Annotated in this window: 111 protein-coding genes and 1 pseudogene (1 of these 112 cut by a window edge); 77 read left to right on the top strand and 35 right to left on the bottom strand. The window is 47.5% G+C overall.

What is annotated here, in order from left to right; all coding sequences use genetic code 11:
- The first annotated feature begins 79 nt into the window (after nt 1-79).
- Nucleotides 80-808 (top strand): AzlC family ABC transporter permease, encoded by a 729-nt coding sequence (locus AC1DN5_RS15895; protein WP_099744820.1) that lies wholly within the window; start codon nt 80-82, stop codon nt 806-808.
- On the top strand, nt 799-1,125 hold the full coding sequence (locus AC1DN5_RS15890) for an AzlD domain-containing protein (protein WP_016938040.1): 327 nt from the start codon (nt 799-801) through the stop codon (nt 1,123-1,125). The genes AC1DN5_RS15895 and AC1DN5_RS15890 overlap by 10 nt, the downstream gene beginning before the upstream one ends.
- 543 nt (nt 1,126-1,668) lie before the next feature.
- Here the strand turns inward: AC1DN5_RS15890 and AC1DN5_RS15885 are convergent.
- The gene (locus AC1DN5_RS15885; RefSeq protein ID WP_366969750.1) at nt 1,669-2,535 is read right to left on the bottom strand and encodes an endonuclease I family protein; all 867 of its coding nucleotides are present in this window, start codon (nt 2,533-2,535) and stop codon (nt 1,669-1,671) included.
- A gap of 415 nt (nt 2,536-2,950) precedes the next feature.
- Here AC1DN5_RS15885 and allC point away from each other — a divergent pair, with 415 nt between their 5' ends.
- From allC to AC1DN5_RS15845, 8 genes are all read left to right on the top strand, one after another.
- Nucleotides 2,951-4,189, top strand: coding sequence for an allantoate deiminase (gene allC / locus AC1DN5_RS15880; RefSeq protein WP_064778660.1), 1,239 nt, complete (start codon nt 2,951-2,953; stop codon nt 4,187-4,189).
- A gap of 16 nt (nt 4,190-4,205) precedes the next feature.
- Nucleotides 4,206-5,456 carry a (S)-ureidoglycine--glyoxylate transaminase gene (pucG, locus tag AC1DN5_RS15875; RefSeq protein ID WP_366969749.1) on the top strand — a complete coding sequence of 417 codons (1,251 nt, stop codon included), beginning with the start codon at nt 4,206-4,208 and terminating at the stop codon, nt 5,454-5,456.
- Between the two features lie 229 nt (nt 5,457-5,685).
- A complete protein-coding gene (locus AC1DN5_RS15870) occupies nt 5,686-6,678 on the top strand; it encodes an XdhC family protein (RefSeq protein WP_016938044.1) in 993 nt (330 codons plus the stop codon).
- Nucleotides 6,675-7,292, top strand: a complete 618-nt coding sequence (gene pucB / locus AC1DN5_RS15865) for a xanthine dehydrogenase accessory protein PucB (protein WP_016938045.1) — start codon at nt 6,675-6,677, stop codon at nt 7,290-7,292. Before AC1DN5_RS15870 ends, pucB begins: the two co-directional genes overlap by 4 nt.
- On the top strand, nt 7,289-8,122 hold the full coding sequence (gene pucC / locus AC1DN5_RS15860; RefSeq protein WP_016938046.1) for a xanthine dehydrogenase subunit C: 834 nt from the start codon (nt 7,289-7,291) through the stop codon (nt 8,120-8,122). The genes pucB and pucC overlap by 4 nt, the downstream gene beginning before the upstream one ends.
- On the top strand, nt 8,123-10,360 hold the full coding sequence (gene pucD, locus AC1DN5_RS15855) for a xanthine dehydrogenase subunit D (RefSeq protein ID WP_366969748.1): 2,238 nt from the start codon (nt 8,123-8,125) through the stop codon (nt 10,358-10,360).
- Nucleotides 10,351-10,872, top strand: a complete 522-nt coding sequence (pucE, locus tag AC1DN5_RS15850; protein ID WP_016938048.1) for a xanthine dehydrogenase subunit E — start codon at nt 10,351-10,353, stop codon at nt 10,870-10,872. The genes pucD and pucE overlap by 10 nt, the downstream gene beginning before the upstream one ends.
- Before the next feature lie 136 nt (nt 10,873-11,008).
- A complete protein-coding gene (locus AC1DN5_RS15845; RefSeq protein WP_045926034.1) occupies nt 11,009-11,701 on the top strand; it encodes an aspartate/glutamate racemase family protein in 693 nt (230 codons plus the stop codon).
- Between the two features lie 74 nt (nt 11,702-11,775).
- Here the strand turns inward: AC1DN5_RS15845 and uraH are convergent, their stop codons facing one another.
- The 5 genes from uraH to pucR form a co-directional block, all read right to left on the bottom strand.
- On the bottom strand, nt 11,776-12,123 hold the full coding sequence (gene uraH, locus AC1DN5_RS15840; RefSeq protein ID WP_047477698.1) for a hydroxyisourate hydrolase: 348 nt from the start codon (nt 12,121-12,123) through the stop codon (nt 11,776-11,778).
- Nucleotides 12,123-13,607 carry a factor-independent urate hydroxylase gene (pucL, locus tag AC1DN5_RS15835; protein ID WP_327814476.1) on the bottom strand — a complete coding sequence of 495 codons (1,485 nt, stop codon included), beginning with the start codon at nt 13,605-13,607 and terminating at the stop codon, nt 12,123-12,125. Before pucL ends, uraH begins: the two co-directional genes overlap by 1 nt.
- 12 nt (nt 13,608-13,619) lie before the next feature.
- Entirely contained in the window at nt 13,620-14,912 is a 1,293-nt protein-coding gene (locus tag AC1DN5_RS15830) for a nucleobase:cation symporter-2 family protein (protein WP_366969746.1), read from the bottom strand.
- A gap of 5 nt (nt 14,913-14,917) precedes the next feature.
- Nucleotides 14,918-16,267 (bottom strand): nucleobase:cation symporter-2 family protein, encoded by a 1,350-nt coding sequence (locus AC1DN5_RS15825; RefSeq protein WP_366969949.1) that lies wholly within the window; start codon nt 16,265-16,267, stop codon nt 14,918-14,920.
- A gap of 144 nt (nt 16,268-16,411) precedes the next feature.
- Nucleotides 16,412-18,007, bottom strand: coding sequence for a purine catabolism transcriptional regulator PucR (pucR, locus tag AC1DN5_RS15820; protein ID WP_366969745.1), 1,596 nt, complete (start codon nt 18,005-18,007; stop codon nt 16,412-16,414).
- Between the two features lie 174 nt (nt 18,008-18,181).
- On the opposite strand from pucR, the gene AC1DN5_RS15815 reads away from it, so the two are divergent.
- The 6 genes from AC1DN5_RS15815 (at nt 18,182) to yunB (ending at nt 24,006) form a co-directional block, all read left to right on the top strand.
- Complete coding sequence (locus tag AC1DN5_RS15815) at nt 18,182-19,525, top strand: allantoinase (protein ID WP_366969743.1); 1,344 nt, start codon at nt 18,182-18,184, stop codon at nt 19,523-19,525.
- A 99-nt stretch (nt 19,526-19,624) separates the two neighbouring features.
- Nucleotides 19,625-19,978: a YunG family protein gene (locus AC1DN5_RS15810; RefSeq protein WP_016938056.1), complete on the top strand. Its 354-nt coding sequence runs from the start codon at nt 19,625-19,627 to the stop codon at nt 19,976-19,978.
- Nucleotides 19,979-20,004: 26 nt separating this feature from the next.
- On the top strand, nt 20,005-20,856 hold the full coding sequence (locus AC1DN5_RS15805; protein ID WP_099744811.1) for a DUF72 domain-containing protein: 852 nt from the start codon (nt 20,005-20,007) through the stop codon (nt 20,854-20,856).
- Between the two features lie 19 nt (nt 20,857-20,875).
- Nucleotides 20,876-21,697, top strand: coding sequence for a sulfite exporter TauE/SafE family protein (locus AC1DN5_RS15800; protein ID WP_016938058.1), 822 nt, complete (start codon nt 20,876-20,878; stop codon nt 21,695-21,697).
- Nucleotides 21,698-21,714: 17 nt separating this feature from the next.
- The gene (locus tag AC1DN5_RS15795; RefSeq protein ID WP_016938059.1) at nt 21,715-23,109 is read left to right on the top strand and encodes a bifunctional metallophosphatase/5'-nucleotidase; all 1,395 of its coding nucleotides are present in this window, start codon (nt 21,715-21,717) and stop codon (nt 23,107-23,109) included.
- A 138-nt stretch (nt 23,110-23,247) separates the two neighbouring features.
- Nucleotides 23,248-24,006, top strand: a complete 759-nt coding sequence (yunB, locus tag AC1DN5_RS15790; RefSeq protein ID WP_076982791.1) for a sporulation protein YunB — start codon at nt 23,248-23,250, stop codon at nt 24,004-24,006.
- Nucleotides 24,007-24,043: 37 nt separating this feature from the next.
- On the opposite strand, the gene lytH is transcribed toward yunB, so the two are convergent.
- Complete coding sequence (lytH, locus tag AC1DN5_RS15785; RefSeq protein WP_045926044.1) at nt 24,044-25,021, bottom strand: L-Ala--D-Glu endopeptidase; 978 nt, start codon at nt 25,019-25,021, stop codon at nt 24,044-24,046.
- 202 nt (nt 25,022-25,223) lie between these two features.
- Here lytH and lipA point away from each other — a divergent pair, with 202 nt between their 5' ends.
- From lipA to AC1DN5_RS15765, 4 genes are all read left to right on the top strand, one after another.
- The gene (gene lipA, locus AC1DN5_RS15780; RefSeq protein WP_003151923.1) at nt 25,224-26,120 is read left to right on the top strand and encodes a lipoyl synthase; all 897 of its coding nucleotides are present in this window, start codon (nt 25,224-25,226) and stop codon (nt 26,118-26,120) included.
- Between the two features lie 218 nt (nt 26,121-26,338).
- The gene (locus tag AC1DN5_RS15775) at nt 26,339-26,614 is read left to right on the top strand and encodes a YutD family protein (protein WP_003151928.1); all 276 of its coding nucleotides are present in this window, start codon (nt 26,339-26,341) and stop codon (nt 26,612-26,614) included.
- A 25-nt stretch (nt 26,615-26,639) separates the two neighbouring features.
- On the top strand, nt 26,640-27,074 hold the full coding sequence (locus tag AC1DN5_RS15770) for a DUF86 domain-containing protein (protein WP_198698083.1): 435 nt from the start codon (nt 26,640-26,642) through the stop codon (nt 27,072-27,074).
- A gap of 33 nt (nt 27,075-27,107) precedes the next feature.
- On the top strand, nt 27,108-27,878 hold the full coding sequence (locus AC1DN5_RS15765; RefSeq protein ID WP_013353455.1) for a TIGR01457 family HAD-type hydrolase: 771 nt from the start codon (nt 27,108-27,110) through the stop codon (nt 27,876-27,878).
- A 27-nt stretch (nt 27,879-27,905) separates the two neighbouring features.
- Here AC1DN5_RS15765 and AC1DN5_RS15760 read toward each other — a convergent pair whose 3' ends face one another.
- Complete coding sequence (locus tag AC1DN5_RS15760; protein WP_045926073.1) at nt 27,906-28,406, bottom strand: phosphatidylglycerophosphatase A family protein; 501 nt, start codon at nt 28,404-28,406, stop codon at nt 27,906-27,908.
- Nucleotides 28,407-28,560: 154 nt separating this feature from the next.
- Here AC1DN5_RS15760 and yutH point away from each other — a divergent pair, with 154 nt between their 5' ends.
- The 5 genes from yutH to AC1DN5_RS15735 all read left to right on the top strand — a co-directional run bounded on the left by yutH (nt 28,561) and on the right by AC1DN5_RS15735 (nt 35,148).
- Complete coding sequence (yutH, locus tag AC1DN5_RS15755) at nt 28,561-29,577, top strand: spore coat-associated protein CotNH (protein WP_366969741.1); 1,017 nt, start codon at nt 28,561-28,563, stop codon at nt 29,575-29,577.
- Between the two features lie 201 nt (nt 29,578-29,778).
- On the top strand, nt 29,779-31,080 hold the full coding sequence (locus AC1DN5_RS15750) for a homoserine dehydrogenase (protein ID WP_049627291.1): 1,302 nt from the start codon (nt 29,779-29,781) through the stop codon (nt 31,078-31,080).
- A complete protein-coding gene (gene thrC, locus AC1DN5_RS15745; protein WP_045926048.1) occupies nt 31,080-32,138 on the top strand; it encodes a threonine synthase in 1,059 nt (352 codons plus the stop codon). Before AC1DN5_RS15750 ends, thrC begins: the two co-directional genes overlap by 1 nt.
- Nucleotides 32,135-33,064: a homoserine kinase gene (gene thrB / locus AC1DN5_RS15740; protein ID WP_188154496.1), complete on the top strand. Its 930-nt coding sequence runs from the start codon at nt 32,135-32,137 to the stop codon at nt 33,062-33,064. Before thrC ends, thrB begins: the two co-directional genes overlap by 4 nt.
- Nucleotides 33,065-33,165: 101 nt before the next feature.
- Complete coding sequence (locus AC1DN5_RS15735; protein WP_366969740.1) at nt 33,166-35,148, top strand: S9 family peptidase; 1,983 nt, start codon at nt 33,166-33,168, stop codon at nt 35,146-35,148.
- 37 nt (nt 35,149-35,185) lie between these two features.
- Here AC1DN5_RS15735 and AC1DN5_RS15730 read toward each other — a convergent pair whose 3' ends face one another.
- Entirely contained in the window at nt 35,186-35,521 is a 336-nt protein-coding gene (locus AC1DN5_RS15730; protein ID WP_173363134.1) for a NifU family protein, read from the bottom strand.
- A 79-nt stretch (nt 35,522-35,600) separates the two neighbouring features.
- Between AC1DN5_RS15730 and AC1DN5_RS15725 the strand changes: the two genes are divergently transcribed.
- Nucleotides 35,601-35,927: a YuzD family protein gene (locus tag AC1DN5_RS15725; protein ID WP_045926049.1), complete on the top strand. Its 327-nt coding sequence runs from the start codon at nt 35,601-35,603 to the stop codon at nt 35,925-35,927.
- A gap of 37 nt (nt 35,928-35,964) precedes the next feature.
- Here AC1DN5_RS15725 and AC1DN5_RS15720 read toward each other — a convergent pair whose 3' ends face one another.
- Nucleotides 35,965-37,032, bottom strand: coding sequence for an NAD(P)/FAD-dependent oxidoreductase (locus AC1DN5_RS15720; protein ID WP_060964386.1), 1,068 nt, complete (start codon nt 37,030-37,032; stop codon nt 35,965-35,967).
- A 266-nt stretch (nt 37,033-37,298) separates the two neighbouring features.
- On the opposite strand from AC1DN5_RS15720, the gene AC1DN5_RS15715 reads away from it, so the two are divergent.
- The 4 genes from AC1DN5_RS15715 to AC1DN5_RS15700 all read left to right on the top strand — a co-directional run bounded on the left by AC1DN5_RS15715 (nt 37,299) and on the right by AC1DN5_RS15700 (nt 40,304).
- Nucleotides 37,299-37,535 (top strand): YuzB family protein, encoded by a 237-nt coding sequence (locus AC1DN5_RS15715; protein WP_007408721.1) that lies wholly within the window; start codon nt 37,299-37,301, stop codon nt 37,533-37,535.
- A gap of 133 nt (nt 37,536-37,668) precedes the next feature.
- Nucleotides 37,669-38,886 (top strand): NupC/NupG family nucleoside CNT transporter, encoded by a 1,218-nt coding sequence (locus AC1DN5_RS15710; protein ID WP_016938070.1) that lies wholly within the window; start codon nt 37,669-37,671, stop codon nt 38,884-38,886.
- Between the two features lie 123 nt (nt 38,887-39,009).
- The gene (gene dapF, locus AC1DN5_RS15705) at nt 39,010-39,864 is read left to right on the top strand and encodes a diaminopimelate epimerase (RefSeq protein ID WP_016938071.1); all 855 of its coding nucleotides are present in this window, start codon (nt 39,010-39,012) and stop codon (nt 39,862-39,864) included.
- 77 nt (nt 39,865-39,941) lie between these two features.
- Nucleotides 39,942-40,304 (top strand): HesB/IscA family protein, encoded by a 363-nt coding sequence (locus AC1DN5_RS15700; RefSeq protein WP_366969739.1) that lies wholly within the window; start codon nt 39,942-39,944, stop codon nt 40,302-40,304.
- A gap of 138 nt (nt 40,305-40,442) precedes the next feature.
- On the opposite strand, the gene AC1DN5_RS15695 is transcribed toward AC1DN5_RS15700, so the two are convergent.
- Nucleotides 40,443-41,204, bottom strand: a complete 762-nt coding sequence (locus AC1DN5_RS15695; protein WP_016938073.1) for an SDR family oxidoreductase — start codon at nt 41,202-41,204, stop codon at nt 40,443-40,445.
- A 275-nt stretch (nt 41,205-41,479) separates the two neighbouring features.
- Here AC1DN5_RS15695 and AC1DN5_RS15690 point away from each other — a divergent pair.
- The 7 genes and pseudogenes from AC1DN5_RS15690 (at nt 41,480) to AC1DN5_RS15660 (ending at nt 46,426) form a co-directional block, all read left to right on the top strand.
- A pseudogene (locus AC1DN5_RS15690) lies at nt 41,480-41,994 on the top strand (GNAT family N-acetyltransferase).
- Nucleotides 41,995-42,255: 261 nt separating this feature from the next.
- Entirely contained in the window at nt 42,256-42,828 is a 573-nt protein-coding gene (locus AC1DN5_RS15685; protein ID WP_016938075.1) for a hypothetical protein, read from the top strand.
- A gap of 65 nt (nt 42,829-42,893) precedes the next feature.
- Nucleotides 42,894-43,229 (top strand): uberolysin/carnocyclin family circular bacteriocin, encoded by a 336-nt coding sequence (locus tag AC1DN5_RS15680; protein WP_003151973.1) that lies wholly within the window; start codon nt 42,894-42,896, stop codon nt 43,227-43,229.
- An 82-nt stretch (nt 43,230-43,311) separates the two neighbouring features.
- The gene (locus AC1DN5_RS15675) at nt 43,312-44,967 is read left to right on the top strand and encodes a hypothetical protein (protein ID WP_366969738.1); all 1,656 of its coding nucleotides are present in this window, start codon (nt 43,312-43,314) and stop codon (nt 44,965-44,967) included.
- Nucleotides 44,960-45,664, top strand: coding sequence for an ABC transporter ATP-binding protein (locus AC1DN5_RS15670; RefSeq protein WP_366969737.1), 705 nt, complete (start codon nt 44,960-44,962; stop codon nt 45,662-45,664). Before AC1DN5_RS15675 ends, AC1DN5_RS15670 begins: the two co-directional genes overlap by 8 nt.
- Complete coding sequence (locus tag AC1DN5_RS15665; protein WP_366969736.1) at nt 45,661-46,188, top strand: stage II sporulation protein M; 528 nt, start codon at nt 45,661-45,663, stop codon at nt 46,186-46,188. The genes AC1DN5_RS15670 and AC1DN5_RS15665 overlap by 4 nt, the downstream gene beginning before the upstream one ends.
- Nucleotides 46,189-46,204: 16 nt before the next feature.
- On the top strand, nt 46,205-46,426 hold the full coding sequence (locus AC1DN5_RS15660) for a DUF5970 family protein (RefSeq protein ID WP_003151978.1): 222 nt from the start codon (nt 46,205-46,207) through the stop codon (nt 46,424-46,426).
- 61 nt (nt 46,427-46,487) lie between these two features.
- Here the strand turns inward: AC1DN5_RS15660 and guaC are convergent, their stop codons facing one another.
- Nucleotides 46,488-47,468, bottom strand: a complete 981-nt coding sequence (gene guaC, locus AC1DN5_RS15655) for a GMP reductase (RefSeq protein ID WP_045926055.1) — start codon at nt 47,466-47,468, stop codon at nt 46,488-46,490.
- A gap of 216 nt (nt 47,469-47,684) precedes the next feature.
- On the opposite strand from guaC, the gene AC1DN5_RS15650 reads away from it, so the two are divergent.
- Nucleotides 47,685-47,828, top strand: coding sequence for a hypothetical protein (locus AC1DN5_RS15650; protein WP_016938080.1), 144 nt, complete (start codon nt 47,685-47,687; stop codon nt 47,826-47,828).
- A 38-nt stretch (nt 47,829-47,866) separates the two neighbouring features.
- On the opposite strand, the gene yumC is transcribed toward AC1DN5_RS15650, so the two are convergent.
- Entirely contained in the window at nt 47,867-48,862 is a 996-nt protein-coding gene (gene yumC / locus AC1DN5_RS15645; RefSeq protein ID WP_007613496.1) for a ferredoxin--NADP reductase 2, read from the bottom strand.
- A 310-nt stretch (nt 48,863-49,172) separates the two neighbouring features.
- On the opposite strand from yumC, the gene AC1DN5_RS15640 reads away from it, so the two are divergent.
- From AC1DN5_RS15640 to AC1DN5_RS15625, 4 genes are all read left to right on the top strand, one after another.
- The gene (locus tag AC1DN5_RS15640) at nt 49,173-50,393 is read left to right on the top strand and encodes an NAD(P)/FAD-dependent oxidoreductase (RefSeq protein WP_047476951.1); all 1,221 of its coding nucleotides are present in this window, start codon (nt 49,173-49,175) and stop codon (nt 50,391-50,393) included.
- A 174-nt stretch (nt 50,394-50,567) separates the two neighbouring features.
- Nucleotides 50,568-50,693, top strand: a complete 126-nt coding sequence (locus tag AC1DN5_RS15635; RefSeq protein ID WP_007408708.1) for a YuiA family protein — start codon at nt 50,568-50,570, stop codon at nt 50,691-50,693.
- 68 nt (nt 50,694-50,761) lie between these two features.
- Complete coding sequence (locus AC1DN5_RS15630) at nt 50,762-51,082, top strand: YuiB family protein (RefSeq protein ID WP_029575317.1); 321 nt, start codon at nt 50,762-50,764, stop codon at nt 51,080-51,082.
- A 101-nt stretch (nt 51,083-51,183) separates the two neighbouring features.
- Nucleotides 51,184-51,825, top strand: coding sequence for a 3D domain-containing protein (locus tag AC1DN5_RS15625; protein WP_047476953.1), 642 nt, complete (start codon nt 51,184-51,186; stop codon nt 51,823-51,825).
- Between the two features lie 29 nt (nt 51,826-51,854).
- Here the strand turns inward: AC1DN5_RS15625 and AC1DN5_RS15620 are convergent, their stop codons facing one another.
- Nucleotides 51,855-52,331, bottom strand: a complete 477-nt coding sequence (locus AC1DN5_RS15620) for a divergent PAP2 family protein (protein WP_016938086.1) — start codon at nt 52,329-52,331, stop codon at nt 51,855-51,857.
- Nucleotides 52,332-52,480: 149 nt separating this feature from the next.
- On the opposite strand from AC1DN5_RS15620, the gene AC1DN5_RS15615 reads away from it, so the two are divergent.
- Entirely contained in the window at nt 52,481-53,971 is a 1,491-nt protein-coding gene (locus tag AC1DN5_RS15615) for a leucyl aminopeptidase (RefSeq protein WP_016938087.1), read from the top strand.
- Between the two features lie 131 nt (nt 53,972-54,102).
- The gene (locus AC1DN5_RS15610) at nt 54,103-55,431 is read left to right on the top strand and encodes a Na+/H+ antiporter NhaC family protein (protein WP_366969734.1); all 1,329 of its coding nucleotides are present in this window, start codon (nt 54,103-54,105) and stop codon (nt 55,429-55,431) included.
- Between the two features lie 46 nt (nt 55,432-55,477).
- Here the strand turns inward: AC1DN5_RS15610 and AC1DN5_RS15605 are convergent, their stop codons facing one another.
- A complete protein-coding gene (locus AC1DN5_RS15605; protein WP_045926059.1) occupies nt 55,478-56,071 on the bottom strand; it encodes a biotin transporter BioY in 594 nt (197 codons plus the stop codon).
- A gap of 99 nt (nt 56,072-56,170) precedes the next feature.
- Here AC1DN5_RS15605 and AC1DN5_RS15600 point away from each other — a divergent pair, with 99 nt between their 5' ends.
- The 8 genes from AC1DN5_RS15600 (at nt 56,171) to AC1DN5_RS15565 (ending at nt 69,909) form a co-directional block, all read left to right on the top strand.
- Complete coding sequence (locus AC1DN5_RS15600) at nt 56,171-56,767, top strand: sulfite oxidase-like oxidoreductase (protein WP_045926060.1); 597 nt, start codon at nt 56,171-56,173, stop codon at nt 56,765-56,767.
- A 169-nt stretch (nt 56,768-56,936) separates the two neighbouring features.
- The gene (locus AC1DN5_RS15595) at nt 56,937-57,806 is read left to right on the top strand and encodes an alpha/beta hydrolase (protein ID WP_366969733.1); all 870 of its coding nucleotides are present in this window, start codon (nt 56,937-56,939) and stop codon (nt 57,804-57,806) included.
- A gap of 135 nt (nt 57,807-57,941) precedes the next feature.
- A complete protein-coding gene (locus AC1DN5_RS15590; RefSeq protein WP_366969732.1) occupies nt 57,942-58,727 on the top strand; it encodes a 2,3-dihydro-2,3-dihydroxybenzoate dehydrogenase in 786 nt (261 codons plus the stop codon).
- Nucleotides 58,728-58,750: 23 nt separating this feature from the next.
- On the top strand, nt 58,751-59,947 hold the full coding sequence (gene dhbC, locus AC1DN5_RS15585; RefSeq protein WP_366969731.1) for an isochorismate synthase DhbC: 1,197 nt from the start codon (nt 58,751-58,753) through the stop codon (nt 59,945-59,947).
- A gap of 18 nt (nt 59,948-59,965) precedes the next feature.
- Nucleotides 59,966-61,591: a (2,3-dihydroxybenzoyl)adenylate synthase gene (locus tag AC1DN5_RS15580; protein WP_366969729.1), complete on the top strand. Its 1,626-nt coding sequence runs from the start codon at nt 59,966-59,968 to the stop codon at nt 61,589-61,591.
- A 16-nt stretch (nt 61,592-61,607) separates the two neighbouring features.
- The gene (locus AC1DN5_RS15575; RefSeq protein ID WP_016938095.1) at nt 61,608-62,534 is read left to right on the top strand and encodes an isochorismatase; all 927 of its coding nucleotides are present in this window, start codon (nt 61,608-61,610) and stop codon (nt 62,532-62,534) included.
- A 13-nt stretch (nt 62,535-62,547) separates the two neighbouring features.
- Complete coding sequence (locus AC1DN5_RS15570) at nt 62,548-69,675, top strand: amino acid adenylation domain-containing protein (protein ID WP_366969728.1); 7,128 nt, start codon at nt 62,548-62,550, stop codon at nt 69,673-69,675.
- An 18-nt stretch (nt 69,676-69,693) separates the two neighbouring features.
- Nucleotides 69,694-69,909, top strand: coding sequence for an MbtH family protein (locus tag AC1DN5_RS15565; protein WP_060964406.1), 216 nt, complete (start codon nt 69,694-69,696; stop codon nt 69,907-69,909).
- Nucleotides 69,910-69,954: 45 nt separating this feature from the next.
- Here the strand turns inward: AC1DN5_RS15565 and AC1DN5_RS15560 are convergent, their stop codons facing one another.
- From AC1DN5_RS15560 to AC1DN5_RS15550, 3 genes are all read right to left on the bottom strand, one after another.
- Nucleotides 69,955-70,632 carry a YukJ family protein gene (locus AC1DN5_RS15560; protein ID WP_016938098.1) on the bottom strand — a complete coding sequence of 226 codons (678 nt, stop codon included), beginning with the start codon at nt 70,630-70,632 and terminating at the stop codon, nt 69,955-69,957.
- Between the two features lie 117 nt (nt 70,633-70,749).
- Nucleotides 70,750-71,880 carry an alanine dehydrogenase gene (gene ald / locus AC1DN5_RS15555; protein ID WP_045925858.1) on the bottom strand — a complete coding sequence of 377 codons (1,131 nt, stop codon included), beginning with the start codon at nt 71,878-71,880 and terminating at the stop codon, nt 70,750-70,752.
- A 103-nt stretch (nt 71,881-71,983) separates the two neighbouring features.
- Complete coding sequence (locus AC1DN5_RS15550; RefSeq protein WP_045925857.1) at nt 71,984-73,213, bottom strand: PucR family transcriptional regulator; 1,230 nt, start codon at nt 73,211-73,213, stop codon at nt 71,984-71,986.
- A 315-nt stretch (nt 73,214-73,528) separates the two neighbouring features.
- On the opposite strand from AC1DN5_RS15550, the gene AC1DN5_RS15545 reads away from it, so the two are divergent.
- The 16 genes from AC1DN5_RS15545 to AC1DN5_RS15470 all read left to right on the top strand — a co-directional run bounded on the left by AC1DN5_RS15545 (nt 73,529) and on the right by AC1DN5_RS15470 (nt 91,218).
- A complete protein-coding gene (locus tag AC1DN5_RS15545) occupies nt 73,529-73,822 on the top strand; it encodes a WXG100 family type VII secretion target (protein WP_003152013.1) in 294 nt (97 codons plus the stop codon).
- Between the two features lie 74 nt (nt 73,823-73,896).
- On the top strand, nt 73,897-74,136 hold the full coding sequence (yukD, locus tag AC1DN5_RS15540) for an ESX secretion system protein YukD (RefSeq protein ID WP_016938101.1): 240 nt from the start codon (nt 73,897-73,899) through the stop codon (nt 74,134-74,136).
- A 14-nt stretch (nt 74,137-74,150) separates the two neighbouring features.
- Entirely contained in the window at nt 74,151-75,434 is a 1,284-nt protein-coding gene (essB, locus tag AC1DN5_RS15535; RefSeq protein ID WP_366969726.1) for a type VII secretion protein EssB, read from the top strand.
- A 54-nt stretch (nt 75,435-75,488) separates the two neighbouring features.
- Nucleotides 75,489-79,964, top strand: coding sequence for a type VII secretion protein EssC (gene essC / locus AC1DN5_RS15530; protein ID WP_366969725.1), 4,476 nt, complete (start codon nt 75,489-75,491; stop codon nt 79,962-79,964).
- Nucleotides 79,961-83,086: a type VII secretion protein EsaA gene (gene esaA, locus AC1DN5_RS15525; RefSeq protein ID WP_366969724.1), complete on the top strand. Its 3,126-nt coding sequence runs from the start codon at nt 79,961-79,963 to the stop codon at nt 83,084-83,086. Before essC ends, esaA begins: the two co-directional genes overlap by 4 nt.
- 7 nt (nt 83,087-83,093) lie before the next feature.
- Nucleotides 83,094-83,567 carry a type VII secretion protein EssA gene (gene essA, locus AC1DN5_RS15520; protein WP_082083383.1) on the top strand — a complete coding sequence of 158 codons (474 nt, stop codon included), beginning with the start codon at nt 83,094-83,096 and terminating at the stop codon, nt 83,565-83,567.
- A gap of 60 nt (nt 83,568-83,627) precedes the next feature.
- Nucleotides 83,628-84,359, top strand: coding sequence for a (S)-benzoin forming benzil reductase (locus AC1DN5_RS15515; protein WP_015418111.1), 732 nt, complete (start codon nt 83,628-83,630; stop codon nt 84,357-84,359).
- A gap of 165 nt (nt 84,360-84,524) precedes the next feature.
- Nucleotides 84,525-85,055 carry an HD domain-containing protein gene (locus AC1DN5_RS15510; RefSeq protein ID WP_007613450.1) on the top strand — a complete coding sequence of 177 codons (531 nt, stop codon included), beginning with the start codon at nt 84,525-84,527 and terminating at the stop codon, nt 85,053-85,055.
- Between the two features lie 138 nt (nt 85,056-85,193).
- Nucleotides 85,194-85,430: a DUF2642 domain-containing protein gene (locus AC1DN5_RS15505; RefSeq protein WP_016938107.1), complete on the top strand. Its 237-nt coding sequence runs from the start codon at nt 85,194-85,196 to the stop codon at nt 85,428-85,430.
- 137 nt (nt 85,431-85,567) lie between these two features.
- Complete coding sequence (locus AC1DN5_RS15500) at nt 85,568-86,674, top strand: AI-2E family transporter (protein WP_095241407.1); 1,107 nt, start codon at nt 85,568-85,570, stop codon at nt 86,672-86,674.
- A 61-nt stretch (nt 86,675-86,735) separates the two neighbouring features.
- Complete coding sequence (locus tag AC1DN5_RS15495; RefSeq protein ID WP_016938109.1) at nt 86,736-86,957, top strand: spore germination protein; 222 nt, start codon at nt 86,736-86,738, stop codon at nt 86,955-86,957.
- Nucleotides 86,958-87,028: 71 nt separating this feature from the next.
- Complete coding sequence (locus tag AC1DN5_RS15490; protein WP_013353404.1) at nt 87,029-87,277, top strand: YueH family protein; 249 nt, start codon at nt 87,029-87,031, stop codon at nt 87,275-87,277.
- A 65-nt stretch (nt 87,278-87,342) separates the two neighbouring features.
- Nucleotides 87,343-87,741 (top strand): YueI family protein, encoded by a 399-nt coding sequence (locus tag AC1DN5_RS15485; RefSeq protein WP_366969723.1) that lies wholly within the window; start codon nt 87,343-87,345, stop codon nt 87,739-87,741.
- Between the two features lie 88 nt (nt 87,742-87,829).
- On the top strand, nt 87,830-88,381 hold the full coding sequence (locus AC1DN5_RS15480; RefSeq protein WP_016938111.1) for a cysteine hydrolase family protein: 552 nt from the start codon (nt 87,830-87,832) through the stop codon (nt 88,379-88,381).
- Nucleotides 88,382-88,398: 17 nt separating this feature from the next.
- The gene (locus tag AC1DN5_RS15475; protein WP_095241408.1) at nt 88,399-89,865 is read left to right on the top strand and encodes a nicotinate phosphoribosyltransferase; all 1,467 of its coding nucleotides are present in this window, start codon (nt 88,399-88,401) and stop codon (nt 89,863-89,865) included.
- Between the two features lie 129 nt (nt 89,866-89,994).
- Nucleotides 89,995-91,218, top strand: coding sequence for an EAL and HDOD domain-containing protein (locus tag AC1DN5_RS15470; RefSeq protein WP_342007004.1), 1,224 nt, complete (start codon nt 89,995-89,997; stop codon nt 91,216-91,218).
- Between the two features lie 4 nt (nt 91,219-91,222).
- On the opposite strand, the gene AC1DN5_RS15465 is transcribed toward AC1DN5_RS15470, so the two are convergent.
- The gene (locus AC1DN5_RS15465; protein ID WP_049627267.1) at nt 91,223-91,564 is read right to left on the bottom strand and encodes a YuzC family spore coat inner layer protein; all 342 of its coding nucleotides are present in this window, start codon (nt 91,562-91,564) and stop codon (nt 91,223-91,225) included.
- 465 nt (nt 91,565-92,029) lie between these two features.
- On the opposite strand from AC1DN5_RS15465, the gene degQ reads away from it, so the two are divergent.
- The 6 genes from degQ to AC1DN5_RS15435 all read left to right on the top strand — a co-directional run bounded on the left by degQ (nt 92,030) and on the right by AC1DN5_RS15435 (nt 96,824).
- Complete coding sequence (gene degQ / locus AC1DN5_RS15460) at nt 92,030-92,170, top strand: degradation enzyme regulation protein DegQ (RefSeq protein WP_013353398.1); 141 nt, start codon at nt 92,030-92,032, stop codon at nt 92,168-92,170.
- Between the two features lie 207 nt (nt 92,171-92,377).
- Nucleotides 92,378-93,238: a polyprenyl synthetase family protein gene (locus tag AC1DN5_RS15455; protein WP_366969721.1), complete on the top strand. Its 861-nt coding sequence runs from the start codon at nt 92,378-92,380 to the stop codon at nt 93,236-93,238.
- Nucleotides 93,207-93,380, top strand: coding sequence for a competence pheromone ComX (comX, locus tag AC1DN5_RS15450; protein ID WP_012118314.1), 174 nt, complete (start codon nt 93,207-93,209; stop codon nt 93,378-93,380). The genes AC1DN5_RS15455 and comX overlap by 32 nt, the downstream gene beginning before the upstream one ends.
- Before the next feature lie 13 nt (nt 93,381-93,393).
- On the top strand, nt 93,394-95,694 hold the full coding sequence (locus AC1DN5_RS15445; protein ID WP_366969720.1) for a histidine kinase: 2,301 nt from the start codon (nt 93,394-93,396) through the stop codon (nt 95,692-95,694).
- 80 nt (nt 95,695-95,774) lie between these two features.
- Complete coding sequence (gene comA / locus AC1DN5_RS15440) at nt 95,775-96,419, top strand: two-component system response regulator ComA (RefSeq protein WP_016938117.1); 645 nt, start codon at nt 95,775-95,777, stop codon at nt 96,417-96,419.
- 21 nt (nt 96,420-96,440) lie between these two features.
- Nucleotides 96,441-96,824, top strand: coding sequence for a hotdog fold thioesterase (locus AC1DN5_RS15435; RefSeq protein WP_366969719.1), 384 nt, complete (start codon nt 96,441-96,443; stop codon nt 96,822-96,824).
- A 39-nt stretch (nt 96,825-96,863) separates the two neighbouring features.
- Here AC1DN5_RS15435 and mnhG read toward each other — a convergent pair whose 3' ends face one another.
- From mnhG to AC1DN5_RS15400, 7 genes are read right to left on the bottom strand one after another with little or no spacing between them, the layout of a single operon-like run.
- A complete protein-coding gene (gene mnhG, locus AC1DN5_RS15430) occupies nt 96,864-97,238 on the bottom strand; it encodes a monovalent cation/H(+) antiporter subunit G (RefSeq protein ID WP_016938119.1) in 375 nt (124 codons plus the stop codon).
- The gene (locus tag AC1DN5_RS15425; RefSeq protein ID WP_016938120.1) at nt 97,222-97,506 is read right to left on the bottom strand and encodes a Na(+)/H(+) antiporter subunit F1; all 285 of its coding nucleotides are present in this window, start codon (nt 97,504-97,506) and stop codon (nt 97,222-97,224) included. Before AC1DN5_RS15425 ends, mnhG begins: the two co-directional genes overlap by 17 nt.
- Nucleotides 97,506-97,982: a Na+/H+ antiporter subunit E gene (locus tag AC1DN5_RS15420; RefSeq protein WP_016938121.1), complete on the bottom strand. Its 477-nt coding sequence runs from the start codon at nt 97,980-97,982 to the stop codon at nt 97,506-97,508. Before AC1DN5_RS15420 ends, AC1DN5_RS15425 begins: the two co-directional genes overlap by 1 nt.
- Before the next feature lie 5 nt (nt 97,983-97,987).
- The gene (locus AC1DN5_RS15415) at nt 97,988-99,469 is read right to left on the bottom strand and encodes a Na+/H+ antiporter subunit D (RefSeq protein ID WP_049627261.1); all 1,482 of its coding nucleotides are present in this window, start codon (nt 99,467-99,469) and stop codon (nt 97,988-97,990) included.
- Nucleotides 99,462-99,803, bottom strand: coding sequence for a Na(+)/H(+) antiporter subunit C (locus AC1DN5_RS15410; RefSeq protein ID WP_003152063.1), 342 nt, complete (start codon nt 99,801-99,803; stop codon nt 99,462-99,464). Before AC1DN5_RS15410 ends, AC1DN5_RS15415 begins: the two co-directional genes overlap by 8 nt.
- The gene (locus AC1DN5_RS15405) at nt 99,803-100,234 is read right to left on the bottom strand and encodes a Na(+)/H(+) antiporter subunit B (protein ID WP_016938123.1); all 432 of its coding nucleotides are present in this window, start codon (nt 100,232-100,234) and stop codon (nt 99,803-99,805) included. Before AC1DN5_RS15405 ends, AC1DN5_RS15410 begins: the two co-directional genes overlap by 1 nt.
- Entirely contained in the window at nt 100,231-102,633 is a 2,403-nt protein-coding gene (locus tag AC1DN5_RS15400; RefSeq protein ID WP_366969718.1) for a Na+/H+ antiporter subunit A, read from the bottom strand. The genes AC1DN5_RS15405 and AC1DN5_RS15400 overlap by 4 nt, the downstream gene beginning before the upstream one ends.
- Before the next feature lie 241 nt (nt 102,634-102,874).
- On the opposite strand from AC1DN5_RS15400, the gene AC1DN5_RS15395 reads away from it, so the two are divergent.
- Nucleotides 102,875-103,093 carry a hypothetical protein gene (locus AC1DN5_RS15395; protein ID WP_064778695.1) on the top strand — a complete coding sequence of 73 codons (219 nt, stop codon included), beginning with the start codon at nt 102,875-102,877 and terminating at the stop codon, nt 103,091-103,093.
- Nucleotides 103,094-103,137: 44 nt separating this feature from the next.
- Here AC1DN5_RS15395 and AC1DN5_RS15390 read toward each other — a convergent pair whose 3' ends face one another.
- The 6 genes from AC1DN5_RS15390 to malK form a co-directional block, all read right to left on the bottom strand.
- The gene (locus AC1DN5_RS15390) at nt 103,138-104,097 is read right to left on the bottom strand and encodes an ABC transporter permease (protein WP_049627257.1); all 960 of its coding nucleotides are present in this window, start codon (nt 104,095-104,097) and stop codon (nt 103,138-103,140) included.
- Nucleotides 104,098-105,144: an ABC transporter permease gene (locus AC1DN5_RS15385; RefSeq protein ID WP_016938127.1), complete on the bottom strand. Its 1,047-nt coding sequence runs from the start codon at nt 105,142-105,144 to the stop codon at nt 104,098-104,100.
- The gene (locus AC1DN5_RS15380; protein ID WP_366969717.1) at nt 105,137-106,669 is read right to left on the bottom strand and encodes an ABC transporter ATP-binding protein; all 1,533 of its coding nucleotides are present in this window, start codon (nt 106,667-106,669) and stop codon (nt 105,137-105,139) included. The genes AC1DN5_RS15385 and AC1DN5_RS15380 overlap by 8 nt, the downstream gene beginning before the upstream one ends.
- 139 nt (nt 106,670-106,808) lie before the next feature.
- Nucleotides 106,809-107,882 carry a BMP family lipoprotein gene (locus AC1DN5_RS15375; protein WP_016938129.1) on the bottom strand — a complete coding sequence of 358 codons (1,074 nt, stop codon included), beginning with the start codon at nt 107,880-107,882 and terminating at the stop codon, nt 106,809-106,811.
- A 398-nt stretch (nt 107,883-108,280) separates the two neighbouring features.
- Complete coding sequence (locus AC1DN5_RS15370) at nt 108,281-108,988, bottom strand: response regulator (protein ID WP_016938130.1); 708 nt, start codon at nt 108,986-108,988, stop codon at nt 108,281-108,283.
- Complete coding sequence (gene malK / locus AC1DN5_RS15365) at nt 108,981-110,582, bottom strand: malate sensor histidine kinase MalK (protein ID WP_016938131.1); 1,602 nt, start codon at nt 110,580-110,582, stop codon at nt 108,981-108,983. The genes AC1DN5_RS15370 and malK overlap by 8 nt, the downstream gene beginning before the upstream one ends.
- Nucleotides 110,583-110,756: 174 nt before the next feature.
- Between malK and AC1DN5_RS15360 the strand changes: the two genes are divergently transcribed.
- On the top strand, nt 110,757-111,314 hold the full coding sequence (locus AC1DN5_RS15360; RefSeq protein ID WP_016938132.1) for a YufK family protein: 558 nt from the start codon (nt 110,757-110,759) through the stop codon (nt 111,312-111,314).
- A gap of 14 nt (nt 111,315-111,328) precedes the next feature.
- On the opposite strand, the gene AC1DN5_RS15355 is transcribed toward AC1DN5_RS15360, so the two are convergent.
- The 3 genes from AC1DN5_RS15355 to AC1DN5_RS15345 form a co-directional block, all read right to left on the bottom strand.
- Complete coding sequence (locus tag AC1DN5_RS15355; protein WP_060964435.1) at nt 111,329-111,742, bottom strand: thiol-disulfide oxidoreductase DCC family protein; 414 nt, start codon at nt 111,740-111,742, stop codon at nt 111,329-111,331.
- 21 nt (nt 111,743-111,763) lie between these two features.
- Nucleotides 111,764-113,638, bottom strand: coding sequence for a transglycosylase domain-containing protein (locus AC1DN5_RS15350; RefSeq protein ID WP_366969716.1), 1,875 nt, complete (start codon nt 113,636-113,638; stop codon nt 111,764-111,766).
- Between the two features lie 90 nt (nt 113,639-113,728).
- Entirely contained in the window at nt 113,729-114,973 is a 1,245-nt protein-coding gene (locus tag AC1DN5_RS15345; protein ID WP_366969948.1) for a multidrug efflux MFS transporter, read from the bottom strand.
- A 150-nt stretch (nt 114,974-115,123) separates the two neighbouring features.
- Between AC1DN5_RS15345 and kapD the strand changes: the two genes are divergently transcribed.
- On the top strand, nt 115,124-115,343 hold the 5' end (the start) of the coding sequence (gene kapD, locus AC1DN5_RS15340; protein ID WP_029575323.1) for a 3'-5' exonuclease KapD. Its footprint extends 398 nt past the window's final position; 220 of the gene's 618 nt are visible here — the first part of the coding sequence; the start codon lies at nt 115,124-115,126; the stop codon falls past the right edge of the window.

Raw genomic sequence — 115,343 nt, 5'->3', positions numbered from 1 at the left:
TATTCTAATTATTGGTTTATATTAGGGTCATACCATACAATATAACTTATTTTGAAAATTATAAAAAGGTGGAATTCGTATGTCAGACAGTGCTCTTCAACTTAAACGTTCAGCACAAAGCCAAGAAACTTTTATGGATGGTGTGAAAGCTTGCTTGCCGACTGTGTTTGGTTATCTCAGTATTGGTTTTGCAGCAGGGGTAGTTGCAAAGACAGCTGGTCTAAGTGTTCTAGAAATTGCATTGTTATCCCTATTCCTTTATGCAGGTTCAGGACAATTTGTAACAGCTGGAATGATTTTGGCTGGAAGTGCAATTACTTCCATTCTCTTTTCAATCTTTTTAGTAAATCTACGACATTTGCTATTTAGTGCTTCTTTAGCTCCTTATTGTCGTAAATTTTCCGCTTGGAAAAACTTTATTATTGGTTCGCAAATTACGGACGAAACATTTGGTGTTGCATCCAATCATCTAGAAAATAGGAAGGAAGCGAGTTTTTCTTGGCTACTCGGATTAAATATAACAGCATATATCAATTGGTTACTTGCTAATGTCCTAGGAGGTATTTTTGGAGGTTTAGTAACAGATACAGAGTCTATAGGGATGGACTTTGCTTTACCTGCGATGTTCGCTGGCCTATTGGTTCTACAGATTTTGAGTAAGACCAATAAAGCTCTCGAAATATCAATAGCTATCTTTACAATTTTTTGTTTGATCGCTGTTAATTATTTAATGCCAGGTATGTGGGCCGTCATGGTGACAACTATTATTGCTTCAACAGTCGGGATGGTGATTAAGAAATGGAATTGAGATTAGATATTTTACTCATTGTTTTAGGTACAGGTATTGTTACATTATTACCTAGAGTAATCCCACTCCTTTTTTTAAGTAAAATAGAGTTGCCTAAATGGTTTTTGAGTTGGCTAAGTTTTGTACCGGTTACTGTTATGACTGCTTTGTTGGGTCAAGAACTTCTTTTTGAAGATGATAATTTTTCACCTCTCTCAAATAGTCATGAGTTATTAGGAATCATACCAACTTTTTTAGTTGTTTTATTAACTAAGAGTTTGCTAGGTGCTGTAGTGGCAGGAATGATAACTATTAGTTTACTAAGATATTTTCTATAATTTAAAATATAAAGGGAAGAACAAAAGCGCAAGCGCCTTGATCAGCGTCGCTTATGACCTCGAGGGGCTAGGCGCTGAAGCTGGATGCTAAGCGTTTATCCACAGTACAAGAATTTTAAGGTAGTAATAACTCCAATAGTTTCCATGTATCGTACGTATTCTCTACGCAACACTTGTAGCTTTTCGCTCCCATGTCTAAAACTTGTCAAATGCATCTCATTCGTTCGTTACACCTATCCAAGTGGTAGGGGCCAGTCTTTCTAAAGGAATAGGTAAGAGCTCTTTTGCACAATAAATCCGGTACTTCGTACTTTCTTTGGTATCCTACGAATAAGCTCATATTCGAAAGATATTAATCTTAAAAACTACCGGTTATTTTAATTTCTAATTAGTCTATTTTTTGTTTGTCTTGTATTTTAAAAGCTCCTCCTAAGAATGATTTTGTATTGTGTGTGTATAATTATCTTAAATGAGTATCCCTTTTGCTCAGAATATGTTTACCAAAGTTATCTAAAGGTGCTCCTCACAAGGAGCACCTTTTTCTTACGGCCAGATGTCGCCGGCCCATTCAGGGTGGTCGATAAATGGATTGCGGTTGTGCTGGTATTTCTCATAAATGATTTCATTTCTTTTTCGCTCACGGTCGTCAACCGGGTCCTGTTTATTCCAGTCGAGCAGGACAGATTGTTTGCCGATATAAGGAGCCGAGCCGTTGCCTGTCTTATTATTAAGCTCAAGGTCAGGATAGCCGTCATCACCTTCGTAACGGACAGCCATGTAAAACAGCATGCGGGCAATATCGCCTTTAACATCATCACGGGGTTCCCATGAATCGCCATCATAATAATTTCCGGGTGCTTTCTTATATTCAGTGCCGCCATTGTCAAAATCCATATTTCCTCTGGCGCTGTTAACTTGGACATCAGCCGGTCGCAAATGGTGAATATCAGTTCCGGGTCCCTTGCCCGTACCAAAATTGCCATGGGATTTCGCCCAGACGTGCTCGCGGTTCCAATCGCCGACATTGCCGCCGTTCAAGTTTTTGGACCGTGATTCATTCGTATAGAGCAGGATGACGTTATTCGGATTTTCCGGATCTTCATCGGTTTCTTTCAGTGCGTTCCACACTTCGCTGTAGGACAGCATCGTGTGTCCGCTGATGATGCGGTGCAGGGCGCTTTTTAGCGATTTCCCTGTTTTTCCGTCAGCCCCTTCATAATAGGTATCAGTGTCAGCGTAGGGTGCTGCGGGTGCGGCTAATGAGAGAAGGCTCATTTTTCCTGAAGGGGAAGACGCCAATCGGTCATTCAGGCTTAATGCGGTTTGCGCGCTTGCTGAAGCTGCCGGCGCAAACCATCCGGAAATCAGTAATACACAGACGAACGGCAGAAACCATGCTTTTTTTGTCATCGCTTGCCCTCCTTTTATCAACTCATATCTATTATCTAAAATTGATATAAAGGATAGAAGTGTCATTTTGTATATTTTTCATTAAAATTGTAAATTGGTTCCTTTGGGGGATATCCTGAGGACCGGTTTTTGCTTCAGTTGGGAGGCAAGCTGCCGGCATTTCTGTTTTCATCCGTCCCGCGATCTCCGCAGCGCTTCTCCTGTAAGCTTGGCTTGTTCATATGAAAGGTTTTTTGTCCTCCTTTTTTCCTCTCGCTGGTTCCTTCATTCATTGCGGCTGATTACTGTGTTTTCTGTGGGCTTTACATGAGATACTGTGACCAAAAAATAAACGTTTTTTTGGTTAATCTGTCAATGAACTGTCGTGTTCCTCCTTCTATAATGAAGTCACCATAACGGCCAGAGGGGGGAGTACATGGAGAAGCAGAAGCTTTCAGTCAAAAACAGCATCACAGATTATATTGAATGGCTCGCCCAATACGGCGCATCAGCAGACGGCGGTGTAACGAGGCTTTTGTACACAAAAGAGTGGATGGACGCACAGCTTGCAGTGAAGACGGAAATGTCTTCATTCGGGCTTGAAACAAGATTCGATGACGTCGGCAATGTTTTCGGCAGGCTTACGGGCACCCAGTCTCCGGATGAAGTGGTTGTAACCGGTTCGCACATTGATACTGTCATCAATGGGGGAAAGTATGACGGCGCCTATGGCGTTCTGGCTGCAATGCTTGCCTTAAAGCAGCTCAAGGAAACATACGGAGCGCCGAAAAAAACGCTCGAGGCGGTCTCCTTATGTGAGGAGGAAGGCAGCCGTTTTCCAATGACCTATTGGGGGTCAGGGAATATGACGGGTGTTTTTTCAGAACAGGATGCAAAAGAGCCAAGAGACGAGTCTGGAGTCTCCCTCCAAACAGCGATGCATGAGAGCGGTTTTGGCAAAGGTGTGTTTCAGTCAGCATATAGGACAGATATCAGCGCATTTGTTGAGCTGCATATTGAACAGGGGCAGACGTTGGAAATGTCAGGACGGGATCTCGGCATTGTGACAAGTATTGCGGGGCAGAGACGATATCTCGTCACGCTCGAAGGAGAATGCAATCACGCAGGAACCACCTCCATGAAATGGCGCAAGGACCCGCTCGCAGCCGGCAGCCGCATCATTCATGAACTGCTTCTGCGCGCGGAAGAGCAGCCGGATGAGCTCCGTCTGACATGCGGCAAAATAACGGCCGAACCCAATGTAGCCAATGTCATCCCGGGGCGCGTGCAGTTTTCAATCGATATACGCCATCAAAATCAGCGCGTGCTGAAGCAATTTCATGAAGATATGGCTGTTTTGATCAACCGAATTTGCCATCAAAAAGGAATTCACGCCGTGATTGATGAATATATGCGGATAGAGCCTGTGCCGATGGACAAAAGGCTGAAGGATGCGGCTTTTGAAACGGCGGCAGAAAACGGCATCAGCTGTGAGGAAATGGTGAGCGGAGCAGGGCATGACGCGCAAATGATCGGACGGCGCCATCCTGCTTGTATGCTGTTTGTGCCTAGCCGAAGCGGCATCAGCCACTCACCGAAGGAATATACCTCAGCCAGACAGCTTGAGATCGGCGTCCGCGTACTGACTGATTTATTATACAAACTGGCTTACTGATAAAGGAGGAATGGCTGTGTCAGGCAGAAAAGAATTATGCACGCCGTTAAGAACGATTATGACGCCGGGCCCTGTTGAGGTTGATCCGCGTGTATTAAGAGTGATGAGCACCCCTGTTGTCGGACAATTTGATCCGGCGTTTACGGATATCATGAATGAAACGATGGAAATGCTTCGGGAGCTGTTTCAAACAAAAAACCGCTGGGCATACCCGATTGACGGCACGTCACGGGCGGGAATCGAAGCGGTGCTGGCGAGTATCATTGAACCTGAAGATGATGTGCTCATCCCCATTTACGGGCGCTTTGGTTATTTGCTGACTGAAATCGCCGAGCGGTACGGGGCAAATGTTCATACGCTTGAGTGCGAATGGGGAACGGTTTTTGACCCGGAGGACATCATACGGGAAATGACAAAAGTGAAGCCGAAAATCGTGGCGATGGTGCACGGCGAAACTTCGACAGGGCGGATTCACCCGCTGAAAGCAATCGGCGAAGCCTGCCGCGCACACAATGCATTGTTTGTTGTCGACGCAGTCGCGACGATCGGCGGCTGCGAGGTAAAGGTGGATGAATGGAAGATTGACGCGGCCATCGGCGGCACGCAAAAATGCTTGTCTGTTCCGTCGGGAATGGCGCCGATTACATATAATGAGCGGGTGGCGGATGTGATTGCGGCTCGTAAAAAGGTGGAGCGCGGGATCGCGACACAAGCGGACAGGGCAGCGCTTTCGGGAAACCGGCCGATCACAAGCAATTATTTTGATTTGAGCCAGCTTGAGGATTATTGGAGCGAAAGACGGCTCAATCATCATACAGAAGCGACAACGATGCTCTATGCCTTGCGTGAAGGTGTCAGGCTGGTGCTTGAAGAAGGTCTTGAAGCCCGCTTTGAACGCCATCGCCGCCATGAGAACGCATTAGCGGCAGGGATTCAGGCCATGGGGCTGAATCCGTTTGGAGATGACAGCTGCAAAATGCCTGTTGTCACCTGTGTAGAAATTCCGGACGGCATTGACGGCGAGTCTGTCCGCCGCATGCTGCTGGCACAATTCGGCATCGAAATTGCCAGCTCATTCGGTCCGCTGGCGGGGAAGATCTGGAGAATCGGCACGATGGGCTACAGCTGCAGAAAAGAAAACGTGCTGTTCGTCCTTGCCGGGCTGGAAGCTGTGCTGCTCAGACATGGCGCAGCGATCGAAGCTGGAAAAGCACTCCAAGCGACGCTTGACGTGTATGAAAACGCCGGCCATCAGGCGGCGGTATAAAGAAAAGCTTGCGGAATCTCCGCAAGCTTTTTTAGTCATATGATGTGCTATTTCTCCAATCCGTTTTTCTCCGTTTGACTCTTTTTACAAATCTTCTTTCTCCGTGTTGTATTTTCTGACGAAGCATGAGTCATTTTTTCTTCCATCATCTATTCTTTATACAAGTTACCTATAAAATCACGCTGAACTTGTTGATTCTCACAACAATTTGAGAGAGGGGGATACAGCATTGGCAAATTTGCACATGATGGTAGATGCGCTCCTGGAAGATCAGGAAGAGGCTGTGCTGGCGACAATTGTTCAAGTAGAAGGTTCCGCATATCGAAAAGCAGGCGCCTCTATGCTCTTTAAGAAAAATGGGGAAAGGGTCGGCCTGCTGAGCGGCGGATGTGTGGAAGAAGATTTATTCCACAGAATCAGTGAGCTGGGTGATCAGCTGACGTCAGCGCTGATTTCTTATGATATGCGGGCGGAGGACGATCTTTCTTGGGGCATGGGAGCAGGGTGCAACGGCATGATTCATATTCATGCGGAAGCAATCACTCAGGAAAAAAGACGGCACTATGAAAGAGTGAGAGACTGCCTTCATGCAGGCAAAGCAGTAACAGCCGTTACGCAGATTGACTCCTCCCGTTCTTTATTTCTGACGGAAAACGGGCATTTCGGGAATTGGCCGGGCGCGCCTCTGGAAGACATACAACGTACCGTTTCTGCGCTTCATTTACCTCATTTTGATCCATCTGCCAACCTGTTTATGCAGCGGATTGAACCGAAGCCGCGCCTCATTCTGTTCGGAGCGGGACCGGATATTGTGCCGCTTGCCAATTTGGCGGCTGATACAGGATTTTCTGTGATCGTGACAGATTGGCGTCCCGCTTATTGCACATCCTCTCTATTCCCAAAAGCGGATCGGCTGATCACCGCTTTTCCGGAACAAATGCTCAGTGAATTTCAGTTTTTACCGCAGGATGCAGCCGTTGTGGCAACCCACCATTTTCAGCACGATCAAGCGATCATCGACTTTTTATTTTCTCAACACCTTCATTATATCGGTTTGTTGGGTTCGGCGAATCGCACGAAGCGGCTGCTGAACGGTAAACAGCCGCCGGCTCACTTTTACAGTCCGGTCGGGCTGTCAATCGGTGCGGAAGGCCCCGAGGAAATTGCCGTCAGCGTTGTTGCCGAAATCATTCAAACAAGAAAACGGCTGGCGGTTGTATGAGAAGCCCCTATCTGATCGGCGTGTTTCTCGCTGCCGGCAAAAGCGAAAGGATGGGCCGAAACAAGCTGGCTTTGCCGCTAAAAGGAGAAACCATCGGATCGCTTTCCTTGAAAACGGCTCTTCTGTCCGGCCTTGATCACGTGCTGATCGTCGAGCGGACAAAACATGCTTCCCTTGAATGGATGGGAGCACCCTATCACGCTCCGCCTTTTCGAAAACGCTGGAATCTGCATGTTTGTCGAGACGCAGAAAAAGGTCAAGGGCATTCAGTCAGCAGCGGGGTGAGAAAAGCGGAAAGCATGGGAGCGGACGGCGTTGTCATTTTGTTAGCCGACCAGCCGCAGCTTTCCGTTGATCATCTCAATGCCCTTGTGGCAATGGCACCTGAGTCGTTTGCCGTGTCTTCATCTTTAGGCGCTCCTGCCCCGCCAATCTATTTCTCAGCAGCGTGTTTTCCTTATATAAAGAAGCTAAAGGGAGATGAAGGGGCCCGCAGACTTCTGAAAAACGGGCAGCTTGGAAGAGGAGCCGTTTTGGAGGCAAAGGAAGACGCGGAGCTGAACGATATTGATACACCGGAGGAATATGAGATGGTGAGGAGGGTGATGGTATGAACGGGCAAGTGCCAAAAGCGAGGATGAACATTCAATTATGGAAACCGGCAGCGCTCGATGAAGCCTATTCGCTTCTAGAGCAGTTTGCCCCGGATGTGTGTGCCGCATCGGGCAGCACACTGCTTCAGCTTCAGTGGGATAAGGGAATTCTTCCGAAACAGCACCTTGTCAGTCTGGAAGGAATTGAAGAGATGAGGGGGATCAGCGTCAGTGACACCCACGTGTCGATCGGAGCGCTCACGACACTGAATGAATGCAGAAAGCATCCTTTCATCAAAAGTGCGCTTGGCTGTTTCAGCGACGCTGCTTCCGCCGTCGCCGCACCGGGTGTCCGCAGCCGGGCCACAATTGGCGGAAACATCGCGAGTAAAATCGGCGATTTGCTTCCGCTCTTGCTCGTGCTTGATGCGGAGCTTGTCGTGTATCAAAACGAGCTGATCAGACTGCCGCTTGGCGATTGGCTCGCAAATGAAAACGATGGAGCTGCTATCGTCACGCGTGTCATCATCCCGCGTGCGGAGGGAGAGCGTGTGTTTTACCGCAAGCTTGGGAGGCGCCAGGCTTTTACAGGAGCGGCTGCTGTTGTGGCCGGACGTTTTTTGAAAGACGGCGGCATTCGTCTCGCTGCCGGCCATGCCGATATTACACCTGAAAGATTACTGGAAAGTGAAGCGAAGCGGATGGCGTCAGGGTGTGATCCGCACGAGCTGTACGAAACGCTTATCCATGAGCTGCCATTTTCCGCAGATGCTTTTATGTCAGCGGCATACAGAAAAAAAGCGGCTGCTAACGTCATTATGTCAGAGCTGATGGCTGAGGGAGGGGAATAAATGATGATCAACAAACCGTCAAGAGTCAGGCCGGATGGAAGAGAAAAGGTCACAGGGGAACTGAAATATATGACCGATCTCAGCTTTCGCGGAATGCTGCATGGCAAGGTGTTAAGAAGCGCTTATCCTCATGCGGAGATTGTGTCGATTTGCACCATGAAAGCTGAAGAAATGGAAGGTGTGCGGGCTGTCGTCACTCATAAAGATGTTCCCGGATTAAACCGATTTGGCATAGTCATCCCTGATCAGCCGGTTTTATGCGAGGACAGAGTACGGTATGTCGGGGATGCGATTGCCGCCGTGGCTGCGGAAACGGAGGAAATCGCGGAGGCTGCGCTGGAGCTGATTCACGTTGAATATAAAGAACTGGAGGTCATTGATTCACCGGAAAAAGCGCTTCTGCCGGACGCGCATAAACTGCACGAGGACGGCAACATTCTGCACCGTGCATGTTTTGCACACGGTGATGCGGAAGAAGGGTTTCGGGTGTGTGACACAGTTCTTGAAGAAACCTATGAGCTGCCCCGGCAGATGCATACGTATATGGAAACGGAAGGAGGCACAGCCGTTCCGGAGGATGATGGGAGCTTTACGATGTATTCAGGAACACAGCACGGCTATAAAGACCGTTTCCAGCTTGCTCGTATTTTTGACATTCCTGAAGAGAAGATCAGGGTGGTGTCGAGTCCGATGGGCGGCTCGTTCGGAGGAAAGGATGAGCTGAATATCCAGCCGTATGCCGCGCTTTTGGCCCTGAAAAGCGGACGCCCTGTCAAAATTCATCAGACGAGAAAGGAATCTGTACGTTCTGGCATTAAGCGCCATCCGATGAAGGTGACAATAAAAACGGGAGCTGATCAAACAGGAAAGCTTTTGGCTCATGACGTGAAAATTGTGGCGGACACAGGCGCTTACGCCACACTTGGGCCCGCTGTTCTTGATTTTTCTGTCGAGCATGCCGCGGGGCCGTACCGTATTCCGAATATCCGGACGGAAGGGATATCTGTGTTTACGAACAACGGGGTGGCGGGAGAATTCCGGGGCTTTGGCGGCAATCAAATCACATTTGCCCTTGAAACCCATCTCGACCGTCTCAGTGAGAGGCTCGGTATCGACCCGCTGGAGCTGAGAAGAAAAAATATCAGAAAGCCGTATGACTTAGGGCCGCTGGAGCATCGGATTGCACCGACTGACGGAGCGGCACAGGTGTTAAATGCCATTTCTGAATCTCCCATTCTCACAAGAAAAAGCCGGTACTCCGGGTATATACGGAGCGGCACGGGAGCGGCCATTACGATGCACGGCGGCGGGCTGGGGTATGGCCGAATGGATGCGGCGGGAGGCCGTTTGTCCCTTTCAAGTGACGGCAAAATCACAGCTTCGTTCGGATTTGAAGAATGCGGACAGGGTATTCTGGCAGCGATTGAACATATCGTCACAGAGGAGCTTGGCTGTGCCGCAGAGGATATTACCATTATCATTGGGGATACCGCAAAAGTGCCGAAGTCAGGCTCCTCCACGGCATCCCGCGGCACAAGCATGGTATGGCACGCAATTCAGCGTTTGAAGAAGCCGTTTCTTTCCCGCTTGAAAAAACAGGCGGCAGAATGGAGCGGCTGTTCAGCGGAAAACCTTATTCCCAGCGCTAAAGGCTTGCGTGATAAAAACACAGAGGAGCTTATGATGACATATAAAGAGCTGGCTGAAAAAGGCCCTTTGGCAGAGGAAACGGCATTTGACTTTCCGACAACGCCTGATCCCGTGGACGGCGGCCATTTCCTTTACTCATTTGGAGCGGCGGCTGTTGAGGTGGAAGTGGATCTGTTAACGGGTGATGTCAAAGTGATAGATTGTGAGCATGCCATTGCGGCAGGGCCGGTTGTCAGTCCGCAAGGTTATCGGGGCCAAATTGAAGGCGGCGCCGCCATGGCGCTCGGCTATACGCTGATGGAGGAAGCGAAAATGACGGACGGCCGTTATGCCGCGGAAAATCTCGATCACTATTTAATCCCTGTCGTCAAAGATGTTCCTAACATGAAGGTGATCGCAATAGAAGAACTGATGAAGGGAGACGCATATGGCCCGCGGGGAGTTGGCGAAATCGGAACGATCGCTATCACTCCCGCTATTGTAAAGGCTGTCCATGATGCGGTCGGCTGCTGGATAAACAAGCTGCCGATTTCAAGAGAAGAGCTGCTTGAAGCGATAGACAGAAAGGGGCTGAAGCAATGGACGTAAAAGAAGCTGGATCACTTCCTGTAAAAAAGGGACAGTACCAAATGACCGTAAATGGGCAGGAGCGGGAGATTTCAGCCATTCCCACGGCACGTCTGAGTGATTTGCTTAGAAAGGAATTTCAGCTGACCGGGACAAAGGTGTCCTGCGGAATCGGCCGCTGCGGAGCATGCTCCATTTTAATTGACGGGAAGCTTGCCAATGCGTGCATGACGATGGCCTATCAAGCAGACGGCCATTCCATCACAACCATCGAGGGGCTTCAAAAAGAAGAGCTGGACATGTGCCAAACCGCTTTCCTGGAAGAAGGCGGCTTCCAATGCGGCTACTGTACGCCGGGAATGATCATTGCGCTTAAAGCATTGTTCGAGGAAAACCCGCATCCCACAGATGAAGACATAGAAGAAGGATTGGCGGGGAATTTGTGCCGATGTACTGGGTATGGCGGGATTATGCGGTCGGCTTGGAGGATTAGAAGAGAGCTGAACAGAGGGAAAAGGGAGTTCGGCTGTTAAGAGCGGACTTTTAGTATCTAAAAAACTTCGGGATATTTCCCCCGCAGGCCATTTTCTGAAAATCAATAATTGTATAAGACTAATCGATACTTTAGAATAATTGATTATATTCTGAAAAAAATTCAGGAGTGGTGATATGAAAACGATCGGCCTTATTGGCGGAATGAGCTGGGAATCTTCGGCTGAATATTATCGAATGATCAATGAAGAGATAAAAAAGAAACTAGGAGGGCTGCATTCTGCAAAATGCGTTTTGTACAGTGTTGATTTTAAAGAGATTGAACACTATCAGTCTGAAGGGGCTTGGGATAAGGCGGGTGCAGCTTTGGGGGAGGCTGCGAGATCATTAGAAAAAGCCGGTGCAGATTTTATCGTCATATGTACAAATACCATGCATAAAGTGATTGGCTATATCCAGAAAATGATCACCATCCCTATTTTACATATTGCAGATGCAACTGCCGATCAAATCACAAGACAAGGTATTCGTTCAGTAGGTTTACTTGGAACGAAGTATACGATGGAACAAGATTTTTATAAATCACGTATTGAGTCTCACAATATCAATGTCATTGTGCCTGCTGATGAGGAAAGAGAAGTAATCAATCATATTATTTATCAGGAGCTGTGTTTAGGCGAAATCAAACAGTCGTCTAAAACCATGTATAAGAAGATTATCAATCATTTGGTGGATCGAGGTGCGGAAGGGATTATTCTCGGATGTACTGAAATTGGATTATTAGTAAAAGCCGAGGATTCTGAAGTGCCATTATTTGATACGGCTTTCATTCATGCACAAACAGCAGTGAATACATCTCTTTCCTTGTAGCTGTGAATGTGCCAAGTGAAAAGAGTGTAAGACATACATGGAGAAGCCCGCCTCACCGGCGGGCTTCCTTTTAATTAACTTCCCCTATACACCTGATAACCAAACGGCGACAGCAAAAGCGGGATATGATAATGCGCATCTGAATCTGCAATGTGAAACCGGACGGTGACGATGGTTAAAAACGGCTGAGCGGCTGTGTTCACGTTTCTACTCGCGAAATAGTCCCCTGCATGAAACTCCATCACATACTCTCCGGACACCAGCTCTTCACCTGCGAGAAGCGGCGCATCGACTCGGCCGTCAGCGTTGGTGTATGCCTCTTTCCTAAAGCCTCCGCCGCCCAGCCGCTTCAATTCAATTTTTACGTTCGCCGCGGGTTTGCCGCAGGTTAAATCTAAGATATGGGTCGTCAGCTTTCCCATCAGGCCTTCAGGCTCCCTAAGGCTTCATCGGCTTTCTGTTTTTCTTTCTCGGCGTCTTCTCTTGTCACGGTAAAGCGCTGGAAACCGAATGGCGGGCGCGGTTCAGTGTAGACTTTTCCTTTGGACCCTGGGATTTCTTCCACGACTGTGTCCCATGTGTGATTTTGAGATTGGAAGGTGACATCAGTGAGCTGCGGGAATCTCGTTAAAATTCTGCAGCCGATATGATAGATTAGATTTTGGATTGAAGGAGTTTCAAGCTCGTGAAATACGGCGCTCGCCAAATCGCGGACTTGTTCAGCGGCGACATAGCGGGCTGGATCAGAAGCGTATGCGTCATTTGTATTTTCGTAATGCCAGCCGATGTTTAGATGGACAAACAGCGGGCGGTTGCCGTCTTCGGGGAGAGTCGTATATTCGTCGCGAATAAAGCCGACGAAGGAGTTGCCGCTCACCTTGACGAGCTGAAGATCCATCATTTCGCTGTACTGCTCTGTAATCGTTATAGTCTCTCCTGTGCGTTCCGCTTTCAGCACAGACCGGGCCCGTTCATTGCGTGATCTTCTGAAAACGAGCCGGCTTGTGCGGAGCTCTTGCGCCTCATATGCGGGCATTGCTTCAAACGGAATCTCTTCGCCTGTCAGAGTAATCGTGTCCATATGAGAATACGTATTTAAAAATCGGTGAGCCACATCGTGTAAGAATCCCTCAATTGTTGTCCCTTCATAGGAAGCGAAATGGCGCTGAATAAAGTTTTTCATTGAGTCTGTAGCTACAACGAGAGTGTTATCCCCGTCTATAAATGACGGCAGGAAGGCTTCTCCGCCAATTTCGCATGTCACATCAACGCCGACAACGGTATTGTCTCTCCCTGAAAAAGATGACTCTGGGATTTGTTTTACTCCTGTGAGCGGCTTTAAAAACGTTCGGTAGGCAAATACATTTCCTTTGCCGTAAGACATGGTTCTTTTCATTTGCGTCTCTCCTTTTTCAGTGATGATGTCAGCCAGACGAAAGCGGGCGATGCGGTAAATTTCTTCCAGTGACTGCTGGAATTCCGTTTCCGGTTCGTTCTCAAGCCTTGCCAGCAGGGCTCGGTGAATGTCCTGTTTCGTCTTTCCCTTTACCGCTAAAATAAAAGGAAAACCGAAGCGTTCATCATAATGTTCATTCAGCTTGAGAAATTCCTCGTATTCCTCTTGTTCAAGTTTGCTGAGCCCTGCGTTCTGCTGCTCTCTTACCGAATCAGCGCTCATTGTTTTTTTTGTTCCGAGTCTGGGATGCTTGTTGATTAAATCAAGCTGTGTCTGGCGGTCCGCGGCTTTTACAATGCCGGCCATTTTGCGGTGAAGGTCAGAAAGGGAAGAAAACGGGCGTAATTCCGCAGCTTCCTCCGCAATCCATGAAGAGTGTTCGAAAATAGATCCCAGCGTGTCTGTCAGTGTGTGTCTTTCCATTTGATTCAGGTCATCGATAGTGAACATTGGCATCATCCTTTACGTTTTTATTTCAGCGTGATCCGGCTGTTTGGTATGAAAAAAAGCGTGCAATGCAATGGCCGTCAAACTGCCGATCACAATTCCGCTTCCTGCTAAAACTGAAGCCGCTCCCGGAAGAGATGAAAACAACGCGGGAACTGTCGTTGCGCCAAGCCCTAAACTGACGGAAGCGGCAATAATCAGCAGATTGCCTTGGGAGTCGAGATCAACGCTGGAAAGCATTTTGACCCCGTAAGAAATGACCATGCCGAACATGACGATCATCGCGCCGCCGAGAACGGGGGTTGGAATCACTGTTGTCAGTGCAGCTGCTTTTGGAACCAGTCCGATTGCCATCAGCATCATTCCCGTGACGGCGATGACATTGACACTTTTCATTTTCGACAGCTGGACAATACCGACATTTTGCGAGAAAGCGGTATAGGGAAACGCGTTAAATAAGCCGCCAAGCACGATCGCAAGGCCTTCCGCCCGGTAGCCCTTTTCCAGATCCTTTTCCGACAGCCTGCGGTTTGTGATATCGGCAAGCGCAAAGTATACACCTGTCGATTCGACCAGACTGACAATCGCAACGAGCAGCATCGTCACAACAGCCGGCAGCTCAAAGGTCGGCATGCCAAAATAAAACAGAGACGGAATATGAAGCCAGGACGCCTCCATGACATTAGAAAAATCGGCCTTTCCCATGAAGAATGCGGCCGCTGTACCTGCGATAAGGCCGAGCAAAACCGAAATGGAGCGGATAAAGCCTGTAAAGAAATAAAACAGCAATAAGATAAAAGCCGTGACGCCAAACCCGAGGAGCACATTGTCCAGTGAGCCGAAGTCTTTGCTTCCTTCACCTCCGGCCAGATTATTCATTGCCGTCGGAATCAGGCTGATGCCGATGATCATGACGACTGAGCCGGTCACGACAGGCGGAAAAAAACGGACAAGCTTTCCGAAGAAGCCCGCGGCAATGACGACAATCAGCCCTGCGGCGATAATGGCGCCGTATATGGCTGAGACACCGTATGTGCTGCCGATGGAAATCATCGGGCCGACTGCGGTAAACGTACATCCGAGCACAACGGGGAGGCCGATGCCGAAAAACCGATTTTTCCACAGCTGCAAAAGAGTCGCCGCCCCGCACATGAACAAATCGATCGCGATTAAATATGTCAGCTGCCCCGCATTCAGCCCGATCGCCGCTCCGACAATGAGCGGAACGAGAATGGCTCCCGCATACATGGCAAGCATATGCTGAAGTCCGAGTATCGCCAGCTGAAAGGCATTTTGCTGTTTCTTCATCTTTTTCACACCTCTTTTTCTAATACGAGTGTATGATCTAATGCCGGAAGTTCAGTTTTCTGTGTTGTTTTTTCTTTTTTGCCGCGCAGGCTGAAAAATAAATTCAAAAAGATGGCGGTCAGGCTGCCGGTGATCGTGCCGTCACTGACCAGAATTCTGATTGGAGCGGGGAATTCAGCAAAAATCCCGGGGACCGTGCTGGCGCCGATGCCGAGTGCGATTGAGCATGCGATGGTCAAGAGGTGGTATTGGTTTTTGAGATCCGCTGTGCTGAGCATTTTAACGCCTGAGGCAATCACCATGCCGAACATGACAACGGTTGCGCCGCCAAGTACAGCAGCAGGAACGGCGGAAGCAAGGGCGGCAATCTTCGGTATCAGCCCGAGACAGACAAGGATACAGCCTGCTGTAACAACGATATTTCTTGTTTTCACTTTCGTCAGCTGCAATAAGCCGGCGTTTTGCGCGAAGGTGTTATAAGGAAAGGCGTTGAACAATCCGCCGATGAGAATGGCGATTCCCTCCGCCCGGTAGCCTTTGACAAGATCTTTTTCGGTTAAAGATCTGCCGCATATCTTGCCGATTGCGTAGAAAACGCCGGTTGATTCGACGATAATGACCATTCCGACGATCAGCATCGTTAAGATTGGTCCGATTTCAAATGAAGGGGCTCCGAAATAAAACGGTTTCGGGATTTGGAAGAACGGGGCTTCAGCAGCAGCAGAAAAGCTGACTTTGCCCATGAGTGCTGCTGCCGTTGTTCCGGCGGCGATTCCGATCAGAACAGACAGCGTTCGGGCAAACCCTTTGAGAAAGCGGTTGAGGACTAAGATCAGAACAAGAACGCCGACAGAGAGAAGAAGATTTTCGAGCGAACCGTATTCGGGGTTGGCGCTGCCGTTTATTTTTTCGCCGCCAGCCATATTTTTCACACCTGCCGGAACAAGTGATAGGCCGATTAAGGTCACAACGGTTCCTGTTACGACAGGAGGGAATAACACGGTCAGCTTGCCGAAAAAACGCGCAAACAAAAAGATGAACACACCGGCTGTGATGATGGAACCGTAAACCGCGTGAATGCCGTAATTGGCGCCGATTGCGATCATCGGGGTGACGGCCACAAAGGAACTGCCCAGCATGACGGGAAGCCCGATGCCGATGTGTGCGCCGCGCAAGGTTTGCAATAGCGTCGCGACGCCGCAAGTTACCAGGTCAATCGCTAACAGGTAAGACAGCTGTTCAGAGGTTACATTCAGCGCCCTGCCGACAAGCAGGGGCACTAAAATCGCACCTGCATACATGGCCAGCACATGCTGAAGGCCAAGAGAAAACACCGCAAACGATCTTTGTTTCAACATAGTCCCTCCTTGTATGTAAACTTTAGTAACATGATAGCGTGCTGATTTTTAGGTGTCATTGGGTACAGTAGCTGAAAAAGACAGGCATTATTGCTGGAAGTGACGAAAAACGATTTAGTTTGTAAGATTATGTGACGGATGCTAGCTGATCAGCCGCTGCATCCGTAAGGCCAGCCGCAAACGCATCGTCGTTTCAGGATCTTTTAAGCTTTTGCCCAGCAGATCCTCACATTTTTCAAGGCGGTAGATGACCGTATTGCGATGAACGTACAGGCGCTTTGCCGTCTCGGAGATTTGGCAGTGTGTTTCTAAATAGACGGACAGCGTATGAAGCAGGCTTTGATCCTCCTGCTGTTTTTCAGCGAGGCTTTGAAGCGTGGAGCTGTAAAACTTCTTCAAATCCTCAACCGGGAGCAGGCGGAGAAGCTCGGGCACATCTTTCGCGTGATACACCTGGATAAACTCCGTACTTCTTGACAAATGCCCAGAGTGAAGAGCATCAGAAGCCTCTGTGAAAGCGTCCGGAACGTCAATGAGCTTTTGGCATATATTGCTGATGCCAAAGGACACCGTCCGCTTAAATTGAGCTCTGACCTGTGTTTGGAACTGCTCTAAAAAGCTGATCACCGAAGCGTGCATTTCATTCCAGCTGTCTGTCGCTTCTATCAGAATAATGCCGACATTTCCTTTTATAAAAAGGTGGGGCGGAAACGGGAAGGCTGATAATTCACCTTCAAGAAAGTCGAAGACACCGTCGGAGGCGAGCTGATTTTCTGTGAAGCTGATCGAATCGTTATTCCGGTCGAGTTTGCCGGCAATGCACATGTATTTTTGATCCCAGCGCAGCTTGAATTCCTTCGCCCGGTTTTTGATTTCATCGTCTGAAGAAAATGTGCGCTCAATAAAATTGCTGAAAAACTCATTGCGCGCACGCCTGCTGAATTGCTTCAGCGCATTTTCCTTCAGCAGTTCAAAGGATATTACGTTGGCCGCTTGCTCAATGGTGAGAATCAATCCTTTGTCGCCGGCCTGCACCATGTCCGGTATCAGCAGGAAGCCGCAGTTTTTTTCATGATTATAAATAGGAAGGACGGAATATGTTTTCTGATCGGAGATTGCGGAAAAACAAGTGAAAAACGGCCCGGATACGGTGTTCAGGACTCTTTTTAGCTTTTCAGTCTCAATTGAGATCTGATGGGACGCAGACAGCATTTTGGCATGCTGGTCCAGAAGCAGCACGGGTATCTGAAGCAGGTCTGAGACCTTTTTGAGGAGAGATTGCAGCCCTTTTCCGCTCATAATGTGGTTTGTGAATTTTTTGTGCGCGTAAATGGCTTGCTGAAGCTCGCTGGAACGCATATCGAGAATACGGCTGAGTGTTGCATTCACAATATCGCCGAGACGGATGTGTTCCGGAAGCTCAATGATCGGAAACGCGTATGAATCCGCCAGTTCGATGATTTCTTTCGGGATATCCTCCAAGTAGCGCTTTGTTTTAATGCCGAGACCCGCGCAGCCGCGTTTTGCCATTTGCCGAATCAATTCAGATAACTGGTCCGGGTGATCCTTCAGGTGATACGCGGTGGTGACGAGCAATTCATTCTTGTGCAGGAAGTCTGCAATATCCGGTGCGTCCATCATATTGACATGCTGAACCTCTCTTTCCCCTCCTGCTTTTCCAGCGATTAAATGGGCGTTTTCAAAAGCCGGTATTCTCATCACATCAAAAATATTCATAGCGCATTCTCCTTTTCTATAAAAAGATTGGTTAAGATGAATAATTTTCAATAGGAATTCTAGCGGTTTTGCTGATGTAATACGATTATAGTAGCAGTAAACTGTTGAAAATAGAATGGATTGTGTTACATAAACTGACATGAAAAATCGTCAACCTGACATGGGGGGATCGGTATGGCTTACGATATGGTGATAAAAGGTGCGAAGGCAGTTACGCCAGATGGTGTGAAGGAAGTTGATATCGCAGTTCAAAACGGTATCATTGCCGAGGTGGGTTCTGTCATTGAAACAAGCGGGGCAGAAATCATCCAAGCAGACGGAAAGTACGTGTTTCCCGGTGCGATAGACTGCCATGTTCATTTCAATGAACCGGGCAGAGAGGACTGGGAGGGGATTGAAACAGGTTCTCAAATGATGGCGGCAGGCGGCTGCACCACCTATTTTGATATGCCGCTCAATTGCATCCCATCAACCGTGACGGCAGAGCATCTACACGCAAAAGCGGAACTCGGCAGGCAAAAATCAGCCGTGGATTTTGCGTTATGGGGCGGCTTGGTGCCCGGCCATATCGAGGACATCCGCCCGATGGCTGAAGCGGGAGCGATCGGATTTAAAGCATTTTTATCAAGATCAGGCACAGATGAGTTCCGCTCTGTTGATGAACGGACATTGCTCAAAGGCATGGCGGAAATCGCGGCAGCAGGGAAAATCCTCGCTCTTCACGCGGAAAGCGACGCGCTCACAAGTTATTTGCAGATGGTTTTGGCGAATGAAGGAAAGGTGGATGCGGATGCGTACGCCGCCTCCCGCCCGGACGAAGCTGAAGCTGAAGCGGTATATCGCACCATTCAGTATGCGAGGGTGACAGGGTGCCCGGTGCATTTTGTTCATATCAGCACGGCGAAAGCGGTTCGGCTGATCAGAGAGGCGAAACGGGAAGGGCTCGATGTTTCGGTCGAAACATGCCCGCATTATGTCTTGTTCAGCCATGACGATTTACGGGAAAAGGGCTCTGTCGCAAAATGCGCGCCTCCGCTCCGGCCGCGGGAGTCGCAGGAAGCGCTGATCGAGGCGCTCATTGCGGGGCACATTGACATGGTTTCCTCTGACCATTCCCCTTGCCGTCCATCCTTGAAGCGGGAGGATAATCTGTTTTTATCATGGGGCGGAATCAGCGGCGGGCAGTTTACTTTATTAGGGATGCTGGAACTCGCGCTTGAGCATCAGATTCCGTTTGAAACCATCGCTGAATGGACAGCGGCGGCACCTGCGCGGCGATTCGGCCTTCAGAAAAAAGGGCGGCTGGAAGCAGGGTGTGATGCGGATTTTGTGCTCGTCAGCATGGAGCCGTACACTGTCACAAGAGAATCGATGTTTGCAAAGCATAAGCTAAGCCTTTACGAAGGACATACCTTTCCCTCCCGCATTTCGGCTACATACAGCAAAGGCCGGTGCGTGTACAGTGACGGGAAGAAAGCAAAAGAAGGCATTGACGGAACGCTGGTCGTTCCTTCGTAAGCCCGGCGGATTTTACCGCCGGGTTTTTTTGATTTCCGCCCTGCTTGTTTTTAAAATTTCATCAACGTGGTATCTTTTTATAAAAAGGAGTAAAACACATTGTATGATCAAATCTTGAACATATTAACGGCATCCTGGTCGCGGCAGTCCAGTACAAAATGGACGGAAGAATGCCCGGCCAAAGGCCAGTGCGGCGTGACGGCTTTAGTCATCCAAGATGTTTACGGCGGTGACATTCTCAAAACAAAAACCGGCACAAGCTGGCATTTTTATAACCGAATAGAAGGGGAGATATATGATTTCACGAGGGGACAGTTTTCGGAGCCAGTCGTCTATCAGCATATCCCTTCTACCAGAAGTGAAGCATTTTCGGACACCAATGAACATCAATACCGGTATCTGAAAAGTGCATTCAGACAAAACATGGAGACGGAAAGAGAAAAACACCTGTGATAAACTAGAGTGAGAGGTGAAGGAATGTGATTTATATCGGACTGACGGGTTGGGGGGATCATGACAGCATCTATCCGCCTAAAACGGCGGGCCCGCAAAAACTGCAGGCGTATTCCTCTCATTTTCCCATCGTTGAGCTGGACGCGAGCTTTTACGCGATACAGCCCGCCCGCAATAACGAGAGGTGGGTCAAAGAGACGCCGGAAACTTTTCAATTTATCATCAAAGCATATCAAGGGATGACGGGCCATCAGCGCGGCGATATTCCTTTTGAAACGAAGGAAGAGATGTTTGAAGCGTTCAAGCTGTCATTGACGCCGTATATAGAGCATGGAAAGCTTGCCATGGTGCTGTTCCAATTCCCGCCGTGGTTTGACTGCAAGAAAGAAAACGTCGCATATTTGAGATGGTGCAGGCAGCAGATGGGTGATATCCCGTGTGCGCTTGAATTCCGCAACAGGTCATGGTTTTCCCCGCCATTTTACGAGCAGACGCTTTCCTTTATGAAGTCGGAAGGCTGGATTCACACCATATGTGACGAGCCGCAAATCGGCGAGGGCAGCATTCCGGCCGTCCTGAAAGCAACGGATGAAGAAAAAACGCTTGTCCGTTTTCACGGACGGAACAAGCAGGGCTGGGTCAAACCTGACGGCGGGCAAAACTGGCGTGAGGTCAGATATTTATACCGCTATAATAAACAGGAACTCAAAGATTGGAAAAACAATCTTCAGGAGCTGAAAAAGCAGTCGCGCAATCTGTACGTGCTCTTCAATAATAACTCAGGCGGAGACGCCGCCGACAACGGCCTTGAGATGCTTGAAATGCTAGATATACAATATACCGGGCTTGCTCCGAAGCAGCTTGACCTATTCAGCTAGAAAAGAGGTTTCAAGACACATGTCTTATCTTATTTTAATTATATTAGGATTTATCGCGGGAACGGTCGGCAGCCTGATCGGGCTTGGGGGAGGAATTATTATTGTGCCCGCAATGCTCTATTTAAGCACGATGACTCCGTTTTTCCATGACGTAACACCGCAGACTGCCATCGGCACGTCCCTTTTGGTGATTATATTTACGGGTCTGTCATCAACTCTGGCCTATATGAAATATAAAACCGTTGATTACAAAAGCGGGCTGATCTTTTTTATCGGTTCCGGCCCGGGAAGCATCATCGGCGCGTATTTGTCTAAACTCTTTAATGCACATACGTTTTCCGTCTGGTTCGGACTTTTTATGATCTTGATTTCCATTACATTAATGCTGAAGGCGAAAGCAAAACCGGTCAATAAAGCGCATAAAGGCATGATCCGGACATTTGAGGATGAATCAGGTGAGCTTTATACATATTCGTACCGTATGTTTACCGGTATCGCGATTGCCTTTTTCGTCGGCTTATTGGGCGGTCTCTTCGGCATTGGCGGCGGCTCTCTTATGGTTCCGGCCATGATGCTGTTATTTTTGTTCCCGCCGAAAGTGGCTGTGGCGACGTCAATGCTCATTATTTTCTTATCCTCCGTGACAGGTTCCGTGTCACATATCGCAGAAGGCCATGTCAATTGGCTGTATGCGCTGTGTCTTATTCCGGGCGCTTGGTTCGGCGGTAAAATGGGCGCGTGGGTCAACAAGCGGGTGCAGACGAAAACGATCGTGCTTTTCATGCGGATCGTCTTGATTTTGATCGGCTGTGAATTGATTTATCAAGGGATATTCAGCTAAAAGGTAGGAGAGATGGTATGTTAGAAAAGCTCCGTTTATATCATACGAATGATTTGCACAGCCATTTCGAAAATTGGCCGAAAATCGTACATTATATTGAGCAGAAGAAACATGAGCATGAAAAAGACGGGGAGGAAACACTCGTTTTCGACATCGGCGACCATATGGACCGATTTCAAATGATAACGGAAGCGACCTTCGGCAAAGCGAATGTCGACTTGTTAAACCGTCTTGAGATTGATGCGGCCGCCGTCGGGAATAATGAAGGAATTACGCTGCCTCATGATGAACTGGCGGATTTATATAATCATGCCGCGTTTCCCGTCATAGTGTCCAACCTGTTTGATGCGGACGGACAGCGGCCGGAATGGGCCGAGCCATACGTGATCAAAACACTGAAAAACGGGATGAGCGCAGGCATACTCGGCGTCACGGTGCCGTATTATCCCGTCTATCAAAAGCTTGGCTGGACGGTGACGGATGCGGAAAAAAGCATTCAAGAATCACTTGACGATATCAAGGGCAAAGCGGATATCATCATTCTGCTTTCGCATTTAGGCTTGATCGATGACCGGGCCGCAGCGGAAAAATTCCCCGATATTGATGTCATTCTTGAATCGCATACACACCACCTCCTTGAGGACGGCCAGGACATAAACGGCGTACTGCTTGCCTGTGCGGAGAAATACGGGAACTACGTCGGCTGTGTCGAGCTGACGATCGAAAGTGAATCAAGAACCATCGTCAGCAAACAGGCATCTGTGCAGAAAATGGCTGATTGGCACGGTGAATCTGAAGATACGGCGGCTTATCTGAAAGAGAAAGAACGGGAAGCGGAAAACCTGCTCTCCGTACAAGTCGCCGATCTGAATGAAGAAGCCGGCGTGAAGTGGTTTGAAGAATCGCCCCTTCCGCTTCTTTTAGCCGAAGCGCTGAAAAGCTGGTGCGGCTGTGAAGTCAGCATGGTGAATTCAGGTGTCATTTTGGGGCCTTTAAGAAAGGGGCCTGTCACAAAGCTTGATCTGCACCGCATCTGCCCGCATCCGATCAATCCGGTCGCCGTGCGTCTTTCAGGCAGGGAACTTCAAGAAACAATCAGCCAGGCTGCCTCTGAAAAAATGGAGCAGCTGCGGATTAAAGGCCTCGGCTTCCGCGGAGAAGTCATGGGCAGGATGGTATATGCCGGAGCAGAGGTGCAGACTGACATTCTTGAAGACGGGGTGACGCACCTCATCAATGTGAAAGTGAACGGAGAAGAGCTTGATCCGGACCGGATATACTCGGTTGCCGTTCTCGACATGTTCACACTCGGAAAGCTGTTCCCTGAGATCCGTGATTCGAAAGAAAAACAATACTTTATGCCGGAGTTTTTAAGAGATCTGCTCGCCTGGAAGCTTGCGCAGCAGCCGTAATGTCAGAGGTGTTCGTTCGCCGGTCCATTTCTGCCGCGGGCACTTGAATGAAGGAAAGCGTGACTTTTTAAGAGTAAAAATAAATTACTATGTCCCCTCTTACAAGCATACATTGTGATATGTAAGGGGGGATTTTTCTTGCCTAGATACCGGAGCACTCTTCGCAAGAGAGGGCCTTTGCCTTTTCGGTATGTGCTTCTTCTGTCGTTTGCTTTTTTTATCATATCGACGGTCATCAGCCTTTGGATGATCAACTCCTCAATTAAACCGGTGCTGATGAACATCGGAGAAATGGAAACAAAACGGGTGGCGACAGAGGTCATTACAGAATCCATTGAAGAATACATGTCTCACAGCGACAATGTGAAAGATATGGTCGATATGAAAACGGATGAAAACGGAAAAGTCACAACGATGGATTTTAATACACAAGTGGTCAACAGCATGAAGGCGAAAGTGACAAAGCAGCTTCAGGCTCATCTGAAGGAAGCGGAGTCGAACAATAAGCAGCATGAAACAGAAAAAGGCGCCAAAACGGCCGATGCAATTATGATTAACATCCCTTTAGGGCAGGTCACGGGTAACAGCATTCTTGGGAATCTCGGGCCGAAAATCCCCGTGCGCTTTAACTTGATCGGCGATGCGTTAACTGACGTGAAAACAAAAATAAAGCCGTACGGCATCAACAATGCCCTGATTGATATCAGTATTTTCGTGGAGATTAAAGTGAAGGTGATTATCCCGTTTGCCAGCAAAACATCAGTCGTGACAAATAATATCCCGGTCTCCATTAAAGCCATTCAAGGAGAAGTGCCGCAGTTTTATAACGGAAGCGGCGGATCAGGTGTGACGCCTTCCGTTCAGCTGCCGAATGAAAAAAAGGAGAAAGACAAATAAAGACACACAGCCGCATTCTCTTCTGGCGGCTGTGTGTTTACTTTTTCCTGCGGATTTCTTTCCGTTCCCATGCCCTTAAATGAGGATACGGGTCAAAAGACCATTCCGATCTGCCGTTATCTTTATACATCCCGTAGTGAAGATGCGGCGGAAATTTTCCCGCGGTGCCGGGCGGGCCGTAGCCGGAGCTTCCGACAGAACCGATCACCTCACCGGGTTTGACGATCTGGCCTTTATGAATGCCTTTGGCAAAGCCGTTCAGGTGAGCGAAGTAGTGATACGTGTTATTGATATCCCTGATGCCGATTCTCCAGCCGCCGAAGCGGTTCCAGCCTTTCATTTCGACAATCCCGTAGCAGGTCGATCTGACGGGGAGCCCGTAACGAGCGAACAGATCCGTTCCTTCGTGAATCCGGCGCCCGCCGAACCCCCTCGCAGCTCCCCAAGTGCTGCGGTAGCTGTAATCCGTCTTTACGGGAAGCGGAAAGGCGTGCTCTCCGAGGTCAAGGCGGCCAAATGTCTTGAACAGTGTCATGAATTCGGTGATAATGCCGACCGTCTGATCACGGCGGTAATAATTCCAGAGGCCGATGCGGATATGGTCAAGATCCGTTCCGAATCCCGCTAAGTACTGTGCAAATGTATAAAGGATATCCTCATCATTGCTTACCTCGGCTTTTCCGTCACCGTCGCCGTCCAGGCCGATGCCGTCAAATACTTTAATACTGAGGGGCGCATCGTCCTTAGGATTTGGATTTTCAGGCCCGCTCCACAAATGATCCGGAATATAAATGCTGATGATTCCCGCTTTTTCAGGCAGATCCTTTCGGTTCGAGCGGACATTTTCTTCATATTGATCAACCGCTGCAAGCACATACCAAGGAATCTGTGTGACCGCCTCGGCTTTGCGGTACAATTGCATCCGTCCGTCGTAGACAGAAGCCGATTGTTCTTTTCCGCTTGCAGCCGGACAGAAAACAGATAAAAGGAGAAGAGCAGATAACAGAACTTTCACAACATGATCTCCTTTCAGGATTGAATACAAATAGTTTGCGGCAACAATCCGAGAAAATGTAAGTAATTCTCTTCCCTTGTCGAGAAATTTTTCCTATGTTAAAGTGACTTATGAATAGAAATCCGCGAGTTTTATATCCATCGTGAAATAGAAATTTTTCGCACATAAACATGAATAAAGGGATAATGGAGATGATGGGGAAATGGCAAAGAAAGACGAGCATCTGAGAAAGCCGGAATGGCTCAAAATAAAGCTGAACACGAATGAAAACTATACGGGTCTCAAAAAATTAATGCGTGAAAATAATCTGCATACCGTATGTGAAGAAGCAAAATGCCCGAACATCCATGAATGCTGGGCTGTCAGACGTACGGCGACATTCATGATTCTCGGTTCCGTCTGTACGAGAGCATGCCGCTTCTGCGCTGTCAAAACGGGTCTGCCGACTGAGCTGGATCTGCAGGAGCCGGAACGCGTAGCTGATTCGGTTGCGCTGATGAACTTAAAACACGCCGTTATCACGGCCGTGGCGCGTGATGATCAGAAAGACGGCGGAGCAGGCGTCTTTGCGGAAACGGTCCGGGCGATCCGCAGAAAAAGCCCGTTCACGACGATTGAAGTGCTGCCATCCGATATGGGCGGAAATTACGACAACCTGAAAACATTAATGGATACCCGTCCTGATATTCTGAACCACAACATTGAAACCGTGCGCCGCCTGACACCGAGAGTCCGCGCCCGTGCAACATATGACCGTTCTTTAGAATTCTTGCGCCGTGCGAAAGAAATGCAGCCTGACATTCCGACGAAATCAAGCATTATGATCGGTCTCGGCGAAACGAAGGAAGAAATTATTGAAGTGATGGACGACCTGCTTGCGAACAATGTCGACATCATGGCGATCGGCCAATACTTACAGCCATCCAAAAAACATTTAAAAGTTCAAAAATATTATCATCCGGACGAATTTGCCGAACTGAAAGAAATCGCGATGCAAAAAGGCTTCAGCCACTGTGAAGCAGGCCCGCTTGTCCGTTCTTCCTATCATGCGGATGAACAAGTAAACGAAGCGTCTAAAAAACGCCAGGCTCAAGCATAATATAAACCGAAAAAACCCAAAACGCCGCAGGTTTTGGGTTTTTTGTGATGGAGCCGTTTCAGCCGAAAAAAAGTCATTCTTGAATAAGGACCGTCTGAACCGCTAAACTGGATATAAAAGGGAAAAACCTTCTCCGCAATCCGAAGCGTCTCATTTTGCAATTGATGCACAGAAGTCAATGAATTATGATAGTAAAGAGTGATAAAAGAGGTGAAGACATGATTCTTATTCAAAATGCCGAGTTTGAACTCGTACATGATTTTAAAAACGGCTTTAATGAAGAAGCGTTCAAAGCCCGCTATTCGGACATATTAAATAAATATGATTACATTGTGGGGGACTGGGGATACAGTCAGCTGCGGCTCAAAGGCTTCTTTGATGACCAGAATCAAAAAGCAACCTTTGAAACGAAAATCAGCACATTGGACGAATACATTTACGAATACTGCAATTTCGGCTGCGCGTATTTTGTTCTTAAACGAATCAGAAAATAATTGATGCAGAAGGGGATGCTGTCACGTGTATTTTGTTGACAGAAATAATATCGAACAAACACTCCGTTTTTTTGAGAATCAGCTGGCGCTGTTTGACAGCACGCCGGCTTGGCAGAGCGAGATCGAAAAAAGAGCGCTTGAGCGGATCAGCCATCTTATGATCGAATGCATTCTCGATGTCGGAAATGATATGATTGACGGCTTTATCATGCGCGATCCGGGAAGTTATGACGACATCATGGATATTCTGACGGACGAAAAGGTGGTAGCTGAGGAAGAAGGAAATAAGCTGAAGCAATTGATCTCTTCCAGAAAGCAGCTTGTTCAGGAATATCAGCACGTCGATCATCAGGAGCTGTTTACACTGATCTCGTCAAACAGAGACGTGCTGAAAGCCTTTCCGGCCCGCGTAAGAACCTACCTTGAAACAGAGTTAGGCCCTGTTTCCGCATTTAAATAACAACAAGTGAGAAAATCCACAGGAGTGTTGAGTATGAAGGATTATAAAGGATATTTGATTGATTTGGACGGCACAATGTACAACGGGACGGAAAAAATCGAAGAAGCGTGTGAATTCGTGAGAACGCTTAAAGCGCGCGGCATTCCGTATTTATTCGTGACGAACAATTCCTCCCGGACGCCGAAGCAGGTGGCGGACAAGCTGATGAGCTTTGACATTCCGGCCTCTGAAGAACAGGTCTTCACAACAAGCATGGCGACTGCGCAGCATATCGCCCAGCAGAAAAAAGATGCGTCGGTGTATGTGATCGGCGAAGAAGGCATCCGCCAGGCTATCGAAGAAAACGGGCTGAGCTTCGGAGAAGAAAACGCGGACTTTGTCGTTGTGGGAATCGACCGCGGCATTACATATGAAAAGTTGGCAACGGGATGTCTGGCGATCAGAAACGGCGCCCGGTTTATTTCAACAAACGGCGACGTCGCCATTCCGACTGAAAGAGGGCTTTTGCCGGGGAACGGCTCACTGACATCCGTTTTGACGGTGTCCACGGGCGTCGAGCCTGTCTTTATCGGCAAGCCGGAATCCATTATTATGGAACAGGCGATGCGGGTGCTCGGAACGGATATTTCCGAAACACTCATGGTCGGCGATAACTATGCAACGGATATTATGGCCGGCATCAATGCGGGCATGGATACGCTGCTCGTTCATACCGGAGTGACAAAGCGTGAGCATATGGCCGGTTACGATCAGAAGCCGACATATGCGATTGACTCTTTAACTGAATGGATTGAACATCTATAAAAAAAGGGACGGCCATGACGGCCGTCCTTATTCTGTATTTCTGGCGCTGTGGGCAAGCCGGCTTGAAGCCGCTGCTGCGATTGCGCCGACGATATCATCAAGAAACGTATGGCATTCGCCCGTTGATTTATCATTTAACCGCCCGAGAATGCCGGGTTTTTCTTTGTCAATATAACCGTAATTCGTAAAGCCGATCGAGCCGTATATATTCACGATAGAGAAGGCGAGCACCTCGTCAACCCCATACAGGCTTTCATCAATCGCCAAAATAGTCTGAAGCGGTTCAGACAGCTTTTTTTGTTCGGCAAGCACATCTAATTCTATTCCCGTTAAAATCGCGTTTTGCACCTCGCGTTTCGCGATGACGCGGTCCACATTGAGCCTGCATACCTCTATCGTCAAATCAGGATGATATTTTTTCTGAAGGAAATACACAAGCTCGGCAATATCATCCGTCTCAACTCCCCGTTCTTGTAAACGCGCTCTGGCGACAGCTTCCACCTGATTCAGTTGTTCCTTTTCTGACATTTGCTTCACCCAATCTTTTTTTACTAGTTTATACAGCATCCTTCCGATGTGTACGATGTTTCTCCTCTTCATTCAAAGGAATACAATATGTATTCATAATTCCGCCGGCGTATGACTACGATGTGAATAGCTCTAATTTTTCAGGCAGGTGATTATGATGAAAAGCATCATTAAAGAAAAATACGGCATCCATGTCAGACAGCTTTCCGTTTATCAGAAATACCAATGCTTCCAGACGCCTAATTCCTTCTTTCTTATTATTCCCGTCTCCGGCTTTTCGCAATCAGAGCTGACGGAGCTTTATTACATGAGTCAGTATTTACAAGAACAAAGTGACCCATACGTTTCAGTGTTTATCTTTACGAAGGAAGGAGAGCTGACCTTTGAGGACGAAGGCAAAACATATGCGCTCTTAAAAGCGCCGATTCCCGTCTCAAACCGGTCATTTTCTGTCGGAGGGGAGCTTGCTGAATTCCACAGAAAAGGGCGGGGTTTTCCTTACGAAGTGAAAGAAGCGGGCAGAATCGGTCAATGGAAAGACTTATGGGGAAAACGGGTGGATCAGCTGGAATCATTTTGGATGCAGAAAATTCATATGTCTCCGCTTGAACCGTTCGAAAAGAAAATGATCGAAGCATTTCCTTATTATTCAGGCTTAGCGGAAAATGCCATTCAATATTTAGTGGATACGGAGCTGGATGACAATCCCGGCACGGAAGACTCGGGGACGATCTGCCATCAGCGGATGGAGCGGGATACCTGGTCGGCTGATTCATTGATCCGCATTCCGGGAGATTGGGTATTCGATCATGCAGCCCGTGATATTGCGGAATATATGCGCAGCACGTATTTGTATCATCGTGACGACTTGCTCAATGACGGGTTTTTGTTTTTACAGGAATATGAGCAAGTTACGCCGTTATCCTCCTTTTCCAAACGCCTGTTTTACAGCCGCCTGCTGTTTCCGCTCCATTTTTTCGAGACGGTGGAGAGCTATTACATCTCTCATGAGTCTGAAAAGCATTTTTACGAAGAGCAGCTGGACTACATTCTTGCCGACTGCACCCGTTATGAACAGTTTTTGCAGACATGTCACGACATGCTGAATGTCAGAGCGGCGCAGGTTTTTGTCCCGCCTGTCGCCTGGCTCGGAAAAGGAAGCATTTCGTAAGAAAATATAACGCAAAAATATTTAGAAAATAGAGAATCTTGTCATATCAGTGTGTTAAGCGTTTTCATGACCGCGAAATCAATATTCAGCCGCTTGTCAAAACAAAAGCGGGCTTATATAATATTTGTAACTTAAATGTCTGTGAAGGGTTAACAATTGTCCTTTTCAAGTGGACAAAAGGAAGAAAGGTGGAGTTTCTCTTTGGAAGCAATTCGTATTGGACTGTTAGGACTGGGAACCGTGGGAAGCGGTGTCGTCAAAATTATACAAGATCATCAGGATAAGCTTATGCACCAGGTCGGCTGTCCGGTGACGATCAAAAAAGTGCTAGTTAAAGATATTGATAAAAAACGAGACGCAGACTTGCCGAAAGAAGTGCTGACGACGGAAGTCTATGATGTGATCGATGACCCTGAGGTCGACGTGATTATTGAAGTCATCGGCGGTGTCGAACAGACGAAGCAATACCTGCTCGACGCCTTGAAAGCGAAAAAACATGTCGTGACAGCAAATAAAGATCTGATCGCTGTGTACGGCTCAGAGCTTTTAGCCGCCGCAAAGGAAAATGGCTGTGACTTGTATTATGAAGCGAGTGTCGCCGGCGGAATTCCGATTTTACGTACACTCGAAGACGGGCTTTCCTCTGACCGGATTACAAAAATGATGGGAATCGTCAATGGAACGACGAACTTCATCTTAACGAAAATGATTAAAGAAAAAAGCCCGTATGAAGAAGTGCTGAAGGAAGCGCAGGATCTCGGATTCGCGGAAGCGGACCCGACCGCCGATGTAGAAGGACTCGATGCCGCGCGCAAGATGGCGATTCTAGCCCGTCTCGGTTTCTCTATGAATGTCGACTTGGACGATGTCAAAGTAAAAGGAATTTCCCGGATTACGGATGAAGACATCAGCTTCAGCAAACGGCTCGGCTACACAATGAAGCTGATCGGCATCGCCCAGCGTGATGACAATAAAATCGAGGTCAGCGTTCAGCCGACACTGCTCCCTGATCATCATCCGCTCGCTGCGGTGCATAACGAGTTTAATGCCGTTTACGTATACGGAGAAGCTGTTGGAGAAACGATGTTTTACGGCCCCGGCGCCGGAAGCATGCCGACTGCGACATCAGTCGTTTCCGATCTGGTCGCGGTTATGAAAAACATGCGTCTCGGCGTAAACGGAAACAGCTTTGTCGCCCCGCAGTATGAAAGAAATCTGAAGCAGCCGTCAGATATCTACGCCCAACAGTTTTTAAGAATTCACGTCAAAGACCAGGTCGGCTCTTTTTCAATAATCACATCCGCCTTTTCAGAGCGCGGCGTAAGCTTTGAAAAAATTCTGCAGCTGCCGATCAAAGGCCGCGATGATCTTGCGGAAATCGTGATTGTCACGCATCATGCATCAGAAGAAGATTTCAGCGACATTCTGCAAAACTTAAATGATCTCGAAGTCGTACAGGAAGTAAAAAGCACATATCGCGTAGAAGGGAACGGTTGGAGCTAATGTGGAAAGGACTAATCCATCAATATAAAGAATTTCTGCCGGTGACGGAACAAACGCCGGCCCTGACATTGCATGAAGGAAATACGCCGCTGATTCATCTTCCGAAGCTTTCCGAAAAGCTCGGAATTGAGCTGCATGTGAAAACGGAGGGCATTAATCCGACGGGATCTTTTAAAGATCGCGGCATGGTGATGGCGGTCGCCAAAGCGAAAGAAGAAGGCAATGATACGATCATGTGCGCTTCAACAGGCAACACATCCGCGGCGGCTGCGGCATACGCAGCGAGAGCAGGCATGAAATGCATCGTCATCATTCCGGACGGAAAAATCGCCTTCGGAAAGCTTGCGCAGGCCGTCATGTACGGAGCGGAAATCATCGCGATTGACGGAAACTTTGACGACGCGCTGGCCATCGTCCGGTCGATTTGTGAAAAATCTCCGATTGCATTAGTGAATTCGGTAAACCCTTACCGGATTGAAGGGCAGAAAACAGCGGCCTTTGAAGTATGCGAACAGCTCGGCGGAGCGCCGGACATTCTGGCGATCCCGGTAGGAAACGCCGGGAATATTACGGCCTACTGGAAAGGGTTCAAAGAATACCATGAGAAAAACGGCACCGGACTTCCGAAGATGCGCGGTTTTGAGGCGGAAGGTTCTGCGGCCATCGTTCGCGGCGAGGTCATTAAAAATCCCGAAACCGTTGCGACGGCAATCCGGATCGGGAACCCTGCCAGCTGGGACAAAGCCGTGCTTGCAGCGGAAGAATCAGCCGGAAAAATTGATGAAGTCACAGATGGAGAAATCCTTCACGCTTATCAGCTGATTGCCCGTGAAGAAGGCGTATTTGCAGAGCCAGGCTCCTGTGCATCCATCGCCGGCGTTTTAAAACAGGTGAAATCCGGTGAAATTCCAAAAGGAAGCAAGGTTGTCGCAGTTTTGACCGGAAACGGCCTGAAAGATCCGAACACGGCTGTAGACGTATCTGAGATAAAACCGATCACGCTGCCGACAGATGAAGACAGTATTCTCGAATACTTAAATGGAGCGGCGCGTGTATGAATGAGGCGGAGATGCTGTTTTCCATTACGGTTCCGGGAAGCACCGCCAACTTAGGACCGGGCTTTGATTCCGTCGGGATGGCGCTCAGCAGATATTTGAAGCTTTCGGTTTTCCGAAACGATGAATGGATGTTTTCGGCGGAGACGGAAACTGTCGCGGGCATCCCTCAAGGAACGGACAACCTCATCTATCAAGTCGCCAAACGGACGGCTGACCGTTATCAGAAAGAGCTGCCGCCCGCGCATGTCAAGGTGTGGAGTGACATCCCCCTTGCGCGGGGCCTCGGCAGCAGCGCAGCCGCTATCGTCGCCGCCATTGAGCTTGCGGATGAGTTATGCGGCCTGCAGCTGCCGGAAAGCGACAAGCTGCACTTAGCCAGTCTTGAAGAGGGGCACCCTGATAATGCCGCCGCTTCTCTCGCAGGAGGGCTTGTGATCGGCCTTCATGAAGAAGATGAAACACATATCGTGCGTACTGCCGAAGCGGATATCGACGTTGTTGCGGTTATTCCGTTTTACGAAGTTCTGACCAGGGATGCAAGAGACGTCCTCCCGAAAGAACTGCCGTACCGCGGCGCCGTTAAAGCAAGCGCCGTCAGCAACCTTCTTGTTGCTGCGATCATGTCAAATGACTGGGCGCTCGCGGGGAAAATGATGAGAAAAGACATGCTGCATCAGCCGTACCGCGCCATGCTTGTTCCTGAGCTTTCGAAGGTAGAGCATGCGGCAGAAATGAAAGGCGCTTATGGGACCGCGCTGAGCGGAGCGGGCCCGACGATTCTTGTCCTGACTGCAAAAGGAAAAGGAGAAGAGATGAGAAGCCACCTTTCTCAGCATTTTCCGCACTGTGAGATTGCGTCGCTTACCGTCCCGTCAGAAGGAAGCGTAATCGAACGGAACCCTTTAAAGCAAATGAAAAGTGTATAATGGTAAAAAGCGTTCTTCCCATCAGAGAAGGACGCTTTCTTTTTCTGGAGAAGGATTTTTATTTAGGGAAGCGAAATAAAAGAGAAAAGGAGGAGAAACGATTGAAAAAACTTATAACCGAGGAGGACATTGCGTCTCTCGTATCCGTGACAGATCCCCAATACGCCCCTGACGGCAGACGGGCCGCATACGTCCGGACAACTGTCAATGATAAACGGGACTCTTATTCCTCAGCCATTATGGTGTACGACACAGAATCCCGCACCTCAAAACCGTGGACATTCGGAAGCGGTAAAAATACAAACCCGCGGTGGTCGCCTGACGGACGGCGCCTTGCTTTTGTTTCTGACAGGGAGGATGGCGTCCCTCAGCTGTACATCATAGACACTGCCGGGGGAGAGGCGGAAAAGGCGTCTGATATCCCTTGGGGCGTGTCAGATCCGATATGGGCTCCCGACGGCAGATCCGTGCTTGTGTCCGTCAGTCTGACATCAGCGGAGCGCGCCGATGAGAAAGAAAAAAAGAAGCATGACGAATATGAGCCAATCGACATTCAGTCATTAACTTATAAACGCGACGGGAAGGGCCTGCTCAACGGAAGCCGGACACAGCTTGTGCTGATTCATCTTGAAACGGGGGAGATTCAGCAGCTGACAGACCATGAAGCGGATCATGATGACGCGGCATTTTCACCGGATGGCAAGCAGATTGCGTTTACCGCCAATTTATGCGAGCCCGGTGACGCCGGAAAGCCGAGCGATGTCTACCTGATGAATCTGGCAGACGGCGATCTCAAACAGATTACCCCGCACAGCGGTTCTTTCGGCTCCTGCGTGTTTTCACCGGATGGTTCTTATATCGCGATGCTGGGCCATGAGAATGAATTTCGCAACGCAACCTTAGAAAAAGCGTGGCTGTACGATGTGAAAAATGAGCGGCTGTCCTGCTTAACCGACATGCTGGATGTTCATTTGAGCGATGCGCTTATTGCCGATTCACTCATAGGAGGAGTGACGCCCCGGCCGGTTTGGACAAATGACGGGCAGGGATTTTACGTCCTCGGGAGCGAGCAGGGAAGCACCGGTATTTATTATATCTCGATTGACGGCCTCGTCTATCCGATCCGATTAGAAGAAGAGTATGTGAACGGTTTTGCTTTTCATCCCGATCAGAAAAGCTGTATCGCCGTAATTGCCAAACCCGCCCGGCCTTCTGAGCTTTACAGCATTTCATTTGAAAACGGTAAAGAGAAGCAATTGACAAACAACAATGATTGTTTTACAGAGGAACGCATCATATCCGTGCCGGAGAAGCTGCAATATGAAACGAAAGACGGACTGACGGTGCACGGCTGGTTTTTAAAGCCCGCGGCTTTTGAAGAAGATCAAACTTATCCCCTCATTCTATACATACACGGCGGGCCTCACATGATGTACGGGCATACGTATTTTCATGAATTCCAAGTGCTGGCCGCGCAAGGATATGCTGTCGTCTATGTCAACCCGAGGGGAAGCCACGGCTATGGACAGGATTTCGTCAATCGTGTCAGAGGCGATTACGGAGGCGGAGATTACCGTGATGTCATGCAGGCGGTGGATGAAGCCCTTCAGGCGTATCCGTTTATTGACAGCGGCCGTCTCGGCGTGACGGGCGGAAGCTACGGAGGGTTTATGACGAATTGGATTGTCGGGCAGACCGGCCGTTTTAAAGCAGCCGTCACGCAGCGCTCCATTTCAAATTGGTTCAGTTTCCACGGTGTCAGCGATATCGGCTTCTTTTTTACCGACTGGCAGCTTGGCCATGATCTGTTTGAGGAAGCGGATAAGCTTTGGGACCGTTCACCTGTAAAATATGCGTCCCGCGTTTCAACGCCGCTTCTCATCCTGCACGGCGAGCGTGATGACCGCTGTCCGATAGAACAGGCTGAGCAGCTCTTTATCGCATTGAAGAAGCTGAACAAAACGACGGCGTTCATCCGATTTCCGAAAGCCACGCATGAGCTGTCGAGAAGCGGCCATCCGGAACAGCGGATCAAACGCATCCGTTATATTTGTTCATGGTTTAATGACTATCTGCAAAAATAAAATAAAAAACCAGGCTGTCATCAGCCTGGTTTTGTTATTAAAATACTTGTTCTACTTCAACGACACCCGGCACTTCTTCAAGAAGGGCGCGTTCGATTCCGGCTTTCAGCGTAATCGTTGAACTTGGGCAGCTGCCGCATGCGCCAAGGAGACGAAGCTTTACAATGCCTTCGTCAACGTCGACAAGCTCACAGTCACCGCCGTCACGAAGCAGAAACGGGCGTAATTTATCCAATACTTCCTGTACTTGCTCTTTCATTTCAACCTCAGTCATGAGATTCGCTCCTTTCATATGCATAAAACCATTATATTCACAGTAACGGTAAAAATCTAATGTTTGGTTTGCAATGCTGCTTTCTTCATTATAGCATATTTAAACTTGAACATAAAAACCGTTTTTTATACAAAAGCTGCCCCGTCCTTTGTATACTGGTGGAAAGGGGATGATAAACATGACAAAGCCGGTGACGCTCAGTGTTTACGGCGCTGAAACGCTCTGCGCAAGCTGTGTAAATATGCCGAGCGCCAAAGATACGTTTGAATGGCTGGAGGCGGCGCTGAAACGGAAATATCCGGAGCAGCCTTTTAACATGCAGTATATTGATATTGACACACCGCCTCAGCAAAAGGAGACAAAAGAGCTTGCGGAGCGAATCAGAAACGATGAATTTTTCTATCCGCTTGTGCTGGTGGAAGATGTCATTGTAGGAGAAGGGAATCCGCATTTAAAAGATATATATGAAGAAATGGAAAAGCGCGGCTATGTGGCGGGCTCATAAAAATGGCCGCTGATCGCAATCAGCGGCTTTTCCATTATCAGCCGTTATGATGCTTGTACATCCATAAAAGGCCTGATTTTAACAGGCGCGGCACACGCCCGATCAGCGGACGGTCGTTGACAAGACCGAAACCCGCTTTTTTTCCGAGCGAGCCGAGGACGCCTTTCAGCTTAAATTGCGGCATTGTTTCCGGCAGCTCTTCATTGTTCCAGCGTTTCAAAAGAACCTGCACAATTTGCTCCGCCTGCGCTTCAGCAAGCTGAGCGCTCGGCGCATGCGGAAGGCTCGCGCAATCACCGACGACGTAAACATGCTCATCGCCCGGAAGGTTATGGTGCGGTGTCAAAACGATGCGGCCTTGCGGATCTTTTTCAGCGTCCAGTTCTCTGACGGCTCTATTCGGCTGAATTCCCGCCGTCCACACGATGGCATCGGCCGGTATTGCTTCATCATGATTGTAAACGATACCGTCTTCCACTTTTGTAATATTCGCATTATTGATAATGGTGACGCCGTGCTCTTCAAACCATTTTTGAACGTATTTGCTGAGCCTTTTCGGAAAGCTTGATAAAATCAGATCGCCCCGGTCAAATAATATAATCTTCAGATCGTCACGGCTCTCTCTTAATTCACTGGCAAGCTCCACGCCGCTTAATCCCGCTCCGACGATAGCGACAGATGCATTGGCGCCGAGGTTGTTCAGCTTTTGATAGGCTTCGCGTGACTGGTCAATGGTTTGAATGCTGTAAGTATGTTCCGGCGCGCCGGGCACGTTATGATACTTATCCTCGCAGCCCAGTCCGATCACCGCGTCATCGTAAGAAATCGGTTCGCGGTCATGAAACAGAACTTGTTTGTTTTTCGTGTCGATGGAAGCCACCTCACCGTATTGAACATCCAGATTCGGATGCTCTGGAAAGGACACTCTGATATGATGATCAGAAATCGTGCCGGCGGCGAGCGCATAATATTCTGTTTTTAAGCAGTGATACGGGTTTCTGTCAATCAGCGTGATGGATGTATCTGACGGAAGCTGGTTCGGCAATAAGCGGTGCAGCACCCGCATGTTTCCGTAACCCCCGCCGATCAAGACCAATTTTTTCATAATGATTCCCCTTTTGCCCGAAAAATATGGTAGTCAATGTTGTTACAAAATAACGAACTATGTAAAATAACATCTAGAATTATATCGAATTTGATCTAAAACCACAATAATAGTTTTAAAATAACCTACAAATTGACCAGAAAACGCGTAATAGTAAAACCTTTAACCTGAATTAATATGTTACGATAACATTGAGTGTGAAACCGGATCTTTGACGAATAGAGGAAATTCCGTTAGGATAAGGTACATATGTGAGGTGAAACCGCATGAATCCGATGATTGAATTCTGTGTCAGCAATTTAGCGCGCGGTTCCCAGGAAGCACTTGAGATCTTAGAGAAGGATCCGAACTTGGACGTGCTTGAATACGGCTGTTTAAGCTATTGCGGGAAATGCATGGAGTCCCTGTTCGCCCTGGTTAACGGCGAAGTGGTCACGGGAGGCACGCCTGCTGAATTGGTTGACAACATATATACATTCATAGAAGAAAATCCGATGTTTTAATCAGAGGCTCCGAACGGGCCTCTTTTTTTATGCGCCCCGGGATTTGGCAAAATAAAAAATTTGTAGACAGCAAAAATAAATATTGTTATCTTAATAAAGACTTTTTTTAAATAAAATTTTAGAGGTGGATTCATTGAATATCGTTTGGGGGCTGCTTGGGGCAGTTGCTATATTAGCCATTGCTTTTTTGTTATCAGAGAAGAAAAGCAAAATTAAACTGCGAACCGTCATTGTCGGTTTATGTTTACAAATGGCCTTCGGATTCATCGTATTAAAGTGGGACGCCGGCCGGGCCGTATTTTTATGGTTCTCAAGCCGTGTGCAGCTTCTCATTGATTATGCGAACGAAGGCATCAGCTTTATTTTTGGCCCGCTGTTAAAAGTGGGCAGCAGCCCGGCTTTCGCGCTGAGTGTTCTGCCGGTCATTATCTTTTTCTCAGCGCTGATTGCCGTTTTGTATCACCTGAAAATCATGCAGCTTATTTTTCGCGTCATCGGAGGCGGACTGTCAAAGCTTCTTGGGACAAGCAGAACAGAATCGCTTGCGGCGGCTGCGAATATTTTTGTCGGACAGTCTGAATCACCGCTTGCCATTAAACCGCTGATTGCGGGATTGACCCGTTCCGAGCTGTTTACGATTATGACGAGCGGCCTTTCGGCTGTAGCGGGTTCGACGCTTTTCGGATACGCCTTGTTAGGCATTCCGATCGAGTACTTGCTGGCGGCCAGCTTCATGGCGGCTCCTGCCGGTCTCGTGTTCGGAAAAATATTAATACCGGAAACAGAAAAAACGCAGACGGTTAAAGGTGACTTTAATATGGACGAAGAAGGCGAAGGCGCCGCTAATGTGATTGATGCTGCGGCAAAAGGCGCGTCCACCGGCCTTCAAATTGCGCTAAACGTCGGCGCCATGCTGCTTGCGTTTGTCGCGCTCATCGCCGTAGTGAACGGAATTCTCGGCGGAATCGGCGGCTGGTTCGGTTTCAAACATATTACATTAGAATCCATTCTCGGTTACGTGTTTTCACCGATCGCATTTGTTATCGGAGTTCCTTGGCATGAAGCGCTGGGAGCGGGAAGCTATATCGGACAAAAGCTTGTGCTGAATGAGTTTGTCGCTTATTCCAACTTCGGTCCCCATATTGCGGACTTTTCTAAAAAAACGTCTACGATTATCAGCTTTGCGCTGTGCGGATTCGCCAACTTCTCTTCCATTGCGATCATGCTCGGCACATTGGGCGGTTTGGCCCCAAGCCGCCGTTCAGACATCGCGCGCCTCGGGTTAAGAGCGGTTATTGCGGGAACACTCGCTAACCTTCTCAGCGCGGCGATTGCCGGCATGTTTATTTAGTAAACGATAAAAGCTCCCTGCATATGCAGGGAGCTTTTATGTATGAAAAACGGGGGATATTTGTATTGTGTCCGAGGGGAAGAGCTTTTATACTAAGTAAAAGAAAAAAAGTTGGAGGCCGATATGAATTCATTCCGTTTTACCAAGATGCACGGTCTTGGAAACAGTTATATATATGTTAATCAATTCGAAGAACAGCTGCCGGAAGAACGGCTGGCTGAGATTGCCGTTAAAGTGTCCAGCATTCATACGGGCATCGGTTCTGACGGCATGATCCTCATCTGTCCGTCAGAAAAAGCGCCCGTCAAAATGCGGATTTTTAATAATGACGGTTCAGAAGGAAAAAATTGCGGCAACGGCCTTCGCTGTGTGGCAAAGTATGCATACGAACATAAGCTGACAGAAGAAACGTCCTTTTTCATTGAAACGCTCTCAGGTCTTGTGAAAGCAGACATTACGGAGGACAACGGGATAGTGCGTGAAGTCGCCGTTGATATGGGCGAACCCCGCCTGACCAAAAAAGAGCTGCCGATGCTCGGCAATGAAGATGAACGGACGATCGATGAAACCTTTGTCTTCGGAGAGACGGAGCTTTCAGGAACTGCCGTATCAATGGGAAACCCCCATATTGTCTTTCCGGTTGAAGATATCAGTCAAGCGCCTCTTACAACGCTCGGCCCCGTCATTGAAAAAGACCCGAGATTCCCGGAAGGCGTCAATGTCGAGTTTGTGGAAACCGTCAGCGCGGATGAACTTCATTTCCGTGTATGGGAACGCGGCTCCGGCATCACACAGGCTTGCGGAACAGGCGCCTGTGCGGCGGCTGTCGCATCCGTATTGAACGGTGTTTCTGAACGGAACCGGGATATCACTGTTCATTTAGCGGGAGGCGACCTTGTGATTAATTGGCAGGACAATGGGCACGTGCTGATGACAGGGCCCGCCGAAACCGTATGCAGCGGCGTCTATTATTTGTAAACAGCTCGTTTGAGAAATACGCTTCTCAAGGTTTATAATAGACATCAGTATTCGTTTTTAAAAAAGGAGGTCTACCTATGAGTGTTCCAGTAACCATCACTGAAGCAGCAGCTTTGCATATAAAAGATATGATGAAAGAGCATGAAGAAGAAAACGCGTTCCTCCGTGTGGGCGTAAAAGGCGGCGGCTGCAGCGGCCTGTCTTACGGAATGGGATTTGAGCATGAAAAAGGCGAAAAAGACAGCATGTTTGAACAGCACGGAATCACCGTTTTGGTCGACAGTGAAAGCCTTGATATTATGAACGGCACGATCATTGACTTCAAGCAGTCCATGATGGGCGGCGGTTTCACCATTGACAACCCGAATGCCATCGCTTCTTGCGGCTGCGGATCTTCTTTCCGCACGGCCAAAAACGCCGGTTCGCCGGAAGAGTGCTAGGGCTCAACCTGCCATTCTTAGGATGAAAAAATATGGCGTCTTTCTTTTCGATGGCGCTTGCACCATTGTTAAGAAAGGCGTTTGTTTAATAAAAGCAAAACCCGCTCAACAGAAGCGGGTTTTGCTTTTTCAAAGATGTTATTCAATTGTATGTTTCATTGCATTGTACATATTTGCCGTGTGTTCATCGGCTTTATCCCGGGACATGCGCAGCCGTTCCACAGAAGAACCATATCCGATTTCAAGTTTGCCCTCTTTTAGTCCTTTAAAAATCCCATCAGCAAATTCATCCAGCGGTTCTCCTTGCGTATGCAGTCCTGCTCCGCCTAAATCTGTATTCACCGCCGGAGGCGCAACTTCAATCACTTCTACAGCTGAATCAGAAAGCTGGTGTCTCAGACTCATTGTAAATGAATGAAGCGCCGCTTTCGTTGCTGAATAGATCGGTGCAATGGCAAGCGGTGTAAAAGCCAATCCCGAAGAGACGTTAATGACAGCCGCATCTTCTTTTCCGGCAAAAAACGGAGCGAACAGCATGGACAGGTGGAAGGGAGCTTCAATGTTCGTTGTGATTTCTTTATTGAAATAGTCCCAATTGTCCTTCGCATCTGCTTTCAGCACATGAAAACGTTGTTGAATCCCCGCGTTGTTGACTAACACATTCACTTCCGGATAGTTCTCTGTCACCCAATCAAACAGTGATACACGTTCAGATGGAATGCTCAAATCACTGACATAGGTAATAAGATCCGGAAATGTTTCCTTTGCTTTTTGAAGAGCATGTTCACGCCGTCCGGTCACGATGACTTTATTTCCCGCTTTTAAAAATCGTTCTGCAAAAGCCAATCCTATTCCGGCATTTCCGCCTGTAATCAGTATTGTATTTCCCGTCAGTTTCATATGAACTCCTCTTTTCCAATTGTTTTACAATTCTTTGATAACATTTCAGCTGCAATCCAATCAATATATTTTTGGGGATCATCGGGAAACCCGCCAAAACTATTCTTTCCTTGTCACAATATGATGATACGGCTTAAAGTGCGGTTTAAGTCAACAAAAGAACCTTTTCCGTTCCAATCGTGGGATCTTTATTGATGCGATAAAGCGTACCGTACAACATGGGAAAAAGGCAATTAAGAAACGTTTCTGATTAAAACAAAAGGACGGCGATGCATATGCAGGAAGGAAACAGCGTTAATATCAGGCCGCTCAGCCTGAATGATGCTGAGCAGGAACTGATTTTGCAGACGGAAAACCTTGTCGAGACAAGAGGATTTTTATACGCTGGAAGGCCGGAAAAAACGAATTGAACAATCACTGAAGAATGCGGAAAATGACACAGAATACAGCTTCGGCATTTTTCTTCAGGATCAGACCCTGATTGGCACGATCAGCCTTTTCAGGTGGTTCGGGGTGACATCCAAAGCGCTCTCATCGGTTACTTTTTAGATGGCAAACATAACGGAAAGGCTATGCGACGAAGGCTGTCAAGCTGGCAGCCGATTATGCATTCAATGAGCTGAACCTGCATCGGATAGAAGCCGGAGTCATGCCGCACAATAAGGCGTCAATCCGGGTGCTCGAAAAAGCCGGCTTTCATAAAGAAGGCATTGCGAGAAAAAATGTAAAAATAAATGGAAAATGGGAAGATCATCAGGTGCTGGCGATCATACATCCGGAGGATACATAACGATATCCTCCTTTTTTGGATCCTGCGTCTCATTACGCAGGTCATTCTCTCAAATATCTCAAATCCATTGTCTAAATCGTACTATTTGCAAATTAAGAAAAAAATAAAGGGTATATAGCATCAAAAACTATGAAAAATATGCTCTTTGTCAACACGTTCTAAAGTCATATTTTTCGAAAGGATATTGATTTTTTGATAGGAATAAACTAAATTGTAAAAGTATAGAATAGTTCATTTATTTTGTAAGAAAAGGATGATAATATGATAGGTCAATTGAGCAATAAAAAAATATTTTTAAGTTCTTTTTTCATCATTTTGATCTGTTCATTACTCTTCCAATTCAGTATTTCAGATAAAGTGCTGCAGTCTTATTACTCTTCTGTCGGAGAAAATACCTACGATATCGGGGAGAAAAGTGTTCGTACGATTGTCATGTTTCTGCAAGGGTTTATGATCTTCACCACTTTTGTGGAAATCCTGATAGGCGGGTTTCTGTTATTCGTTGCCGCTTTTATTCTCGGTACAAAAAAACCAAAAAAAATATATTTGCTTCTATATACGCTGACTTCTTTAATCTCGGCATTTAAAATGTTGATTCTGTCAGTTGTTAACTACTTAACGGCTGATTCCTCACTTATATATTCTGCCGGCGGCACCAAACTGAGTTTACAGCTGCTGGATCCATTTCTGCTTCTGTCAATCGCGGCTCTTTATGCTGCCGCAGGAAAACTTACCGATCTCAGCAAAGGAAAGAGAATCATTTTAACTGGATGTTTTGTTTTATTAAAACTCTTCACTATCTTCTTTAATTATTTTATGGCGGATAAAATTTAGCTCGGGAGAGAGTCAATTAAGCTGAATTTTATTATATATTAAAAACAGAGCAGGGAGATGTTAAGATGAACTTAGTAAAATCTAATAAAAAATCTTTCATTTTGTTTGGCGCGGCTCTTGCTGCAGCGACGTTGGTTTATGCACTTTTATTAACTGGCACTGAATTAAATGTGGCGGCGGCTCATGCATTCTCAGCCAATGCTGAATTAGCTTCGACTCTCGGTATCTCTACAGCAGCAGCTAAAAAAGCAATTGATATCATTGATGCGGCTTCAACAATTGCTTCTATCATTTCTCTCATCGGTATCGTTACAGGCGCAGGCGCGATTTCTTATGCAATCGTTGCAACAGCAAAAACAATGATTAAGAAATACGGCAAAAAATACGCAGCTGCTTGGTAAAATCGATCGATAAATAATTGCTCTTTTTGTACAAGCTGCAAAAAGAGCCTCTCTCCCAAATACATATGTAAGGATTGAAAGTATGATAGTCAGACAAATTACAGCTCTTATCAAATATAATACCCTGTCGTCGTTCCGCAAAAAAAAGGAAGATTGGGGAATTCCTCAACTCAACGGCAAACTGCTTTCTGCCATTATTATTTCTCTGTTATGTGTTTATCTTATTTTACTGGGATGCGGCGTTGTATTCGGGACAAAACTGATTCAGCTTCCTATCAGCGCGTGGGGGCAATTTGTTTTAATCGCCGTTTCATTGGAGCAGCTTTTTTGGGCTGCCGGCTTCTTTAAAGAACATCAAAATGCTTTTCTGCTGGATACGCGCAAGGTCATTCATCAATTAAAAAAGGTTCGTTTTTTACAGCTGTTTTCAGTTTTTACCGGCCAGGCGATCAAAAAAACCATTTTCGTATGGTATCTTTTTGTTTTTCCGGTCTTTTTGTTTTTAACCGGCGCAGGCATGGCTGGATCTGCAGCGGTCATCGTATTTTTCCTGGGCTTCGTTTATTTTCTTCTCAATTTATTTTTATCTATGCTGTTTTCTTACGTTGTTTATCTTCTTACGAATATGTGGAGCAAATGGTTTTACTTGAAAATCATGAAGGGCATTTTATTCAGCGTCAGCCTGCTGGTGCCGCTGGCAGTGGGGTATGCCGTTTATCTTCTCGTGTTTGGGGAGTATACGGTAAAGGACATTTCCGGATTTACGGAGTCGCCGGCTTTCCGGAACATCCTCATGAATACACCGTATGTATGGCTGGTATTCCGCTCAGATTCCGTGCTCGTTTTCGCAGCAGTATTTGCAGCCGCCGTCCTTTTTACGGCTGGACTGTTTAAGCTGTGGGCGGCTACCCTGAAGAAAATGGATCTTATTCCTTATATGTTTTTGACAAACGCGGCTTTTGCACCAAAGCTTAAATTATATAGGAATAACAAAATATTTCATGCCGTTTTTCAAAAGGACCTTCTGTTTCTAACGAGAATTGACGGGTTTTTTATCAGGAATTTCGGCAGTATGCTTTATTTGTTCATGCTGTTTTTAGGTTTTTGTGTTCCGTTGCTTTCTCATCATTTTACCGGGTATTCGGCAGCCGCCATCGTATCCGTGGCGGTTATCATTGCGAACTTTTCGTATCAGCTTGTCGGGGACGCGCTCAAAACCGTATTATCCGTTGACGGAGAAATAAAAAATCAGCATCTGTTTCACCGGAATATCAAACATGCGTGGCAGCTCGTGTTTCCGAAAGTATGTATTTATAATCTTGCGGCTCTTATCTATTCATTCATCATGACCATTTTGATTACGGTGTTTTTTCCGTCCTCCGCTGCGCTGACGGTCTACCTGTTTATTGTATTTTTATGTTCGGGTTTTTTATACAGTCTTGTCCAGATTTCAAGCACCGCCTTGTACCCTAAAAAAAACTGGGAGCATCTGTACGAAATCGGAGAAGCCGGGAAAGCAAAGACGTACAACAACTTATACGGTTCTTTGATTTTCATTGTGTCGCTTCAAATTGCTGCGATCACGTCATATTTTATTTATAAAAAGCCGGAACTTGAAACGCTGCTTATTCATTCTGCATCAGGTATATTTGTCCTGTTCACACTATTAAACTATGGAGTCATGTTTCTGTTTCTTCGCAGAATTAATATGGCGGAAAGGTTTGCGAACAATGATTAAATTAGTGAATATACAAAAAAAATATAGTGAAAAACAGGTGTTAAAGGATATTTCTTTTGAGGTGAAAAAAGGCTCAATCTATGCTTTGCTCGGGACCAATGGAGTCGGGAAAACAACGACTTTGAAAATCATTTCGGGCCTGCTTAAACCGACGTCAGGCTGTGTCATGATTGACGGCAAAGAAATAGATTCAGAAGAGGGAGGGCAAATATCGGCTGATATCGGTTTTGTGCCCGACCATGCCTTTTTATATGATTATTTAACGGGAGTCGAATACTTGAGTTTTACAGCGGAGATGTTTCAAGTGCCGTCTCAGCGGACAAATGATTATATAAAGAATATGTTAGAGACGCTGAAGCTTTCACAAGACGGAAATCAGCTGATTAAAACCTATTCACACGGAATGAAACAAAAATTATCAATCGCTGCCGCGCTCATTCATCAGCCTAAGATCTTAATCCTTGACGAGCCGCTGACGGGCATTGATTTAATCAGCGGCAAAACGATACGGACGTTATTGAAGGAGTACGTCAAACAGGGGAATACGGTCCTGTTATCGACTCACCTGCTGGAACTGGCGCATTCGTTGTGCGATACGATCGGTATTATCCATGACGGCGTTTTTGCGGCGGAGTATCAGTCATCCGAGCATTCATTAGAAGAAATCGAAGAAATGGCTGAGCGTATCTATACATGATGAACCGCATTTTGCCGGCAATCAGAACGTCCGCCATTCCGTTAACCGCGTCATTGCTGTTTTTTTCAGGCGGTGCAATCGCTGCGGTTTTTACCGATCACTTTGTATCATCAGCGTCTTATAATGGCTCGTCAGGCTCAGTTGAATTGTTAAAAAATAATGCAATCGCTTGTCTGTTTTTAGCGGCAGGTTTTTTTACTTTTGGGTTGACCTCAATCTTTTATTTATTCACCAACGGATTTATTTTAAGCGGCTCTATTATCGAAAATCTGCATAGCGGGGTTCCTTTTTATCAGATTTTTTTACTGCTAATTCCTCATGGTATATTTGAAGTTCCTGCGTTATTATTGAGTGGCGCCATTGGTTTTAAAGGCGTTGATTTGGTCATCAGGCTGTGTTTTTCTAAGGAAAAAAAGATAATGGCTTCAATGTTCAGGCATATCGGAATATTGGTGCTGCTTATTATTTGTCTGCTGATCGCCGCTGCCATTATTGAAGCTTACATCACACCAATTTTTAAGTAAAAGGGGCAGAAATCATATGAGAAGTAAATTATCATTAATCGGTGTGCCGATTGTTATGATTATCGGTTATATCATTTCTTTATCCTTTGAGTGGCTGTTTCCTGTTCTTACTTTTGGAGTGGCAGGACTGTATCTCTTTATATTTGCTCCGGTGCAAAATAAATTCATCCGTTACATCTTTTTGTTTATTTTTGTGATTAATCTGTTGGCCAGTGCGGCTCTTTATTTTGGTATTTAATAAAAAAATGACATTCATGTTGAATGTCATTTTTTTTATTTTCGAGCGGCTCTGCTGTGGGTTAAAATCTGTCGCCGTTGAAAATTGAGTTTTTTACGATTACGTAGTCGACATTGCGGATGGCTTCGAGTTTATTGCCGCCGGCGTAAGAGATGGAAGACTGCAGATCCTGCTCCATTTCAATCAGCGTATCCTGCAGAGATCCTTTATGCTCAACATGCATTTTTTTGCCCTCGACGTTTTTCTTTTCGCCTTTTTGAAATTCGGAAGCGGAGCCGAAATATTCTTTGTACAGCTTGCCGTCGATTTCGATTGTTTGCCCCGGTGATTCTTCGTGGCCGGCGAATAATGATCCGATCATGACCATAGACGCGCCGAAACGGATGGACTTCGCAATATCGCCGTGCGTGCGGATGCCGCCGTCAGCAATGATCGGTTTGCTTGCCGCTTTTGCACACCAGCGAAGCGCGGCTAATTGCCATCCGCCGGTTCCGAAGCCGGTTTTAATTTTTGTGATGCATACTTTCCCGGGCCCGATCCCCACTTTTGTCGCGTCAGCGCCCGCGCGTTCCAGTTCCCGTACAGCTTCAGGCGTCCCGACATTCCCTGCAATGACAAAGCTTTCCGGCACATGTTCTTTAATAAATTGAATCATGCTGATCACGGCATTGGAATGGCCGTGCGCGATATCAATAGTAATATAATCCGGTACAAGCTCCTGTGCTTTCAGCTCGCGGATGAATTCATAATCGTTGTCTTTCACGCCGACGCTGATCGAGGAAATCAGTCCGCGTGCTTTCATATTCTGGACAAAGGCCAGGCGTTTTTCCGGCTCGAAGCGGTGCATGATATAAAAATACCCATTTTCAGCGAGCCAGGCCGCGATGTTTTCATCTATAATCGTCTGCATGTTGGCCGGTACGACCGGAAGTTTAAATGTGTGTCCGCCCAATGTAACTGATGTATCACATTCAGATCGGCTGTCCACAATGCATTTTGCAGGAATCAGCTGAATATCTTCGTAATCAAATACATTTTCCATAAATAACACCCCTAAAAGCGAATGATAAAATTATAATTAAATAAAATGTTCGTCTTTTTATAATGTACTTTGTTTTGTCAGGAATGTCAAATGATTTCATGCTGCCTCATACGCCGTCAGCTTGTCATCTTTTTGCAGTTTGGTTATCATAGTAGTATTGTGTGTTGTAAGACATTTGTTACGATAGATAGATTTGCAAAGAAGGGAGGGGCCGGTGTGGAACAAAAACAGCCCGGGCACAGCCCGAAAGCCCAGAAAATTCAGGACCGGATTATTTTAGGCACGATTTGGGTCGTGTCGGCGCTTGTGATTGCGCTCGTTGTCGGAACCGTCATGAATTATATGTGGATCTTTAAATAAAAAAGAGTCTGTGCCGGCAGGACACAGACTCTTTTTTATTATTTTTCAAACATGCTTGTAGAATGCAGAGGCTGGACGCGCGCTTTCGGGTCCATGTAAGCCTTCGCGTTGTTCACGGCTGTCGGAGCTTCGCCGAAACCGCTCGCGATCAGCTTGACTTTGCCTTCATATGTGCAGATATCTCCGGCGGCAAAGAAGCCTTCGATATTGGTTTCCATTGTGCTTTTGACGACGATGGAGTTTTTCTCGATTTCAAGACCCCAGTTTTTAATCGGGCCGAGGGAAGAAACAAAGCCGTAGTTTACGATCAGGTCATCAATTTCAATGATTTCTTTGCGGTCGCCTTTCACTTCTTCGAGAACGAGCTGTTCGATCCGGTCTTCACCGACAAGTTCAGCCGGAACAAACGGTGTCAGCACGTTGACTTTAGAATTGTGCAGGTTTTCGACACTGTGCTCATGCGCGCGGAATTTATCACGGCGGTGGATGATGCTGACTTCTTTGGCGATTGGCTCAAGCATGAGCGCCCAGTCAACGGCGGAGTCGCCGCCGCCCAGAACGGCAACGCGTCTGCCTGCGAATTGATTGAGGTCGTCAATGAAGTAGTGCAGGTTTTTGCCTTCATATTGCTCCGCTGATTCCAGCTCAAGCTTTCTCGGCTTAAATGCGCCGTTTCCCGCGGTGATAATGACCGTTTTTGAATAATGCGTTTCTGAATTCGTGACAAGCTTAAACACACCGTCAGCCTGTTTTTCAACAGATTCAACGGCCTGCTCTAAGCAGATGGTCTGATCGAACTTTGCCATTTGCTCTTTTAAGTTGTTCACAAGTTCTTGGGCGCGGATTTTCGGGAATCCGGCTACATCATAAATATATTTTTCAGGGTACAGCGCGCTGAGCTGGCCGCCAAGCTGAGGCAGGCTCTCAATGATTTTGACGCTCGCCTGTCTCATTCCCCCGTAAAAAGCGGTAAACAGGCCGACCGGGCCGCCGCCGATGACCGTAATATCATAAACCTTTGAATCCTCTTGCATACCAAATTGCCTCCTAATTGAAAATTGTTATTAATTATAACATAGAATTTGAAAGGATGACGAGTGCCGAAAACCGCCCGGCCGCTTCATTCTTGAAAAAAATTGCGCCTGCCGCTAATATGGGGACAAATTCCAATCCGTTTTTTCCTGAATGTTTTCCGATGCTTCCGGATAGTATGGTGATATGCAGACATGTGCGGTTTTCTAAAAAATTTATAATTCATTTCATAAAATCCCGCCAATAAGCTGAAGCTAATACAAATGTTGATTTGATTATGCGTCTAACAGCAAAAAAAAGAAGGTGGATGTGATGGCATTGAATAAACCCAAAATCGTGGTTTTAGGTGCAGGTTATGGTGGATTAATGACAGTAACAAGGCTTCCGAAGCATATCGGGGCAAATGACGCCGAAATCACTTTGGTCAATAAACACAATTATCATTATGAAACGACATGGATGCATGAAGCGAGCGCAGGAACGCTCCACCATGACCGCTGCAGATATCAAGTGAAAGATGTAATTAATGATTCACGGGTCAAATTTGTGCAGGATACCGTAAAAGCAATAGATGTGCAAAATAAAAAGGTGACGCTTTCACAAGGGGACATCCCTTATGATTATCTCGTTATCGGGCTGGGCGCCGTCCCTGAAACATTCGGGATTAAAGGCTTAAAAGAGTTCGCCTTTCCGATCGCGAATATTAATACGTCACGTCAGCTGAAAGAGCATATTGAGCTCCAATTTGCGACATACAATACGGAGGCCGAAAAACGCCCCGACCGCTTAACCATCGTCGTCGGCGGAGCGGGCTTTACGGGAATTGAATTTCTCGGCGAACTTGCGAACCGCAAGCCGGAGTTATGCAGAAATTATGATATAGATGAAAGTCTCGTCCGGATCGTCTGCGTCGAAGCCGCTCCGACGGTTCTGCCGGGATTTGACCCGGAGCTTGTCGATTACGCCGTTCAATACCTTGAGAGCAAGGGTGTTGAGTTTAAAATCGGCACGGCGGTTCAAGAATGCCGCGCGGACGGTGTCACAGTCGGCAAGAAGGATGAAGAGCCTGAAGAAATCAAATCGCAGACCGTTGTCTGGGCCGCAGGCGTACGCGGACATCCGATCGTGGAGGAAGCGGGTTTTGAAAATATGCGCGGCCGCGTCAAAGTCAATCCCGATCTTCGGGCGCCCGGCCATGATAACGTTTTTATTCTCGGCGACAGCTCGCTCTTTATTAATGAAGAGACGGAACGGCCGTACCCGCCGACTGCTCAGATCGCGATGCAGCAAGGAGAAACCGTGGCCAAAAACCTGGGCCGTCTGATTAAAGGAGGCCAGCTTGAAGAGTTCAAGCCGGACATTAAAGGAACCGTCGCCTCCCTCGGTGAGCATAACGCGGTCGGTGTCGTATACGGCAGGAAGCTCAAAGGCACGCCGGCGTCCTTTATGAAAAAGGTCATTGACAACCGTTCGTTATTTATGATCGGCGGACTCGGCCTGACACTGAAAAAAGGGAAGTTTAAATTCTTCTGAAAAACCCGCAGGAGCGGGTTTTTTCTTCTTTCAAAAAAGAGCGTTATATAAAGCATGTAAGAGAAAAAAATGAATGTTTCCGCTTACATGAAATGATTCGTTACATATTCTGACTTGGTGCTTGACAAGTAAATATGATATATTATCAGAAAATTAAGAAAAAGGGTGATCCGCATGAAAACGACAGCAAAAAGCACGGCGGCGTGTCCGTTCTGCTCAGGTAAAGGGTATTTTCAATTGCTTCTTGGCGGCTCCGAAACATGTCCCTCCTGCCAGGGAAGCGGCAAAGAGAGACGCTGAATTTTCCATACGTTGACTTTTTTACCGCCCCCGAGGTACACTGAAAGTGCTGTAGGGGGTGGATGTTTGTGATTAGTTTGCCGGTGGTTCTGATCTCAATCGTACTATTTTTCGTACTGTTTTTCGGCATTGGCTTTCTGTTGAACATGCTGCTGAGAATGTCGTGGATTATGGCTGTTGTCTATCCGATTGTATGCCTTTTCATTATCAGTAATAAAAAGATGATCAGTTACGTGCAGGCGCCGGGGGAATCATTTCAAAGCCTGTTTCAGCGGATCATGTCATTAGCGGCTGCGGATGTCGTGATTTTGGCAGGCGGACTGGCGGGAGCGATCATGTCAGGCATTGCCATAAAGGCGCTGAGAAAAAGAGGATATCAAATGTTTTAAGCCGCTTTCTTATTCAAAGAAAGCTTTTTTTGTGCCTCGGCGCTTTTTGTATAGCACCTCACCGGGTTGGGAACACTGACTCGGAGGAGAGTGATTTCAGATTGACGATAATCAGACGCGTATTCATGATTGCGCTTTTTTTGGGCGCATGCCATGCGACATACTTTTCCATAACGGGTGTTGAAGCAAAGGATCTGACAAATTGGATGACGGAACATCGAGGCGCCGTTATGAAAAACATCGGCACTCCGTTTCAATCCTTACAGAATCAGCCGGAAAAGCAGGCATCAGGCAAGGTAAAACCGCTGGAAGAAGCTTTTGACTGGGAACGCTATCCGTCAAAAAAGGTGACGGCCACCGGTTATACCGCAGGAGCGGAATCTACGGGGAAATCTCCGGGCCATCCGCAGTATGGAATTACATATTCAGGCGTGAAGGTCAAACGCGATCTATATTCAACTGTGGCGGCCGATCCGTCTGTTTTCCCGATCGGGACGATTCTGTTTATACCGAATTACGGATACGGGGTTGTCGCCGATACCGGCTCGAAAATTAAAGGCAGCCGTCTGGATCTCTACTTTGACACTGTAAAGGACGTCTATAACAACTGGGGCAAAAAAACACTTGATGTCTACATTGTCAAAAAAGGGAACGGCAAAGTGACCGAGGACGAACTTGTAAAGCTGAACGAAACAAAGTCACTTCAAGTCTTCAGAAATCAATACAAAACGGTAAAAGAATAAAAACGCTTCAGCATTCGCTGAAGCGTTTTTTACATAAAGAAATAATTTAAAATCAGTGTCAGTACAATGCCGGTGACGCCGCCGAAGAACACTTCGATCGGCTGATGGCCGAGCAGTTCTTTCAGTTTCTTCTGTTTTTCTTTCTCTTCCGCTTTCTGAAAGTCCTTCGCTTCGCTGACAAACCGATTAAAGTCGATGACCAGTTTATTAATGACCGTCGCCTGTTCACCCGCATGCCGCCTGACACCGGTAGCGTCAAACATCGTAATGACGGCGAAAATCGCGGCGACTGCAAACAGAGGCGAGTCCAGTCCCTGTTCCAAAGCGACTCCGGTTGACAGCGCGGTGACGGCGGCGGAATGGGAGCTCGGCATGCCGCCGGTGCTCGTCACAAGAGACCAGTCAAGTTTTTTGGATACAATAAATTGAATAGGCACTTTTACAACTTGGGCAAAAATAATGGCAGCAAAACTCGCCAGTAAAGGAAAATTCATAAATACATCCATATGCGACATCCTTTCTGTATCTGCGAAAGTCCGATCATATCGAAAAACTGCAGAAAACGCCCTTAGTTTGGTAAAATAAAATCAATGGAAAAATGTTTTTTCATTATACCACTTTACATAACAAATACCCACATAAGGAGTGTGTACTCATGTTTTATGCATCTGATCAATTGCGGCATCCCGAAACCCTGGTCATCGGTCTTTTTCAAAAAAGCATGCTGAGCGGATTTACGAAGGAATTAGATGATAAACTGGATGGACATTTGACACAGCTGTTAAAGGACGGTGATGTGTCTGCCAAACGCAATCGTGTATCAAAAGTATACCCTCCGGCTGCGACGGGTATGAAACGTATTTACTTTATCGGCTTGGGAAGGGAAGCGGATTATTCGTTTGAAGATGCGAAAGAATGCTTCGCACGCGTGTTTCAGCAGATTCACCAAGATAAAAAACAAGAAGTATCCGTTCTGCTTGATACGTTCGTCTCCGGTGAAGTGCCTGCCGCCGATGCCGCTCATGCGCTTTCGGAAAGCTGTCTGCTTGCGGTTTATGAGGTGCAGGATTATAAACATAAATCGAATGAGCCGGATCAGGAACTGACTTCCGTCTGCGCCGTGACCGAAGAAGACTTGAGGGAAGTGCAGGCCGGCCTGAACGTCGGCGCGGCATACGGCCAAGGGACGAATTCAGCCCGCACGCTTGTGAACATGCCGGGAAATATGCTGACGGCCACCGATTTGGCGTCATATGCCGCTGAGCTTGCGGCAAAATATGATTTTGAGTGTGAAATTTTAGAAAAAGAAGAAATGGAAGAGCTCGGAATGGGCGGGCTGCTAGCCGTTAACAAAGGCTCATCCGAACCGCCGAAAATGATCGTTCTGAAGTATCAGGGCAAAGATTATTGGGAAGATGTCATCGGCCTGGTCGGAAAAGGAATTACCTTTGATACCGGCGGATATTCGATTAAGCCGAAAACCGGCATCGTCGGCATGAAAAGCGATATGGGAGGGGCCGCTTCAGTATTGGGCGCAATGGAAATTATCGGCGAACTGCGGCCTGAACAAAATGTGCTAGCCGTCATTCCGTCTACGGACAACATGATCTCGTCTGATGCCATGAAGCCGGATGACGTCATCGTCTCGCTCAGCGGAAAAACCATTGAGATTCTGAACACCGATGCGGAAGGCCGCCTCGTGCTTGCCGACGGCATCACATATGCCAAGCAGCACGGAGCCTCTGTCCTCGTAGACGTCGCAACGTTAACGGGCGGTGTCATTGTCGCCTTAGGAAACGAAATGACGGGCGCCATGACCAATCACGCCGGGTTTTATAAGCAGGTGGCAGAATCGGCGAAGGAATCCGGAGAGCCGATCTGGCAGCTTCCGATTACAGAAAAGGATAAAAAACGCGTGAGAAACAGTCAGATGGCTGATTTGAACAATTCTCCGGGAAGAGAAGGCCACGCGATTATGGCGGGCACATTCATTGGTGAATTCGCGGAAAACACCCCGTGGGTTCATCTCGACATTGCGGGAACCGCGACGGCGAATAAAGCGACATGCTTCGGCCCTGCCGGCGCAACAGGCGTCATGGCAAGGACGCTGGCCGTTTTGACTGAGCGGTTTACGCCTGAAAGATAACAGCACCCGCTGCCTTGATGCAGCGGGTTTTTTGATTTCCAAAATCTTTAGTTGACTAAAGCGCGGAATGTATGTTAACTTTAATTATCTACTACATTAGCAAACTAAAGGATTTTTGGAGGGACTCATCAATGAATGCTGTTGTTGTCGCAGTATTGCTTATGCTCGTCTTAAGCCTGCTGCGTGTCAATATTATTATAGCTTTAATGATCGGAGCGCTTGCCGGCGGACTGACAGGGGGCTTAGGCCTCGGAGAGACGGTGAAGGCTTTTACGGACGGTCTCGGCGGAAATGCAACCGTCGCGGTCAGCTACGCGCTGCTCGGAGCATTTGCCGCGGCGCTGACAAAGACGGGGCTCCCCGATGCAATGGTCGAAGCGTCTGTCAAACTAATCGGTAAGAAGGAAGATTCGCGGAAAAAAGCACTGTCTAAAGTGTTAATCGTACTGATTATTTTAATCATATCCTGTTTCTCGCAAAACGTGGTGCCCGTTCACATTGCGTTTATTCCGGTATTAATTCCGCCGCTTTTAAAAATATTTAACGAACTTGAAATGGACCGCAGGCTGGTCGCGTGTGTGATGACATTCGGACTGACTGCGCCGTACATTGTTCTGCCGATCGGATTCGGACAGATTTTCCAGGGGATGCTGAGAGATAATATGGCATCAGCCGGTTTAAAGGTGCCGCTCAGTGATATCCCGTATGCTTTAATCATCCCGACGGCGGGGATGGTAGTCGGTTTAATTTTATCCGTCATCGTCTTCCGCAAACCGAAGAAATATGAGACGAAGGAGATTGCCGGATTATCGTCTTCTCCTTATACGAAAAAAAGCATTGCGATCGCCCTGTTCTCCATTGCCGTGTCGCTTGCCGTTCAGCTCTACCTGTCACAGGTGCTCGGAGTGGAAGGCATGATCATGGGCGCGCTCGCCGGCTTGTTTACGCTGTTTATCAGCGGAGTCATGAAGCGCAATGAAGCGGATAAGCTGATCACAGACGGCATGATTCTGATGGCCTTTATCGGTTTTGTCATGCTCGTTGCGGCCGGTTTTTCAAATGTATTGAACAAAACGGGCGATGTAGCTTCCTTGGTCAAAGCATCAACAGGCTTGATCGGCCACAGCCAATCGTTAGGCGCGCTCCTGATGCTGATCGTCGGTTTATTAATCACAATGGGAATCGGATCGTCATTTGCAACCGTCCCGGTCATTACGACTATATTTGTTCCGCTGTGCGCTCAGCTCGGATTCAGCCCGATGGCGACGATCGCCGTAATCGGAGCGGCTGCTGCAGTCGGTGATGCGGGTTCTCCTGCAAGTGATAGTACGCTCGGGCCGACGTCAGGCCTCAGCGCCGACGGACAGCACCACCACATTTGGGATACGTGCGTCCCGACATTTATTTTCTATAACATTCCGCTTGTCATATTCGGCTGGATTGCCGCAGTTGTCCTGTAAAAAAAGGCTCCCGGAAAGGGGAGCCTTTTTGAATGCTTGAAAAAACTTACGCCGGATTTCGATTGAAGCCCGTCGCTTTATGAATGGACCTGTAAATGGCAGGCGCGATAGATGCCAATAACAGTGCTAAAATGATATCTTTTATGAAAAACCAAATCATATAAAACCAGGCCATTCCGTAGCTGATCGGGGCATGAAGCCATAATTTCAGCGCAATATACGTATAGGTCGTGCCAATGATATAAATGACCGCGGTTCCGATCAAAGAGGCCCATGCATAATGCAGACGGCCGGGTTCTTTTGTCTTTTCCAGCAGCCAGCCGGCTGCAAATGCCGCCGGGATGTAAGCAAGAATAAATCCCCCGCTCTTACCGATAAACGGCGCAAAGCCTGCTGAGAATTGGGCGAAGATGGGAGCCCCCGCGAGTCCGGCCAATGCGTATACCGTCATTGCAATGGCGGCCCGTCTTGCGCCGAGAAGCATCGCGGCTAACAGACAAAAGAAAGGCTGCAGCGAGAGCGGAATTCCCGCAACTTGCAAAAAGGGAGCCATTGATGTAATGTTGGCGCCGATGGCCATCAGTGCGGCAAACATGCCGATAAGCGCCATATCGCCCGCGCGAAGGTTGCGTTGTTTCATTTGTTTTTCCCCCTTACACTTGTACCAGATTAGCGTAATCGAAGGATAATTAATTGTCAACATGAATTTTATATAGGTTTACTAAATGGAGGGAACCCTATGTTTTTCGGGAAAACGAAACAAACAGGACAGTCGGATCGGATTCCGCCAAACCAAAATGTCACAACGAAGTTTCCCGTGCTTCACGCCGGAAATGTTCCTTATTATGAAGATATGTCAAAATGGAACCTGCAGGTGTACGGGCTTGTCGATCGTCCTATGCTGTTAAGCTTTGACGATATTAAAGCCTTTCCGAAAGCCGAATTGAAAAATGATATTCATTGCGTTACGGGCTGGTCCCGTCTTGATAACGTCTGGCAGGGCATACGCGCGAAAGACATCGCTGAGAAAGCTGGCGTTCACAAAGAAGCCGGTTTCGTCATTTTGCACGCTGAAGAGGGCTGGACGGCCAATCTGCCGCTTTCTGATTTTACGCGGGAGACATCCCTGCTGGCATATGCGCATAACGGCGAGCCGTTAACGCCCGAGCACGGCTATCCGCTCAGAGGCGTTTTCCCCCATCTTTATTTTTGGAAAAGCGCCAAATGGCTGCGCGGCATTCAGTTCACAAAGGAAAACCACCCCGGCTTTTGGGAGAAAAACGGCTACCATATGAGGGGAGATCCATGGAAAAATCAGCGCTTTACATGGGATTAAACACATATCATCATATAGTTCTTAGGTACCTTATTGAAATAAGGTGCTTTTTTTATATCCAAAATCCATTGACTTTGTTTGGCAAAAAACCTATTATTTGAGGTGTCTTTTGATATTGAAAATCATTATCAATAAGCGGAGCGAATGTCATAGAGGAGATGAACTCATAATGGACGGAAAACAAACAAAGCGGGGTTTCGCGCAGGCCGGACGATACGCGATTCCGGGTACAGAAGTAAGAGAAATGCGTTCAAAAGGAGGCCGTACGTATCGTATCTTTGTCTCTTTTCCTCAGGAAGAACCGCCTCCATCCGGCTTTCCCGTCATCTATCTGCTTGATGCGAATTCCGTGTTCGGTACAATGGCCGAAGCTTTGCGGGTGCAAAGCCGCCGGCCGGAAAAAACAGGCGTTGTCCCGGCGGTGATTGTCGGAATCGGCTACCCGACTGATCAGCCGTTTTCCGCCGAACGCCACAGTGATTTTACGATGCCGCTCTCTCGATCAGAACTGCCGGTGCATCCGCGCGGCGCGGCATGGCCCGAACAGGGAGGAGCGGAAGCGTTTCTGGCATTTATAGAAGAAGCAGTAAAGCCCGCGGTGGAGCGGGATTATCCGATCGACAGAGACAGGCAGACGATTTTCGGCCATTCGCTGGGCGGTCTTTTTGTGCTGCAAGTGCTTTTGACGAGACCGGACATGTTCCAGACCTATGTTGCCGGGAGTCCGTCAATTCACTGGAACAAACGTTTTATTCAGGAAGAAGCGGATCGTTTGTCAGACCGGCTCTCTGAGGACAATCTTCAAGTCAGCGTACTGCTGGCAGCGGGAGAAATTGAAAAGACACATAAAAGCAGAATTCCGCAGCACGCAGAGGTGCTGTATTCTGTACTATCCGAGTTTGAAGGTGGCGGAGTCCGCGCTGAATACCGCGAGTTTGAAGGAGAGGGCCATATCTCTGTCCTGCCCGTTTTAATCAGCAGGGCCCTGCGTTTCTGCCTGAATCCGGGAGGGCCTCATACCCCGTATTCTCCTGCCTGAGAAAAAACAGGCCCTTAGAACTAAATACGGCTGATTCTAATTTTCTAATTGACGGAGTGTTTTGATTTGGATATGATTGTCTTGAATCATAATTGATAATGATAATCATTATCAATATAGGGAGGGAATGATAATATGGACGCATTGGGAATGAGAGGGAAAACGGCGGTTGTCACCGGCGCCGCTCAAGGCATCGGAGAAGCAACAGCGCTCGCCCTTGCTGAACAAGGCGTAAATGTGGCTGCTATAGATAAGAACGAAGGCCTGCTTCGGGGGCTTACTGACAGACTCAGGGAAAAAGGCGTGCAGGCACAGGCTTTCGCAGCAGATGTATCAGACAGTGCGGCTGTCAATGATATCATCGCCGCCGTTGAACACGACATGGGTCCTATTGAAATATTGGCGAACGTTGCGGGCGTGCTGCGGCCAGGGCCGGTGCATTCCCTCAGTGATGAAGAGTGGGATCAAACATTTTCAGTTAATACGACCGGTGTATTTCATGTGTCACGGGCTGTCAGCCGATACATGATGGAGCGGAAAAAAGGCGCCATCGTAACGGTCGGTTCAAATGCAGCCGGAGTTCCGCGTGCTTCCATGGCGGCTTATGCGGCGTCGAAAGCGGCTGCTGTCATGTTTACGAAATGCCTCGGACTGGAGCTTGCGGCCTATCATATCCGCTGCAACATCGTATCTCCCGGCTCAACGGAAACCGACATGCAGCGTGCGCTGTGGCGGGATGAAAACGGAGCACAGGACGTTATCAGAGGTTCGCTTGATACATATAAAACGGGAATTCCGCTTCAAAAGCTGGCAAAGCCTTCTGATATTGCAAATGTCGTTTTGTTTCTGGCCTCTGAACAGGCAAGCCATATCACGATGCATGATTTATGCGTGGATGGCGGCGCTACTTTAGGCATTTGATGTAACGAGAAGGAGGGACAATCATGACAAATCAACATTTATTGACGGAAGTGTCTGCAAAAGAGGTGCTGGACGCTTACAAGCCCGGAGCGTTCTTTTTAGCTTCCCCGAAAAGTACGCTCCTTGCAGAAGGTGTGTTTGCAAAAGTGCCGGATGCAGACGCGGAGAATCAGCTGGACTCACTGCCTGAACGTGTGAGACAGACGCTTCTTGAGGCAAAGCAAGCCGGCATCAAACATCCGATTGCGGCCGGCGCCATTCCGTTTGACGGGAGAAAAGCTTCGCGGCTTTTTGTACCGAAAGCCGTCCTAACGGCAGGTCCGCTTTCGTTTACGGAAGCTTCCGCAGAAAAACCCCAAGCGAATACATATGACATCCGGCCCGTTCCTGACCCTGAGGGCTTTATGAGCGGTGTGGAACAAGGCATTTTAAATATTACGGACGGTCCGCTCAGCAAGATTGTACTGTCAAGGACGCTGCATCTGACCGCTGAAAGAGATATCGACATTCCCCAGGCCGTCAAGCATTTGGCGCAGCACAACCCGCGCGGCTATACATTCGCTGCAGATGTGACGGGAACGTCAGAAACAAGAAAAACGCTTTTCGGCGCGAGTCCTGAACTGCTTCTGTCGAAAAACGGAACATCCATTTTGTCCAATCCGCTGGCAGGTTCCAGACCGCGAAGCACAGATCCCGAAGAGGATCAGAGAAGAGCGGAGGAACTCCTGCAATCAGCTAAAGACCTGCATGAACATGCCGTAGTCGTTGCCGCAGTTGCCGCCGCACTTAAACCATTCTGCCGTGTGCTTGATGTGCCGGAAAAACCGTCACTCATTAAAACTGAGTCGATGTGGCACTTGTCCACCGAGGTAAAGGGAGAGCTTAGTGATCCGTCAACGACATCGCTTGAGCTGGCCATCGCTCTTCATCCGACGCCCGCTGTATGCGGAACGCCGACGGATGCGGCGAGAGAAGCGATTCAAAATATTGAGCCGTTTGACCGCAATTTCTACACGGGAATGGCGGGCTGGTGTGATGCTGAAGGTGACGGAGAATGGATTATCGCACTTCGCTGCGCCGAAGCGGAAACAAGGTCTCTCCGGCTCTTTGCGGGTGCCGGGATTGTCGCCGGATCAAAGCCGCAGGACGAATTGGACGAGACATCGGCGAAATTCCGCACCATGCTCCGGGCGATGGGGCTTTATCAAGATGAGATGTAAAAAAGGAGGAAACAGATCGTGCTGACTGGATTTACGCCATGGCCGGAAGAATGGGCTGACAAATACCGCAAAGACGGCTGCTGGAAGGGTGAAACTTTCGGAGGGATGCTGAAAGAGCGCGCGGCTTTATACGGAGATCAAACTGCCGTGACGTGTAAAGGTGTACATTGGACCTACAAAGAATTGGATGAAAGGGCCGACCGTTTGGCGGCGGGACTGCACAAGCTCGGAATTCAAAAGGAAGACCGCGTTGTCGTTCAGCTGCCGAATATCGCTGAGTTTTTTGAAGTGATTTTTGCGCTGTTCCGGCTCGGGGCGCTGCCCGTCTTCGCGCTGCCTTCTCACAGAAGCAGTGAGATTACGTATTTCTGCGAGTTTGCGGAGGCGAAAGCATACATCATTCCTGATACGCATTCAGGCTTTGATTACAGAGCGCTTGCCAGACAGGTGAAAGACAAACTTCCGGCTTTGGCGCATGTCATTGTGGCCGGCGACGCTGAGGAATTTCAGGAACTGAGCAGCCTGCATAGAGAGCCCGTCCAGCTGGAAGACGTCAGCCCGGCGGAAGTCGCCTTTTTACAGCTTTCAGGAGGCAGTACGGGGCTGTCCAAGCTGATTCCGAGGACACACGATGATTACATATACAGTCTGCGCCTCAGTGCGGAAATATGCGGCTTGGATCATAACAGCGTTTATTTAGCCGCTTTGCCGACAGCGCATAATTATCCGCTCAGCTCACCCGGTGTGCTGGGAACTTTATATGCCGGGGGCCGGGTTGTTCTGTCACCCGCGCCGAGTCCGGATGACTGCTTCCCGTTAATTGAAAAAGAGCGTGTCACGATTACAGCGCTCGTCCCGCCGCTTGCGATGGTGTGGATGGAAGCATCCGCTTCGCGGCGTGATGATTTATCAAGCCTTCAAGTGCTTCAGGTTGGAGGCGCCAAATTCAGCGCTGAAGCGGCCCGCCGTGTGAAAAGCGCTTTCGGATGCACTCTTCAGCAGGTTTTCGGAATGGCGGAAGGATTGGTGAATTATACGAGACTTGATGATCCCGAGGAGATCATTGTCAATACGCAAGGCAGACCGATGTCACCATTTGATGAGGTGCGGGTTTTAGATGATGACGGGCGGGACGTGGCTCCCGGAGAAACAGGACATTTGTTTACACGCGGCCCTTACACGATCCGCGGATATTATAAAGCGCCTGAACATAATAAAAGAGCATTCACAGACGACGGCTTTTATCAGACCGGCGATCTCGTCAAAGTGACGGCGGAGGGGTATATCGTCGTCGAAGGACGCGCGAAAGATCAAATCAACCGGGGCGGCGAAAAGATTGCCGCTGAAGAGGTGGAAAATCACCTTCTGGCTCATCCTGCCGTTCATGATGCGGCCATGGTTTCAATGCCGGATGATTTTCTCGGAGAGCGGTCCTGTGTGTTCGTCATTCCGAAAGGAGAAGCGCCGAAACCGGGAGAGCTGAAAGCATTTTTACGGGAGCGCGGGCTGGCGGCATATAAAATTCCCGACCGGGTTGAATTTATCGCTTCTTTCCCAAAAACCGGCGTCGGCAAGGTCAGCAAAAAGGACCTTCGCGAAACAATCGCCCAAAAATTGAAGCCTGCTGAAATCAAACAATCATAAAAAGGAAGTGTTTATATTGGCTATACCGGCTATTCCCGCATATGCGCTGCCGACAGCGTCAGATATGCCTGAAAATAAAGTATCATGGACGCTGAACCCGAAACGCGCGGTGCTTTTAATCCATGACATGCAGAATTATTTCGTCGATGCTTTTGAGAAAGGGAAGGCTCCGATCACGGAGGCGGCTCAGAATATCAAGAAAATAAAAGAGCAATGCAAAGCGCTCGGCATTCCGGTGGTGTACACCGCGCAGCCGGGCAGCCAAGACCCGGCAGACCGCGCCCTGCTGACGGATTTTTGGGGGCCGGGACTTAAAAGCGGTCCTTATGAAGAAAAGGTCATTCCGGAGCTTGCCCCCGAAGATCAGGACATTGTCCTCACAAAGTGGAGATACAGCGCGTTTAAACGGACGAATCTCCTTGATATCATGCGTGAAAAGGGCAGAGATCAGCTCATTATTACGGGAATTTACGCACACATCGGCTGCCTCGTCACAGCCTGTGAAGCTTTTATGGATGATATTCAAAGCTTCTTTATCGGAGACGCCGTAGCTGACTTTTCTTCAGAAAAACATAAGATGGCCATCGAATATGCGTCCCAGCGCTGCGCTTACACAGCTTTGACAAACGAAGTGCTGGAAGTGCTAGGCGGCTCGCCGGTTTCTGACGGAAAAGAGAAGACTCCCGCCGCATTGACAAAAGAACGGGTTCGGGAGCAAATTGCGGCGATTCTTCAAGAATCCCCGTCCGATATTCCGGATCAGGAAGACCTGCTGGACAGAGGCCTTGACTCCGTCAGAATCATGAGCCTTGTCGAACAATGGCGCCGTGACGGAGCTGAAGTGACGTTTGTGGAACTGGCGGAGAATCCGACGCTTGAAGAGTGGTGGAGACTGCTTTCTTCCCGATCTCAAAAAGTCTTGCCGAATGCAGATTATTTATAAGGGAGAGAATAGAATGCATGATACACAACAGCTGCCTCTGACAGGCGCACAGGCCGGTATCTGGTTTGCGCAGCAGCTTGATCCTGATAATCCGATTTACAATACAGGCGAGTATGTTGAGATAAATGGCGCGCTCGATGTGAACATATTTAAAACGGCTCTTGAACGTGTGCTGACCGAAGCCGCGTCATTACACGCCCGCTTCACAGAGGGAACAGACGGACCGAGACAGACGATCGCTCCTTCTTGTGAGGCCGCGATTGATGTCATAGATGTGAGCGCAGCGGCTGATCCGAAGCAGGCCGCACTCAGAATCATGCAGACTGATTTGGCTGAGCCCGTTGATATGGCGGCCGGGCACTTGTACCGCGACATTGTATTCCAAGCCGGACCGGAACGTTTTTTCTGGTATCAGCGCATTCACCACATCGCGATAGACGGCTACGGTTTTTCACTGCTGGCACGGCGTACGGCGCAAATGTACACCGCAATACGGGAGGGACGTCCGGATAACGGGCGCTCCTTCGGTTCTTTGGAGGATCTGGTAAAAGAAGATCAAGAGTACCGCGCGTCTGATCAATTCCTGAAAGATCGGGAATTTTGGATGGAGAAATTTGCAGATGAACCTGATGTCGTCAGCTTGGCGGAAAGAGCGCCGAGAACGTCAACAAGCTTTCACAGGAGCACGGCTTATTTTTCTGAAACGGCTTTACAGCATGTGAAAGCGATTCCGAACTGGCATGAGGCGGTCACGGCCGCGGTAGCTGTATATGTTCATCGGATGACAAGCGCCGGGGATATCGTGCTCGGTTTGCCGATGATGGGCCGGATCGGTTCGATTTCACTGAATATTCCGAGTATGGTGATGAATCTGCTGCCTTTGCGGCTTTCTCTCCGCCCGGATATGCATTTTCACGAGGCGGTCAGCCAAGTGGCAAAAGAAATCCGAAGCATCCGGCGTCATCAGAAATATCGCCATGAAGACCTGCGCCGCGATCTTAAATTATTAGGAGAAAACCGCAGGCTGTTCGGTCCGCAAGTCAATGTGATGCCGTTTGATTACGCGCTTGATTTCGCCGGATCGCGGGGAACCGTTCATAACTTATCAGCAGGGCCCGTTGATGATTTGTCAATTAACGTTTACGACAGAGCCGACGGCAGCGGATTACGTGTGGACTTTGATGCGAATCCGGAAGTGTACAGCGCCGAAGATATTGAAAACCATCAAAAACGCTTCCTGCTGCTGTTGGAATCAGCTGTGAAAGACCAGACACAAAAAATCGGCACACTCAATCTTCTGCTTGAAAGCGAACGTCTCCGCGTGCTGAAAAGCTGGAATGACACGTGCAAACCTGAAAAGCAGAAAAGTCTCCCGGAGCTGTTTTACGACCAGGCCGTAAAAACACCGCACCGCCCGGCAATCATCACGGAAAACGAAGAGCTCACCTATGCCGAATTGAACAAGCGCGCAAACCAGCTTGCCGCCATGTTAAAGCAGAAAGGGCTCGGGCCGGAACAATTTGCCGCTTTACTGCTTCCGCGGTCACAGGATTTAGCCGTGAGCATGCTGGCCGTTTTGAAAACGGGAGCCGCGTACCTGCCGCTTGATCCTGATTTTCCTTCTGAGCGGATCACATACATGCTCAAAGATGCACAGCCTGCATGTCTGATTACAACGATGGAATTATCGGGCCGCATGCCGGAAGACAGCAATGCAAAAAGGATTATTCTTGATGACCCGGATACGGTAAAAATCATTGCCGGTCAAAATGCTGACGGTCCTGCTCAGGCGGAATGTTCACCTTTAAACCCTGCTTATATCATTTATACTTCGGGCTCAACGGGCAGACCGAAAGGCGTTGTCGTCACATTAAAAAGCGTAAGCAATTTTCTCTTATCCATGTGGGAAATGTTTCCGCTCGGCGGACAAGACCGCCTGCTCGCCGTTACGACTGCGGCGTTTGATATTTCAGGACTTGAGCTCTTCCTTCCGCTCATCAGCGGGGCGGGGTGCGTCATCGCCCGAAAAGAGACGATTCAGGAGCCGCAGGCGCTTGCGCACATGATTCACTCATACGGTATTTCAATCATGCAGGCAACGCCGACATTATGGCATTCATTAGTCACAAATGAACCGGATTCACTTCGGTCGATTCACGTGCTTGTCGGAGGTGAGGCGCTCCCGAAAGCGTTAATGCATGCCCTGCTTGAATTAGGCTGTACGGTGACGAATCTGTACGGGCCGACTGAAACAACAATCTGGTCGGCCGCACAGCCGCTTGCAAAAGACTATACAGGGACGCCCCCGATCGGAAAGCCGATTTGGAACACGCGGGTATATGTGCTGGATGCCGCATTGCAGCCCGTCCCGCCGGGAGTTGCGGGTGAGCTTTATATCGCAGGCGAGGGGCTTGCCAGAGGCTATTTTAACAGGCCTGATTTAACAGCGGAAAGATTCATTGCCGACCCGTACGGCCCCGCAGGTGCGAGAATGTACCGGACGGGGGATCTCGTGCGCTGGCGTGAGGACGGTTCACTTGATTATATCAGCAGAGCCGATCATCAAATTAAAATCCGCGGATTCAGGATAGAATTAGGGGAAATTGAGACGGTGCTGTCGAACTATCCGGGTATTTTGCAGGCCGCTGTCATTGTCCGTGAAGATCAGCCGGGAGACAAGCGGCTGGCGGCTTATGCTGTCGCGGATCACCCCCTTGATATCGGCGGCCTTCGTGCATATATGGGCGAAAGCCTGCCGGATTATATGGTGCCGGGCGCATTTGTACAGCTGGAGGAACTGCCGCTGACACCGAATAAGAAGCTCGATCGCAATGCTCTGCCTGCACCTGATTTTTCCGCTGTCCTGAGTGACAGAGGGCCGCGGACGCCGCAGGAAGAAATATTATGCGAGCTGTTTGCCGAGGTTCTCGGTCTCGCACGGGTCGGAATTGATGACGGATTCTTTGAACTGGGCGGCCATTCACTCTTAGCGGGACGCCTGATGAGCCGGATCCGGGAGACGATGGGCGCAGAGCTAGGCATCGGCCGTCTGTTTGATACACCGACGGTTGCAGGGCTCGCCGCACAGCTGGACACTGCAAAGAACGCGCGGCCACAGCTTAAGCCGTTTGCCCGTCCGCAGCATATCCCGCTGTCATTCGCGCAGCTGCGTCTGTGGTTTCTCTACTGCCTTGAAGGTCCGAGCCCGACTTACAACATTCCGGTGATTGTCCGTATGTCAGGAAAGCTTAACCAAACAGCGCTGAAACACGCCTTTTACGATGTTGTCAGCCGCCATGAAAGCTTGCGCACCGTTTTTCCGGAAAATAAGGGCTCGTCTCATCAGCTCATTTTGCCTGCTGAAGAAGCCTGTCCCGTGTTTACAGTGACACATGCAGACGAAAACGAGCTTCAAGACATGCTTGCCGCTGCGGCACGCTACCGGTTTGATCTCGCAAAAGAGCCGGCCGTACGGGCTGAGCTGTTTGATCTTGGCGACGGTGAATATGCGCTGATGGTTCTCCTGCATCACATCGCAGGTGACGGCTGGTCCTTGAATCCGCTCATGCGTGACTTATCCGCGGCCTATAACGCCCGCCAAACAGGCAAAAAAGCAGAATGGCCGCCGCTAGCGGTTCAATATGCTGATTATGCGCTTTGGCAGCAGCAGCTTTTAGGAAGCGTATCTGATTCTGAGAGCTTAATAGCGCGCCAGTTGAATTTCTGGAAGAAAACACTTGAAAATGTACCGGATCAGCTGGAGCTGCCGTCTGATTTTCCGCGACCCGCCGAATCAAGCTACAGAGGCGGCGTCATTCCGGTCAAAATCGGCCAAGAGCTTCATACCCGTCTTCTCTCACTTGCCAGAAATCAGCGCGTAAGCCTGTTTATGGTGCTTCAATCAGGGCTTTCCGCACTGCTGACCCGGCTCGGGACCGGAACCGATATTCCGATCGGCAGTCCGATAGCCGGCCGCAGTGATGACGCATTGGGCGACCTTGTGGGCATGTTCATTAATACTCTCGTGCTGAGAACCGATACCTCAGGCGATCCAAGCTTTTGTGAGCTTCTTGAAAGGGTCCGGACGATAAATCTCGCCGCATATGAACATCAGGACGTGCCGTTTGAACGTCTCGTGGAGGAATTGAATCCGGTTCGTTCCCGGTCAAGACATCCGCTGTTCCAAGTGATGCTCGCATTCCAAAATACGCCTGATCCTGTACTCAGCCTTCCGGACATAGAAACAAGCCTGCAAATCAGCAGCGTAGGAGCGTCCAAATTTGATTTGACGCTGGAATTGGCCGAACAGCGCCATGACGACGGGACGCCTGCCGGTATTGAAGGTCTTTTGGAATTCAGCACGGACCTATTCAAACAAGAAACGGCTGAAGCACTTGCAGGACGTCTGCTTCTTCTGCTCAAAGATGCCGCATCGCATCCGGAAAAGCCGATCGGAAGCTTAACGATTCTTTCTGATGAAGAGCGCCGAAAGCTATTGCCGGTTAAACGGAATAAACAGCACACTCAGCCTCGAAAGACATTGCCTGAACTGTTTGAAAGACAGGCCGCCGAAAAACCGGATGAAACGGCGGCCGTATTTAAAGAGAGCCGGCTCACTTATAAAGAGCTGAATCAAAAAGCCAATCAGCTCGCACATTTGATGATCGCCCGCGGCGTCGGCCCGGAGCAGTTTGTCGCGCTGGCCCTGCCGCGCTCTTTAGATACGATTGTCGGGCTGTTAGCCGTCCTGAAAACGGGAGCTGCGTATTTGCCGCTTGATCCCGATTATCCGTCGGACCGCATCGCTTTTATGTTACATGATGCCAAGCCTGTATTTATGCTTACCGATCGTGAAGGCGCAAGTAAGTTTCCTGCCGAAAGTGGTATGCCGTCCTTCATTTTGGATGACCCGCAGAAAAAAGAAACACTTGAGCAATATGCCGTCACGAACCCGACTGACGCAGACAGGATTTGTCCGCTGTCACCGCTTCATCCGGCTTATGTCATTTACACGTCGGGATCGACCGGTGTGCCCAAAGGAGTCATCATCCCGCACAGCAATGTCATCCGGCTGTTTGAGTCGACACAGCACTGGTACCGCTTTAATTCTGATGATGTATGGACGATGTTTCACTCTTACGCATTCGATTTCTCTGTCTGGGAAATGTGGGGGCCTTTGCTTCATGGCGGACGTCTCGTCGTCGTGCCGCATGACATCAGCAGATCGCCGGAAGCGTTTCTGGATCTTCTTGTGAAAGAGCGGGTGACCGTGCTTAACCAAACGCCGTCAGCGTTTTACCAGCTGATGCATGCGGAAAAAGAAAACGAAGAACTGGGGCGGCAGCTCGCACTCAGATATATCATCTTCGGCGGCGAGGCGCTTGAGCTGGGCCGGCTTGAAGATTGGTACAGCCGCCATCCGGATGATAAGCCGGTGCTCATAAATATGTACGGCATTACGGAAACGACGGTGCACGTCAGTTATCTTGAATTAGACAAAAACATTGCGGAACTGAAGGCAAACAGCCTCATCGGCTGCGGCATTCCTGATTTGAACGTATATGTGCTTGATGACCGGCTTGAGCCTGTGCCTCCGGGCATCACAGGCGAAATGTATGTTGCAGGGGAAGGTGTGGCACGCGGTTACTTAGGGCGGCAAAGCCTGACCGCGGAACGCTTTGTGGCTGATCCGTACGGCCCGCCGGGAACGAGAATGTACCGGACGGGGGACTTAGCCCGCCTGCGGACGGACGGTTCTCTTGATTATATGGGAAGGGCGGATCACCAGATAAAAATCCGCGGATTCCGGATTGAACTGGGAGAAATCGAGGCGGTTCTCGTCAAACATCCGGGAGTTGAGGACGCGGCCGCAGTCGTTCGTGAAGACCGGCCGGGAGACAAACGGATCGCCGCTTACCTTGTCCGCTCTGACAGCAGCAGCTTAGATACGGGAGAGATTCGCCGGTTTGCCGGAGAAAGCCTGCCGGATTATATGGTTCCGTCTGCTTTTGTCCAAATGGATGAACTGCCGCTGACACCGAATGGAAAGCTTGACCGAAAAGCGCTCCCTGCGCCTGACTTCCAAATGGAGGTCTCCGGCCGGGGACCGAGAACACCTCAGGAAGAAATGCTGTGTGAGCTGTTCGCAGAGGTGCTGCACCTGCCGCGTGTCGGTATTGATGACAGATTCTTTGATTTAGGCGGCCATTCTTTGCTTGCGGTTCATTTAATGAGCCGTATTCGGGAAGCGATGGGAGCCGAGCTCAGTATCGGAACATTATTCGAAGCTCCTACGGTGGCAAGTCTTGCTGAAAGGCTTGAGACGGGCACAGGGACAAGCGCGCTTGATGTGCTTCTGCCGCTCAGAACAGCCGGAGAAGAAACACCGCTGTTTTGTGTCCATCCTGCCGGCGGTCTCAGCTGGTGTTATGCCGGGCTGATGTCTTCTTTAGAAGCCGATTATCCGATATACGGTTTACAGGCGAGAGGCATCGGAAAAAAAGAACCGCTTCCCGAAAGCCTTGATGACATGGCGGCGGATTATATTGAAAAGATCCGCACCGTGCAGCCGAAAGGGCCGTACCGTCTGCTCGGCTGGTCTCTCGGGGGAAATGTCATTCAGGCCATGGCGACACAATTACAGAGCCGGGGCGAAGAGGTTTCGCTTTTGGTGATGCTTGACGCGTACCCGAATCATTTTCTGCCGATAAAAAATGCGCCTGATGACGAGGAAGCCGTCATTGCGCTGCTTGCCCTGGGAGGGTACGATCCGGACAGCCTCGGGGATCAGCCGCTTGATTTTGACACCGCGCTGACCATTCTCCGCCGTGAGGGAAGCGCATTAGCCAGTCTGGACGAGTCGGTGATGATGAACCTGAAAGACACGTACATTAATTCTGTCGGGCTGTTAGGAACATACAAGCCGAAGCCGTTCCACGGAGATGTACTGTTCTTCAGATCCGCGATTATTCCGGAGTGGTTTGACCCGATTGAGCCGGATACTTGGAAACCGTATATTACGGGAAAAATCGAGCGGTATGATTTAGACTGCCGCCATAAGGATATGTGCCAGCCGGGACCGCTTGCCGACATCGGCGCGATTCTGGCAGAGAAATTAAACGGACGGCGTACAGTCCGGTAAAGAAAGGATCAATCTGCTATGACAAATCCATTTGAACGGGAAGACAGCTTATATCATGTCCTGGTCAATGCTGAAGGCCAGTACTCACTGTGGCCGGCCTATCTGGATGTGCCGGACGGCTGGGAAACTCGCCTGATGAATGAAAACCGCTCCGTTTGTCTCGAATATATTGAAACAAACTGGCGTGATATGAGGCCGGAAAGCCTGAAACAGGCCGAAGCCGCTAAGATGTAATAAATTAAAGCCTGCCGCTATTTCGGCAGGCTTTTTATACGAATATCAGCTGTTAAGCTGTGTATGATCACAAAATGTATAAGGGTGTCCTTCTTCATTCGTGCACCATGACTGAGACAGAAAAGCCAAAAAGACCGCGGCCCACTGGTCTGCAAACTGGATTAAAATACCGCCGTCGTGCCACGTTCCGTTATCCTTCTTCCAGCGTGTGTCAATTGGATTTCCCTGATTCATATGAATATTATGCATGCCGTTTGTCGGTTTGAATCCGAAAATCTTATCAGCGCCCGGCTCCGGTCCGAATTTAGAGCCGTAAATATAGACGGCGGCTTTTTCCGATTTTGCTTTTTGCATATACGTCTCAATAAAATCATTTAAGTCATTATCAGGCCCGGTGACTTCATGCGGGAGCGGCACCATGTTCCGGGGATCAAACAATCCGCCGCGGACATAATCCAGCGCCAGCTCACGGCTCGTTTCATCAATTGGGGTGTACCCATACGGTATGTTCGGCAGCAGGGTGATCGCGCTTGCGTCAAAATGATCGCGCGCCGCATACAGAACCTCTGATTCTTTTGAACTTGACATGACATTGATCGCACAGCGATAGTGCGTATCAGGCTCGCCTAGCACCTCGACTTGAAAATGCGGAGAATCATCATCTGTTTCCCTTCTCATATCTAACACAGTGCCTTTTAATACACCATAGTGCTGAACAGCCATATGAATCCTCCTTTTTCTTCCGGGATATGAATTGATATTCGAGACAGGTGTCCGTTTTTCCTTTTATGAGAAAGAAAAAAGGACAGCCCGCTGATCAGGCTGTCCTCTTCATATCTATTAAGCTTTTGCAGCTGAACCTTGCATCGCTTTTTCAGCAGGTACGTAGTCATAGCCTAAGTCTTTGGCTACCGCTTCATACGTGACATGTCCGTTAGCCGTATTCAGCCCCGCTTTAAGCGCCGGGCTCTCGGCAATGGCTTTCGCCGCGCCTTTATTGGCGATTTCAAGCGCATAAGGAACGGTCACATTCGTTAATGCGAGCGTAGATGTACGCGGTACGGCGCCCGGCATATTGGCAACAGCGTAATGAACGACGCCGTGTTTTTCGTAAGTCGGATTATCGTGTGTTGTAATATGATCAACGGTTTCCACAATGCCGCCCTGATCAATGGCAACATCAACAATGACGGAACCCGGTTTCATCTGTTTGACCATTTCTTCGGTAACGAGAGTCGGCGCTTTGGCTCCCGGGATGAGTACGGCGCAGATCAGAAGATCAGCTTCCGCGACAGAGTCTGCAATATTTACAGGGTTTGAGATCAGTGTTTTAATCTGATGCCCGAAAATATCATCAAGCTGACGCAGGCGGTCTGCGTTCAAATCGATCATCGTCACATCGGCACCGAGTCCGACAGCCATTTTCGCGGCATTTGTTCCGACGCCGCCCCCTCCGATGATCGTGACTTTCCCGCGGGATACACCCGGTACGCCGGCTAATAAAATTCCTTTTCCGCCCTTTGGTTTTTCAAGGAACTGAGCACCGATCTGAGCGGCCATTCTTCCAGCCACTTCAGACATCGGCGTAAGCAGCGGAAGTGAACGTCCGTCCGTTACCGTTTCGTACGCAATAGCTGTCACGCCTTTTTCTGTAAGCGCTTTAGCTAATTCCGGCTCTGCGGCTAAATGAAGGTAAGTGAATAAGATCAGGCCCTGACGGAAATACGCATACTCCTCAGCCAGCGGTTCTTTTACCTTCATGACCATTTCCGCATCCCATACTTGCTTTCTGTCCTCCAGAATTTCCGCGCCTGCAGATACATAATCTTCATTAGTAAAACCGCTTCCGAGTCCCGCTCCGGATTCCACAAGAACCCGATGGCCGTTTCCGATAAGCTGTGAAACGCCTCCAGGTGTTAATGCCACTCGATTTTCATTGTTTTTGATTTCTTTTGGAACCCCGATAATCATGTCTGTTTCCCCCAATGTTTGTGTGATGCTTCAAGTGTAGCGCGATTTTTGCGAAAATTCTTTGTTTGAAACAGAAAATAAAAAAACACGGATTTGTGAAATTTCACGAACCCATGTTGCGAAGCTTGATATCAAGGTAAATCGTAAACTTTTCATTCACGTTTTTTAAGTCGATTTCTGCGATCTGGCTGATTCTTTTCAGCCTGTAATTCAATGTATTGACATGGATGTTAAGCGCTTTAGCGGCGGTGTTGACGTTGCTGTCGGCATCAATAAAATGTTCGAGCGTTTTTACCATATCGGCCTGATGCTCTCTGTCATACTGCTCAAGCTTTGACAGGGAATAGTTCATATAGCCGCTGTGCTTGCGTTTTTCATCCAACACATCAAGGTACTGATAAATGCCGAGTTCAGAAAAGCTGAAAAGGTGTTTGGTTTCTCTCACAAACCGTTCTTTCGCTTTTAATACAGAGAGCGCTTCTTGGTAAGACCGGTAAACATAAGAAATCGATTCGTAAATACCGCCGAAAGCAATTGACGCATCCTCAATTTTATATCGTTCTTTCAGCTGTTTTTGAACATGGAGGGCGAAATGCTTTAAATCTTTAAAAGGCTGATCGGTTTTCGGCGCGGTTAATAGGATTAATTCATTTGAATCGACAGTCGCCAGCATGACATGAATCTGCTGTGTCGTTTCCTGCAAATATTGCAGCTGCTGTTCCGTCTTTTCAGTCAGCTCCTCATGCAAACGGATGATCATGACGCTGAATACGGACGGCAGCGCCATTCCGAGCTTATGAAATCCTTCGGCCATCTCGGCTTCCTGATAAATATGGCCGGTCAGCATTTTCCAAAAAAACTCCTGGCCCCGCTCTTCGATTTTCGTTTTGCGGATCTGCAGGTGCAAAAGCTTGTTCCGCACTGCTTTGGCTGCCAGCTGAAGCGTCTTCAGATCCTCGTCATTGAGCTTTTTTTTGATTTCAAGCGCCCAAATAAATCCAAGTACCTGACTGTTTTTCCAGATGGAAATCGCCACGCGGTTGCTCAGGCCTACCTCGTCAATTTCTTTCACTTTGATCGGCTGGTCCGTTTTTAAAAGGGCCGGAATGGTTCCGTCTTTCCACAGTTTGTTGATGACTTTTTCAGGCACCCTCCGCCCGATAATCGTCGACGTCCGGGCCGGATCTGTACAATCGCTGTGCGTGCTGTATGCAAGCAGTTTATGATTAACGTCTTCTATTGTAATGGGGCATTGAAGGACCTCGCTGATATGGTCGGCTACATCTTCAAGCCTGTCGAAACTGTACTTAAATGGATCTTTTGGATTGGTCATCTGTATCCCTACTTTTTCATAGCTTCATATCTTGATCTTACCATCTTGTTTTTCAGACTGAAAGGCATCTTTGAACGGAAGCGGAGTAGGAAAATAGGATCATTTGAAAAAATGGAAAAGAATAAGATAATCATACTATTATATTTACAAAATGTGTAAATATAACGAAAAATCCAATATATCATAAGACTCATTTTGTAAAATTAAAACAGATTTGTTTGACTGTGCCGAATTGTTGTTTTTATAATAATGACGTTCAAAAAATAAGTGAATTAGCCCATATTTAGGCTGATGACACAGGAGGGTATAAGGAATATGTCTGGATTAATTCGTGTCACACCCGAAGAGCTAAGAGCGATGGCTAAGCAATATGGCGTTGAAAGTCAGGAAGTCATGAATCAGGTTGACCGCCTGAACCGCATGATTTCTGATTTGAAAGGCATGTGGGAAGGTGCTTCAAGTGAAGCATTCGCGGATCAATATGAGCAGCTGAAACCTTCATTTATTAAAATGTCTGAATTGCTTCAAGATGTGAATCATCAGCTCGATCAAACGGCAAATACGCTTGAGTCTACTGACCAAGATATCGCTAACCAAATTCGCGGATAATAAGATGAATGAAGAACGGAGCGCCTGATTCAATCAAGAAGACGGCGCTCTTTCTATGTAAGGGTGATATGAATATGTATATCGATATTACAATAGATTTAACACATTATAACGGCAGCGTCTTCGATCTCAGATTGTCAGATTACCATTCTGTGAAAAAAGTCATTGATATTGCCCGGCAGGCTCAGCAAGTATCCGTTCCGCCGCGTGAAGGCTATTGGATCAGAGTGGTCAATAAAGAAACGGTTTTTTCCGGAGAGCAAAAATTATCTGACTGCGGCATTACGAACGGAGACCGCCTTGAAATTTTATGAGAGGACATGGTGGAATGACAGGTCATAACAGATCTTATTTAGAAACAGAACTGGACGCCGTCCGGGAAGAAACCGAATCAGGCTTCACGTTCACCTTCCAGCGGGAAAAAGTCAAGCTTCTTGACGGGCTGGAAGCAAACGTGATTAAAGAGGCTGATCCTTTTTTTCAAAAAGAGGTTTCAGTCTCAGAAGACGAAGTAACCATAACGATCAGACCCCCTTCTTCTTACCAGGCTTTCCGCTATATAAAAGGAAAAGATAAAAAAAGCAGGTGGCAATTTGCCTACCGTCTCGTTCAAGCCGTGAAACAGCATAAGCTGAAACGGCTCAATCTGATTGCCGCCCCGGAGAATATCGTGTTTGATAAAGCGCTGACACCTTACTTTCTTCATTACGGCGTAAAGGAGAGCCTCCCGCCTTATGAGGAAGACAGAGAAAGGGTGTTAAAAGAGCTCAAAGCATGTGCGGCGCTTGCGGCTGACGGGGCTTTCACCTTCGAAGAATATTTGAAGTACAAGGAGACGCTTCAATTCACTCCCGAGGTAAAAAGCGTGTTAGAAGCGGAAACGTTTGAAGAACTGGAAGAAACCATTCTAACCGTAATTGATTCCCTCGAAGCAAGGGACAAGACATACATAAAACTGCCGAAAAAGAAATGGAAAATCCAAAGATACGCCGGACTGGCGCTTGCCGTCCTCCTTGTGCCGGCGCTTCTGTATTCCTTGTACGCACTGTTTTTCGCCCAGCCGAAGCAAGAGGCAATTACGGAAAGCAACCGCTATTTTTTAAATCAGCAGTACAGCAAAGTCATTGACACACTCGCCAAATACGATGCGGAAAGCCTCCCGGAATCTGTGCAGTACGAGCTTGCTTCCTCTTATGTGGCAGTTGAAAATCTGAGGGAAGAACAGCGGAAAAACATCGGAAATCTGGTCACCCTGCAATCAGATCCGAAGCACTTCCTTTATTGGATTGATATCGGCCGAGGGGAAAATGAAGAAGCCATCAATATCGGCCGCAATCTTGAGTACAACCCGTATATCTGGCTCGGGCTTACAAAATATAAGCAGCAATTATTGGCGGACGACAGTATGAAAGACGACGAAAAGCAGAAAGAACTGGACGCTGTGGAAAGCGAGCTGGAGAAGGCGAAAAAAGAGCAGGAAGAGCAAAACAAAGAAGCGGACGAAAACACCGCTGAAGCTTCCGCAGGACAGGATAAAGACGGCAAAAAGGACGAAGCAAAGGATAACAAAGAGAGCGACAAGAAAGATGAGAAAAAAGATGAAAAAAAATAACAGCGTATATCAACTGGCCGTAAATAACGATCAGGCAGTCAGGAGGTTCGCCATATGAGTCTGTTATGGGTCTTTTACCGGGAGCATGTACAAAAGATTCAGCTGTCTGAACTCCCGCCGTCTCAGCCGATTACGATCGGCCCGGAAATAAAGGATACGATCACGTTCGGCACACTGCCGTTACGGCAGCCTGCCGCAACCCTTTATCGTAAGGAAACAGATCATTACGAAGTTTTCCTGGGAAATAACTGTGCCGGCGAATTGACAATAGGAAATGAAATGCCCTGCCGGATTGAAGAAGAGACGCTGCGGCTTCTTCTCACTCCTGATCAGGAAGAATCCTCCGTTTACTTTATCGGTGGGAAGGACGAGATCGTTTTCTCATCAGCAACAGAGGAAGCGGATATATACAAAGAGCCGTCGTCCGCTCAAACAGGCGATTTTTATCTGCGAAAAGCGGGAGGAAGCTGGTCTGTTGTTCCTGGCGGCCGGGAAGTTTATCTGAACGGAGAGCTCACAAAAGCTCCTGAAAAGCTTCGGACGGGAGATGAGCTGCTGTGGAATTTTCTGCGTGTGAGGCTGACCGAGGATGACCTTTTAGAAGTCATTCATCACGAACCGTTTCAAAGCGGCTTAATCAAAACGTTAAAGCCAAGCACCGAAATGAAAAAGAAATACCCGCAATATCGAAGAACGCCGCGGATGGTCTACGATCTTCCCGAAGACCGCGTGTCATTCAGTTTCCCTTCGCAGGAAAGCGAACAGAATAACCGGGGGCTGTGGCTCGTCATTCTGCCTCCTGTGGTCATGCTGATTGTAATGGGGGTTGTCGCCATTATACAGCCGAGGGGTATTTTCATTCTCGTCTCTTTGGCGATGTTTATGATGACTCTCATTACGTCCACCGTGCAGTATTTCCGAGAAAAAACGCAGCGGAAAAAACGGGAGGAAAAGCGGGAGCGTGTGTACAAGCAGTATTTAGAAAACAAACGGAAAGAGCTTCAGACGCTTTCGGAAAAACAATTGCAAGTGCTGACGCATCACTTTCCTCCGTTTGAAAAAATGAAATATTTAACCTCTGAAATCAGCGGCCGCATTTGGGAGAAATCGCTGGAAAGCAGGGATTTCCTGATGCTCCGGCTCGGAACGGGCACGGTTCCGGCAAGCTACGAGATTTCGATGAGCGGCGGAGACCTGGCGAATCGGGATGTCGATGATTTGATGGAGCAGTCGCAGCACATGCAGCGTGTATATAAAGATATCCGCCATGCGCCCGTGACCGTTGATTTACAAGAAGGGCCGATGGGGCTCGTCGGGAAACCCCAGATCGTCAAAAATGAAATTCATCAGCTGATCGGCCAGCTCGCTTTCTTCAACAGCTACCATGACCTGCGGTTTGTCTTTATCTTTCATGAAGAGGAATATAAGGATTGGGAATGGATGAAGTGGCTGCCGCAATTTCAGCTGCCTCATATGTATGCGAAAGGGTTTATTTACAATGAACAGACGCGCGATCAATTGTTATCGTCCATTTATGAGCTGCTGCGGGAGCGGGATTTGGAAGACGAGAAAGAAAAAAAGATCTTCCAGCCGCATTTTGTTTTTGTCATCACAAATCAGCAGCTGATTGCAGAGCACGTCATTTTAGAATATATCGAAGGCCGGCATGAGCATCTCGGCATCTCGGCGATCATTGCCGCGGAAACGAAGGAAAGCCTGGCAGAAAACATTCACACCCTCGTCCGCTACATTAATGAGGATGAGGGCGACATTCTCATTCAGAAGAAAAAAGCGGTGCAGATCCCGTTTAAGCTGGACAGGCATGAACGGACAGACAATGAGCGGTTTTCCCGGACGCTTCGGACATTGTACCATCAGGTCGGGATGACGAATTCCATTCCAGAAACGGTCTCATTTTTGGAACTGTTTCATGCGAAGGAAGTAAAAGAAATCGGCATCAGGCAGAAGTGGGAGACAAGTGAGTCTGCTAAATCGCTGGCTGTTCCGATCGGCTACAAGGGAAAAGACGATATCGTGTATTTAAACCTGCATGAAAAAGCCCACGGGCCGCACGGATTGCTGGCGGGGACGACCGGCTCCGGGAAAAGTGAATTTCTGCAAACGTATATTCTGTCATTGGCCGTTCATTTCCACCCGCATGAAGCGGCGTTTTTGCTGATTGACTATAAGGGCGGAGGAATGGCGCAGCCGTTCCGCAAGATGCCGCACCTTCTCGGAACCATCACGAACATCGAAGGAAGCAGAAACTTCAGTATCAGGGCGCTTGCCTCCATCAAAAGCGAGCTGAAAAAACGGCAGCGGCTGTTTGATCAATACCGCGTCAATCACATCAATGACTATACAAAGCTGTATAAACAGGGAGAAACGGATATTCCGATGCCGCACCTGTTTTTGATTTCAGATGAATTCGCCGAGCTCAAAAGCGAAGAGCCTGACTTTATCAGGGAGCTTGTCAGCGCGGCGCGCATCGGGCGGAGCCTCGGTGTGCATTTAATCCTCGCCACGCAAAAGCCGGGCGGCATCATTGACGACCAGATATGGAGCAACTCACGCTTTAAGGTCGCGCTGAAAGTGCAGGATGCAAGCGACAGTAAAGAAATCCTGAAAAACAGTGATGCGGCGAATATTACCGTCACCGGACGCGGCTATTTGCAAGTCGGAAATAATGAAGTGTATGAGCAGTTCCAGTCTGCCTGGAGCGGCGCCCCTTACATGGAAGATGTATACGGCACCGAGGATGACATTGCCATCGTTACCGATACCGGCTTAATTCCGCTGTCTGAGGTCGACGCGGATGATGCGGCGAAAAAAGACGCCCCGGCAGAAATAGAGGCCGTAGTCGAAGAAATCGAGCGGATTCAAAAAGAAATGGGCATTGAAAAGCTGCCGAGCCCTTGGCTGCCGCCGCTTGCCGAACGTATTCCGCGCACGCTTTATCCTGCGAAGGAAAAAGACCGCTTCTTCATCGCCTGCGTGGATGAGCCTGATCAGCAAAGACAGGCGCCTCTCGCTTATACGATGATGGATGACGGCAACATCGGTATTTTCGGCTCATCGGGCTACGGCAAGTCAGTTTCTGCCATCACATTCCTGATGAACTTCGCGGAAGGGTACACGCCACAAGAGCTTCACATGTATATCTTTGATTTCGGAAACGGAACGCTTCTGCCATTGGCAAAGCTTCCGCACACCGCAGATTATTTCTTAATGGATCAAATGAGAAAGATTGAAAAATTCATGATCCGCATCAAGGAAGAAATCGAGCGGCGGAAACGGCTGTTCAGAGAAAAAGAAGTCAGCCATATTAAAATGTACAATTCGCTCAGTGAAGAAGAGCTGCCGTTTATATTTATCACAATTGATAATTTCGATATCGTCAAAGACGAAATGCATGAATTGGAAACGGAATTCATCCAGATTTCACGCGACGGGCAAAGCTTAGGCATTTACTTCCTGCTGACCGCAACGAGGGTAAACGCCGTCCGCCAGTCGCTGTTAAACAACTTAAAAACGAAAGTCGTTCATTATTTAATGGATCAGTCAGAAGGATACTCCATATACGGGCGTCCGCCGTTCAGTCTCGAACCGATTCCGGGCCGCGTCATGATCCAAAAAGAAGAACTGTATTTCGCGCAAATGTTTCTTCCGGCAGAAGCGGAAAATGACCTCGAGATGTTCCAAGCGCTGAAAGACGATGTCAAAGCTTTAGCTGTTCGCCATGCCGGAACGGAGGGTCCAAAACCGATTCCGATGCTCCCGGACATGCTGACGGCCGGCGAATTTTCGCTCCGTCTCGAACCGGGTCAAGAACCGTTCCGAATTCCTGTCGGGCTGCATGAGGAAAAGGTCAGCCCCGTGTACTTTGATCTGGGTAAATATAAACATTGCCTCATTTTAGGACAGACACAGCGTGGAAAAACAAACATCCTGAAAGTCATGCTGAATCACCTGCTGCGTGAAGGAACGGAACAGATCGGACTGTTTGACTCAATTGACCGCGGACTGTCGCAATATGCGCAGGAAACAAAGGTCAGTTATCTGGACACAAAAGAAGACATACAGCAGTGGATCGAATCTGCTGAAGCCATATTCACGGAGCGTGAAGCCCAGTATGCACAGGCCGTTAAAAATGGTGATGTGCACAAACTCAGTTTCTCTCCGATCGTGTTAATGGCCGACGGCATTACAAGATTCCAGCAGACAATCGACACCGCCATTCAGGACAAGCTGGCGATGTTTATGAAATCTTACGCGCATGTCGGCTTCAGTTTTATCCCGGCGGGCAATCATAGTGAATTCTCAAAAGGCTATGATTCCTTAACGACGGAAATGAAACAGATCCGCCACGCGATGCTGCTTGTGAAAAAATCCGAACAAAACGTCATTCCGCTGCCTTACCAAAGGCAGGAACCGGACATTCAGCCGGGCTTCGGCTATTTGGTTGAAAACGGGAAGGAGCAAAAAATCCAAATACCTCTATGTTCAGCGGAAAGGGAGGCCGTCAGATGACAGAACAACGAAAAAGCCTGATCAAATTAATAGCCGCGGTCGTTATCATTCTGGTGCTGCCGGTGCTGTTTTTCCGATTTATCGGCGATGACCCGGGAAAACAAAAAATCAATGCCACCCGCCAAATCGCAGTCGTGAATGAAGACATGGGCTTACAAACAGATGAAAATGAGGGGCAGGAATCCGTCCATTTCGGAAAAGAAGTGGCGGCGGCTCTCGGCGGCCGTCCGGATTATTCTTGGACGGTTGTCAACAGGAGCGCGGCTGAAAACGGTCTGGCGGCTAAGAAGTATGACGCCGTCGTTTACATTCCATCCGATTTTTCAAAAGACATTTTAAGCTATGACCAAGAGCGTCCGCAAAAAGCCACGCTGACATTCAATATTCAAAGCAGCCTGAACGCCGTCAACAAAGAAAAAGTGCAGCGTGAGCTTGAAGACGCCCAAAAATCAATGAATAAAAAAATGTCGGCATTGTATTGGAATTTCGTCTCACAAAAAGTGAACAATGTCAGAGGCGATTTTGACAAGATCGTCAATAAAGAATCAGAATTTCAAAACGTCATGTACAACTTTTACAAGCCGAGCTCAAATGACTTAGCGGGTGAAATCAAACGGCAAAAAGACCTGATTGACGAACTGAAAAAATCAATGAATGAAGCACAAGGCGCGGCCAAAGAAAAATTGACTTCGGCAGATGAAGCCAAAAACACGCTCAAAGACTTTGCCGATACGGTTGAGCGCTATAAACAATATCAGGAAAATCAGAAAAAACTGCTGATGGCCGCGCAGGAACAAAATCAAAAGCAAATCACAACCGGCCTGAACGCCATTAAAGCACAGCAGGCCGCCAATCAGTTCAGCGCCATGATGAGCGGGCTGTCTTCAGGCATAAACCAGGCGCAGACACAGCTTGACCAGACAGGAGCGGCTCTGTCTGCCGCCCAGCAGGTGAGAGAAGCACAGGTGCCTGATCAGGAACGCGGGATGGCAAATATTCAATCCAATTTACTGGACAATTATTTGACTCAATATAAAGCTCAAGCAAGATTTGAAACACTGAACAGTATCCAAACCCTGATGAAAAGGGATCGGCAGGCATTAACCGTTCCGGAAAATGATCCGGGGGATGACGGCTCAGATGAACCGAAAGAAGAAGAAAAACCGGAAGAAGAAAAACCCGGCGATCTGAAAATTGACCTTGACGATCAGCGTGACGAATTAAAACGCATCTCCGCTGAAATCAATCAAATTTCAGACGGATTAAAAGAACCGGAAAAAGAAAATCCTGACCCTGAAAAACCGGGCCAAGGCGATGACGGTGAAAAACCCGGAGGTACCGATCCGAATAACGGAACGGCTCCCGGAGAAGACGGAAAAACGGAAGATGGCACAAAAGATCAGCAGCCTGATTCCGATAACACTGGCGGCGAAGAGCCAAAAACCGTCCAAACCGCATCGGCCGCTAAAAACGTCACTCCGCCTGCTGTTGAGCCGACGGATGATTCAAACGATTCTGAAGGAGACGGCGGCACGGGAGTTTCTGACGCGAAAGAAAGGCTGAACCAAGCCGCAGAGCGCATTCAGCAAATTGAAAAAGAGCTGGAAGAGAAACAGCAGACTCATAATGAAGAACTGAAAAAACGTCTCGATGATCTTGATGAAGAAATCCAAGGCCTTAAAGACCGAATTGATGACGCGAAAAAACGAGCGGACAAATTACGTGAACAGCTGGAAGAATCAAAAGAGACGAGAAAACAAGACTTCAATACCATTTACAGAATGATTGTAAAAACAGAACAGAACATTCTGAACTACCCGTCATTGGATAGCGGCCGCAAATCTGCTCTTGAACAGATGTTTGCCGCTGACATCAATACAACAGATATATCCGATTTAATGAGTTACTATAATGATTTATCATTGTATGAGGCAACACTCTATCACTCTCTTGACGCAGGCTCGCTGCCTGATGTGAAAAACAGGGTGCTGAAAGCCCAGCAAGGCGAAGTCCAAACCGTTCTCGCCATCAAACCGGAAGAAACGGCAAGCTGGGAAAACTTGAAAAACAATAAGATGCAGACAGATGAAGACATCAGCAATTTCATTAAAGGCATGACCGAATTCTCGGATAACTACAGCTCGTATATCAGAGATGAACAAGCCGGAGTGCTCAATGAGCTCGCCAGCATTTCAGACAGCGCGGCGAAAGCATCCGATCAGCTGGCAGAAGGTGCTGTGCAGGAAGCGGCCGCATTCAGCGGAGACGGATTAACCGGAACGATGGCGCTCGGCGCTCAGGATACCGTCGGCCGCGAAGTGCTGCAAATGTCTGACACGATGGGCCATCTGTCAGAACGCCAGTCCGGCATTATCAGCTATACCGACAATATGCAGCAAAGCGTAAATGACGTCCAGCAAAAAGCGGACACCCTGAACAGCAACTGGGGCAAAAATGTCGATTCCACGAAATTGATCAGAAATGACGTGTACGGCATTTTAGGGAACGCGCTCGTTGACGGACAGGAAAACGGATATGTTTATGATTATCTCGCCAATCCGCTTAAAATCAGCGGAGAGGTGCCGGAAGACCGGGTTCAGAATGTTCCGCCGGTCGTCATTTTGGTAATCGTTCTGATCAGCAGTCTTCTGATCGGCTATTTCAGCTCGTATTACCAGCAGGCGCCGCTTCTTGTCAAAGGCGCGCTCTTTGGGATTTTAAACATAATGGTCGGACTGATGATCAGTCTGTTCGGTCTGAATATCTACTCGCTTCCGGACGATCAGACGATTAAATGGTCAGTCTTTACGATTCTCCTGCTTGCGGCGAGTTCAGCTTTCATCCGGGCAGCCTTTGTCTTTGGCTCAATCACCGGATGGATCGCATCATCAGCGCTCATTCTCTTTTATGTGGCGCCTTTGATCGACCTGATTATGCCGAACTTCAGCTTTGACAGCCCGGTATCGAAAGTGTATATCGATATTCAATACGGAACGGGCCATCTGTTTGCGATGGGCATAACGGTTCTTGCGATCATTACGCTGATTGCGGCGGCGCTTCCGCTCATCATTCGGCTGCTTGCGGAAAAAACGGAGGAAAGTGATCAGTCTTATGAGGCGTAACACAATCGTGGAAAAAGGAGTTTTGCTGTTTGCTCTCTCCTTTCTCCTTTTCCTCCCGCATGCCGCAGCCGCGAATGAGGACAATACTGATGTCAAGCCGAATGAATATGAAAAGAAGGACATTGAAATTCGTACGGATTATCTTCATGACGATGCCTACTCCGAGGAAAAAACGGCGCTTCCGAAAGAGCAGAAGGACATCACGTTCGATCAGCCGGCAGAAAACCCGGATGAAAAACTGATATCAAATTTGTTTACATCGTCAGAAACGGAGCCGAATACGATCAAAGCGCAATCGAAAAAACTGGGTATCACCTTTGCCGAGCCTGCGGTGCGGCATACCTCAGCAGACATGGAAACGGATGAGAAAAAGACTTCCTTTCTGCTGCCTGTCATTTATGCCGTCTTGATCCTCCTTGGCATCGCCGCAATGATCTATCTGATTCCGAAGGTCACGGCGCAGGAAAAGGCAAAGCGGTAAACGGATCGCTTGTGTTTGCGGGAAGACAGCCCGTAAAATAAGAAAAAAAGGAGGAGTTTCATGCAGTTTTTTCTTATAACAGGCGCGTCAAAAGGATTGGGACGGGCACTGACGGAACAGGCGCTGCAAGAAGGAGCCGAAGTCGCCGCGCTTTCAAGAACGATAAGCGGGGAAAAGCGTGAGGGACTGACAGAATACAGTGTTGATTTAACCGATCTGGCAGATACAGAGCGGCAGATGAAGGCGATTCTTGATCAAGCTGAGAAGAAGCGGTATTCCGCCGTCACACTGATCAATAATGCCGGAATGGTGGAGCCGATCAAGCGGGCGAAAGAGGCTTCCGCGGAAGAATTGAACCGCCACTACACCCTTAATCTGACGGCGCCCGTTTTGCTCAGCCAAATGTTCACAAAGCGTTTCGAAGCGTTCAGCGGCAGCAAAACAATTGTCAACATCACATCTGGCGCGGCGAAAAATCCCTATAAAGGATGGAGCGCGTATTGCAGCTCAAAAGCGGGGCTTGATATGTTTACGAGAACATTCGGATTCGAACAGGAAGATGAAGAGCTGCCGGTCCGCATGATATCATTCTCGCCGGGAGTGATGGATACAGACATGCAGGCCGTCATCCGTTCTTCGTCAAAAGAAGATTTCCATGACATTGAGCGGTTCCGCAATCTGAAAGAAACGAAAAACCTCAGAAGCCCGGAATACATCGCCGGCGTCATTCACTCACTGATCGCGGGTGAGCCGGAAAACGGACGGATATACGATATTAAAGAGTTTTTGTAGAGCAGCTTTTACGCTGCTCTTTTTTTGTTTGTACAATCATTTCAGCGCCCGGCGGCATATTATGAATGAAACACCGTGTAAGGGGTATAAGAAATGTATCAGATGAATTGAGTTTCTTCTCGATTTATGTTAGGATTCTAAAAATATAATTAAGGAGGGGTTTCCATGAGAAATGTAACGTTAATGGATGTCTTCACCCATCCAATCGCACAAAAGTATTTACAGCGCTCCGGTGTCGCCCATGCGATTGCCTGCGCGTTTCATGCATACCGTCTTGCCGTAAAAGCGGGTGTCAGTCCCGATCTTGCAGCGAAAGCGGCTTTACTGCATGATGTCGGCCATTACGAATGGTACACAGACGGCAAATGGGATTATGAAAAGTACAGAAGAAACGATATCCATGCCATAAAAGGCGCGGAACGGGCGCATAAGCTGCTCATCCGTCTCGGTGAAGAACCGAAAGCGGCGAAAGACATTGCGCTGGCGATTCTGCTTCACACCGATTCCTATCTGCCTGAGGGTGAACTGGACAAGAATACGCTCCAGCAAATTGTGAAACAAGCGGACGAACTCGATGAAGAACCTGGCGGACATCATCATTACCGCCAAATGGATCACACGGCCGCGCTCAAACAAATCCAAAAGCTTGATCAGTTAATTGACCAAGCCCAATATCCCATAAGAAGCTCAGTCTAGGCCACTCATGCGGCCTTTTCCGCTTTACATACCCCCGCAAACTCACTAACACCTTTTCCGCTCCGATAGACGTACTGTGTCAAAGCCTTTGTCCGCTGCATATGATGAAGGAAAACATAGTAAAGGGGATCAGCGAAAATGGCCCATCAAGGAAGCCCGCAACTCGTCTCGTTAGTAGATCCTTACGTTTATCAGACCATCCATAAGCTTATCGGCTCAAGGTTTATCATTCAAACCGTCAGACGGATTGTCAGGGGACGGCTGATTGATGCCGCTCCGGATCATATCGCCATTGAAGAAACCCATGACCGCGTATTATATATCAGGAACCGCCATGTGGTTTCTGTCATGCCTGATTATACCGAACGTGTGTAACAGCCCATATAAGGCGCAGACCGGAGGCGGCCCTTACAGAACCCCGGTGCGTCTTCTTTTTTGAGATACATAGATGCACGGCACCTTTTTTTGGTACAATCACAGTACAAGTTCACATGACAATAGGAGGAAACCGCTTGTTGAAATCAAAGGTCCATTTTTGGACGCTGCAAATTTTGCTCGTTTTGCTCATTATTTACGTATCAACGAAAGTCTCGTTTATTTTTCAGCCGTTTTTCGGTTTCATCACCACTCTGTTTTTTCCGATTTTGATCTCAGGCATTTTGTTTTTCATTTTTAATCCGATCGTGCGCCTGCTTGAGAAAAAAATCCCCCGGACATTGGCGATCCTGCTCATTTATCTCGTTTTCATCGGCCTGATCGCCTTTATGTTCACCGCAATCGGACCGATCGTGGCTTCTCAGGTCACGGGGCTGATTAACAATTTCCCTGATTACATTAATCAGATTCAAAGCTTGATTACACAATTATCTCATTCCAAATGGTTCACGTGGATGATGACGCAGGATTATGTGTCGATAGAAAAAATCCGGCAGTCTCTGACGGGATTTTTACAAAGTCTTCCGCAAAATATTACCGCAAGCCTGTCGGCCGTGTTCGGCGTCGTTACGAATATTACGCTTGTCGTGATCACCGTTCCGTTCATTCTGTTTTATATGCTGAAGGACGGCCGGCGTTTTCCGCTTTTGGCGGTTAAAATTCTGCCTTCTTCCTACCGTGCGGAGGGCCGGAAAATATTTAACGACTTATATGTCACATTGGCCGCATATTTCCAAGGCCAGCTGCTGATTTGTCTCTTTGTCGGAACGGCATGTTTTATCGGTTATTGGATCATCGGCCTGCCGTATGCGTTAATCCTCGGGATGGTGATCGCCGTCACCAATATCATTCCGTACCTGGGACCGTTTCTCGGGGCGGCGCCGGCGGTCATTATCGCGTTTATGGATTCTCCGGCTAAGGCGCTGTTTGCCGTGATAGTTGTCGTTGTCGTCCAGCAGCTTGACGGAAACCTGCTTTCTCCGCTTGTTATCGGTAAGCGGCTCAATACCCACCCGCTCACCATTATTCTTCTGCTTATCGGAGCGGGCAGTTTCGGAGGCATTCTCGCAATGATTCTGGCCGTGCCGGTTTACGCGGTCTTAAAAGCCTTCGTCTTAAATATCGTCCGGCTTATCAAACTTCGTCAGCGATCGAAGTTGGAAGACAGCCGCAAGCCGAAATAAAAACGGGCACAACTCCAACAGCAGCGCATAAACTGCTGTAAAGAAAAGCGGAGGTGTGGGTATGCCTGCAATTGTGGGACCGATTTATATCATGAGCTTAGCCGGAGATGCTGCGGCGAGCTTCGGTGACGTGTTTGCCATTTCTCCCAAAGCTGTTGACCACTCAGGCGCGGGGTCAGGGGCGTTTCATTCCGGAGATTTTGTCAAAGTCACTAATAAATTCAGCAAAACGCGCTTTGAAGACATTGATCTGTTTGACGAACCTGATTGGTTTAACGCGTGACAGCCTCCTTTAGGAGGCTGTCGCTTTTTTGTAGTATAATAGAATCAGTCTTTTATAAAAGGGGAATTTTTATGAAAATCAGAAAAGCGAATATTACCGTTCAGTCCGGAATGATCGGCGACGTGTATCTGCATGAAAATAAAAAAGAACAGCATACCCTCGTAGCCGTTCCGGAACTTGAGTGGAGCACGATCATTTCCTATGAGGAAGAGAAAAAGGCGCTGGCGCAGCGGCTTTTACAATCATTCAGCAAGCTGATAGATGAAGAGCCCGCCGGAGAGCTCGCAGGAAAGATCTCCCATTGGGTCGCTGAAATGTAACGAAGACGGTTTACCGCGTCCCGTCCGGGGCGATAATTGTAAAACAAGCTGAGGAGGGAAGGCCGATGAGCGACAAAACGGTTGACCTTTATTTACAGCAGGGTATGTACGGCCCTCTGCAGACGAAACCGGATGAACGGCATTTATTTTTAGGCTCGCTGCGTGAACGGGTCATCATTGCCCTGACGAAGGGGCAGGTGCTGCAAAAGAAGCCGTATGAAGAAGTGAAACAGACGCTGAAAAAACGAAAAGATGCGGTGCTCTATATAAACGGAAGGCTCCCATATCATGCTTATTCACCCTATATGAAGCTTGCCGCACTGGAAGGTGTCCGAAGCTCCGTGATCTCGGATCTTCAATTCGAAACGCCGCTCGGCCTGGTATTTGCCGCCGATCATGCGGTGAACCTTGACGGCATTTACGTTCAGGATGACATTTTCAAGCGCTCACTCCTGAAATCTTAGAAAAGCAAGTGTCATTTTATAATGCCAATTCACTTACAAGTGGAGATAGGATATAATGGTTTTCATATGAATGGCGGGGAGGCCGGCTATGAAAAAAGCATTTATTTGCATTGATTATACGAATGATTTTGCAGCAGAGAACGGAGCATTAACCTGCGGAGAACCCGCAAGGCAAATTGAGGATAAGATTGTCAGTTTGACACAAGCATTTATAGAAAATGGTGATTACGTTGTCTTTGCGGTAGATTCACATGATGCAGACGATGACTTTCATCCGGAAACACGCCTGTTTCCTCCGCATAATATCAACGGCACGGAGGGCAAAGAGCTGTACGGAAAGCTCTCGCCTCTTTATGAGAAACATAAACACGCAAAAAACGTAAGCTACATGGAAAAATCGAGATATTCTGCTTTTGCTGGAACGGATTTAGAGCTGAAACTGCGGGAACGGCAGATCACTGAACTGCATCTTGCGGGCCTGTGCACCGACATCTGCGTTCTTCACACGGCGGTTGACGCCTACAACAAGGGCTTTCAGATCGTCATTCATCAAAACGCTGTGGCAAGCTTTAATCCGGAAGGGCATGAATGGGCGCTGTCCCATTTTAAGAACAGCATCGGAGCGCAAGTGGCAGAGTAAGGAAGGGGAAAACAATTTTGGTGGAGCATGGTTTTAAAGACGACAGTTTGTCTTTACATACAGATCTTTATCAAATTAATATGGCCGAAACGTACTGGAGAGACGGCATTCATGAGAAAAAAGCAATTTTTGAGCTTTTTTTCAGAAAGCTTCCTTTTGAAAACGGCTATGCGGTATTTGCGGGCTTAGAAAAAGCAATCGAATACTTGGAGAACTTCAAGTTTACTGACAGCGATCTGAACTATTTAAAAACGGAATTGCACTATGCTGATGATTTCATTGATTATTTGCGGGATCTGTCATTTACCGGATCTCTTTACAGCATGAAAGAAGGAGAGCTCGTCTTTAACAACGAACCGATTATGCGGGTCGAAGCGCCCCTCATTGAAGCGCAGCTGATTGAGACGGCTCTGCTTAACATTGTGAATTACCAAACATTAATCGCCACGAAAGCGGCCCGCATTAAAGGCGTAGTCGGTGATGAAGACGCCCTTGAATTCGGAACGCGGCGCGCCCATGAAATGGATGCGGCTATGTGGGGAGCGAGAGCGGCTCTGATCGGCGGCTTCAGCGCGACGAGTAATGTAAGAGCCGGCAAGCGTTTTAATATACCGGTATCCGGCACGCACGCTCATGCACTCGTACAAGCGTACCGCGATGAGTACACGGCTTTTAAGAAATATGCGGAGACGCACAGAGACTGCGTGTTCCTCGTCGATACGTACGATACGATCCGTTCAGGCATGCCGAATGCGATTAAAGTCGCGAAAGAATTCGGCGACCGGATCAATTTCATCGGCATCCGCTTAGACAGCGGGGACTTGGCGTACCTGTCAAAAAAAGCGCGAGAAATGCTTGATGAAGCGGGTTTCAAAGACGCGAAGGTCATTGCTTCAAGCGACCTTGATGAGCACACGATATTAAATCTGAAATCGCAGGGAGCGAAAATCGATACATGGGGAGTCGGCACAAAGCTGATTACCGCATACGATCAGCCGGCCCTCGGCGCGGTTTACAAGCTTGTCGCCATTGAAGAGGACGGCAAACTGACCGACACCATCAAGATTTCGTCGAACCCTGAAAAAGTGACAACGCCGGGAAGAAAGAAAGTATACCGGATTATCAACAAGCTGAACCACCACTCGGAAGGGGATTATATCGCTCTTTATGACGAGCGGGTAAATGACCAGAAACGTTTAAAAATGTTCCATCCCGTTCACACGTTCGTCAGCAAATTCGTCACTGATTTCTATGCGAAAGACCTGCATGAGCCGATTTTTGAAAACGGCGTTTTATGCTATGATAATCCCGAAATCACCGACATCCAGCAATACGTGCAGGATAACCTCAAACTTCTGTGGGAGGAATACAAACGGATCAGCAAGCCGGAAGAATATCCGGTTGATTTAAGCGAAGACTGCTGGAGCAACAAGATGCAGCGGATTCATGAGATCAAAAGCAAGCTGAAACGGGAACTTGAATAGAAGACAAAGCAGCCTTTCCTTTCTCTGGAAAGGCTTTTTGTTTGCGATAATATTTTTCACATTTAGACAAAATTCGTCAAATTATTTGATATACTTATGTTCGAAGGCCGCATCTAAGGGGGTAAATGAATGAAGGTGTTTGTTGCCAGACAGCCTATCTTCAACAGGAATGAACAGGTTGTTGCTTATGAACTTCTTTACCGGGAGAGCGAAGAGAACCGTTATTCGGCCGCAGACGGAGATAAAGCTACGACTGATCTCATTATTAACAGCTTTATCAACATCGGAATCGAAAAACTGACTGAGGGAAAACGCTGCTTTGTGAATTTTACAGAAAGCCTGATGTTTTCAGATCTCCCTACCTCCTTTGATCCTGACCAGCTCATTATCGAAATTCTTGAGGACATACCGATCACCCCGGCTCTGATCTCAAGATGCAGACAGCTGAAGAAACTAGGATATACATTAGCACTTGATGATTTTTACGCCATCAATCCGGCAAATGAAGAATTATTGGAACAGCTGATGAAATATATTGATATTTTAAAAATCGACTTTTTGCAATCCTCGCGTCTGGAACGCAAAAAAATCATTCAGACGTACAGCTGTAAAAGTCTGATTTATTTAGCGGAAAAAGTGGAGACAAGAAAAGATTACAAACAGGCGGCCATAGACGGCTTTCACCTGTTTCAAGGATATTTTTTCAGTGAACCGCGTGTCATCAGCGGGAATGATCTGACGTTTCATTTTCATTCTTACTACCAGCTTTTAAACGAATTAAACCAAGACCAGCCCGATATAGAGCGCGTGACGGAATACATAGAGCGGGACGTTACATTATCGTATCAGATTCTGCGTTTTTTAAACGGATCGCAGACAAGGCTGAAAAAAAAGATAGACAGCATCCGGCAGGCCATCATGATGCTTGGGCTGAATGAGATTAAGCGCTTGATTTACATTCTTTCATTCAGAGATTTAACGGCGAAAAGCCACTCAAGCCAAAAAGAAATCATTAAGATTTCCTTAATCAGGGCCAAGCTGTGCGAACTGCTTGCGAAAAGGACCGGAAGACCGCAGCCCGCTTCCTACATGCTGATCGGCATGTTTTCACTCATCGATACGCTTCTCCACAGGGAGCTGGAGGATATCGTCAAAGAACTGCCTTTAATTGATGAAGTCGGACAGGCGCTGCTCGGTTATGAAAACGATTATTATAAGATGCTCGGGCTCGTCAAAGCCATTGAATGCAACAACTGGGACTGTGACGAATGGGGAAAAGAACTGGACAAAGAAGCAGCGTATGAATGTTACTTGCAGGCAATCGAATGGTGCCGGCAGCTGATCGTGGATTGATGCTTTAAGCTGACCACCTGAGGGCGATGATGAACCGGCTTTGCTCCCTGATCAGACTGACGCGGATGCCGTCGGGATTAAATGTCACGTCAAAGTCATTTTTGATGCCGGTCTGCTTAATGAGCCGCTTGACCGCTGCGGCGTCAGATGATTCCGCTGCGGTGAGGATGCGGCGCGCAAGCTCTTTTGACGCCGACAGCCGCGCAAGAAGCAGGCGGGCATCCTCCAGCATGCCCGCAGCGTCTTTTGCGGACGCTGTCAAAATATTTGCGGAAGCCTGGGGAGCAGGCGCAGGATTGCGGTACGGCGCGGCGAAAACAGGGCAGCATAGATACACATAATGCATGCGGCGGCCTCCTTCCTGAGATAACATTCGTTATATATGAGTATAGGCCGCGTGATAACGAGTTATGACATGCAAAAAGACCACAATGCGGGGGTTGCGGTCTTTTCGGTGTTTGTCGGTGGATATGCGACGCTGTTCGCCCATTCTGTTTTGAAATTGCGACGACGGGGACTATAGTCCTTGTCGGTTTGTCGGAAAACCGTTCAAAAAACAGCAGAACCACAAAATTGATCTGCTTCACCCCAAACGTCTGCCTTTATCATAGTTATATAGTCCTGTTCTTTAAATGCTCCATTCGGGACTATAGGATTATCGAGGTTTGCGGTGTCACGCAGATACTTTTACACATACTTTTCGGTGAAAAATCCCGCAAAAACGTTTACACTATTAGTAACAGATCAAATACCTAGGACTCGTTCACCATACACAATTCATTGATCTTTCAAAAAAAGGAGTGTGGAAACGGTGGAAAAGAAATTAGAAGAAGTAAAGCAATTATTATTCCGACTTGAAAATGATATCAGAGAAACAACCGACTCTTTACGAAACATTAACAAAAGCATTGATCAGCTCGATAAATTCTCATATGCAATGAAAATTTCTTAAAAAGACTTGGAAACAAGTCTTTTTTTTGTGCATTTGTTATACAATTAATGGATAAAGTATTATATGATTGTTAAAAAACAATAAACATGCTGTATTTGAACAAAAGGGTTTAGTAAAATAAAGTGAGGGATTCATATAGCTAAGAAATTAACTCTAGAAGCAGAGGATGTAAAGGACACAATAAACCATATTCTCAAAAAAAATGATGTGAATAAAGAAGTAAGTAAACATGTTTTGAATTTTGCTGATACAAAAAACAACTTTCCATTCGCTGAGTTAGCTTTAGATCATTATTTGGCTTTTGGAGGGAACGATTTTGAAGAAATACTAGATTTAGGAACAGGGATTGAACTGCTTATCTTAGCGGCTGATATTTTTGATGACATACAAGATAAGGATCGTCCAAATGCAGAATGGATGAAAATGGATCATGCTGTATCTTTAAATATTGCAACTTTAATTTATACAATAGCTCTCCAAGTTATATCATCTCGAGATCCGGAAGGGTTATTACTCAAGACAGCTCTAAAATATACAGTTCAAGCTATGGAAGGACAACACATTGATTTGGTTGATAATACTTTAACTGAAAATCAATGCATTGAAATGATTAAGAAAAAGTCAGGGGCTTTGACAGCTTTAGCAAGTATGCTGGGTGCCGTACTTGCAACTAAACGTTATCAATCAGATGTGGAGCAGTATGCTTTCTATATAGGGGTTGCAGCTCAATTAAAAAATGATTTATTTGAAGTAATGTATGTGAATAATACGGAAACCTTTTTCAAAAAGACAAATTTGGCAATTCAGTTCTTAGAGAAAAAATTCAACACAGTGTCCACAAAATTGTTAAACAACAACTTTCAACAATCAGAGTTAAAACGGCTTCTCTTAGAATCTGGTGTTATCCATTATATGTCAGTTATGATTAATCTATATAATTTGAAAGTGAAAAATGGACTCGAAAATTTAAATTTGACTTTAGAGAACAAAAACTATTTAATTAAAAAAATTTGCGAAAATGAGAAGGTGGATAAAAATGCAGGAAATAGTAAATTATTTAGTTCGTAATCCCGAAATTGTTCAAAAATTGAGAAGAGAAGAAGTCAGTATTATAGGTTTAGATAAAGAAGAGGTGAAAGGAGTATTGCTTGGATTTGATCAATTAATCTCAATGAGTTCAAAAGACGAGATATATTGGAAACCGTCATGAAACAGGGGTAAATATGAAGTTATCTAAAAATACGTATTCCATTTTATTAATTTTACTCAGCTTGTCTTATATTTTCTATTTAACTTATATAAATGTAAATAATCTATTTGTGGGAGCCACCGCAAATGTTAATAACAAAGGTCAAATAGAAATTACCAGAGTGTCAGATTATACTATGGCTTATTATGCAGGTGTCAAAAAAGGCGACATTGTAATTAAAATTAATCAGGATCAGAATGTTGAACCAAAAGATTTAAAACAGAATACATTAAAAAACGTTAGATCTATGACAGTTAAAAGATCTGGTGAAATAGTTGAACTCAAAAACTTAAGTTTATTAAGTGAGGACAATTTATTTGTTTATTTAATACCTGTTATTTTCTTCTTCGTATGCCTTAGTTGTATTATCCTTATTTTAAAAATTAACAAGGAAAAAAATTCAGTTTCAGCATTTATATTGATCATCTTTTTACTTACTACTGGTATGGCATACGTAAGTGCGGGAGGCTCGTCAAAAGGAGATATAATAAGTCGATACGTAAATGTCATAACTTTAATATCCGTCCCGGTAAATTATCTCTTGTTTATTTATCAATATATTAAAGAATTTGGATACAAGATTTTTAACGGGAAAGTTTTTGTTGCTTTATATACAGTCCCTGTTATTAATATAATACTAGAGTTTTTTAGGCAGTGGTTTGAAAGAGGAGTAGTGGGAAAAGTTAATTTAGTATCAATATCACTCCTTTATTTAATAGCTCTATTTTTCATTACTGTAGGTTTAATAAAGTACAAAAAAACAGAGCAAGCAAATATTCTTAAGACTTTTCTTTTAATTAATATTTTTGCTTTCTCACCATTTGTATTCTTGTATGTGGCACCCTACATTATTTTTAATGACTATTATGTTTCTTCTTTTTTAGTTGCGCCTTTTCTTTTATTAATTCCTTTTTCTTTAGTTTATCAATTTATGACTAATAAAATCTATGAAATTGATTTTATTATTGGGCGGTTGAAATATTATAGTCTTTTAGCTGTCACTCCTACTTTACTTATTATTACAATTTATGATCTTGTACAAGATCCAAACTCAGAGTTTTATACGTTTAAACTAACTTTGCTTACATATATTATTATGTTAGCTGTGTTTTATTCGAAAGAGATCTTAGATTTTCGTTTCCGTTTAAAGCGTTTTTCTGAAAAACATAATTATCAGGACAGCATATTCAAGTTTACTCAAATAATTAAAGGAGCTTCATCCTTAAAACAAGTATTCACTGAACTTGAATCTACTCTACTTGAAGTTTTGATGGTTAGTAAAGTCTGTGTTTTAGAAGCAGAAGGAGACTTAAATGTAAGATGTTTTTTTAATGATAATGAGAAAAAATTATGGGAGCCGTATTCTCATCAATTAGCTGAAACGACCAGCGAAATCGGCAAAATAGTTCAGGTAGATAAAGGGTTTTTAATGAAAATAGGGGAACGGGGCAGTAAATCATACATTGTACTGTGTTTATCATTTATGAATACTCCGAAACTAACTTGGGATGAGATTTCTTGGTTAAAGACCTTATCATTCTACACCAGTATTACGATGGAGAACGTGCTTAAAATCGAAGAACTGATGAATCATCTCGAAGATTTAAAGAAACAGGAGACAAACCCGGTCTGGCTCAAAAAGCTGATGTTTACGATCGAGGAAAAGCAGCGGTCGGATTTGGCCCGTGATCTGCATGATTCGGTGCTGCAGGATTTGATTTCTTTGAAGCGCCAGTGTGAGCTGTTTCTGGCTGATTTTAAAAGAGAAGAGCCTTGCCAGTTAGAGGTGCAGGACAAGCTTCATCAGATGAATGAGCAGATGTCGGATGTCATTTTGATGACCCGGGAGACGTGCCATGAGCTTCGGCCTCAGCTGCTGTATGATTTGGGTCTGGTCAAGGCGGTATCCAAGCTTGCCGCACAGCAGCAGGAGCGTGCGCCGTTTCATATCCGTCTGAATACGGGCCGGTTTACGGCGGCGCTGGATTTGGATACGCAGCTGAATTTGTACCGCATCATTCAGGAATTTCTTTCGAATGCCATGAAGCATTCACAGGCCAATGAGGTGCTGATTATGCTGATCAGCATTCAAAATAAAGTGATTCTGCATTATGAAGATGACGGGGTCGGGTGCAATCAGGAAGAAGGCGGCGGACAGTCGATGAGCATGGGGCTTTCGGGCATTAAGGAGCGCGTCCGGGCGCTTGACGGCCGGATGAAAATCGACACAAGTGAAGGAAATGGTTTTAAAGCGGATATTGAAATGGAATTGTAACCAATTTATCACCAAATCGACTTGGCAGAAGCCAAGTCTTTTTAATAAAATGGAAATGAATGAGTAAAAGGGAGGAAACCATGAAAAAGATACTAGTGATTGATGATCATCCGGCTGTCATGGAGGGCACCAAGACGATTCTGGAAACGGACACGAATCTTTCTGTCGATTGCCTCAGTCCCGATGCCAGTGAACAGTTCGTTCTCCGGCATGATTTTTCAGCTTACGATCTCATATTAATGGATTTAAATCTGGGTGATGACCTCAGCGGCATAGAGCTATCCAAGAAAATCTTAAAAGAGAATCCTCTCTGTAAAATCATTGTCTACACAGGCTATGAAGTTGAAGATTATTTTGAAGAATCCATCCGCGCGGGCCTGCATGGCGCCATCAGCAAAACCGAATCTAAAGAGAAAATCATGCAATACATATATCACGTGCTCAACGGACAGATTTTAGTTGATTTCTCCTATTTCAAACAGCTGATGACCCAGCAAAAAACAAAAACGTCTTCTTCCCCTCAAAGTGAGCAGGATCGGTTAACCCCGAGAGAGCGCCATATTCTCCAAGAGGTCGAAAAAGGTTTGACCAATCAGGAAATCGCCGATGCGCTTCACTTAAGCAAGCGGTCGATTGAATACAGCCTGACATCTATTTTTAATAAGCTGAATGTCGGCTCCCGCACTGAAGCGGTGCTGATCGCCAAGTCAGATAATGTACTATAAACCTTGAAAGGAGAATGATCTATGAATCTGAATCATACATTGCTCGGCGCACTCGGCATTGAAATCACTGAAAACACGGCGGAGAGATGCGTCGCTGTTATGCCGGTGGATAAGAGGACGGTGCAGCCTTTCGGATATCTGCACGGAGGCGCGTCCGCAGCGCTGGCGGAGACTGTTGCAAGCATCGGCGCCCAGCATTTTATCGACCGGTCGAAACAGGCCTGTGTCGGGCTTGAGATTAATGCCAATCATTTAAAATCCGTGAAAGAGGGCGGTACGGTCACGGCGATTGCGGAACCCGTTCACACAGGCAGGACAACCATTGTGTACGGGATTAACATTTTCGATGAAAGAGAAAGGCTGATCTGTGTGTCCCGCTGCACGCTGGCTGTTATAACAAAATAAACAAACAGCCGGAACCCTGAATCGTCCGGCTGTTTGTTTTTACAAATATGAATCTTCTTTTCGTTTGATCACAAAGTTTCTGATCCCTTTATAATCATCCTGAACGCTTCGTTTATCAAGCGCCGTTCCCGAGTTATACGCGGCTCTGCATATGAGGTGCGCCCCGACCGGCGCCGTCAGCAGGATAAAAATGATGCCGAGCAGTATTTTTACGGAAATTTCTCCGGTCAGCATCCACAAGTAACCTAACACCCCGAGCAATATCAAATTAACGCCGAGTGTCGAGCCTTTTGAAGAGGCGTGGGCGCGTGTATACATGTCAGGAAGTCTGAGTGTGCCGAAAGACGCGACCAGGCAGATCAGCGATCCCATCAGAATACAAACGGCGACGGCCCATTTAACGATTTCGATCATTTTCGATAATCTCTCCTTTCTCCAAAAACTTAGCGAAGGCAATCGTGCCGATAAATGATAAAATGCCGAGCAGCAGAATGATATCCAAAAAGGCCGTTGTTCTTAAAAGGATGGATACGAGCGCGGTCATGGCAATCAGATTGATGCCGATCCCATCAAGCGCGACGACCCGGTCCGGTATCGTAGGCCCTTTAATGACTCGAATGACGTACAGAAGAGTCGAAACCGCCATAATGCCGAGTGATAATTGCAGAATAAACGTAAACATCAGCGGCTCACCTCCTGAATGGCTTTCTCAAAAGAGACGCGGATGTCATGAATCGCTTTCTCCGCATCCTCAATGTCCATAGCGTGTATATAGAGAATCGACCGGTCATCGGAGATATCCATCACAAGCGTACCCGGCGTCAGAGTGATTAACAGCGAGAGCAGTGTGATCTCCCAATCCTCCGTCAGTTCCGTCTTAAACGCGAAAATGCCCGGGCGGATGTTCATCTTCGGCGAAATAACGGTTTTCAGCACGCTGACATTGGCCAGATATAATTCTTTTATAAAGATCAGCATCAGTTTGATGACCGACCATATTTTCCAAATGTAAAACGGCCGCGAGAAGAAGCGCCGGAAAAAAAACAGCGCCGCCAAGCCCGCGATAAATCCGGTAACAAATCCCGCCGCGCTGAGGCTGTTTGTAAGAAACATCCAGCAAACAGCGAGAAGAACATTTAATAATAGTTGCAAAGCCATGCCATCTACTCCTTCAAAACAGCTTCAATGTATTTTTCCGGATTCAGCAGATTCTCAGCCGTCTGATTGACATACGGTGAAACCCATTCGGTTCCGAGCCCGAACAGAAGCGACAAAAGGAGAAAAGCGGCTGCCGGATAAAGAAGCCCTTTTGCGGACCGTCCGCCCGCGCCCGGGATTTCTTTTTCTTCTCCCCAAAAAGCCGTCGTAAAAACCTTCAGCACGGAATACAGCACAAGCAGGCTCGACAAGAGAATCAATACGGAGAACAATGTTTCCCCCTGATCAAAACCGCCTTCAGCAATCTTCAGCTTGCCCACAAATCCGCTGAACGGCGGGATGCCGGCCAAAGATATGGCGGAGATAAAGAACATCCATCCCAAAACGGGATAACGGGTGATCAGGCCGCTCATTTTATGCAGACTCGCCGTGCCGGTCAGCGTGATAAGCGTTCCCGCCAGCATAAACAGCGCTCCTTTTATCAGCATATCGTGAATCAAGTAATAAACCGCTCCTTGAATGGAGGCCGGGGTGTTCATGGCGATGCCGAACAAAATCACGCCGACGGCTGTAATAATATTATAGATGACGATTTTCATGACATCCGAAAAGGCGATAGACCCGATTACGCCGAATAATACCGTCAGCATCGCAAGCCACATCATCAATTGGTGGGTAAAGCCTGCATCGTGAATGAAAATCAAGGTGAATACTCTCAAAATGGCGTACAGGCCGACTTTCGTCAAAAGAGATCCGAATAAGGCCGAAATCGCAGCCGGCGGGGCGTAATAAGAGCCCGGCATCCAGAAATACAGCGGGAATATCCCGCCCTTTAAACCGAAAACGACGAGAAACAGGACGCCGATGACAGTTATCAGCCCGGTCTGGCCCGATTCGCTGATTTTCACGCTTAAATCAGCCATATTCAGCGTCCCCGTCACCGCATATAAATAACCGACACCGATGACAAAAAACGCGGATGACACAATGTTAAACACGATATACTTCAATGATTCTCTTAATTGAATTTTCGTTCCGCCAAGCACGATCAGCATGTAGGACGCGATAAGCAGAAGCTCAAAGAAGACGTACATGTTGAACAGGTCACCCGTCAAAAACGCTCCGCTTACCCCCGCGAGAAGAAACTGCACCCCTGAATAATAGAAAGCGCGCTCCCGTTTTTCTCCGATAGAGCGGAAGGAGTACAAAATGACGAGCAGCCCGATGACGGCGGTTGTCAAAACAAGCAGTGCGGCGAGCTGATCAGCGGCGAGCACAATGCCGTACGGCGCTTTCCAGCCGCCGAGTGTCAGCGTCTGAATTCCGTGTGTAAAAACCGTCTGAACGAGAACGGCGCTGATGGCGATGGAGACACAGGAAGCGGCAGTACTGAATATCCGCATCAGCATCACGTGCCTGTTCATAAAAATCAGCAGCACTGCGCAAAGCAGCGGCACCAGAATAGGCAATATCACAAAGTTATTCATGTTGATCATTTCCCCTCATTCGATCCATATCGTCCGTTTTCAGTTCCTGATAGGCGCGAAACGCCATCACAAGCAGGAAGGACGTGACGCCGAACGAAATAACGATCGCCGTCAGTATAAGTGCCTGCGGCAGCGGATCGACAAACGATGTGCTTTTTCCGCCCAGTATGGGAGGGGCGCCTTTTTTCAGTCCGCCCATGGTCAGAAGCAGCAAATGGACGCCGTGGCTTAAAAGCGCGGTGCCGATAATCACGCGCAGCAGACTTTTAGAAAGCAGCAGGTAGGTTGCCGCCATAAACAAAATACCGGCAATGACAGACATTAAGATTTCCACTATTCTTCCTCTCCAATCGTTTGAATAATGGTCATCGTCACGCCGACAACAACGAGATACACACCTAAATCAAACAAAGTGGCCGTCGCAAGCTCCGTATTCCCGAGCACCGGGAGATGAAAATGGCCGAATGTATGGGTGAGAAAGGGCGCTCCGAAAAAGAACGAACCTGCACCCGTTGCAATCGCGATAAGCAGACCCGCGCCCGCTACATAAATAAAATTGACGGGCAAAATCGACTTGACGGTTTTTAAATCAAAGGCCAAAAGCAAAAGCACAATGGCCGAAGATGTAATCAGCCCGCCGACAAATCCTCCGCCGGGAGCGTTATGCCCCGATAAAAATAAATAGAAAGAGAAAAGCAGAATGATAAAAGATACAAGTTTCGTTGCCGTCTGAAGGATGATGTCGTTTGTTTTTTGCTGTCTCAACGCTCTTCTCCCTCCTCTTTTACTTTCGTTCTGATCATGCTGTAAATGCCGAGTGCGGCAATCGACAGCACCGTGATTTCAAACATGGTGTCAAATCCCCTGAAATCAACGAGGATGACGTTGACAATATTATTGCCTCCCCCAAGCTTATGACTGTAAGCCGTGAAAAAAGAGGCGATACTGTCTTTTGTTTTTTCGCTGGAAGACGCGATTCCGAGCATTGTCACGATGACGCCGACACCGAGAGAAATGATAAAATTCGTCAGCCGGAATGTTCTGGTCTTCTTTTTCCGCCGCATTTTCGGCAGATGATAAAAACAAAGAAGAAACAAGGCGACGGATATCGTCTCAATGACAAGCTGCGTGAGCGCCAGATCGGGCGCTCTGAAAATCACGAAAAACAGCGCGAGCGTATACCCGACAACTCCGAGTGCGATAATGGCCGTCAGCCGCGATTTGGCGAACACAGTCGCAATCGTTGCGCTCACCATAACGAGCGACAGCACGATTTCATACAGACCGATCTCAGCCATTCCTTTCGTTGTCATGGAAAAGCCGCCTTTCATCACGAACGCCGCTCCGATGAGAATGATAAACGCCGCAAAAATATACAGCAGATAATCCCGCAAAAATCCGGTCATATAAGATGACGTCAGCTGGTAAGATCTTTTTTCCATACTGCCCGTCACCGCATTGTAAAGCCGGTTCAGCGTCAGTTTCTTCGGAAACAGACCGTATACCCGCTCCCATTTAGACAGAGACACGTAACCGATCGTGCCGACAATGATAATGCCGACGGTCATCAGCACTTCAGCCGTCACACCGTGCCACTGGGAAATGTGGACATGGAATGTATCCCCGCCGGTTAACAGAGCCGGATAAATGGAATTCATCGCCGGTTCAATCAGGCTGTAGGATAAAACATTCGGTGCGAAAAACAGACTGACGGCGCAAGCGGCAAGAATCACCGGCGAAATCAGCATGCCAAGCGGAGCTTCATGCGGCGTCTTTTCAAGCTGATCCGTTTTGCGCGCGCCTCTGAACGTTCTGAAAAACAGCTTCATGCTGTAGATAAACGTGAAGACGCTGCCGATCCACGCCAGAACGGGGAACAGCACGCCCCACGTATCCAGGCTGAAAATATCTGCATGAGCAATCCGCAGCATACTTGTAAAGAACATTTCTTTACTTAAGAAGCCGTTAAAAGGAGGGAGGCCGGCCATGGAAAAGGTTCCGATCAATGAAACGGTAAACGTTATCGGCATAAGCGCCATCAGTCCGCCGAGCCTGCGGATATCCCTCGTTCCCGTTTCATGGTCGATAATGCCGACCGCCATAAATAAACTTCCTTTAAAAGTAGCATGGTTAATTAAGTGAAACACAGCCGCGGTCACAGCCGCCGTGAAATACTCCGAATGCTGAAAGTGAAGCGCGGCGGCTCCTGCGCCGAGCATCGATACAATCATACCGAGCTGGCTGACTGTGGAAAAAGCCAGAATCGCTTTTAAATCGGTTTGTTTAATCGCGTTGAAGGAAGCCCATACCATCGTGATCAGACCGACTGAGGCAACCGTCCAAAACCAGACGGGTGAAAACGCAAAAACCGGACTGAATCTGGCAATCAGATAAATGCCCGCTTTCACCATTGTTGCCGAGTGCAGGTAGGCGCTGACAGGAGTCGGGGCTTCCATGGCATCAGGAAGCCAGATGTAAAACGGAAACTGCGCTGATTTCGTAAAGGCCCCCAATAACAGGAGAACCATTGCCGGAATAAAGAACGGATGGCCGGCGATAATATGCACCTGGTTGACCATTTCCCTGATACTGAATGAGTCCGTCATCAGATACAGCAGGATAAAGCCGCCGAGCATGCACAGTCCGCCGCCGACGGTAATCAGCAGTGATTTTTCCGCCCCGTAACGTGATTTCTCCCGCTTATGCCAATACCCGATTAATAAAAAGGATGACAGGCTTGTCAGCTCCCAGAACATATAAAGCACAATGACGTTATCGACGAGCACAACGCCGAGCATCGCGCCCATAAACATCAGCAGGTACACGTAAAAGGGGCCGAGCCTTTCTTTGTCCTTCGATAAGTAAAAAATACTGTAAAGTGTCACCAGAGAGCCGATGCCCGTAATCAATAAAGCGAATAACAGCCCGAGTCCGTCAATATAAACGGTATAGTTAATACCGAGGGAAGGAATCCATTCGGCCGCATACCGGACGGTTTCTCCCGCCATTGTCAGCGGGAGCTTGCTGATAAAGTAAACAAACAGCACAACGGGCAATATCAGCACAAACCAGCCTGTATGGACTTGTTTTACCCGTTTATAAAGAAAGGGAACGATAAATGCAAATAAAAAAGGCGCCAAAATCGCGAAATGTAACAGCTGCAACAGAAGACCTCCTTTGCTTGTTTTTCATCAAGCAACTGCTTTATGTAAGAGTGAAAAAATCAATTCACGGTCATAGGACCCAGTACAAATTATATCGCACTTTTTTTTACCCTGCTACGGCATAATGTATTCCTCTCTATGTTTTTGTGGTCTTTTGAACCTAAAATAAATTTATCAAATATCCGGATCTTTGTATATACATTTAGCTTTCAGATCAAGCTTTACAAAAGGAGCTGGTCAGATGAAAAGAAAGGCGGCAGCCTGTATTGGAATATTTTGTTCTATTATTGCAGGAACATTCATAGCGGACGATTTCTGCAAAGGGAGGCAGGAGACGGAGGCAGATGAATGGGAGTATTTTTTTCTCGGGACAGAATACGCGCACGACAAGCTGAGTGCGGCTGAATCAATGCAAAAGCCGTTTCAGCCGCGTGAATATATTAGAATCGTTTATAGATGAAAAGAGTTCCGGCAACAGGGCGCGGAACTCTTTTTGTATGATGATCAGCGTTTTCCTTTAATATAAGGGATGCCGTTGGCTTTAGGCGCATCCGCGCGGCCGATGAACCCGGCAAGCGCGAGAATGGTCAGAATGTAAGGAGCCATCAGCATGTATACATTCGGAATGTCTTTGAACAGGGGCAAAAGCGAGCCGATAATGCTCAAACTCTGCGCAAATCCGAAAAACAGCGCAGCCCCGAGCGCGCCGATCGGATGCCATTTGCCGAAAACAAGCGCGGCAAGAGCGATAAAGCCTTGTCCGGAAATGGTGGAGTGCGTGAAATCAAGCGCGATCGTGGAAGCATATACACCGCCGCCGAGCCCGCCAAACAGCCCGCTGATCATGACGCCGATATAGCGCATGGCGAACACGTTGATTCCCATCGTATCTGCCGCCATCGGATGTTCCCCGACAGAACGGATGCGGAGGCCGAACGGTGTTTTGAATAAAATAAACCAAGAAACAAAGGCCAGTACGATGGCTAGAATCGAAGTATAATATACGTCTGAAAAGAAGATTTTTCCTAAAATCGGAATGTCGCTTAACCCCGGAATGTTCGTTTTGTAAAAGGGCTCCGGGATTTTATCAGTCTGCGCCTTGCCGTATATCAGCTTAACGATAAACAGCGTCGTTCCTAACGCGAGCATATTGATCGCCACCCCGGTTACCGTCTGATCGGCGCGGAAAGAAACCGCGGCAGCCGCGTGAATCAGCGAGAACAGCCCGCCGGCAATCATAGCCGCAGCCAGGGCGAGCCACGGGGCAGCGGCGCCGAGCTCACGTCCGAAAAATAAGTTGAACATGACGCTTGTAAAGGCGCCGATAATCATCAGCCCTTCCAGACCGATATTGACAACCCCCGATCTTTCAGAAAACACGCCGCCGAGAGCGGTTAAAATAAGCGGAGCCGCATAAACGAGTGTGGCCGGGACAATTATGGATAAAATCTGCAGGAAGTCCACTTACTTCGCCCCCTTTTTCTTCAATTTATCAAGGATGAGCCGGATGGCGTAGCTTGATGCCACAAACAAAATAATAATGGCGATGACGATGTCAACGACTTCAGAAGGCACACCGGATTCAATCGGCATATTTAAGGCGCCGACTTTAAGGCCGCCGAGAAGACAGGCCGCAAGAACCACGCCGATTGCCGTGCTGCTCCCTAGAAGCGCAACCGCGATGCCGTCGAAGCCGACTCCGGTAAACGCGCCTTTAACCGCCGCGTATTGAAAGGTTCCGAGGCCTTCCATCGCGCCGGCAAGCCCCGCGAAGGCGCCGGAAATCATCATGGCATACATCATATTTTTTCTGACGCTCATTCCGGCGTATTGTGCCGCGTGCTGATTAAAGCCGACAGCCCGAAATTCGAATCCGCTTTTTGTTTTATGAATGATAAACCACATGAAGACTGCCGCAAACAAAGCGATCAGTATCCCCCAATGAAGGCGGGAGTAGTCTGTCAGCTGCTCTAAAAACGGCGAGCGGAGCGACGCGCTTTCATGAATTTTGTCTGTTTTGTCCCTGTGGTCCGTCATGACATCGGATATGAGGTAATTGGTTAAATGAAGAGCGATATAATTCATCATGATCGTGACAATCACTTCGTGAACAAAAAAACGGGCTTTTAAAAATCCGGGAATCAGTCCCCAAATGCCTCCCGCGGCAGCAGCCGCCAATAACGAAAGCGGGAGGTGGATGTAAGCGGGGGCGTCAAAGGAAGTCCCGACCCAAACCGCGGCCGTCCAGCCGACAAGGAGCTGTCCCTCAACACCGATATTGAACAGGCCGGTCCGAAATGCGAACGCCACGGCCAATCCGGATAAAATATAAGGCGTAATCTGCCGGATCGTTTCCCCGAGATAATACATTTCACCGAAAATGCCGTTCCAAAGAGCCGAATACCCGCTTGCGACATTGTAGCCGCTGGCAAGCATGATGACCGCACCCGCAGCCAGGCCAAGAATGATTGCAATCAGCGGCACAGCCAGATGAGAAAGTCGATTAATCATGTATGTTCCCTGCCTCCATTTGCTTACTTCCCGCCATTAAAAGACCAAGCTCCTGCTCGTCTGTTTCCGGCGGATTGACGTTTGCGATGATGCTGCCTTCAAAGATGACGGCGATGCGATCGCTGAGATTCATGATTTCATCAAGCTCAAAAGACAACAGCAGCACAGCTTTACCGGCGTCACGCTGCTCAATGAGCTTTTTATGGACGAATTCAATCGCGCCGACATCGAGCCCCCGAGTCGGCTGGGCGGCAATTAATAGATCGGGATTTCTGTCCACTTCACGGCCGATAATGGCCTTTTGCTGATTTCCTCCCGAGAGAGCGCGTGCGGGCGTATATTCATCAGGCGTTCTGACGTCGTATTCTTCAATCAGGCTTCGCGCTTTGTCATAAATCGCGTGTTTATTTAATATGCCGAAAGAAGAGTAGGGCTTTTGATAATAACTTTGCAGCACGATATTTTCTCCGATCGGAAAATCTAGAACGAGTCCATGTTTATGCCTGTCCTGGGGGATATGCCCGATTCCTGCTTCAGTGACTTTCCGCGGCGGCATGTTTTGCAGCTGTTTGCCGTTTAACGTGATCGTGCCGGCATGTGTTTTTCTGAGGCCTGTAATGGCTTCGATTAATTCAGATTGGCCGTTGCCGTCAACGCCCGCAATGCCGACAATTTCACCTGCTCTGACAGAGAGGGAGAGCTGTTTGACCGCCTCAACTCCGCGCGCGTCTCTCACCGTTACATCAGAAAGCGAAAGCACCTCCTGTTTCGGTACAGCCGGCTGTTTATCCGTCTTGAATGAAACTGCGCGTCCGACCATAAGGCTTGCCAGTTCATCCTGATCCGTATGTGCGACATCGAGTGTTGTAATGCCTTTTCCTTTCCGGATGATGGTGACACGGTCGCAGACTTCCATGATTTCTTTTAATTTGTGGGTGATGAGGATAATGGATTTTCCTTCATTGACCAGGTTTTTCATAATCTGAATCAGTTCTTGAATTTCGTGCGGGGTCAGCACCGCGGTCGGCTCGTCAAAAATGAGAATGTCCGCGCCCCGGTAGAGGGTCTTTAATATTTCCGCCCGCTGCTGCATACCGACAGATATATCGGCAACTTTAGCTTCAGGATCAATCTGCAGGCCGTAACGGTCGGAAATATCGCGCACGTCCCGGTCGGCGCGCTGTCTGTCAATCCGTCCTAATTTTTTCGGCTCTTTTCCGAGAATAATATTTTCTGAGATGGTAAAGGTATCCACAAGCATAAAATGCTGATGCACCATTCCGATGCCGAGGTCGTTGGCTTTGTTCGGGCTGTTGATGTGAACACGTTCACCCCGCACCCGGATTTCGCCTTTTTCCGGCTGATACAGGCCGAATAAAACGTTCATGAGTGTCGATTTCCCCGCGCCGTTTTCCCCGAGCAGGGCGTGTATTTCGCCTTTTTTCACTTGAAGCGTGACGTCATCATTGGCAACGATTCCGGGAAACTCTTTGCGTATATTAAGCATTTCAATGATATAATCCACGATTTGACGCTCCTTTTCAGAGATGCTTTGATGAAAAAGCTTGGCAAAAGAAAAGCTGCAAGAGATGCAGCTCTTCCTTCACCGCTCTTTCCAAAAAAGAGAGGGGATAAGCACGAAAGTCTCCTTATCCCCTGATTTCTTACTCAGCCTTGAAGGATTTCAATTCTTTTTCAGTTGAAGGGATCTCGAGTCCGTCCGCGATTTTCTTCTTCCAATCGTCTGTTGCTTTGATGACATCGTCAGAAAGGTTTTCTTTGTGATCCGAGATGCCGACTGCATCCTGTGCCAATCCGTAAGTTAATGTTTTGCCGCCCGGGAATTTGCCGTCACTTGCTTTTTTCGTTAAGTCCTTCACGGCTGTATCCACTTTTTTGACCATTGATGTGAGTGTGACATTGTCTTTGGTGCCTTCAACTTGACCTTCCGCATACTGGTCTTTATCAACGCCGATGACCCATACGTTGCGTTTCGGATCTTCTTTTTTGAGGTTTTTGGCTTCCGTGAAGACGCCCGTACCCGTTGCGCCGGCCGCGTGATAAATGACGTCAACGCCTGATTTGTACATGCTTTCAGCCGTCGCTTTGCCGACATCGGCTTTGTCGAATCCGCCCGCATATTTCACTTCGACGGCCGCTTTCGGATTTGCGGCTTGTACACCGGCGCGGAAGCCGATTTCAAATTTTTTGATTAATTCAGACTCCATGCCGCCCACAAATCCGACTTTTCCCGTTTTGCTCGATAACGCAGCGGCTACTCCCGCGAGGAATGAACCTTCCTGCTCTTTAAATGTAAGGCTCGCCACGTTGTCTTTTTTGACAACGGCGTCAATAATCGCAAAATTTGTGTCTTTGCGCTGATCGGCGATTTCGCTGATGGAATCCTGCATCAGGTACCCGACGCCGTAAATCAGGTCAAAGTGTTCCCGTGCTAATTTATTTAAGTTCGTTGTGTAATCTGCATCTGATTTTGATTGGAGATAGTCAAACCCGCTTTTGCCTTTTGTAAGCCCCTTGTCTTTTCCGAATGCCTGAATGCCTTCCCAGGCGGACTGGTTAAATGATTTGTCATCGACTCCGCCGATATCCGTGACCATGCCGACGGTAAAGTTTTTGCTGCCGGAGCCGTTTGCTTTGTCACTCGAACCGCATGCGCTTAATAGGGTTCCGGCCGCTGCGATGAGCGCAACCGCCATTCCGATTTTGCGTTTTTTCAAAGATATAACCCCCCTGTAAAATATGGCTGATACCGTTTTTTTCAGACTTAAGCCGCCGATAGGATACAGAATCGAAAAACTTTCTGATAATAGTGATGAGACGTCTCTCTTTTTCCCGCTTTGAGCGGCTGTCTCGTATTAGTTCGGGACTTATGTCATATCTGAAAAGATCAGCTAACCAATCATAATTTATCATTTTACCCAGCATAAATAAATAGAAATTTGCTTATTTTTAAAAAAATATCAATATTATGAATCTGTTTCCTCATTTGGATAAATCATCGGCGGCTCCGTCGGGTCATTATTCTTATATAGCATATCAAAACGGAATCTCAAGCCTTTTGTCAGGGGATATGACAGTAAAAAGCACCGTTCACGGCGGAACGGCGCTTTTGACATTATAAATATTGTTTTATGGTGCTGACATTGCCGGTGTTGATATGGTATTGAAAGACGGGTCTGCCGATCGTGCCGTACGCCATCTCTACGTTCAGCACTTGAATGTCTTCAAGAAATTTAAGGTATTTCCGGATGGAGACTTGCGAGATTTCAGTATGCTTGGCGAGGTCTTCCGTAGTAAAAGAGCTGTCGCCGAAAGATTCGATGCTCGCCCAGATGAGTTTAAGCGTGCTTTTTGTCAGTCCTTTCGGAAGGTGAACCTTTTCCGCCGCTACTTTCTTTTGAAAAAGCTCCGCATCTAATTCTTTCTGTGTCATGCTTCTGTGTGATTGATAAACCTTCTGCTTGCGTCTGTAGTCGGAAAGGGCGGTTTGAAAGCGGTCAAACTCAAATGGTTTGATTAAATAATCGACGGCGCCGTACCGAAGTGTTTTTTTGATGACATCCAGCTCGCTTGCGGCTGAAATGACGATGACATCGACCGATTCATTTTGTTTGCGGATTTCCGTTAAAAGCTCAAGACCGTTTTTTCCCGGCATATAAATGTCAAGGAGGATGAGGTCGATATGATGCTCGCTTAACACGTGCAGCGCGCTTTGAAAGGATGAAGCGATCCCTTTCAGCTGAAAGCCTTCAATCTGGCTGAGATAGCGTTTATTTAATTCACCCACCATGGGGTCGTCTTCAACTATGAGTACATTAATCATCATTTTCCTCCTTCGGTTCATACGGAATGCGAAGACTGAAAGTCGTTCCTTCATTCTTTTCACTTGTCACAATCATGTGGCCTTTTAAATTTTCTGTTGCCTGCTGGGTAAAATAGAGACCGAATCCCCGGTTTGTCCCTTTCGTGGAATAGCCTTGTTCAAAAATACGGGTTTGGTCTTCGGCGGACATTCCGGCCCCGGTGTCCGTAATTTCTATATCAAGCAGTCGATCCTGAAACCGCATCGAACACGTAATGTTTTTTTTCGGCATCTGCGCCACCGCGTCAAGCGCATTGTTCAGCAGATTTCCGATAATCGTAATGAGCTCGTGGATGACGGCGGGGTCCGCCGCATTCGGAATCATGCTGCCGAGCTGAATGTCCAGGTCAGCGCCCTGTTCGCGTATATAGCTTTGTTTTCCCAGCAGAAACCCTGCAAGAACCGGACTTTTGACATCGCTGATAATCTCGCTTGTTTCCGTCTTCTGCTGAATGGCGATATCCTTAATATAAGTGCCGAGATCATCATATTCTTTTAACTGGACAAGTCCTAAAATGACATGAAGCTTATTCATGAATTCATGGGACTGTGCTCTTAATGCGTTTGCATACATTTTAACACCGGACAGCTGTTCTGCTAAATGTTTGACCTCAGTTTTGTCCCTGAAAGTGGCGATCGCTCCGACGGTTTGTCCTTTCAGATGAATCGGAACCTCATTAAAAACAAGCTCAAGTCCGTTAATGCGGATATCCCTGTCTTGAAGCGGTTTTTTCGTTTCAATCACCTGCTTCAGCCGGCTTTTCGGAAGAATATCGTTCACATCTTGATCGACCGGATTAGTCGGAATACCCATTTTAATAAAGAGGCGTTTCGCTTCGGCATTGGCGAGCTTAATTTTTCCCCGCGCGTCAACCGCGAGGATGCCTTCCTTCGTGGATTCGAGCATGGCGCTCCGCTCTTCAAGCAGAGTGGCAATTTCATAAGGCTCAAGACCGTACATAATGTTTTTAACGGTGCGGGCGACAATGACGGCTCCTATAACGCCGACAAAAATACTTACGCAGATAATGAAATAAAGCGGTCTCAAACTGTGGCTGACGACATCCTGTATTTTGTTAAGCGAAATTCCGACCGAAACGACGCCCACTTGTTTTTTATCTTTTCCGTAGATCGGAACGAAGGCTCTCATGGATTTCCCGAGCGTTCCCGCTGATGTGCTCGTTTTGATATGGCCGTGCATCGCCGGCTGTTCGTCTCCGCCGGTGAATTTCTTACCGATTTTATTTGCGTCGGGGTGGGTGAGACGGATGCTGTTCATATCCATCACCACGACAAATTCGGTTCCTGTCGTATGCTGGACATCCAGTGTATAGTGCCGGAGCTCTTGCAGCCCTTTTCTTGTTTGCAATGCCTGCGCGACACTCGGTGTTTCCGCGACCAGCTTTGCGGTTCGCAGGGCGGTTGTCCGCTCTTCTTCTTTCACGCGGTCTGCGGTCTGGACGCTGATAGTGAAAAAGGTGATACAAAGTGCGATAAGAACGACAATACAGACGAATATCGTTAATCGGGTTTGCAATTTTAATGTTTTTTTCATGACAGCCTTCCTTACGTTTATCATTCCCGCGTTCTACTTTACTCCGAAAAAGCCGGTTTGTGAAGATCGGGCTCTTATTTCGTAAAAGTGAGGAAAAATGGAATTTTTTATCTTGTCAATGTGTTTTAAGTCCTCCATAATAAGTGAAGTAGATTACAGAAAGGGACTTTTTATATGAAAAATACTTATTGGACGGGTTATTTTCCGCTCGTTGCGATTCTGCTTTTTAGTTCGTCATTATCCATTTCTACCTCGCTTTATGTCATGAAAATGCTTCAGACGCTCGGCATGTATCAGGGAATGCTGGATTATTTCTCTGAGAAAGGGATCAGACTGGCGCTTTTTGCAGCGTTCGCCCTTGTGTATTTTATGCTTTTTTCGGCTTTGAAGCTGATTGCAGACACAGTGACAGAGCTGTCTCTATTGTTTTTCACAAATGACCCTGAAGGGGAAAACCTGAAAAAAATCAGATTAGGCTCTTTAATTTATGTAGGCGGCGGAATTCTTTCCTTTGCGCTTGTGCAGAATGGTTTCTGGATTGCGGCGTTTTTTGCCGTTGTCACACTCGTTTATTTGATCTTCATGGTGTACAGAATCTATTCAACGCTCTCGGTCGTTTCGCTGATCGGTTTCATATTGCTCGAGATTCTGTTTTGGTTTACTTTTGTTATCGGTATTTTGTACATCTTTATCAAGCTTTATAATAGCATAATGGCTAGCTTACCTGTGTAAGCTAGCCATTTTTATTAGGATAGAAATCTGTTTTTGATTTCAGGGGAGGGGAGCATGCATGCTTCCTTCTTTCCGAACCATTTATAACGGCGCCGGGCGATGAAAGAATAAGCTCTGTCCCTGAGAGGGCGGGGCACTGCGAAAAAAACCGCTGACAGCCGCCAGGCCCCGGAGAGATGCCGGGCAGCCTTTAATACGGCTGCGGATTTTTTGTAGATCCGCCCGTTTTCGATAAAAATCATGCTGTCAAATTGTTCTGTCGGAAGTCCTTCTGATGCCAAAAGCTCCCGGGCGGTATCTGATTGCAATGATGCAAATGAGATCAGGCCGGCCGGATCGCGTTTAATGATGAATTGAACGGCGCCGTTGCATAAGTTGCAGACGCCGTCAAACAAAAGCACGCGGTCCGGAAGCTGAGCTGGTTTCAAGTCGGATCCCCTCCATTATCTTTAATAAGCTGCCTGCAGCGTGTTTTTCCAGATCGAAAGCTGAGGGCTTGCGTCATGCAGATATTCGACGCTTGACGGTGTATCCTTGCCGACCCATACCCCCATCGTGTAAGCATCCGTCAGGCCGACAAACCACATATCGTGATAGTCATTTGACGTCCCCGATTTTCCGCCGACGTACGGAGCTTTAAAGTTCGCTTTTTTCCCTGTTCCGCTTTTCACGACGGCTTTCATCATTTCTTTGATCTGCATGTTGGTCCGCACGCTGAATACCGGCGTCGGCTCATCTTTCCATTTTAATATCGTTTTTCCTTTTAAATCAGTCACTTTCGTAATCGCGTGACTCGGCGTATAAACGCCGTTGTTTCCGAACGTGGTGTACGCATTGGTCATTTCAAGCGGCGTCATGCCGTTTGTAAAACCGCCAAGCGCCGCAGGCAGACGGTAATCCGCGCTGACCAGCTTCGCGAAATGAAACGGTTCAAGATAGCTGAACGCCTTATTGACGCCCACGCGGTCCATGATTCTGATGGCCGGTGTATTGTACGAGTATTTAAACGCCGTTTCCAGCGTAACCGTCCCGTACGTGCGGTTATTATAGTTCTGCGGGCAGTAATCCGCACTGCAGAATTTGCTTGCGTCAATCTTGCTGTGCGGCGTTGCGCCGGTCTTTTCAATGTAAGGCCCGTAATCAAGCAGCGGCTTAATGGATGAACCGGGCTGTCTGTATGCCTGATAGGCGCGGTTGAAATCATATTTATGATAATCTTTCCCGCCTGAAAGCGCGATAATCTGATGCGTCTGATGATTAATCACGGCCGCTCCGCCCTGAACGCCTGCATACGGCAGATTTTGATTCACTTGGGCGACGACCTGATTTTGCATATACGGATTCAGCGCCGTATAAATCTTCACACCGTCTTTTAACAATGTGCCGACTCTATCGGAAAGCTCGCTCTGTATTTTTTGTTTCGCCTTTCCGGAAGCTTTTTCAAGGCGTTTGTCATAGCCTTCAGATGATGAAACAAGCTGTGTGAATTCATCATTTACATAGGAAACATAGTCAGGATATTTGTTTGTTTTTTCGTTTATATCAAGCTTGATCTTTTCCTTTTCGGCTTTTTTCAGCTGTTTTCCGGATATGACACCCGCTTTTTTTAATCCGTTAAGCAATCTGACTTGTCGTTTTTTCGTATAGTCAAAATGCTTGAGAGGATCATATAATGTAGGGTTATTAGGGATGGCGCAGATAAAGGCCATTTCTCCCAAGGTGAGAGATTTCAGCGGCTTGCTGAAATAAAATTGTGCCGCCGAACCGACACCGTATACACCGTTATTAAAATAAATCGTATTTAAGTAGCCTTCCAAAATCTCATCTTTGCTGTATTTTTTCTCAAGCTGATAGGAATAGGCCAGCTCCGTCAGTTTTCGGCTGAAGGTGCGTTCATGGCTTAAATACACATTTCTCGCCAGCTGCTGGGTGATGGTGCTGGCGCCCTGGTCAATTTTATGATCTTTGAAATTGGAGGCGGCCGCTCTGACCATCCCCATAAAGTCAAACCCTTTATGCTCATAAAAATGACGGTCTTCAGAGGTTAAAAACAGCTGTTTTACCTCATTCGGTATTTTATTAAAGGGCACGATCACGCGGTTCTCATGATCGCTGACAATCTCAGAAACAAGGCTTCCGTCCCTGTCATACATGTAACTGTTTTGAACCAGGTTGATCGCTTTTAAATCAATATGTTTATCGAGCACCTGATCAAAAGGCTTGATTTGTTTTACCTCTTTGCCGGAAGCAATAACTGTAAATGCAAACAACGGGATAATGCCGAGCAGCAAAATCCATCCGATTATTTTACGTACCATGGTCACTCTCTTTTCTCCTGATTTCTAGCCATATCGTATCATTCTTTTAAGAATACGAGAAGGTTAAATTTAGAAGAAATCGTAATTGCTGATCGGTCAGCCCGCATCAGACACTGTATCTTTTTGCAAATGTCCGGCCAGCCATAAAAGCCCCGCGCCTGCCAAAAAGAGAAAAGCGGTGACGTAGAAAGCGGCCGAAATGGAAAAGCCGCTTGACACCGCACCGCCGAGCAGAGGGCCGATTACGTTTCCGAGAAAACGAAAGCTGACGTTATAGCCGAGCACCTCCCCCTGAATGCTGCCCGGCGCCCTGACGCGGATCGCTGCCGTAATACAAGGCAGCGTCCCGCCCATGACCATCCCGAAAAGAAATCTGAAGACTAAAAGGATGGAAAGGGAGGAGGCGATCGCCTGGGGAATAAAAAACACCGCTGAGGCAATTAAAAGCACGATTAAGATCCGGCTGTGGCCGAAGCGGTCGCCGAGGTCTCCCCATTTCCGGGCCAGCAGCAAGCTTCCGAGTCCGGTCGCAGAAAACGCCATTCCGGAGAAAAAGGCTAAATTAACAGGTCCGTGCAGCTCATTAACATATAAAGCGAGAAGCGGCTGAATACTGAAATTGCCGGTCTGCACGATCATAGTAAGCACCATCATCGCCCAAAGCGCGGGCTGGTGAAAAATATAAGAGAGCACCTGTTTTCTGGAGTAGGTTTTCCGCTTGCTTTGTTTCTCGCCGAGCGGCTGCTCATTGACCTGAAATAAAACGAGAAGCACAGATGCGAAAATGACAAAAGACGTAATAAAAAACGTGTACGTAAACCCGAAGCTGTCAGCAAGCAGCCCGCCCAGCATCGGCCCGAATAAAGTGCCTGACACCTGACCCATCTGCAGCGTGCCGAGTGTTTTCCCGGCAGTCTCTTTCGGCGTCTGCGCCGAAATCATCGCCAGTGATGTCGGAACAAAGCCCGTGACAAGGCCCATAAGCAGCCGGAGGACAAACAGCTGATAAACCGATGTCACAAACCCCATCAATAAAATGCTGACGGCAATGCCGGTGCCGGTAATCAAGAGAATTTTTTTGTAGCCGCGCTTATCGCCGAATCTTCCCCAAAACGGGGAAATCACAAACGCCATTAAAAACGTGACGCCGAACACATAACCGCTCCATCTCTGCACATACCCGCCCGAATGGGGGCTGATCGTTTCAATATATAACGAAAGAAACGGAACAATCATAGTCATGCTGGCGGAAATAAAGAAATTTGTAATCCAAATGACGACGAAGTTCTTCTTACGGACAGAAATAACATCACCTTCTTTACTTTTCGTGTGTCTAATTATAAGTATATAGGAATGAATCCGGTATTTGTATTTTCGATGCGGATATAGGAAAATTCATTATTTTTAGAAAATGAAGAAAGTTTCAGAGGGGAAACTGATATACTATCATAAAATATCATTTTTGATCGGAGGAAAGGCAGGTGTAAAAAAGTGGATCAGCGCAGTCTTCTCATTATTGATTTTGAATTTACGATGCCTGACGGAAAATACAGCCCGCAAAATTTCTTTCCCGAAATTATTGAAGCGGGGATTGTCAAGACAGTGAATGATGAAGTGACTGAAACGTTTTCGAGTTATATCAAACCGAAAAAATTTCCGAAGCTGACAAAACGATGCAAAACCTTTCTGAACATCACTCAAAAAGACGTGG

This window comes from Bacillus sp. 01N42_2, assembly GCF_056399565.1.
This window is presented reverse-complemented; position numbering and strand designations above follow the sequence as displayed.

Coding starts and splice junctions, on each gene's coding strand:
- AC1DN5_RS15480 (WP_016938111.1), top strand. CDS start 87,830: ATGAAAAAAGCATTTATTTGCATTGATTATACGAATGATTTTGCAGCA.
- AC1DN5_RS15830 (WP_366969746.1), bottom strand. CDS start 14,912: ATGAAGAAACAGCAAAATGCCTTTCAGCTGGCGATACTCGGACTTCAG.
- AC1DN5_RS15495 (WP_016938109.1), top strand. CDS start 86,736: ATGCCTGCAATTGTGGGACCGATTTATATCATGAGCTTAGCCGGAGAT.
- pucR (WP_366969745.1), bottom strand. CDS start 18,007: ATGAATATTTTTGATGTGATGAGAATACCGGCTTTTGAAAACGCCCAT.
- AC1DN5_RS15885 (WP_366969750.1), bottom strand. CDS start 2,535: ATGACAAAAAAAGCATGGTTTCTGCCGTTCGTCTGTGTATTACTGATT.
- AC1DN5_RS15725 (WP_045926049.1), top strand. CDS start 35,601: ATGACAAAGCCGGTGACGCTCAGTGTTTACGGCGCTGAAACGCTCTGC.
- AC1DN5_RS15720 (WP_060964386.1), bottom strand. CDS start 37,032: ATGAAAAAATTGGTCTTGATCGGCGGGGGTTACGGAAACATGCGGGTG.
- AC1DN5_RS15665 (WP_366969736.1), top strand. CDS start 45,661: ATGATGAACCGCATTTTGCCGGCAATCAGAACGTCCGCCATTCCGTTA.
- AC1DN5_RS15360 (WP_016938132.1), top strand. CDS start 110,757: ATGAAAAATACTTATTGGACGGGTTATTTTCCGCTCGTTGCGATTCTG.
- esaA (WP_366969724.1), top strand. CDS start 79,961: ATGACAGAACAACGAAAAAGCCTGATCAAATTAATAGCCGCGGTCGTT.
- yutH (WP_366969741.1), top strand. CDS start 28,561: ATGATGAAAAGCATCATTAAAGAAAAATACGGCATCCATGTCAGACAG.
- AC1DN5_RS15385 (WP_016938127.1), bottom strand. CDS start 105,144: ATGATTAATCGACTTTCTCATCTGGCTGTGCCGCTGATTGCAATCATT.
- AC1DN5_RS15715 (WP_007408721.1), top strand. CDS start 37,299: ATGAATCCGATGATTGAATTCTGTGTCAGCAATTTAGCGCGCGGTTCC.
- AC1DN5_RS15695 (WP_016938073.1), bottom strand. CDS start 41,204: ATGAAACTGACGGGAAATACAATACTGATTACAGGCGGAAATGCCGGA.
- allC (WP_064778660.1), top strand. CDS start 2,951: ATGGAGAAGCAGAAGCTTTCAGTCAAAAACAGCATCACAGATTATATT.
- pucC (WP_016938046.1), top strand. CDS start 7,289: ATGAACGGGCAAGTGCCAAAAGCGAGGATGAACATTCAATTATGGAAA.
- AC1DN5_RS15660 (WP_003151978.1), top strand. CDS start 46,205: ATGAGAAGTAAATTATCATTAATCGGTGTGCCGATTGTTATGATTATC.
- guaC (WP_045926055.1), bottom strand. CDS start 47,468: ATGGAAAATGTATTTGATTACGAAGATATTCAGCTGATTCCTGCAAAA.
- AC1DN5_RS15685 (WP_016938075.1), top strand. CDS start 42,256: ATGATAGGTCAATTGAGCAATAAAAAAATATTTTTAAGTTCTTTTTTC.
- AC1DN5_RS15895 (WP_099744820.1), top strand. CDS start 80: ATGTCAGACAGTGCTCTTCAACTTAAACGTTCAGCACAAAGCCAAGAA.
- pucB (WP_016938045.1), top strand. CDS start 6,675: ATGAGAAGCCCCTATCTGATCGGCGTGTTTCTCGCTGCCGGCAAAAGC.
- AC1DN5_RS15815 (WP_366969743.1), top strand. CDS start 18,182: ATGGCTTACGATATGGTGATAAAAGGTGCGAAGGCAGTTACGCCAGAT.
- AC1DN5_RS15565 (WP_060964406.1), top strand. CDS start 69,694: ATGACAAATCCATTTGAACGGGAAGACAGCTTATATCATGTCCTGGTC.
- AC1DN5_RS15680 (WP_003151973.1), top strand. CDS start 42,894: ATGAACTTAGTAAAATCTAATAAAAAATCTTTCATTTTGTTTGGCGCG.
- essB (WP_366969726.1), top strand. CDS start 74,151: ATGACAGGTCATAACAGATCTTATTTAGAAACAGAACTGGACGCCGTC.
- AC1DN5_RS15640 (WP_047476951.1), top strand. CDS start 49,173: ATGGCATTGAATAAACCCAAAATCGTGGTTTTAGGTGCAGGTTATGGT.
- AC1DN5_RS15435 (WP_366969719.1), top strand. CDS start 96,441: ATGAATCTGAATCATACATTGCTCGGCGCACTCGGCATTGAAATCACT.
- AC1DN5_RS15765 (WP_013353455.1), top strand. CDS start 27,108: ATGAAGGATTATAAAGGATATTTGATTGATTTGGACGGCACAATGTAC.
- AC1DN5_RS15635 (WP_007408708.1), top strand. CDS start 50,568: ATGAAAACGACAGCAAAAAGCACGGCGGCGTGTCCGTTCTGCTCAGGT.
- AC1DN5_RS15485 (WP_366969723.1), top strand. CDS start 87,343: ATGAGCGACAAAACGGTTGACCTTTATTTACAGCAGGGTATGTACGGC.
- AC1DN5_RS15570 (WP_366969728.1), top strand. CDS start 62,548: ATGCATGATACACAACAGCTGCCTCTGACAGGCGCACAGGCCGGTATC.
- AC1DN5_RS15610 (WP_366969734.1), top strand. CDS start 54,103: ATGAATGCTGTTGTTGTCGCAGTATTGCTTATGCTCGTCTTAAGCCTG.
- AC1DN5_RS15675 (WP_366969738.1), top strand. CDS start 43,312: ATGATAGTCAGACAAATTACAGCTCTTATCAAATATAATACCCTGTCG.
- AC1DN5_RS15395 (WP_064778695.1), top strand. CDS start 102,875: ATGAAAAGAAAGGCGGCAGCCTGTATTGGAATATTTTGTTCTATTATT.
- AC1DN5_RS15670 (WP_366969737.1), top strand. CDS start 44,960: ATGATTAAATTAGTGAATATACAAAAAAAATATAGTGAAAAACAGGTG.
- essC (WP_366969725.1), top strand. CDS start 75,489: ATGAGTCTGTTATGGGTCTTTTACCGGGAGCATGTACAAAAGATTCAG.
- AC1DN5_RS15420 (WP_016938121.1), bottom strand. CDS start 97,982: ATGGCTTTGCAACTATTATTAAATGTTCTTCTCGCTGTTTGCTGGATG.
- AC1DN5_RS15595 (WP_366969733.1), top strand. CDS start 56,937: ATGGACGGAAAACAAACAAAGCGGGGTTTCGCGCAGGCCGGACGATAC.
- pucE (WP_016938048.1), top strand. CDS start 10,351: ATGGACGTAAAAGAAGCTGGATCACTTCCTGTAAAAAAGGGACAGTAC.
- ald (WP_045925858.1), bottom strand. CDS start 71,880: ATGATTATCGGGGTTCCAAAAGAAATCAAAAACAATGAAAATCGAGTG.
- thrB (WP_188154496.1), top strand. CDS start 32,135: ATGAATGAGGCGGAGATGCTGTTTTCCATTACGGTTCCGGGAAGCACC.
- AC1DN5_RS15425 (WP_016938120.1), bottom strand. CDS start 97,506: ATGTTTACGTTTATTCTGCAATTATCACTCGGCATTATGGCGGTTTCG.
- AC1DN5_RS15890 (WP_016938040.1), top strand. CDS start 799: ATGGAATTGAGATTAGATATTTTACTCATTGTTTTAGGTACAGGTATT.
- AC1DN5_RS15445 (WP_366969720.1), top strand. CDS start 93,394: ATGAAGTTATCTAAAAATACGTATTCCATTTTATTAATTTTACTCAGC.
- pucL (WP_327814476.1), bottom strand. CDS start 13,607: ATGTTCACTATCGATGACCTGAATCAAATGGAAAGACACACACTGACA.
- yukD (WP_016938101.1), top strand. CDS start 73,897: ATGTATATCGATATTACAATAGATTTAACACATTATAACGGCAGCGTC.
- dhbC (WP_366969731.1), top strand. CDS start 58,751: ATGACAAATCAACATTTATTGACGGAAGTGTCTGCAAAAGAGGTGCTG.
- yumC (WP_007613496.1), bottom strand. CDS start 48,862: ATGCAAGAGGATTCAAAGGTTTATGATATTACGGTCATCGGCGGCGGC.
- AC1DN5_RS15615 (WP_016938087.1), top strand. CDS start 52,481: ATGTTTTATGCATCTGATCAATTGCGGCATCCCGAAACCCTGGTCATC.
- AC1DN5_RS15605 (WP_045926059.1), bottom strand. CDS start 56,071: ATGAAACAACGCAACCTTCGCGCGGGCGATATGGCGCTTATCGGCATG.
- AC1DN5_RS15470 (WP_342007004.1), top strand. CDS start 89,995: ATGAAGGTGTTTGTTGCCAGACAGCCTATCTTCAACAGGAATGAACAG.
- AC1DN5_RS15370 (WP_016938130.1), bottom strand. CDS start 108,988: ATGATTAATGTACTCATAGTTGAAGACGACCCCATGGTGGGTGAATTA.
- AC1DN5_RS15845 (WP_045926034.1), top strand. CDS start 11,009: ATGAAAACGATCGGCCTTATTGGCGGAATGAGCTGGGAATCTTCGGCT.
- uraH (WP_047477698.1), bottom strand. CDS start 12,123: ATGGGAAAGCTGACGACCCATATCTTAGATTTAACCTGCGGCAAACCC.
- AC1DN5_RS15600 (WP_045926060.1), top strand. CDS start 56,171: ATGTTTTTCGGGAAAACGAAACAAACAGGACAGTCGGATCGGATTCCG.
- AC1DN5_RS15760 (WP_045926073.1), bottom strand. CDS start 28,406: ATGTCAGAAAAGGAACAACTGAATCAGGTGGAAGCTGTCGCCAGAGCG.
- AC1DN5_RS15590 (WP_366969732.1), top strand. CDS start 57,942: ATGGACGCATTGGGAATGAGAGGGAAAACGGCGGTTGTCACCGGCGCC.
- malK (WP_016938131.1), bottom strand. CDS start 110,582: ATGAAAAAAACATTAAAATTGCAAACCCGATTAACGATATTCGTCTGT.
- mnhG (WP_016938119.1), bottom strand. CDS start 97,238: ATGATCGAAATCGTTAAATGGGCCGTCGCCGTTTGTATTCTGATGGGA.
- AC1DN5_RS15465 (WP_049627267.1), bottom strand. CDS start 91,564: ATGCATTATGTGTATCTATGCTGCCCTGTTTTCGCCGCGCCGTACCGC.
- AC1DN5_RS15620 (WP_016938086.1), bottom strand. CDS start 52,331: ATGGATGTATTTATGAATTTTCCTTTACTGGCGAGTTTTGCTGCCATT.
- pucD (WP_366969748.1), top strand. CDS start 8,123: ATGATGATCAACAAACCGTCAAGAGTCAGGCCGGATGGAAGAGAAAAG.
- comX (WP_012118314.1), top strand. CDS start 93,207: ATGCAGGAAATAGTAAATTATTTAGTTCGTAATCCCGAAATTGTTCAA.
- AC1DN5_RS15545 (WP_003152013.1), top strand. CDS start 73,529: ATGTCTGGATTAATTCGTGTCACACCCGAAGAGCTAAGAGCGATGGCT.
- dapF (WP_016938071.1), top strand. CDS start 39,010: ATGAATTCATTCCGTTTTACCAAGATGCACGGTCTTGGAAACAGTTAT.
- AC1DN5_RS15415 (WP_049627261.1), bottom strand. CDS start 99,469: ATGAATAACTTTGTGATATTGCCTATTCTGGTGCCGCTGCTTTGCGCA.
- AC1DN5_RS15505 (WP_016938107.1), top strand. CDS start 85,194: ATGGCCCATCAAGGAAGCCCGCAACTCGTCTCGTTAGTAGATCCTTAC.
- AC1DN5_RS15550 (WP_045925857.1), bottom strand. CDS start 73,213: ATGACCAATCCAAAAGATCCATTTAAGTACAGTTTCGACAGGCTTGAA.
- AC1DN5_RS15560 (WP_016938098.1), bottom strand. CDS start 70,632: ATGGCTGTTCAGCACTATGGTGTATTAAAAGGCACTGTGTTAGATATG.
- AC1DN5_RS15515 (WP_015418111.1), top strand. CDS start 83,628: ATGCAGTTTTTTCTTATAACAGGCGCGTCAAAAGGATTGGGACGGGCA.
- thrC (WP_045926048.1), top strand. CDS start 31,080: ATGTGGAAAGGACTAATCCATCAATATAAAGAATTTCTGCCGGTGACG.
- AC1DN5_RS15700 (WP_366969739.1), top strand. CDS start 39,942: ATGAGTGTTCCAGTAACCATCACTGAAGCAGCAGCTTTGCATATAAAA.
- AC1DN5_RS15795 (WP_016938059.1), top strand. CDS start 21,715: ATGTTAGAAAAGCTCCGTTTATATCATACGAATGATTTGCACAGCCAT.
- comA (WP_016938117.1), top strand. CDS start 95,775: ATGAAAAAGATACTAGTGATTGATGATCATCCGGCTGTCATGGAGGGC.
- AC1DN5_RS15775 (WP_003151928.1), top strand. CDS start 26,339: ATGATTCTTATTCAAAATGCCGAGTTTGAACTCGTACATGATTTTAAA.
- AC1DN5_RS15510 (WP_007613450.1), top strand. CDS start 84,525: ATGAGAAATGTAACGTTAATGGATGTCTTCACCCATCCAATCGCACAA.
- AC1DN5_RS15800 (WP_016938058.1), top strand. CDS start 20,876: ATGTCTTATCTTATTTTAATTATATTAGGATTTATCGCGGGAACGGTC.
- AC1DN5_RS15490 (WP_013353404.1), top strand. CDS start 87,029: ATGAAAATCAGAAAAGCGAATATTACCGTTCAGTCCGGAATGATCGGC.
- lipA (WP_003151923.1), top strand. CDS start 25,224: ATGGCAAAGAAAGACGAGCATCTGAGAAAGCCGGAATGGCTCAAAATA.